This window comes from Pseudochrobactrum saccharolyticum, from assembly GCF_008801715.1.
Classification (GTDB): domain Bacteria; phylum Pseudomonadota; class Alphaproteobacteria; order Rhizobiales; family Rhizobiaceae; genus Pseudochrobactrum; species Pseudochrobactrum saccharolyticum.
The window spans coordinates 225,261-340,603 of sequence record NZ_VZPG01000003.1 but is presented as its reverse complement, the minus strand read 5'-3'; the positions used below and the strand labels follow the sequence as shown (position 1 = coordinate 340,603).

The window sequence follows — 115,343 nt, the reverse complement described above, 5'->3', positions numbered from 1 at the left end:
TGGATGCTCTGGCCTGCGGCTTGTTGCGCCTTGGGCTGACAAAAGGCGATCGGGTAGCGATCCTGTCACCCAATAATGCCGAATGGGTTTTAACGCAATTTGCCACGGCAAAAGCGGGTCTGATCCTCGTCAATATCAATCCGGCTTATCGTCTGACCGAGCTTGCTTTTGCACTCAGCAAGGTGGCGTGCAGGGCGATTATCCTGTCTCCTCGTTTTAAAAGCAGCGATTACATCGCTATGCTTTGCGAGTTGGCACCGGAAATCCCTGTTTCAGACCCGTATAATCTGCGGATTGAACGTTTCCCGCAATTGCGATGGGTTATACGCCTCGGCACAGACAAAACATCCGGCATGATTAATTTCGACGATCTGCTTGTTGCGCCGGAAATGGTCGAGCTGGGCACATTGCAGCAGATTGCTGCGGGTTTGTATGCGTATGATCCCATCAATATTCAGTTTACCTCAGGCACAACCGGTTCGCCGAAAGGGGCGACACTCACGCATCGCAATATTCTCAATAATGGACGGTTTGTCGGCGATGCAATCCGCCTGCAAAGCCGCGACAGGCTGTGCATTCCCGTGCCGCTCTATCATTGTTTCGGGATGGTGATGGGTAATCTCGGATGCCTCACACATGGCGCGACGATTGTCTATCCGGCGGAGTCTTTTGACCCGCTGGCTGTGCTGAAGGCCGTACAAAACGAGCATTGCTGCGCATTATATGGTGTGCCGACCATGTTCATCAGCATCCTCGATCATCCTGACTTTGCAAAATTCGATGTTTCAAGCCTGCGCACCGGTATTATGGCGGGCAGTCCATGTCCGGTTGAGGTGATGAAGCGGGTAATCGAGCATCTGCATATGAAGCAGATCACAATCGCCTATGGCATGACGGAGACATCGCCGGTGTCGTTTCAAAGCAGCGTGGATGACAGTCTTGAGCGCCGTGTTTCAACGGTTGGCAGGGTTCAGCCGCATTGCGAGGTGAAGATCATTGATAGCAGCGGAACAATTGTGCCGCGTGGTGTATCGGGAGAGCTCTGTACGCGCGGTTATCTGGTTATGCATGGCTATTGGGACGATCAGCGCCAGACTGATGAGGCCGTGGATCAGGATGGCTGGATGCATAGTGGCGACCTCGCAACCATTGATGATGAGGGCTATTGCAATATTGTCGGGCGGATAAAGGATATTATTATCCGTGGCGGCGAGAATATTTATCCCCGTGAGGTTGAGGAATTTCTGTTTCGCCATTCTGCAATCAGGGATGTGCAGATTGTGGGTGTTCCCGATCATAAATATGGTGAAGTGGTTTGCGCATGGATTATTTTGCGTGCAGATGCCGAACTGACCGCTGAGGACATCCGCGCTTTCTGCGAGGGGCAGATTGCCCATTATAAAATTCCGCATCATGTCAAATTCGTCGATCAATTTCCGATGACGGTGACAGGTAAGATACAAAAATACATTATCCGCGAGCGGATGATGCAAGAATTGGGACTCGAGGAAAGCAGAACAGCATAGACTGACGGGAGAACACAATGGGAGAGCGTGTCAGAATTGTTGAAGTTAGCCCGCGCGATGGTCTGCAAAATGAGAAGCAGATTATTGATACAGCTATCAAGCTTGAACTGATCGAGCGTCTGGTCGCGGCCGGTTTGCGTAACATTGAGGTGACGGCTTTTGTATCTCCGAAATGGGTGCCGCAAATGGCGGATCAGGCGGCGGTTATGCAGGGACTGCAAACGCATCAAGGCGTTTCCTATTCGGTGCTCACGCCTAATCTGCAAGGTTTTGAGGCCGCAGTGGCCGCAGGTGCAAAAGAGGTTGCCGTTTTTGCTGCAGCTTCGGAGTCCTTTAGCCGGAAGAATATCAATGCCAGTATCGCGCAATCGCTGGAGCGTTTCGCGCCGGTGACAGAACAGGCTCTGAAAATGGGACTAAAAATACGCGGTTATGTCTCCTGTGTGCTGGGCTGTCCCTATGAGGGAGATATTGACCCGCGACGGGTCGCGCAAATCTCCAAAGAGATGTTCGATATGGGCTGTTATGAAATCAGTCTGGGCGACACGATTGGTGTCGGCGTGCCCGATGGTGTGAAACGGCTGATCGAAAGTGTCGGTGCTGAGGTTCCTGTTACGGCACTAGCCGGACATTTTCACGATACCTATGGCATGGCCGTGGCCAATGTCGTGGCTGCCTATGCCTTGGGCATAAGAACTTTTGATGCCTCGGTCGCAGGGCTGGGTGGCTGCCCCTATGCCGCAGGCGCTACGGGCAATGTCGCGACAGAAGATCTGGTCTGGCTGTTTAACCGGACGGGTGTGGAAACCGGTATCGACCTGAAACAACTGGTGGATTGCACCGTCTGGATCAGCACGCAGCTTGATCGCTCGCCATCCTCACGGGTTGCACAGGCAATCAGCCGTCAATCTTCTGCGAGCAGAACTGCTGAGTGAAAATTTAATATATCAATCAGCTCGTTACATTCAAACATTCTCTGAGCTGATCAATGAGATTGTCCATCACATCAGGCTTCATATTTTCCAGCGGGATGTTGAAAGAAATAGCGACATTGACGCGAAACGGATTTGGTTTTGGCAAAGGTAAACCCAGACCGCCGACACCCGGCAGGTAATAGCCCATATTAACCGCGTAACCCCGCGCAAGTGTCTCATCAACTTGTTGTTTTACGACATCAACATCCACATGGCGCACGGCAGGATATTGCGTGTACCGCTCTGTATTTGCCTGTAAAATTGCATCACGCTCACCTTCCGGCAAAGTGGCCATCAAAGCAACACTGCCTGCCGCAATCCCTAAAGGCATTCTTTCGCCGATGCCGAATTGCTGTTGCGGCAGAATGGAACGGCTTATCATTTCAGCACACACCGCATCAAAGCCCGATTGTGCTATAATATAGGTCGTATATCCGGTCTTTTTGGTGAATTCAGTCATGCCGGGTTGCAGCTTCTGAATTTGCGGCGTGAGCCGTTGCTGACGCTGAGCCAGCAGGAAAATAGCCGAGCCCAGCCGGTAATGACCATAGCGCTCTGCAGGTTCCGCAAATCCCTGTTCTGTCAGCGCCATCAGAGTTCTGTGGGCTGCCGATTTGGCTACATTCAGGGATTTGGCGATTTCGGCCAGTGCAGCACCGTCTTCACCATAATCGCCGAGCAATAGCAAAATATCCAAAGCCCGTGAGGCATTTGAAGATGAATTATTTGTCGTCATAAAGAATCTCATATTCCAATAATCGGAATAATTATAAATAATAATTCCGTTAAAAGAAATAGATTGACACAAACAAATTTTTTAGCTGTCATTACAGGCAGGAGAACACATAAATCGTGACCATGAATTGACAGGCATAACCCGCGGCTGAAACAGCCGGATGGGAACAGAAAAATATTTGCTGCTTTCACGGTGACGGGAATCTCGGAGGGGAGATGCTGTCTTTTGTGACGAGGAGACTTGGCTTTGCCGCCATAACTCTTTTCAGCGTATTAACGCTGGTGTTTTTGCTTGTACGGATATTGCCCGGAGATCCTGCTCTGGTTTTGCTTGGCGATCAGGCCAGCCCTGCCAGTATTGCTGCGGTGCACCAGAAACTCGGGCTGGATAAGCCGGTTCTGGTGCAATATGGCAGCTTTCTCTGGGATGCTTTGCAAGGTGATCTGGGGAACTCCATGATTACCGGCAGACCGGTCTCGGCGGAAATTCTAAATGTTTTACCTTATACGCTGGAGCTGACCATTGCGGCACTGGCACTGGGTCTTATCCTCGGTGTTCCCGCCGGTGTATGGGCGGCTGTAAAACGTAATAAAATGCCGGATTACATTATCCGCTTCATCTCACTGCTTGGCCTGTCCCTGCCTGCTTTTGTTGCCGCCATTCTGCTGCTGATGGTGTTTGCTATTCAGCTGAAATGGTTTCCGGTTATCAGCGCCGGCGGCTCGGGAGATATTCTGGAGCGCTTGCGTCAGATGGCACTGCCGACACTGTCTCTTGCCCTGATTATGATGACTTACATCACCCGTGTGACACGTTCTGCCATGCTGGAAGTCCTCAGTCAGGACTATGTGCGCACCGCCCGCGCGAAAGGTGCATCGCAATATAGCGTGGTCTGGAAGCATGCGCTTGGCAATTGTCTCGTGCCGATTGCAACGGTTGTGGGTCTCTATCTCGGTATTCTGATCGGCAATTCGGTTCTGACAGAAATCGTGTTTTCACGTCCGGGGCTTGGCAAGCTGATCTTGTCGGCTCTGACCCAGCGTGACTACACACTGCTACAGGGTATGATCGTTGTTTATACTTTCATGGTTGTCATCGTGAACCTTGTGACAGACCTGACCTATGGCCTGCTTGATCCGAGGATTCAGTACAAATGAGCACGATTTCCACATCTTACGAAAAGACAGCCTTCAGTTCTGTCATGCCGTTTCTGCGCAGGCTGGGTATCTCGACATGGATCGGCATTCTTGTTGTTGTGCTGCTGATCGGTGCTGCAATATTTGCACCGCTTCTTGCACCTTACGATCCGGCAGAGCAGGATATTTTCAAACAACTGATGCCGCCGAGTTCTGAGAACTGGTTTGGCACGGATAATTTCGGGCGGGATATACTCTCCCGCTTGCTTTGGGGTGCCCGTTACAGTCTTACCATTGGTCTGCTGGCGATTGCCGCCGCAACCATTATCGGCTCGCTGATTGGTATGCTTGCCGGATATCTCGGCGGACGCACAGATATTATCTGCATGCAGATCATGGATGTGGTGCTGGCCTTTCCTTCGCTCATTCTCGGACTGGCACTGGTGGCGCTTATGGGGGCGACACTGACCAATATTATTATTGCGATTGCCTTTACTGCCACGCCGGCCTTTGCACGTATTGCCCGCGCGGCGGTGCTGACCCAGCGTGACCGTGAATATGTGCAGGCCGGTCGTTCAATGGGGTTTTCAGGACCGCGTATTCTGTTCCGGCACATTCTTCCCGCCATTCTGCCCGAAGTGATGGTGATGACATCCCTCTGGATGGCAACGGCTGTGCGTACTGAAGCATCGCTGGCTTTTATCGGGCTGGGTCTTGCCCCGCCAACTCCGACATGGGGCGGCATGGTGCGTGAAGGTTTCGACAATATTCTCAATGCTTTCCATCTGGCTTTGTTTCCAAGTCTGGCAATTCTGCTGCTGGTGCTTGCGTTTAACCTGATCGGTGACGGGCTGCGTGATGCGATTGATCCCCGTTTGAAGGATGCATCGTGATGAAGAATAATTCCATTCTGTCTATCAGGGATTTGCATATCTCTTTTGGTGCCGTTCCCGTTGTTCATGGCCTTAATCTTGAGATTGAAGCAGGAAAAACACTGGCACTTGTCGGTGAATCCGGCTCCGGCAAGAGTGTGACCTCGCTTGCTGTTATGGGACTGCTACCGGAAGCAACCGGCCATGCAACAGGTTCTGTCCGGCTCGGAGATACAGAATTGCTGGGTCTTTCAGAAGACCGGATGCGCAGTATTCGCGGCCGTCAGATCAGCATGATTTTTCAGGAGCCGATGACATCGCTCAATCCGGTGCAGCGGATCGGCGATCAGCTGGCAGAGGTTATCCGGTTGCATCGCGGGCTGAAAGGAGCAGCCTTGCGTGAGGCTGTACTGGAGATGCTGCGCAAGGTGCGGATACCTGATCCTGAAACACGCATGAAACAATATCCGCATACATTTTCCGGCGGTATGCGCCAGCGTGTCATGATTGCCATGGCACTGGCCTGTAGCCCGAAACTGATTATTGCTGATGAGCCGACAACGGCGCTGGATGTGACGGTTCAGGCACAAATTCTGGATTTGTTGCGCGAATTGCAGCGTGAAACCGGCACAGCCATTTTGTTCATTACCCATGATATGGGTGTGGTGGCCGAAATGGCGGACCATGTGCTGGTTATGCAAAAGGGGCGCGAGATTGAACGGGGTGAAGTTCATGAAATTTTTTCGAACCCGAAAGATGACTATACCCGCACGCTGATTGCAGCAGCGCCAAGCCTTGTCGGACGATCGGTGAAACAGGTCGAGTCATTGGAAGTTTTGCAGGAACTGCCGCTGGCTGAAGGCTCAAGCGATGCAAAAGATGCTCCGGTGATTACGGTCAATGATCTTTGCGTGCGCTTTCCGGTGCGCTCCGGTCTTCTCAGCAGACTGACCGGCAATGTTCATGCTGTTGAGAATGTCTCCTTCGCAATCGGCAAAGGCGAGACACTGGGACTTGTCGGGGAATCCGGTTCAGGAAAATCAACGATCGGCAAAGCAATTATTGATCTCGCTCCCGTTCATGCAGGTCGGATTCAGCTTTCCGGACGGGAGATCGATTATAAAGACCCCAAAAGCCTGTCGGCTCTGCACCGCGATGTGCAGATGATTTTTCAGGATCCTTTCGGCTCCCTGAATGCCAGACAAACCATCGGTTCCGCAATCATGGAACCGATGACTGTGCATGGTCTGGCTCAGGGCAAAGAGGCAAGGGAGAAAATGCACTGGCTGCTGGAAAGAGTGGGGCTTGATCCGCGCCGCGCTGCCAGTCTGCCGCATGAATTTTCCGGCGGGCAAAGACAGCGTATCTGTATTGCCCGTGCGCTTGCGATGTCACCGAAACTGATTATCGCGGATGAGGCCGTTTCCGCTCTCGATGTAGCAATCAAAGGACAGATCATTGATCTGATGATTGATCTGCAGCAGGAGTTTGGCGTTTCTTATCTTTTCATCAGCCATGACATGGCAGCGGTCGAGAAAATCTGTGACCGCGTTGCGGTCATGTATTTCGGCGAGATCGTAGAGATCGGTGCCAAGAAAGACGTCATTGCCAATCCGGTTCATCCTTATACGCAGCGCTTGCTATCCGCGATTCCGGTCACGCATCCGGCACAGAGAAAAGAGCGCATTATAACCGCCGCCGATAAGGAGAAACCACGCAGCCCGCTGAAGCCGCTTGATTACAGCCCACCGGTCAGCCGGTGGGCGAGAGCATCTGACGGGCATTATATCCGGCAATCCGCATAACGAAATGCAATGAGAACGGGGCATTTATTCAATGCATATCATCGATAAACTTGCTGCTTTTGCTGCGGAACATCCGCAGGGACAATTGCCTGCGGATGTGAAAGAGCGCATCCGGTTGCTGGTTCTGGATCTGGTTGCGGCAACCGGCGCAGGCTTTACATCTGATCTGGCAAAAGCGGCGCGTTATACGGCAATTCATGCTTATGGAGGGAGTGCAGCCACACTCTGGCTTTCCGGAGAAAAGTCCTCTGTTGCCGGTGCTGCTCAGGCGAATAGTGCGGCGGCGAGTGCGCTGGATATTGATGACGGCCATCGCGGTGCTGCTGGTCATGCCGGTGCCGGTGTTATTCCGGCGGCTTTGGCCGTGGCTGAAGCTTTGGGCAGTGCTGATGAGGATATTTATGATGCGATTGCGCTTGGCTACGATATTGCGCTGCGCATTGCCACTTCCAGACCAACCGCTGCGATTGACAGTTATAATAGCGGGCGCTGGGTCGGCTATGGTGCAGCCGCTGCCGCAGGATGGCTTTTAAAACTGAGTGCTCCGGCCATGGCTCATGCATTGGCGATTGCCGGTGCGGAAGGGCCGATCGGTTATCCGTCCGGTACATCGCGCTATCAGGGCACGACGGTGAAAGAAATGATCCCGCCTGCGGTTGTGGCAGGGATTACCGCTGCCTATCGCGCTGCCGCCGGTGCTACCGGCCCCCGCGATTTGCTGGATAATAAAGAAAAATATGACCCTGCAATATTGCTGTCTGACCATGGTCAGCAATGGTGGTTGATGCAGTGTTATCTCAAACCCTATGCCTGCTGCCGGTATATGCATGCAGCTGTCGACGCTATTTTGGCAATGCGTAAGCCGGAATTGCCGGTGCTTTCACTGAAAATTGAAACATTTCCGCAGGGTTTACGCCTGTCCAATGAGCGCGCGCCGCAAACACTCGAAGGCGGGCAATATAGTTTTTATTTCAGCTGTGCCTTGGCAGCTTTGATAGGTGAAGCCGCATTGCAGCCGGTTAATCCGGATATGCTGGCCGACCCTGAAATACTGGCGCTGGCGGAGGGGATTACGCTTGAAGCCACTCCGGATTTTGCTTCGGCTTTTCCGAAATCAACACCGGCGCGTGTCTCGCTGGATCAGGGGCAGGGCATTGAGATCATGGAAGTGCTGCATCCGCGCGGAGATGTGGCCAATCCGCTTGGCTATGCGGATATTGTCACGAAATTCCGGCGGATTACCGCGGCGTATATCACCCCCGATGACCAGCAGTCTTTGCTTCAGGCTTTTGCGGATTTTCCGCAGGCAGGATTTACCCCCGTGCACGCTGCTTTGAGCAGACAAATTATAAAATAAAAGAGGAGGAGCATAATATGTACAGAACAATTTTAAAAACCGGCGCACTGGCAGCCTTTATGGCCTGTTCGGCACTGGTATCGATGCCGGCTTTTGCGGCTAAAACAGAACTCGTTTTAGGGGCTGCGGCAGCAGATGTCGGCAAGCTTGATCCGCATTTTGCCAATTCGACATCGGATCGCACACTGGTTGCATGGATTTTCGGCGGACTGGTGCGCTTTGCACCCGGCAGTACAGATCCTTCAACAATTGAGCCAGATCTTGCTGAAAAATGGGAGCATTCAGCAGATAAAATGGAATGGACATTCCATTTGCGCAAAGGCGTACAGTTTCAGCAGGGTTATGGCGAGGTAACGGCCGATGATGTCGTGTTCTCTCTCAATAAAGCTGGAAAACCGGAAACATCAGCTTTCGCGACCGATTATGCTGCTCTGAAATCTGTTGAAGCGGTTGATCCCTATACGGTGAAGATCACGCTTGCCAAAGCGGTGCCTAGTCTGCTCGGACTGGTGTCGAATTATTCCGGCGGCTTTATCCTGAGTAAAAAAGCCTATGAGGAGCGTGGTGACGAGTTTCAGCGCCGTCCGGTCGGTTTTGGGCCTTTCTCACTGGAAAAAATCGAGCCGAGTGTTTCCATCGAGTTCAAAGCCCATGATGGTTATTTCCGTGGTAAACCGAAGCTTGAGAAAATCATCTATCGCTTTCTGAATGCGGCTTCCGCACGCGATCTGGCCTTTATCTCCGGTGAGATTGATGTCTCCGCCGGCACCACAGATCAAAAATGGCTGGCGCGGACACGGGAAGTACCGGAATCCGTAGTTGATATTTTCGATCCGGCGGAACTGACGCTGCTTCATGTAAACCGTACCAAAAAACCGTTTGACGATATCCGTGTCAGACAGGCGCTGGCCTATGCGGTCAATGCCGCCCAGATGGCGCAGTTTCGCGGCAAGGAATTCACCCGTGAAGTGAAATCGGTCATTCCGAGTAATAATCTTGGTTATACGGATGAGGCTGGCGTTGTCTCCAATGATACGGAAAAAGCCAAGGCCCTGCTGGCCGAAGCAGGCTATCCGGACGGCGTAACGATTAAAATGCTGTCCAGCCAGCTGCCAAGTCTGGAGCAGTCGGCACAGATGTTGCAGGCACAGGTTGCCAAAGCGGGTATCAAGCTGGAACTGGAACCGGTGGAACATGCGACCTGGCACCAGATGATCCGTAAGGATCTCAGCCCGATTGTGATGTATGGCGCCGCACGTTTTCCGGTCGCGGATTATTACCTCACACAGTTCTATCATTCAGACAGTATTGTCGGCAAACCAACCGCAGTGACCAATTTCAGTCATTGTGCGGCTGCTGATGAGCAGATTGTTGCGGCACGGTCAGAAGTGGATCCGGATAAGCAGCTTCAGCTCTGGCATGAAGCGCAAAAACTGATTGTCGCGGATGTCTGCGCAATCCCGCTGAATGAAACCGCGCAGGTCTGGGTTCGTAAGAAGAGCCTTGATTGGGGCTTTGAGCTGAAAGGCTCTTTGTCGCTCGGACCGCTTGTAACTGAACAGACGCATTTCACTGATTGAAACCGTACGTGGCTGGCTCTGCGCCAGCCACATTTCCTGTGGTTTGAACATGTCAAAACTGACTTATCCTGATTATTCCAATATTTGCGGCTGGAATGCGATGCTTCCGCCGCGCGCACCACGACCTGCGTTTGATGGCGACATTAACGTAGATTTTGCCGTGATCGGCGCAGGCTATACCGGACTTGCCGTTGCGCGTCGTCTGCGTGAACTTCGCCCCGATGCCCGTATCGCTGTTGTTGAAGCGACGACCGTGGGCGAAGGCTCCTCCGCTCGCAATTCCGGTTTTACCGGCACTGATGTTCTGCCACGGAATATTACCGTGGAAATGTCCGAGAAAGCACGGCTGCAATCAAAATTATTTTCGGAAGCTTTCCAATGGCTGACGGATATTATCCGTGAGAATAATATCCAATGCGATATGCAGCAGGTCGGTGCCATTCGCGGTGCTGCCACAGAACGCGGAGAGGCTTCTGTCCGCTCTGTTCTTGAGGTGGCAAAAAAACTCGGTGTAACACATCAGGAATTGTCACGGAGCGATATCGCAGAGAGGATCGGCACGGATTATTACCGCTTCGGTCTGTATCTCTCAGACACATGGCTGTTACAGCCTGCAGCCTTGATCCGTGGTCTGGCCGATGCTCTGCCTTCCGATGTTGAACTCTATGAGAACACGCCGGTTGAACGGATTCAGCATCAGGGTGACTGGATATTATCCACACGGTCGGGGCAAATCAGGGCGAAGAATATTGCTTTGGCGAATAATGGTTTTATCCGCCGTTTTGGTTATCTGAATACCAAAATGACAACCATTTATACCTATGCGGCAGTGACAGAATCCGTTCCCGAGGCGGACAGAGCGCTGCTGGGACAAGATCAGTCATGGGGCTTGCTGCCGTCTCACCGGCTTGGCACAACATTGCGGCGCATCGGTTCTGACCGGTTGATGGTGCGCAGCCTTTATGCCCATGAAAAAGAACTGACACAGACTTACGTGGAAGCAGAATTACGGAACCGCTTTGAACGCCGCTGGCCCGGTTTGCGCCATGTGCAATTTGAATATGTCTGGGGCGGCACCACAGCCCTGACTATGAATGGTGCACCATGGTGGGGCAAGCTGGAAGACGGGCTTTATGCTTCCGGCGGCTGCAACGGCAGCGGCATTGCCAAGGGTACAATGCTTGGGCGGCATTTGGCGGAACTGATGTGCGGCTTTGGCGATCATTCTGTTCTTGAACAGGTTATGGGACAGGCCAGTTTTATAGCGCCGGAACCCTTCCGCAGCATCGGTTTCCGTGTGATTTCCGCTCTTGAAAGCCGCAAAGCCGGACGTGAAATCTGAGTATTGTGAGGACGAAATGAAGCTTGAACGCAGTGATATTAATGCCCGTCGCAGCCGTTTGGTGAAATATAATGGTGTCTGTTATCTGTCCGGTCAGTTCTCTGATAAAGGCGGCACGATTGAAGAACAGACGAAAGAGACGCTTGGTAAAATTGATGATCTGCTGCAACGTGCAGGCAGTGATAAATCCCGTCTGTTGACTGCGGAAATCTGGATCACATCCATGGCAGATTTTGAGGGTATGGATCAGGTCTGGAAAGACTGGATTGCCCCCTATGCGCCGCCTGTCAGATGTTGTTGCGCAGTCGAGTTGGGCGATCCGTCCATGCGCGTTGAAATCATGGTGAGTGCAGCAACAGGCGATGTGGAACTTGTTGAGTTTTAATATGGATTCCGGCCTAAAACCTGACAAGGAAAAAGCGCCGGAAAGGGACATTCAGGCTCGGGCTTGATTGCTGCATCTCTTCTGAACTGAACAAGTCATAGGTAAAAACAGGCGGCCAGATCATGCCTGAAGAGCTGACACTCACCGGCATTGCTCTGGCTGACCTGTTATTTTCCGCATGAGGATTGGTATTGGTGAAAGCCAGTTGCAGCGCCAGTGCCATGAAAGCAAAGGCAAAGCCATAGCGAACCCGTTTTTGCACTGACGGATCGGAAATCAGATAGTGCCGGACTGAGGCGGCAAAAGCCCCATAGGCGATGAAAACCGCAAATGTGATCATCATGAAAACCACACTCAGCTCCAGCATGCGCAAGACCGGCGATGTTTCTTGCGGGCTGATAAATTGCGGTAAAAAGGCAAGGAAAAACAAGGACAGTTTCGGGTTCAGCAGATTGATGAAAATCGCTGAGCTGATTATTTGTTGCGCGCTTTTATCGTTGGTCTTTTCATTCAGTTCCAGCATCGTATGGTCGCTCACCATCTTCCATGCCATGTAGAACAGATAGGCAATGCCAAGCCATTTAATGATGATGAAGATCGTAATATTGGTGTGCAGCAAAACCGCAAGGCCGCTGATGGCTGCCGCAATATGGGGCAAGGTGCCAAGCGTACAACCTAGTGCTGCAATGATATAGCCGCGCCTGCCGCCCGCAAGACCGGCCGCAACGGTATAAACAACGCCTGCGCCGGGGATGGCGCTGACAATAAAAGCTGTCAGTAAATATTCGAAAGTCATGCCGGATTAACCCGAGTGATTTTCGACGCAGGCCATAGCTGTTTCAATGTTGTCGCCAGCGAATTTATAAGTTTATCCGTGTCTTGTTGTGCAGTTTCATGCAGTGCTTCAGTCACAATCAGTGCTGTTTTTGTTTTACTATTTATCGCAGACCAGCCGCTCTGCCGGTTTGTCCAGCGGCGGGCATGTGCTCGCCTGTCGTCATCGGCATATATGATTTCGCCTTGCTCGGGGCTTTCCGTACTCCCGCTGAATGTCTCATAAACTTCGTCGCCGTCAGCGTGCCGGATACTGAGAATGCCGTTGATTTTTTCGACATCAAAAACGGCAACGGGTATTGCAAAAGCCAGCGATGTTGCATTGCAGAGATCAACCAGAGGGTGCAGCGCCGGAAGTGAACCTTCCATACGGAAACGACGCAGCAATGCTTCCGAAGCACATCTGTATTGGGTCGGTTTATATCCCATGGCGGCAAAGGCGCGGCGCCATGCTTTGATTTCAGGAAACTCGCCTTCAGTAGCATGAGCGAGACGGTTTTTGGCAATGGCAGTCAGTTGAGACATGGCAGCACTTGGATCGGCATTGCGGTTGATGCCGTCAATCAGCAAACCACGGGATTGCAGTTGCGGGAAAGAAGTCAGTACAGACGGGGAATAGCGGTAGTGAATGGACATTGCTCTGGCTCGTTTTTGAGCCATTTGCGTCGTTATTGACGGCAAAGTCTTGAAGAAAATTGCAGATCAGGCTCTGACACCGGCATATTGCTTTGGTGAGATGCCATAGGTGCTTACAAATAAACGGGTCATATGGCTCTGATCTGCAAAGCCGGACGCATAGGCTGCATCACTCAGTGTTGAGCCATTTATGATCATTTTTCGCACATATTGCAGTCTGCGCTGAATGAGATAGGCGTGAGGTGTCAGACCGGTGAGTTTTGAAAAACCCCGTATCAACTGAAACTGGCTGACATTGCCAAGCGCAGATAATTCGCCGAGAGAAAGCGGCGAGCAAGGGTCATCATCTATGCGCTCGCGTGCCAGTTCGATTGCTGAGGGTGCATTGTATTTGTCGGCAGAATTGTGGCTTGTAACAAGCCGTGTCAGCAACAGATGCAGGTTTTCTTGTATTTCAAACTCGCTGCAAATATCTGACGGATTGGTTACGCTTTTGAACAGAGAGCGGAAATGCTTTGTTGCAGCCGTGTCGTGCAAGACCGGCTTTTTAAGCTCCGATATTCTCGTGTTGCCGCCCCGAATTTCCTTCATCGGCTCGGCTAAAATATCGGTATCAAAATATAGCATATACCACGCACGGCCATGGTCACCGATCGGGGTGCCGTCATGAACCTCATTCGGATTGACAGTGATGATATCACCGGCTGTCGCCTCAACAATGCCCCGTCCGCTCAAGGATTTTTGCGCACCGCGGATGATGACGCCAATGCCGAACTGGTCATGCGTATGGCGGCCGAATGTGTGGGATGAGTCCGCCGCAACCGCCGTGATCCCGTTGATTTTGCAAGGCGCTATTTTGAACGAGCCTTTTGCCACGTAGCCACACCTGTTTTTTGTATCGTTCAAATCCGATAATACAAGGATCAGTGCTGAGAGAACAGGCGTTAGTGTGTCATCGCTAACGCCCGTAGTTTGATTTAGAATTTCAACACGGCTTCCAGTTCATCGCCATAGCTATCACCGGTTTTTTCAAAGCCAAGAAGAGTATAAAAACCTTCCGGACTACCTTCTCCGGTGCCGTAGCTTGTGAAAATTTCATGATAGCCTTTGAGCTTCATATCACGCTTTAAAAGCCCGATAGCCTGACGGCCAAAGCCAAATTTCTGGAATGGTGTTGCGATCATAAAACGCCACAAAAAGACACCCGGACAATCAATTCCGTCATCATGATCGGCACCAATATGCAGCATAATGAAGCCGACCAGTGTATCGTCAGCATAAATTGCACGGAACCAGGCATTTTCGGAAAAATGCGCTGCGGCAATGGATGTACCATTGTCGGCAACCATGCCGCGATGCTCATCGGAGAGCGTTTCACTCAGATCACAGACATCTTCGACAGTTAACGCAGATATACGCCGAAATGAAATTTCGGAGTCCCGCGAGATTGTAATCTCACTCATGGATAAGTCCTGTTTTGAGAAATAGCCGGTTAACTAAACCGGCGCGGTTTTCGAATTGTCCGCCAACAATATGAACAGCAAAGTGTTCTGCCTTTAAATCTTACAACTATAATTATATGTCAATGTATAAAATTTATGGTCTGAATTTGTACTGCTGAACTAACACTTTTTGATTATTTACAGGTAAAAATGAAAATAAATAAGATGATTTTTTAAGTATAAATTTCAATTTAAAATAAAATCTCTGAGTGAACTTATCAGTCTTAAAGCGTCGTTTTTTTTAAGATATGTGCAAAGCACGCGCTGCCATATGGAGCAACGCGTGCTTTTATGTGTGTATTAACTGCCTCATCCGGCCTTCAGCATGTAGGAAATTTACATATCCGCTGAATGTTCCGGTGCGCTGTGCACCAGTTGCGTTTCCGGCGCATGAACCAAAGCCAGATATCTTTCAAATTGCACCAGAATATCAACGATCAGCTGCTCTTTTGTGAAACCCATCACATCATAACCTCTGCCGCCGCTTGAGAAATATGTCCGTGCTTCATGACGGAGATTTGGCTTGCCGACCCCCAGTGTCGAAAAAGCAGGGATGTGCTGGGCAACGGGCATGATACCGTAGATGAAATCGCGTGTGCCTTCTGCCGTGGAACGCAGTGCGATAGCACCATTGTCTTCTGTAACCACAACGGTTTCCCGACCGCGATTGTTCAGTTCGGTGGTAACTGCATTCAAAGCATCCTTGGCGGGACCTGCGATAAATGTTGCAACTTCACGTTGGGTTGGCGCATGCAAAATCAGCGACAATCGGCGTTGCCATGTGAGCCCCGAGGCTGGCTGTGCGCTTGGCGCAACCGGAATTGCAGCATGGGCGGCTTGTTGTGCAAGGTCGGCTTTCATCCCCTTAAACAGTGACCAGACAAGCGCGATCATGACGATGCTGAATGGCAGGGCGCTTGCAATGGTCACAGCTTGCAAAGCTCCCAGACCACCTGCAACCAGAAGACTTGCAGCAACCACACCTTCCAATGTGCACCAGAAAACCCGCTGTCCGGTTGTTGTTTCGGTCTCTCCGCCCGCGGCGATTGAATCGATAACAAGAGAGCCGGAATCCGAAGATGTAACAAAGAAAATAGCAACCAGCATGACCGCCAAAGTCGAAGTCAGTGTTGTCCATGGCAAATATTCAAAGAAGTGGAACAGGCCGACGGAGACATCAGCAGCAATTTCTGCTCCTAACTTGCCGCCTGCGACTGTCGTATCAATAAGAATTGCCGAATTGCCGAAAACGGTCATCCAGAAGAATGTGAAACCGGCCGGGATAAACAGCACGGCTGTCACAAATTCCCTGACCGTACGGCCACGCGAAATACGGGCAATAAACATACCGACAAAAGGTGACCACGATATCCACCATGCCCAGTAGAACAGCGTCCATGCATCGACCCACGGCGTTGGTTCATAGGCATAAATATTGAAAGTACGCAGGACGATTGTATCGAGATACAGACCGATATTCTGCACAAAATCACGGAAAAGCTCTGCAGTAGGCCCTACAATCAGCACAAAAAGCATCAGGAGAATAGCGAGCAGCAGGTTGGTCTCAGAGAGAATGCGCACGCCTTTATCCAGACCTGTTGCAACGGAAATCGTTGCCAGTGCCGTGATTGCAATAATAAGAGGTAGCTGAACCTGCAACCCGATTGGCAGGCCGATCAGATAGTGAAGTCCGGCATTAATCTGTGAAACGCCAAGTCCCAGCGAGGTTGCAATACCAAACATGGTGCCGACGATGGCGAAAATATCGACCGCATGGCCTATCGGGCCGTTAATCCGCTCTTTGAGCAGCGGATAAAGGCCGGAGCGGATGGTGAGCGGCAGATTGTAACGATATCCGAAATAAGCAAGGGACAGGCCGACAACGGCATAAATAGCCCAGGCGTGAATTCCCCAATGGAAAAATGTAACCGCCATGGCTTCACGTGTTGCTGCAATGGAGCGCGGTTCTGCGGTCGGCGGTGCCATGAAATGCGTCATCGGCTCGCCGACGGCATAATACATCAGCCCGATACCCATGCCCGCAGCGAAAAGCATTGCAATCCACGAGAGGAAGCTGAAATCAGGCGTTGAATCGTCGGGGCCGAGTTTGAGACGTCCGTACCGTCCCAGACAGAGAAGCAATACGCTGACCAGAAAAATGCCGACGGATAGCAGGTAGAACCATCCGAAATTTGCGAGAATAACGGTCTGAAGCTGGGTAAAAATACTCGCAGCCTGATCGGGAACCACGATCCCGATTGCTAGAAACACACCGATGACAATGATGGATCCGAAAAATACCGGTGCGTTGATAATGAACTTTGCTGGCATGAAAACTCTCGCAGGTTAGTGTTTCATGTTTTTAAGAAAACAAAAAATAACTCTGTAAATATCAAGTCAGTCTGACATTTTATGAATAAGGCGAATTTAATAAATATGACAGGAAGACTATTACAAGGGAAGGGACAGATCGACTTTCACTCTGTCCAGTACAACGATGGTTCTGTAAGATTTTACCAGATGATTTTCTCCTAATAATTGCGCTGTCCTGCTTTCATATTCTTCAGTCGTCGGAACGGTCATGATCAGGATAAGGCCAGCACTGCCCGCAACCCAATAACATTGTTGAATCTCCTCAGCATTTTTGAACATTTTTTTGGCCGCAGCGACTGTCGCTGACCGCTCGTCGCTGAGCGTGACCTCGACAATAACGGTCACGGGCAGGCCGACGGCCGCAGGATCAACAACGGCTGCAAATTTTTTGATGATGCCTTTTTTCTGAAGTTTGGCTATGCGGCGCTGTACGGCGGCGGGTGACAGATGAATAAGCTCGGCTAATTCTTTTTGTGATCTTGAGGCATCTTCCTGAAGCAGTCTGAGAAGCGATTTGTCGTAATCATCCAGCTTAGTTTGATCGGGCATTGCATTATCCGCGCTGAAAGTGAGTGAAAATTGCGGTGAATTGAGACTTATCGAGCCCTAATATACCATTACATCATTTATTTCTATGTGAAATCATTCGTGAATTTTTGTGAATAACAAAAAAATCCGTCAAAGAAGTTTTAATTATTAATTTTAGTGTGTGTATGAAGAAGTCCTATAATAAAAACAGATATATACTTGCGATATTATTGTTCGTGGCGATTTATTGTGTACTGTTTTCAAAGATGGTTTACTTCGGCACGATTGTACCTGCTTCAGAACATGCAGCAATGTCTCCTGTCGGCATGCACAGGCCGCTTATTCTGGACAGGAACGGAAAAATCCTTGCGATAGATATCAAGGCATATTCACTTTATGCGGAGCCCCGCCGTATTACGGATATTGATGAAGTGGCAGAAAAAGTGCACCGCATCATTCCCGAGATTCCGCTGCAAACGCTTCATAAGAAACTGTCGGGGCAGCGCCGTTTTATATGGCTCGCACGGCAATTAACGCCGTCGGTTAAAAGCAGGCTGATGGCAGAAGGTATTCCCGGCATTGGCTTCCGCACCGAATTACAAAGAGCCTATCCGGCCGGACGTACCACTTCGCACATTGTCGGCCTGACCAATATTGACAATACCGGTGTTGCCGGTCTGGAGAAATGGATCGACGGGCAGGGCATTGCCGATATCCGCAATGCCGGTTTCTCAGTCCCTGAACATTTTGCGCCGGTTGTGACTTCCATTGATTTACGTGTGCAGCATGCATTGCATGACGAATTGTCGAAAGCGCTTGTTAAATACGGCGCGGCGGGTGTCGGTGGTCTCATTCTCAATATTAAAACAGGTGAAATCTTAGGGCTGGTTTCATTGCCGGATTTTGATCCCAATACGCCTGCGGAGATACATCTGGCCGACCGCCTGAACCGTATAACAGCCAGTGCCTCGGAAATGGGGTCTATCATTAAGACCTTTACAACAGCGATGGCGGTTGAGCATGCGGGTGCCGGACTTGATACAATCTATGACGCGACCAATCCGATCAGGGTCGGTAATCAGCTTGTGCGTGATTATTTTGGCAAGAAACGGCCGCTGACGCTGGAAGAAGTGTTTCTGTTTTCTTCCAATATCGGCTCCGCGCAGGAGGCGCTTTCTGTCGGGGTGGAGGGGCACCGGAACTTTCTTATCCGTTCCGGCCTGCTGGAGAGAGCTGCGCTGGAACTGCCGGAAATAGCAAAACCAATGGAGCCGCGGCACTGGTCTGTGCCGACGTCGATTACTGCTGCCTTTGGTCATGGTTTTGCAACCACACCATTGCAGACCGCTGCCGGTATCGGCGGAATATTGAACGGCGGTGTTCTCGTTACCCCGACACTCCTGAAACGCGATTCCGACCATTCCGCTTTGCCTGCCCGCCGTCTTGTTACCGAAAGAACAAGTGCGATTGTCCGGCATTTATATCGCTTAAGCGCGGAAAAAGGCTCCGGCCGCCGTGCGAATATCAGCGGCCTGAATGTCGGCGGAAAAACCGGTACGGCAGAGAAGGTGGTCAACGGCCGCTATGCAAAGAACAGGAATTTCAATGTTTTTGCAGCGGCCATGCCGATGGACGATCCGATATATGTCTATCTGGTTATCGTTGATGATCCGGCTCCGAAATCTGCCACCCGCGGACAGACGGCCGGTGTAACCGCAGCACCGGTTGCGGGTGAAATCATTCGGAAAACATTCACTTTTTTGGGCATGGAGCCACGCATCGGCATCTGATCTGTCAGTGATCAGGCAGAGGTGTTTTCGGAATGTGTGGATATTTCATCAAGAACTGATCTGCGTGTGCACAATACGGGCGCATAAACTTGACTTATATAATCATGTTTAATATCGCAGATAATATTATTGTTCTTAAGACGGCTAAGTTTGGGCAGATGTGATGACACCCCAAAACCGAATGCGCGCGTTCTTATGACATGTCGGTTTTGCTGACAAGCAATGATGACCATTGAATTTTTACATTTTTTGAAAACTTGGGGATTGGAATGAGGGGCAGATATCAATTGGTTACCTATGAGCGCGGCTGTGCCGCTTTAGCCGGTGTTTCACTGCTTGCTGTCAGTGCTGTGGCGGCTTTCGCTCAGGAAACAGGCAAGACTGATCGCGTGCCGCGCCAAAAGCAGGCTCAACAGGTTTCCGATACCACTGGTGCAACAGTACTGGATACAATTGTGGTGGTGGGGCAGGGACATCCTTCTACCGGCACTATAGGCCAACCACCGGCTGAATATGCCGGCGGACAGGTTGCCACCGGTGCGCAACTCGGAACACTCGGAAACCGGTCTGTTCGCGATACACCATTCAGCCTGACCGGCTATACAGATAGGCTGATCCGCAACCAGCAGGCAAAATCGATCGCTGATATTACACTCAATGATCCGTCCGTTCGTCAGGATGCACCGACTTTCAGTGAGCGTGACTCTTTCTTCATCCGTGGTTTTTCTGTGACTAATCTGGATGTTGCATATGACGGACTTTTCTACCTTGCCAATCCGCGTCGCAGCTATCTTGAGGGCATTGAACGCGTTGAGGTGCTCAAAGGGCCAAGTGCTCTGGTCAATGGCGGTGTCGGCCGCGTCGGGGGTACAATCAATCTGGTGCCAAAACGTGCTGCGGATGAGCCGCTGACACGCCTGACAACGACCTATATGTCCGATGCGCAATTATGGTCGCATGTTGATGTTGGTCGTCGCTTCGGACCGGACGGCGAATGGGGCATCCGCTTCAATGGTTCCTATCGCGGCGGCGAGACTGCGATGAAACATAATGACATTCAGGTTGGTGTCTTGTCGCTGGGGCTTGATTATCGCGGTGAACGGGTACGTGCCTCGCTTGATCTCAATCATTCCCGACAGAATATCGATGCGCCGACTTCGCTGTTTAATGCGGTAAAAGAAGGGGTTGAAATTCCGGATGCACCGAATGGCCGGATTAACACAGCCAATCCGTTCGAATATCACGACAGCAAGCACAATATGGCCGCTGCCCGTGTCGAGGTTGATGTTCTGGATAATACGACTGTCTATGCCGCCGGTGGTATCAGCCGTTATCGTGAGGATTTCCTGTCTACATCATACACAATTCTCAATTCCAACGGCGATGCAGAAGCTGAATTTGGCTATAATCCGCAGCAGATTCAGGGGCTGTCGGGTGAGATTGGTGTCCGCTCCGAATTTGATACCGGTCCTGTCGGCCATAAGTTCAATATTTCGGTGAGCGGAGCGAAAAACGAGAACCATCGCGGTCGCTTCCATCCGGGAAAACTGGGCTTCAAAAGATACCCGATCAATATCTACAATCCGGCTTATGTGCCTGATAACTGGGTAGATATAAGCGGATTACCACGCTCGGATAATCTCTATCCGTTCTCCGAGCTGGTCGCTAACAGTATCGCGATTTCTGACACGCTGTCTTTTGCGGATGATCGCTTCCAGCTGACGCTTGGCGGACGTTATCAGCATATGAGCACACGTACCTTCAATACACGTCCAAATCCGGATGTGCCGTTTGGTGCGCAGATTTATCATTATTCGGAATCTAAATTCAGCCCTGCCGTCGCTGCTGTTGCCCATGTGACTGACAGCTTGTCGGTCTATGCAAATTATGCTGAGGCACTGACTGAAGGGCCGCAGCCACCGTCCCGCGCTGCCAATAATACAGAGAGCTTTCCTCCTGTTGTAAATAAACAGAAGGAAGTCGGGGTCAAATATGATCTTGGCGATCTGATGCTGAGCGCAGCTCTGTTTGAGATCAGACAGCCGAACGGGTTTACTGATGCGAAAAACAATTTTGCGGTGAACGGTCTTCAGGTCAATCGCGGGCTGGAACTCTCTGTGTTCGGCGAGCCGGTTGACGGTATTCGTTTGCTGGGTGGTATTACATTTATGGATGCCGAGCTGGATAAAACAGGAAATCCCGAAACGAACGGTAACAGAGTTCCGGGTGTTCCGAAAACAGCTATCAGCCTCTATGGCGAGTATGACACGCCGTGGGTTGAGGGGCTGACGCTGACCGGTCGTGTTGTCCATACAGGCAGCACTTATTATGACCAGAAAAACCTGCAGAAAGTGCCGGACTGGACACGCGTTGATCTGGGCGCGCGTTACACAATGCTTCGTGAGAATGGCAAGCCGGTAGAGTTCAGAGCAACCGTTGAGAATGTTCTCAACGAAAATTACTGGGCATCGTCAGCCCGTGGTTTTATCTCGGCCGGTGCACCGCGTACATTCATGCTTTCCGCTTCGTTTGATTTCTAAAGCATCGCAGTGTGATATCAGTGAGAGAGGCCGGAGCGGTGTTGTCATACACGGCTCCGGCTTTTTTATTGAAAACATCTGAACTAGAGCGCCGTGTGCCAGACTTGGCACACAAAGGTCACTCTAACACTTTAAAATGAGAGCATAATTTTACTTCAAACTGATCCAAGTTTAAGGAATTATGCTCTAACATCGCGGCTGAAAAACAGCCCTGTGAAAAACATCTTCTATAAGGCCAATTTGGGTAAATTCCCCACCATATCTTCGCAGTTTTATTCCAGATTTGAACACTAGGAGCATTTCACAGTCAAGTTGGATCAACTTGACGCCCGTGATAATGCGACCAAATTAAAGAATCTAGAGCGAGCACTATGATCCAATCTGGACGTAAACCGCTCTAGTGACTGGAGATAAATATGAAGCGCGTTCTGTCTGCATTTATGGCCACAGCTCTGATGCTGGTGCCGGTCTTTGCTGAAGAAGTGACACTGCCTTCTGATGATGACGTTAAGAAAATTCTGACTGACCGAATTGATGGAAGTCAGACCGGCATTGTTGTTGCCTTGATCGAAAATGGCAGATCCCGCTTTGTATCACATGGTCAGTTTGGCCGTAATGATCCACGACAGGTGAACGAGAATACTCTGTTTGAAGCCGGTTCGATTACCAAGGTCTTCACCAATCTGTTGCTGGCGCAACTGGTGCTGGACGGTCGGATTGATCTCAACGCCCCGATTGCCAATTATCTGCCTGCAAATACTGTTCTGCCGACCTATAAGGGCAGAGCAATTACAGCGTTTGATCTTGCCACGCACACATCCGGTTTGCCAAGCCTGCCGGATGATCTGATGACGGCGGATATAAATAACCCCTATACCGGCTATGGCAGTCAGGGTCTTTTCGATTGGCTGGCGACATATCGTCTGAACCGGTCGATTGGTAAGGATTTTTCCTATTCCAATGCCGGTACCGCTTTGCTGGGGCTGGCGATTACCCATATTGATGGCCGCTCTTATACCCGGATGGTGCAGCAGGAAATTCTTGATCCGCTGGGCATGAAACAAAGCGTGCTGGCTTTGACCGGTAATACGCAACCGGATATGGCAACAGGTCATGGGCGGGGCGGGGAACCGGTGAGTCATTGGGATTTTGATGCATTTGCACCGGCTGGTGCGCTCATCACTTCGGCCAGTGATCTTGCCAGATTCATAGCTGCAGCTTCAGGACAAACGGAAACCCCGCTTAAACCTGCCTTTGCTTTGCTCACGGAACATAGCCGACCGGCTGGCGGGAAAGCGCGTAAGATTGGTCTTGGTCCGGTCATTTCCAAACTCGCCCGCCGTACGATTGTCTGGCACAATGGCCGGACAGGCGGCTTTGAAAGTTTCGCCGGTTTCGACCGTGAGAATGGCAATGGCGTTATTGTCTTGTCCAATCGCCTGAGCATTACGGGTATTGATGATATCGGCGCTCATTTGCTGGACGCGCGGCAAGAACTGCTGCCCCAGCCTCCGATACGCATTGCTGTTGCGATTGATACCGCAAAACTGCCCGCTTATGTCGGCCAGTATCTGCTCGCCCCCGGTGCGATTATGAGCATAACCGAAGAAAAGGGGCAGTTATTTTTGCAACTGACCGGTCAGCAGCGTTTTGCAGCCTATCCGGAGAGCGATACGAAATTCTTTCTGCGCGAAGTTGATGCACAAATCAGTTTCACTGTGGAAGACGGAAAAGCCACAAAGCTGACCCTGCATCAGAACGGGCGCAACATGCCGGCTTTGCGTGTTGGGGACTGAAGTCAGGATGAATAATAAGCTATGAAGAGCAGCTCTGTTTCAAAACCGGAAAAGCTTCGGGTGTTTATTTTGGGAGCTTCGGGCAAAGTAGGCTCAATACTCGTTCAGCGATGTGTTGCGCGTGGTCACAAAGTGACAGCGCAGACACGGGATGCCGGCAAACTTGTCGCGGGTTTCAATCTTGATATAGCCGTCGGAGCGCCTGCGGATAAAGCATTTTTAGAGCAAAATATTACCGGTCATGATGCCGTGGTTGTATGTCTTGGTGTTGATCACACCGGAAGAACGACGCTTTTTTCTGATGTGACCAGAGAGCTTGTGGATGTGATGCAAGCTGCAGGAGTGAACCGGCTTGTTGTAATAACGGGGATTGGCGCAGGAGATACCAAAGGTCATGGCGGATGGTTTTATAATTATCTCATTTATCCGTTCATTACCCGTCATCAATATGCAGATAAAGACATTCAGGAAGCGATAATCGGGCAAAGCAGCCTCGATTGGACAATCATTCGTCCGGCACCTTTCAGCTCCCGCACGACTAAAAAACCATTACATATTTTGACCCGGACACCGCGCAATGTGCAGCTTCGGTTCATAACAGTTGAAGAGGTTGCCGCTTTTATTCTGGATAGTTTGGAAAACAGGACATTTGTCCGGCAAATGCCGTTTATTGGGCATAATTAATTTCTGATTGTTTGCCGTTTTCATCTATAGATTTACCGTTACGTACTTCTGAAAGCATAATCAAAACTGTAGTTTTGAGTGATGTTTTCCGGAGGGTGGCAATGGGTCTGGAAGTCTCAAAAAAATACAATATCGATGAGGTTCTGGAGGAGATGATCTGGATACCGGGCGGAACTTTTGTGATGGGATCAGACGATCACTAGAGCATTTCACAGTCAAGTTGGCTGAATTACTTCCGGCTTGAAGCCGGAAGGTTCAAGAGAGGACTGCAGTCCTTAGCAGGGTTCCGGCTAAAGCCGGTACAAGCGGGCTTAATCCAATGTGATATTATGATAATTGTCGGTTTTATGGGCATCGACGTGGTTATCGATATAGTTATTAATGATATCCTCGGTGACATTGCCGGCTGTCGACGAAAAATAGCCGCGGCCCCAGAACTTGCAGCCCCAATAGCGTTTTCGAATGACGGGAAACTCTTGCTATATTTTACGCGAGGCGCGGCCTTTCACGGCACGCACGAAATCGGAGACAACTACAAAATGAACACGAGTTCAGTATAGGTATGATCGATTGCACTATTCAGTCTTGGCAGTGTTGACTGAACAGGCGCAGATCTCTTGCGCAACGAACATCCCCACAGATCAGGCTTTTTGATTACATCCATCTCAAGGAAAAAATAGCCGCGCAACATCAGATATCGGGCAAGCGTGCCAAGACTATCGTAAATCAATGACCGGTCTTTCACCAGAATAACTCTGGCACTGCGAAGACTGCCCCTTTTCTTAGGCTTTAAAATAACAGGATGACGTTCACCATTCACTTCGACCATGAGAACCAGACAACCCAGACTGATGTGATCGCTGAGTATTTGTGCTGTGTCTTCTGAAAAATTTTCTGACGCCAGCGGGTCATAAGCCTGTATTGATGCTCCGTTAGAAGGACGAAAAGCTGCAATCGTCAACGGCACGACGAGTGTAGCAATGGCAGATGTTGAAAAGCCCAAATGCGTATTGATTTTTCGCATCGTGGCAATCGCTGTAACATCAACATAATCAATATCAGCGACCGATATGATACGTCGCAGAAACAGGGCTGCCATCCATTGATAGTCCGGCTTGAGGTAGAATGCCGCCAGATTGGCCGCTGCGACAGGCTTTTGCTCATAGACCGAGCGAACCAACGGAATTGTCAGGCAGATGCCGATATCACCATTTTTGTTGAAAGCGATATAGCCGATTGTCGAGTGACCAAGCTTTTCTGCATGATTAAATATGTCAAGCAGATTTGCCTTCCAGGTCGCAGCCGTGCGCTTATGAAAACCTTCATTCAGAAGTTCTGAGGCGTAATCCAGCTGGTCAATGGTTAAAGGGCGCAGCTTCATCGTTCAATCTTAAAAAGCAGGGGAAACGGGTATGTTAAATGAACGAAAGCGCTCAGCTTTTCCGCGTCATTAAATAGCTCTCAAGCGACTGAAGGCTGTCTATATGATTGATATCAAAGTCTTCATCGGCGAGATCAATATCAAAATCTGTTTCTAACTGCGTCAGGATCTGAACCGCAGCAAGAGAATCCAGCAATCCGGAAGAAAATAGCGGCTGATCTTCTGCAATCTGATGAATATTATAGCCCGAAAGAATGCCGGTAATATGCTCTTTAATATTTTGAATATCCAAGGCAGACATTTTAATTTCCGTATTTAATTGCAGGAAAAGATTACATTTGTTCAAGGAGTTGTTTGCGGTCAACTTTGCCGTTGATATTCACGGGGAGCGCATCCCGTATGTGAATATTTTCCGGCACCATATAGCGGGGCAGATTTTTGAGCAGCGCAGATTTTATCTCGTTTTCTTTTAGCGGGCTGGTGCAGAACGCAACCAATCCCTGAACGGAATTCTCGATAACCGGCCAGGCGATAACGGCAACCATTTCGCTTTGTGCCGCATGTCTGAGATGTGCTTCAACTTCTTCCAGCTCAATGCGGTTACCCTTGAGCTTGATCTGGTTATCCGTGCGGCCAAGATGGTGATAAATACCGTTGTCATCACACATCCCCAAGTCTCCGGTCAGATACCAACGCTGGCCTTCAATCTCACGAAAACGGTCTGTTTGGCTGGTATTGGCATAAGTGAAATAGCCTTCAGCGAGCTGGGGGCCACAGAGCGCAATTTCACCAATCTGCCCGTTTGGAAGAGGGCGCTGCTGAGCGTCAAGAACCGCAACTTGCATGGACGGATAAGGTGTGCCGATCGCAATAATATCACGGCCGGGGGTTATGACCGGATCAGACTGCACCCGATAACGCAGGCAGATGACTGTTCCTTCGGTCGGACCGTAAATATTATCAATCATGCTGTCAGGCGCTGCTTTTGACCATGCCTCAACAGTTGCGACCGGCAGAGGTTCCCCGCAGAAAATGGATGAGCGGAGTGTCGGCAAACTATCCGGTTTGAGAGCCCCGCTTTTGCGCATCATCGCTGCCAGAGTGGGGACAGACATCCAGACTGTAATAGAACGCTCACGGATAAAGCGGCTTGGTGCCAGCATCTCCAGTGACGAGAGAATATGCAGTGACGCACCCGCATCAACACATAAAAAAAGATTATGGACGCTTAAATCAAAAGTCACATCGCATGTTTCGGCAAGCCTGTCCTGAGGGGTCAGCTGTGTCCAAAGTTTGGCCTGCTCAATATAACTTTCAAGCGCTCCGGCTGAGATCATAACGCCTTTCGGCAGTCCCGTCGTACCGGAAGTGAAGATAATATAGGCCAGATCTTGTTTGCTGACGAAGGCAGGCTCCGGAAGTTGAGCCGCTTTAAGACCGGAGAATGCAGTGATGTTTTGTGCGGGGCGGGCAGGGATAATATCTTCATCACTTGGTACAATAATCATATCCGGAGCGGCGCTTAAAGCCGCCGGAGTGAGCAGGGCAAGCCCTTGCTTGTCCACAATGAGCGCGTCCAACTGCAATGCTTCGAGCAGTTGCACTATTCTGTGCTCTGTCCATTTCAGATTAAGCGGCACATAAGTAGCGCCTGCATAACCAGCTGCAAGAATACCTGCATAGGCTTCTGGACTTTTTGTGCCGAGGATGCCAACTTTCTTGAGATTGTTTCTCTGAGAAATAAAACCAGCCAGATTGATGACCATGGTGCGCATTTCACCATAGGTTAAATCTGCCGACCTGTCAGAATAGAACAGGTTTTCACTGTATTTATCACAGGTTTCTATAAATTTGAGAGATATATTGTAGTTCTCAGACATCCTCATATCTCTCTTAAATACAGTTGAATATAATTTTGAACGTGACGCCGAGTGCAGACTCCCGGCTTTGAAATGTGCTGCGATTGCGTAAGTTTTATGCGGGATACAAGCTGTCTGTGTGTATTGTGTCTGCTCTTTTTCCGGTTTTAACGAAGGTCAAATTGCCCCCTGTCCGATTGAGCAAGGGCTCCGGATTTTTGAATAAATTGAGCTGACATAAACAAAATATCGAAGAGCAGAATGGCCTGGCTGGCGCATAGGGTTTTATCAGGGAAACTGCTTGGAATAAAAATTATGTAATAAATAGGTTTGTTATCGGATACCATAATGTGTGATATCTGACTTATAGTTTTCAACGCCTGCCGGTGCGTTTACACAGGCAGGCGTTGAATTTTATGCAGGCAAAGATTTAGAATAATCCCTGAATTTCATTATTGTGATTAAGCCCGATATGTTCTGCAGCCGGTGTTCTCGGCAGGCCAGGCATGGTCATAATATTCCCGCAAATAGCGACAATAAAACCGGCTCCGGCAGAGAGTTTGACTTCACGGACAGGAACGATATGGCCTGAAGGTGCGCCTAAAGCGGTCGGATCAACGGAAAAGCTATACTGCGTTTTCGCCATGCAGACAGGCAAATGCCCAAACCCGTCGCGCTCCCATTGCTCAAGCTGTTTCAGAACTGCCGGTTCTGCTCTGGCCTGTTCTGCACCATAGATTTCGCGCGCTACTGTCTGGATTTTCTCCCACAGAGGAAGGTTGTCCTCATAAAGCAGCTGCAACTCGGCATCATTATTATCGGCAAGTTTTGCAACTTCATAGGCGAGGTCTTCTGCACCCGCACCGCCTTCTGACCAATGCCGGCAGAGAATAGCTTTAACACCGGCCTCGTTGCAAACATCATTAAGTACAGCGATTTCTTCATGCGTGTCGGTAGCGAAATGGTTGATCGCGACCACGACCGGCAGGCCAAATTTTTGGACATTGCGGATATGCCGGATGAGATTGCTTGAGCCTTTTTTTAATGCTTCTGCATTGCCGCTGCCAAGCTCACTTTTTGGCACGCCGCCATTCATTTTCAATGCACGGATTGTTGCGACAACAACAACGGCATCAGGGCTCAGTCCGGCTTTGCGGCATTTGATATTGAAAAACTTTTCAGCACCAAGATCAGCGCCAAAACCAGCCTCGGTCACCACATAATCACCAAGTGCCAGCGCTGTTTTCGTCGCGATAACACTGTTGCAACCATGCGCAATATTGGCAAATGGCCCGCCGTGAATAAGCACGGGATTATTTTCAATTGTCTGCACCAAATTTGGTTGCAATGCATCTTTCAGCAGCGCCGTCATAGCCCCGTCGGCCTTCAAATCTGCGGCCGTAATCGGTTGTTTATCAAGATTATAACCGACAATAATCCGCGCCAGACGTGCTTTCAGATCAGTCAGATCCTCCGCAAGGCAGAGGATCGCCATAACCTCGGAAGCAACCGAAATATCAAATCCGGATTCGCGCGGATAACCGTTGGAAGGGCCGCCGAGTGCAATGGTTATATCCCGCAAAGCGCGGTCATTCATATCAACCACGCGCCGCCAGCTGATACGACGTGTATCAAATCTTAAGCTGTTACCCCAATGGATATGGTTGTCGATCATTGCGGCGAGCAGATTATTAGCACTGCTGATTGCGTGAAAATCGCCGGTAAAATGAAGATTAATATCTTCCATCGGAATGACTTGTGATTTTCCGCCCCCTGCCGCGCCGCCTTTCATGCCAAAATTTGGCCCGAGGCTTGGCTCACGCAGACAAATGACCGCTTTCTTGCCGATTTTGTTCAGTGCATCGCCCAGCCCTACAGAGGTTGTGGTTTTGCCTTCTCCGGCTGGTGTCGGATTGATCGAAGTGACCAGAATAAGCTTGCCCTTGCGGCCGGATTTAAGCCTGTTCACCACATTATGGGTCAGTTTTGCTTTATCATGGCCATAAGGCAGCAGATCATCAGACCCGAGATTCAGTTTCGCGGCAATTTCAATGATCGGGCGCTTTTGGGCTGCGCGGGCAATCTCAATATCAGAATACATTGAACACTCCGCCGGTAAAATAGCTTTTATTGTTCATAACTGATCCCTGTCTGTTTTGAAAACCGCGCTCTTCCGCGTTTCTATCGCATCACAGGTTTTATGGATAGTCCCGGTTTTTCTGCAACCTTGTTTGGTTTCTGTTCAGAGACGGAAAGCACTGAACAGATTATGGAAAGTAAGAGCAGGGGACGCAGCATATTTTTTGAACCACGCCCCGTATCAACAGCCTATGAGCGTTTTCTGCGACGGGCGATCTCCCAGCCGATTGCACCACCAATCGTCAGTATCATCATCGTTAAGCCGAGAGCATTAACAGCAGGTGTAAGACCTGCACGGACTTTGGCGGCGATAAAGATGGTGAGGGGCGTTTCAGTACCGCGCACGAACAGGGTTGTGTTGTAATTCTCAAAGGATTGTAGAAACGCGATACATGACGCTGCCAGCAATGACGGACGCAGATAGGGCAGCAGAATGCGGCGGAACACATAGGCGCGGGAAGCACCGAGACTGAGCGCGGCATCTTCCATCGTGCGGTCAAAGCGCTGCAACCGTGCGGCAATCATCAGCATCACAAACGAAATAATGAAACTGGATTGTGCAAGAATGGTCAAGAAAAGACCGCCGCTGATCCCTGTTTTGCGCCAGAACAGCAATGTGGCAATACCGATCACCACACCGGGTGTGAGCAGGGGCGACACCATCAAAGCATAGAGAAAATTACGCGAACGCCCGTGCAGGCTGGTCAGAATAAGAGCGGCCGCAGTACCTACCGGCAAGGAAATCGCGATTACACCTGCGGCAATCAGCAGGGATTTGCCCAATGCAGTCCACATTTGCGTATCTTTGAACATGGCATCCACCCATTGAAGGGTGGTGCCAAGCCATGGCGTAATTGTGGGAAAGCTGCTGCTGTTAAAGGTTGCGGCTGCAAGAATACCAAGCGGCAACATCAGATAGGTGAAAAATAACAGCATATAGAGCGCAAAACCAATGCGCGGCAGCCTGTCGCTGAGGCGTTGCAGCCATGTCGGCTGATAAAAACGCTGATTGTAACTTGCGGCCTGACCCGAAATAGACTGAACATTACTCATTTGACGGCACTCGCAAGATTAACGCGGAACAGGCGCAGCGTGCCCAGCACCACAAACATACATAGAACCAGCAAAGTGACAGCATAGGCCGCACCGCGGTTCCAGTTGCCGCTTTCAAAGAACCAGTCATAGATCAGCTGGGTAAACCAACGACTACCCGGTGCACCCAGAAGGGCCGGTGCCATATAACTGCCTGCAGACAGCATGAATGTGAAGACACAACCTGTTGCAATACCAACTTTGGCATGGGGCAGGACAATGCGGCGATGGATGCGCCATGCACTTGCCCCCATATCATGCGCAGCATCAATCTGGGCATGGTCGAGCGTGCTGATCAAATTATACATCGGGAACAGCATAAACAGCAGATAGGCATAGGCCATACCGGCCAGCACACCGCCGTCACCATACCAACGCACCGGCTCATCCAGCAGACCGAGGTTCAGCAGGATCGCGTTCAGCGGGCCTTCAAAAGCCAGAATGATAAACCATGCCAGCCCGCGCAGCACTTCATTCATCATATAAGGGATCATGAGAATAACGAGCACAAAGGCGGTTTTGCGCATGCTGGCAACCTGCGCCAGCCAATAGGCCAGCGGATAGCACAGCACAAAAGTGGTCAGGGTCACAAAAGCGCTCGACCAGATTGTTTTCAGAAAGATAGCGCTGTGGCTGCGGTGGTTCCACAAATAGAGAAAATTATCAGCGGAATAGACGTCTTTTTCTCCGCCCAGTTGTGAGGGCGGCAGGTTAGGGCGCAGCGCAAAATCCAGCATGGTCAGATTAGGGATTAGCACCAGACACAGCAGCCAGAACGTAACAATAGCGATGAAAATTGTGCCGAGTGTTTTGCCGAAGCGTTGATAGATCTCAGTCATGTGCCAGCACCACCGCGTCTTGTTTGGAAAAGCCGGTTGTAAAGCTGCTGCCGATTTCAGGCACCTGATGCAGTTTCTTATGCGGTATGGTGACCTGCATATTCAGAGGTGACTGCTCATGGTGCAGAACCGTGTGGGCAGTGGCAAAAGAACCTTCAAAATCAAAGCGTTTTGAGACAACGGTGAGCTTGTTATCTTCTTCAGCGGCGTCCAAAGTCAGCGCTTCTGGGCGCACATAGAGGCGTGCTTTCTGGTTGCGCTGCAAGACTGCACCACGGCGGCCGATAAAACGGCCATGGATACCTTCCAGCACAACAAAATCGTCAAAAGTATCAACCACAGTACCGGAGACAATATTATTCTCGCCCACGAATTCAGCGACAAATGAGGTCGCAGGCTTGGTGTAAAGATCGATCGGTGCGCCGACCTGCTGCAACCGGCCGGCATTCATCACCGCAATGCGGTCAGACATGGCAAGGGCTTCAGACTGGTCATGGGTGATGTAAATGAAAGTCACGCCGGTACGTTTTTGCAATTCACGAAGCTCGGCACGCATATGCTGGCGCAGCTTCAGATCAAGCGCGGACAACGGCTCATCCAGCAGCAATACCTGCGGCTCAATAGCCAGAGCGCGGGCAATGGCGACACGCTGACGCTGCCCGCCCGATAATTCATGCGGCATACGATCACCGTAGCCGGGCAGAGCAATCAGCTCCAGAAGGCGGTCTGCTTCACGGCGGCGCTGCGCTTTGCTGACACAGCGCACTTCAAGACCAAAGGCGATATTTTCCCAGACCGGCATCAGCGGAAATAATGCAAGAGACTGAAAGATCATCGCAGTCGGGCGGCGATTGGCCGGAACATGGGTCATATCCTGACCATTAATTAAGATTTTGCCGGAACTCGGCTGTAAAAAGCCCGAGACCATACGCAGCAGGGTCGTTTTTCCGCAGCCGGAAGGCCCCAGAATGGAAAAAAACTCACCGGAGCGAACATCCAGAGACATTGATTTAACAGCGGTCGTGGCTGCAAATCGCATCTCGACATTCTGAAGGCTGACTGCGTTTGTCATAGGGAATTCTCATTTTTAAATGACGCCGGTTTGCAGTTTTAAGTGCAAACCGGCGTTTTGGCAGAAGGCGGGGGGAGGTTTTCACAGATACAGGCAAAACCGTATCTGTTATCCGGTTTATGCGCCGAGGAACTGATCCTGATATTCAGAGCGCAGTTCGACAAACCAGCTTTCCTGAATTGGCCACCACCACAGCTTGTCCAGTGCATCTTTAGGATAGGCAGCGGCAAAGAATGCTTTGTCAGCTTCCGGCAGCAGCGCTTCTGCGCCCTTAGCAGTGGTGTTAACCTTGGCATGGCTTGCATACATCGCACCGGCTTCCGGTGTGAGCATCCAGTTCATAAAGGCATAGGCCTGATCGATATTCTCGGCGCCGACCGGCAATGAGACACCTTCCATCCATGCCAGTGCGCCTTCTTTCGGCGAGATATAGCTGACCGGCTGTCCCTGTTCTTTCAAACCGGCCGCAGTTGAATCCCATGTCTGACCGATGATGCAACCATTGGTGAGGAAAGCGCCCTGTGCTTCATTCTGGTTTGCCCAGAACTGAGCAATATTACCTTTACGGGCAATCGCTTCTTTAAGGATCACATCATAATTGGCGCGCATCGCTTCTTCGCTGGCAAAGCTTTCCAGCAGCGGGCGTGGCAGTTTGCCTTCAGCTTCCAGCCACAGGCCGAGACCAACGAGTGCGGAATGGCCGCGAACAGTGGCTTTACCAGCCATTTCCGGCTTCCATAGGTCGCTATAAGATGCTTCACCATAAACAAGCGGCGATTTTTCCGTGTTGAAAGCAATTGCTTCCGTGCCCCAATCTGTCGGTACCTGATAGCGCTTGCCATCAACAACCGCGCCGAGTTTTTCAGAGCTCTTCAAAGCGCTGTCGATGCAACGATCCCATTCCACTTTGCTCTCATCAATCGGTGCGATGAGCGAGGCTTCAACATAATTCGGTACGCGGTCAAGCGCCGGCCAGATGACATCAAAACCCTGACCCTGATTGACTTTCATCAGGTTGAGAATTTCATCATTGGTGCCATAAGCGGTGTAGGTAGCTTTGATGCCTGTGGCTTTTTCAAAAGCAGCAAGCATTTCCGGCGAGACATAACCGGCCCAGGCCGCAATACGCAGGTTACCGGAGGAGGACAGAGCATCACCGGCACGCAGAACAAACGGCATGCTCAGGGCAGTGGCGGCTGTACCACGCAGAAATGTGCGGCGGCTGAGCGGGAATGCAGTGCGGGTGGATGTCTTATTGTCAAAGGCCATCAGGCGCTCTCCTGTTCAAGATGAATTTCATCTCATCGGGTTATTTGAGCAGGCACCTAACAGCGGCAGATAACAGGTCAGTGACAGTTTCTTGTGATTTTTTTAAAACTATTTGAACATTTTATGATGCTTGGTTCCGGTGATGTTAGTTTTGTTGATTGTTTTATATGCATATATACGCGCATGTGAACGCTCTTAACATGTGATGTTTTTTCGATAAGAACCGTGCAGTTTCGTATTTATTTATATCTTTTCTCTATTCTTATTATAAATCTTCTCGAAAGTAGATCATAAATATTCGAGTGTTAAGATTTTTTAAAGAATATCTGGGCGTAAAATGTCTACCGAGGATGTAAGAGTTTGAAGATTTTCATTGAATTTTTGTTGCCGTAGCAGTTCTTTTTGTTGGTTATAAGTATAGATACCCAACTTATTCATGGTATCGAAAAATGACAGTTGTAGTCGATCCTCCTTCAGGACCGGTCTCAGGTGCCTCTGTCAGTGCCGCGGAGTGGACTGGATACCTTATTGATTTGGGTGGCTTGGGATGGAACAGGAAGCAACTGGGTGAGGCGGTAGTTGTTGATTTGGGAGATGGTCGATATCTGTTTGCTTTAATAAAGCACCCCGAAAAATCAGATTATTTAGAAACTGTTGCTTCTGCGAGTATCGCCGGATTGAAAAGGCGATCGGCCACTGAAGAGCTTTTTTAAGAAGTAAGTAAACAGTGAGGCCGTGCACAAGGTGTAATCGTTGTGCCGGATTATCAATGGCCGCTTATGGTGACTTTTACTGATATGACAAATCCAACAACCTTACGACTGGTAAATCCATATAATTTTTCCGAAACATTTGGTGTGGATACGCTCTGAACGGCTCTGTTGCAAAAATTTTGCCGATGTCCGCAAGAGTGCTGACAATTTTCAGCGAGACTGTTGATGAGCGATTTCAAGTGGTGCTATTTTCAGGGTGACGTGATTTTATAGGCGGTGCGGTGGTGTTGCCGGTATGGGATCAGCTATCGCGATCTTGAACAGATGATGGGTGAGCGCGGTGTGCCCGTCGATCATTCCACGATTTATCGCTGGGTCCAGAAATACGCGCCGGAGATTGAAAACGGCTGCGCTGGCATTGGCGCCGACCACAGTCAACAAGCTGGCGGGTTGATGAAACCTAGAGCATTTCCTGTTTTTCTTAAATCATTGGAAATGCTCTATCTCCTTGTTTTTTCGTATTATCCGACGCAAAACCGCTACGCACTTTTGCTGGAAATGCTATGTGAAAGTCTGGGGACAATGGACTTATCTTTACCGAGCCGTCGACAAATTCGGCAACACGATCGATTTTTACCTGTCTCTGACGCGTAACGCCAAAGCAGCCAAGCGCTTTTTGGGGAAGGCTTTGAACGGCTTGAAAGACTGGGAAACGCCGCGTGTCATCAACACTGACAAAGCACCAACCTACGGGATTGCCATCGCGCAGTTGAAGGCCGAAGGCAGATGCCCTGATGAACTGGTGCATCGGCAGGTCAAATACCTGAACAATGTCGTCGAGGCTGACCACGGCAAGCTGAAGCAGCTGATCAAACCGGTCAGAGGGTTCAAGATGTTGAAGACGGCATATGCGACAATCAAGGGCTTCAAGGTCATACGGGCGTTGCGCAAGGGTCAGGCTGCTATTTTCAACCTGACACGAGACATCCGCGGGGAAGCGCGTATCGTTGAACGCGCTTTTGGTATCGGGCAGAGCGTGTTGGCAGAAGCCGTGGAAATGCTCGCCCAGAATCTACAAGGTCAGACCGCTTGACAGCAGGGAACGAGGGGCCTTCCTTGACAGCTGCATTTTTTGCAACAGAGCACTGTTCAGGTCATTTGGGTGTATTGGTCTTGTTGAAGTAGCAAAATTAACCAAGTGGCACCGGTTATGCCTAGTTCACACAGGGTATACCCAAATCAGGGCGCAGAATTTTATGGGGTTCTGGTTCATACCCCTTATTTGACGGATTATATGATCCCAAATTTCTGAAGTGGGACCTAAATCAGCCCAGTCACATCAATGCTCATTTCCGTGATAAATCTTTATAATTCAGTTGTTTGTGCCTCTACCGTATATGTGTAGCCGTTTAATGTTCAGAAACTTATAAGGGCAACATATAGCGATACAATCCTGTATTACTTCATTGTATTATATCCCTCTCAATAAAGGAGATTTATAATGAAAACTTATAAATACTTAGCATTATTGTTCATGCTTTCTATTCCTGCTGCCGCATTGGCACAGAGTGAAGACAATCGTGAAGCGCAAAGAGCTCAAATATGCTTGAGCAAGGCTCTGCAGGAGTGTTCAAGCACATCGGGGTTCCTCTCAAGAGTAGACTGTCAGATTCAATCTTATAAAAATTGTATGCTTTCATAACGCGAGCATGACGGCCTTGAAATATCTGTAGACGCTAGACGCCTCGGTAAAGGGTTGTGCGCATGCACCTCCTATCATGGCCACTGAACATTAACCGGCATGAATATACATTTAGACGAACCGTTTGCAGTACATTGATCGCTCCTTGAACGGTTCAGACCTCCGGTCGAAAGTCATTCAGTATTTGACAGATTATATGATGCAAAATCTCCGAAGTGGGGCGTAGATCAGTCTTGTCCGTCAATGCTCACTTCCGTAAAGAGCCTTTACAATTCAAAGGTTTACCACTCTATCGTATATGTGCGTCCGCTTAATGCTCAGTGGCGAAATTGGTGTGCCCGTAAAAAGGAGGATATAGAAATCAACATCACAGTCTTGAGAAAACGCTAAAAAATCGGCATTCGATCCGGCGGCGCAACGCCCGATTTTAAGGCCGGCCACTAAACTTTCTTGCTCGTCTTATTGAGGAGCGGGTAGATTGAAAATACGTGTAAAAATCGGTCACATGGCTGTCCAGAAAAGGTGCAGCCGACCGCCATAAAATTACGTAATGATTTCAATGGTCTGAGAGTACTTAATTTTCGTCCCCGAACCTAAACTTTTTTGTACGATTAGAATGCGGCTTATTGCAAGTTATTGTAAATGTTGCTGGTCATCATCTTGTGACCGGTTTTTACACGTATTTTCAGCTTATCCTAGGAATGCTTGACTGCACCGCAGCCGGAACCGCTCCTGTCTGCAGCCAGTTCGCCTGAAAATACCGGTCAAAATCTGCACAAATGCCGCTTGTTTAGGCACAGCGGATCCGACGAGCTTTTATTCTAAAACCATTATAAGGGTTATTCTGGACTAAGATTAAGCAGAAACAGGCTATCCGTTTTGTTTACTTGTACCGAAGGTCTCTGAGGACACCGTTTTTGTGACAGCCTTAGACTGAAAATTAAAGCCAAGTTTGGGGCGGAATCTGGCGAGTCACTCTTTCCAGCGCTCGCAGGCCATGGTTACGATGTTGGCAAGGTTTTTGCCGCGCCATTGCTCACGGTACTGAATATTGAGCAAGCCGAGCTGGCGGGCTTTGCGCAAGGCGCTCCGGGTCAATGTCAGCTTCATACCGGCACGGTCACCGATTTGCTTGTTGGTGCAGCGGCAGGAACCATGTTCACGGATATCGGCAGCGACAATATAAAGCACGGCGCATTCACCTTCCGTGAACTGGTCGCGGACATACGGCGATAGCGCCGCCATATCGCCCAGGCGGCGCTTACGTGCTTAACGCTCCGGATCGCGCTTGCTGGTGGCCGCATCCGCACGGGACTTCTCCGATTTGACCCGCACGGGAAAATAAGAGCGCGGCGGCGGTACCTTATCCTCTTTGGCCGTGAGATGCGCAGTGCGCTGTTCCAGCACGGTTTCATAAAGCGCACCGCTGACCGGATCGAGAGGCTCTGTCGCAAAGTTTTGAGGCGTGTAGAAATGTCCTTATCTCTGGGCGTAGTTATGTTGCGAGTTCGGTCAAGGCCTGTAATGGCGAACGGTTGTCGTTGACGACTTGCTTCTTACGGATCATGTGTACCACCTCGATCCCTGCGATGGTGGCTGAAGCGGAATGGAGCGCTTTGAAGCCCATTGTCGGCTTGGTGATCCGTTTGATAAAGCGGTGATCTTGCTCAAGGATGTTATCGAGATATTTGATCTGCCTGATTTCAATTAGGTCGCCTGTACCAGTGAATTTCAGGATCGTGTTGACGGCTTGCAATCCGGCCAGATTGGCCCCGTTTTTGTCAATGACATCCCTCTCTGCAACACCGTTAGTTGCAATGGTTTTCTTGAAGAAACGCCGTGCTGTAACCAAATCCCGACGTTCAGACAAAAGGAAATCAAGGATTTGGCCAGCCGGTCAACAGTGCGATAAAGATACGTCCATTTTCCCTTCACTTTGATATAGGTTTCATCAACGCGCCAGGAGCGAGACGTAGGACGCTTGCGCAGCTGAGTCTGTGCGGCGATCTGCGGTGAGTAGCGTATAACCCACCGGTTCAAGGTTGCATGATCGATAGATATGCCGCGTTCAGCCAGAATTTCCTGAAGGTCACGATAGGAGACTGGATAGCGCACGCAAAAGAAGACGGCATGCAAGAGAACACTTTTGGGGAAATGTGCTCCTTTGAAATCCACCATATCACTTCTCTTGTCTCTCTCTTCTGATCAGCAAGCACACCAACACATCTGCACTGAAACGAAAACTTTGCGACAGAACCGTTAGAGCGACCTTTGTGCGCCCAACGGGGCGACCGGCGCATTAATCAGCCGGAATAATTATCCAGTATAATCCCGGCAGCCTATTTTAGAGGCAACCGTGATCGGTTCTAAAGCATGTCGCGGAAAAGTGGGTACCGGTTTTCCGATAACGACATGCGTAAAAACAAAAAGATAAAGCGAACGCCATGCGTTCGATTAAATGCGATACGCTCAAAAGCAGGCTGTGGGCTGGTACATTTTTAGACCGGTTTTGGTGCAGTCTCTCATTGGCTTTAACATTTTTGGATGCGCTCGCCTCCTATATTCGAACAAAGTTAAATAAAATAACAATAAACATAATGTTTATATAATGACAAATAATTTATTGTGTAATTTATACTTATGTTTTAAGGTATTGACTTTAACTATAGTTGAGATGAATAAATCATTATTTAAAATTTGGTGACTATGATTCTGATTTTTATTATAAATCAGCGTTAAAATACTCCACTGCAATATTGATAAAAAATTTTGATTAAAGATGTGTTTTTGGCACGTTTTGGCGCGCTTTTGCCAAGGGGCCTTACGGCATGAACGATTGCTGCTTTGCTGGAAAACTCAGCGACAAGAACACCCAGACCTGTGCTTCTCGGGAAGGTCTGATCAAGATGTCAATGTGCGATATTGAACGCGAGACTGGCTCTTCTCTCTTGACCGGGATCAGTCAAGTTCTGCTTCGTGGGGCCTCTGCGGTCGCGCTATCCGTGGCGATTGCGCCGATCAGCTTGCCTATTCCGGCTTATTTAGGGGTAACAATCGCGCATGCTGCGGACCTGCAGGGAAATGCCGGGGGGCTAACTGGAGGAGGCAAGACAACCTATGGTGGTTCCGGCAATGGCACGGGCGGCTGGGGGGGCGGGGCGCTTACAGCTGGATCCCCGGCAGTGGATGGACAAGGTGGTGAAGGAGCAATCTCTGGTCAGAGTACTGGCGGTGGTAGTGGCGGTACCGTTGGTGCGATGACTGTTGGGACGGTTCCGCTCAACATTATAGGTGGTACTGGTGGCACCGCCACTACGCCATCCTACGGCGGTGGTGGCGGTGGTTCCGGGCTGTTTCTTGGTACTGACATAACTTCTGATCTTACAGGCGGATCGACAATTAAAGGTGGAAACGGCGGGAACGGGACTGGGGGAACTGGCGGTGGCGTCGGCGGCGCCGGCGGCGGCGGCGGTGCCGGTACCATTCTTCGTACTGGAACGCTGACGGTCGGGTCGGGCGCGACTATTACTGGTGGTTCTGGTGGAAAAGGCGGTGGAAGCGAAAATTCTGCAACTGCCTGGGGTGCCGGTGGTGGTGCTGGTGGTGACGGCTTAGTCATTGATCAAAGCGCGATCCTGACAAATTATGGCACCCTGACCGGTGGCACGGGTGGTGCCGGAGGTGTGAGTGGTAAAGGTACGGGTGAGAACGGTTCAGATGGCGATGGTCTCCGTATGGGAGATGGGACGCATGTGATCAATGCGGGTACAATTTCTTATGGCGGCGCAGGTTTCGGTGCCAACGCTGTCGATATTGTCGGCAATAACAACACTTTTGAAATCTGGAACAGCTCAACCATAACAGGAAATGTTGTGGTCAAGACGGGCACAACAGGGAACGTGTTCGTGCTGGGCGGTACGAATAACGGTACCTTTGATGCGACTACATTAGGTACAAAATATATCGGGTTCAACTCCTATGCGAAGGACGGTTCCGGCACCTGGACAATGACAGGTGCGATTACCGGTACGAATGCCTGGGATATTCGTCAGGGAACCTTGGCGCTCTCCGGCGCCGCCGGTCTGGAAAATGCATCTAACGTCACCATCGCTACAGGCGCGACACTTGATTTGGGCGGGGTTGCCTCAACGGCCAGTCTGAAGACGGTCTCGGGAAGCGGCACGATTGCGCTCGGCAGCAAGACGCTGAACTTTGCCGGAAACAACGACATGACTTTTGCAGGGAATGTCACTGGTGCAGTAAACTCGGTGCTGCAAAAATCGGGAACAGGCAAATTTGTTTTTACCGGAGACATTACTGCGGCCACGGTGAAAAACGATGCGGGTATTTTGCAGATTGGTGATGGTGGCACTACCGGTACGATTACCAGCGCAATCGTGAACGGTGGCTCATTGATCCTCAACCGTAAGGGCACAACGACGCTTGGAGGCGTTGTGAGCGGTGGCGGTACGCTGCAGGTGAGCGGAGGCGGCACATTTATTCTGACGGCAGCCAACACTTATACCGGGGCTACCACGATTGACGCGAATACCACGCTTCAGATCGGGGGTGGCGGTGTGCTCGGGTCGATCTCCACCTCAAGCGGTGTGACCAGTAACGGGACTCTGGCATTCAATCGATCAGACGCGATAACCTTCGATAAGGTTGTCGGTGGTACAGGTGTGCTCACGCAAATGGGAGCAGGTACGCTGACTCTTTCGGGAGTTAATACTTATACTGGCGGAACCAATTTTAACGCTGGCGTTATTTCGGTTGCGAATAACAGCAATCTTGGCGCCACCTCTGGCGGTCTGAACTTTAGCGGCGGCTCGCTGCGTCTTTCGTCTGCCTTCGACAATGCGCGCGCCGTGACGCTTGGCGCTGGCGGCGGCACAATCGAAACGGCGACAGGCAATAGTACTTTCTCCGGCGCAATCAGTGGTGCGGGAGCATTGACGAAGACGGGCGCGGGCACGATGATTCTGACCGGCGCGGACAGCGCGACAGGGCTGACAACGGTTACCGCAGGCGTGTTGCAGATCGGCGGTGGCGGCACAACGGGCTCGATAGCAAGCAATATAGCCAATAGCGGTTCGGTGGTTTTCAATCGCTCCAATGATCTGGCTTATGCCGGTGTGATCAGTGGCGGCGGCTCCCTCACCAAATTGGGTGCCGGAACGCTGACGCTTACGGGCGATAACGCCTATACGGGCGCAACAACGATTTCTGCGGGCACTCTGCAAGTCGGCAATGGCAATACGACTGGCTGGCTTGCCAGTAACGCGGTCACGAACAACGGTACGTTGAGCTTTAACCGCAGCGACAACAAGACCTATTCCGGCAGCATCAGCGGTATTGGCTCGGTGGTCAAGAGTGGAACCGGTACGCTCATTCTCGACGGTACGAACAGCTATTCCGGCGGGACGACCATCAGCGGTGGCACACTGCAGGTCACCAGCGATGCCAAGCTTGGTGCGACAACCGGCAGTGTGACACTGGATGGCGGCACGCTCAGCCTTGCAGGTACGATCACATCCGCACGCGCATTCAGCATTACCAGCAACAACGGCACGATCGATACGGGTGCCGATGCGGATACGCTGAGCGGTGTTGTAAGCGGCGCAGGCAAGTTGACCAAAACGGGCAGCGGAACGCTGGTTCTGACGGGCGTGAATACTTACAGTGGCGGCACGACAATTTCGGCAGGTACACTGCAGCTCGGTAGCGGGGCGGCGGCTGGATCGATTACGGGAGATGTCGTCAACAATGCAACGCTGGCGTTCAACCGCAGTGACTCAAGTACATTTGCAGGGGTGGTCAGTGGTTCCGGTGTACTGAAGCAAAGCGGCACTGGCACTACGATTCTGGCTGGTGCAAACACCTATACCGGCAATACCGTGATTGAGCGTGGTGTGCTGCAGGTTGGTAATGGCACCGCTTCCGGCGCCATATCCGGTAGTGTCACCAATAGCGGCACTCTGGCGTTCAATCGTTCCGATTCCTACACTTATGCTGGCACGATCACCGGCACAGGTTCGTTGAAGCAAAGCGGCGCTGGCACACTCATTCTGACAGGTGCAAACACCTTTACTGGTCTAACGACGATTGAGAGCGGTACGCTGCAGCTCGGTGCCGGCAGTACGGGCGGAAGTCTGAGTGGTGACATCCTGAACAAATCGGCGCTTGTCGTGGATCGTTCGGATGATTTTTCCTTTGGCAATAAGATCAGTGGTTCGGGTACGTTTGATAAACGCGGTGCAGGCAAGCTGACAGTTACCGGCGACAATGACTATGCGGGTTTGACGACCATTTCGGCGGGTGCGCTCCAAATCGGCAATGGCGGCGGCACCGGTTCCATCAATGGCGATATCGTCAACAACAGCGCATTGATTGTCGATCGCAGCAATAATATTGATTTCACCCATGTTCTTAGCGGCACTGGTACTCTGGAAAAGAAGGGTACGGGTAATCTCACTGTTAGCGGAGACAATTCGGGCTTTTCCGGCACCACGACGGTGAGCGCCGGAGGGCTTGTCGTTGACGGGCAACTCGGTACGGGAACTGTTACGGTTGCGAGCGGTGCATCGCTTGGCGGTACGGGCAGTATCGGCGGCGATACGACGATCAACAGCGGCGGCACGCTTGTAGGGATGCAAGGTTCGACGCTTGGTTTCGGCAGTAACCTGACACTTGCGTCGGGAGGCATACTGAATGTGTCCTACGGTGCGGTATCTGATAACACGGATATGTTGTTTAATGTTGGTGGCAATCTCAGCCTCAACAACAATACCGTGAATATCAGCTCTCTCGGTGGCTTCGGTCCTGGCGAGTACAAGTTGTTCAGCGTAACCGGAACATATACCGGAACATTGCAAGCGGGTACTCTTCCGCAAGATGTAGCGGCTGGAGATATTACATTCAATTACAATACCAATGATATCCATCTTACGAATTCTGCAGGAATGGACCTTGGTTACTGGGATGGTTCTACAACAAGCGGCGGCAACTCGGTGACCGGCGGCGATGGTACATGGGACGCAGCGACAACAAACTGGACGCTTGTTGATGGCACTCTTCATTCGACTTGGAATCCTGCTAACTTTGCAATCTTTTCCGGTCAAGCGGGCACGGTAACGGTCAGCGGCGCTGTTGCAACGGCAGGTATGCAGTTTGTAACCACCGGCTATACAGTCAAGGGAGGCGCGCTGACACTGGATAGCGGTTCTGCCGATGTGCCGTTCATCCGCGTGGGCAATGCTGTGGCGGGAGACACTGTCGCTACGATTGAATCCGTTCTTTCCGGCGCGAATGGTATGAAAAAAACCGATCTGGGTACCCTCATATTCACGGCAGATAATAATTACACGGGCCAGACGATCATTCAGGCTGGCACGCTCCAGCTTGGAAATGCCGGAACTACCGGCAAAGTGAACGGAGGCATCACGATAGGAGAATCGGGCGGGGAGGAAGATGCCATTCTCGCGGTCAATCACTCCAACAGTTTCACGCTCGACAATACAATCGATGGTCGCGGAAAGCTGGTTCAGCAGGGCAGTGGTGCAACGACGCTCACCGGAACCAACACTTATAGCGGCGGCACGGAAATTCTGGGAGGCAGCTTGATCGTTGCTGCCGATAATAATCTGGGTAACGTCGCGGGAGCTGTCAATATCGATGGTGGCACACTTCAGTTTGCTGCAGGTCTGTCGTCGACACGAGGTTATACGATTGGCGCCTCTGGCGGCAGCATTGATACAGATACCTACACAGACACAATTACAGGCGTCATCGGCGGCACCGGACAATTCAACAAGCTTGGCACCGGAACGCTTGTTCTGGGTGGTGACAATACGTTCACCGGTGATCTGCATGTGAGCGCAGGCACTCTGCAGATCAGTGACAACAGCAATCTGGGAAATCCTGATAGCCACCTCTACGTCAACGATGCAACATTGCAATTCGGTTCTGACTTCACCATGACGCATGGTCTGACGCTGAGTGGCACCGGGGCGACAATCGATACGAATGGAAATGACAATTCGATTTCGGGCGTGATCGATGGAAGCAAGCTTACCAAGGCCGGTACTGGCACACTTACTCTGACCGGCACCAACACCCATAACGGCGATACCGAAATTGATGGCGGTACGCTGGCGGTTTTTGAAGATGCGAACTTTGGCCAGAATGGCAGTAACAGCATTATCATCGGTGATGCGACCCTGCGTCTGGATGAGAGCTTCGATACCACGCGTGGCATCAAACTCACCAATGCCAACAGCACGATTGATGTTTTTGATGACGGCGTCAATAAGCTCACTGGAAAGCTGACCGGAACCGGCGCCTTGAACAAGGCGGGAACGGGTACTCTGGTTCTTGGCGGAACCAATGACTATCAAGGTGGAACCGACATCAGGGCGGGTATCCTGCAGATTTCGGACGATACCAATCTTGGTATAGCTACGGGAGCCGTCAAGATTGATGGTGAAGCCGAACTGCAGTTCAGCCAGGGCGTGACGAGCGCCAGAGGCATTACGCTGGGAACGACGGGTTCCATCATCAATACCATGGCGGGTATCAGCACACTGAGCGGTGTCGTTGGTGGTGGTGAATTGCACAAGTCCGGCGTTGGTACGCTCGTTCTTGCAGGGACCAATACCTACAACAGCACGTTCCTTGACGGCGGTATCGTTCAGATCAGCAGGGATGAAAATCTGGGTGTAGCTAGTGGTGCGGTCACTTTCAACGGTGGAACGCTACAGTTGTCCGCTGATGTCACGACTGCAAGAGCCATGACGATCAACGATGCCGGAGGTCTGATCGACACCCAGGGCAACACCGGCACGCTGGATGGTGTCCTGTCTGGCACTGGCGAGCTGACGAAAGACGGCACTGGAACACTCGTTCTGACAAATGCCGACAATTCCTACAGCGGCAATACGCACATCAAGGATGGTACACTTCGTCTCAGCGGTGCGGGCTGGATAACCGGTAATGTGACCAATAACGGCACTTTTGAATTTGCCAGCAACGGAGATCATAATTTCTCCGGGATCATTTCCGGAACCGGCTCGGTTGTCCAATCCGGGGCGGGTACCACCATCACTCTTTCCGGTCGTAACGCCTATAGTGGCGGCACCTCGATCACGGCCGGTACGCTGGCCATCAGCGAAGATGATAATCTGGGTACCGGTGGTTTTACCATCGCCAACAACGCGACCCTTCAGTTAACGGATTCTTTTGCGTTCAGTCATGCTGTTGTCCTTAATGCCGGTGGTACAATCGACACTGGAGCAAACAACAACACGCTTGCTGCTGTTGTATCCGGTACTGGTGGTCTGACGAAGACAGGTGGCGGCACGCTTATGCTGTCCGGGACCAACACCTATACTGGCGGCACGACGATCAACGGTGGAACCCTGCAGATCAGCGCTGATGCCAACCTTGGCGAGGCGAGTGGTTCTGTCACCATGGCTGCCGGCACCACACTTGAGTTGTCGAATGACGTTACAATGGACCGCACCTTCTCGCTGAACGGAGATGCGACGATCCAGACCGATGACGGGACATCGACGATCAAAAAAGTGGTAAGCGGGAATGGCGGTCTCACCAAAACGGGCGAAGGGACGCTCGTACTTGAGGCTGTAAACACCTATATGGGCGGTACGTCCATCAGTGACGGTGTGCTGCAGGTCGGCAGCGACGACAATCTCGGAGATGTGACGGGCGGTCTCAACTTCAATGGCGGCGAACTTCAGCTCACTGGCGATTTCGACTCGGATCGTAATGTTTCTCTCCAAACCGGGGGAGGTACAATCGACACTTTGTTGAACAGTACGAAGCTGACGGGCAGTATCACCGGTAATGGCGGGCTGACCAAAATTGGTGCCGGCGAGCTTACGCTTTCTGGGACCAATACCTATAGCGGTGGTACATTCGTTGAGCAGGGGACGCTACAGATCGGCAGTGATGACGGTCAGAGCGGAAGCATTACTGGCGATATCGAGAATAACGGTACTCTAATCTTTAACCGCGATACACTGACCTATGACGGTGGTATCACCGGAAGCGGGAGCCTGGAGCAGACTGGTGTAGGCACGACGATTTTGACAGGTTCCGCCGTTATCGACGGCGGTACGATTATCGACAATGGCGGAACGTTGCAGATTGGCGACGGAATCACAAGCGGTTCTCTCCGAAGCGATGTGACGAATAATGGTACGCTCGCTTTCGATGCCGCCGCTAGCACCAACATTGATTTCAATAACGTCTTAAGTGGTAACGGCCAACTTGAACAGAACGGCGCTGGCTCCTCGACGTTTACAGCTGACAGCAGTGGCTTCGACGGGACAACGAATGTTAGCGCAGGAAGTCTATATGTGAATGGCACTCTGGGCAGTGCAACATCAACAATGACTGTAGCAGCCGGTGGAACCCTTGCAGGTGGTGGCACGATCGGTGGCGATACCACGGTGGCGGGAACGCTGAAGGGGCGGGATGGTACGATTCTGACCTTCGGCGGTGGCCTGACCATGCAGGCTGGCAGCACAATAGCAGTTGCCTACGGAGCCCCCAACAGCAACGGTCTGTTCAATGTTCAAGGTGCGCTTACCTTGAACAGTAGCACCGTCAATATTGAGGATTTTGGTGGGTTCGGGCCGGGCTCCTATCGCCTGTTCGATTATCAGAATGGATATACCAAAACTGGCACAGGGCTAACGATAGGCACTGTTCCCGGCGGCCAGATATCCGATGCGTATATTGTTTATGACGATGACAACAAGCAGATAAATATCATGAACACTGCCGGTGCCGTGCTGAATATCTGGAAAGGTGGTGACGGCACCTGGAACCAGACGGATATCAGCTGGCATGATGCAGGCGATCCAGACATTACAGGGACCTGGAAAAACTACGAGTTTGCTATCTTTAACGACATGCCGGGCACTGTAACTGTTGATACAGGTATTCAGGCCTCTGGTATGCAGTTCCAGGTGGATGGATATAGCCTGACCGGCACAAATCCTATCACACTTGCTCACGACCCGAACGCTCCGTCGCCTGACAAACCCATCATTCGTGTGGGGGATGCAACCGATGCAGGCAAGGCCATGACGGCCACGATTGCGGTGCCGATTGCTGGCACCGAAGGCCTGCAGAAAACCGATTACGGCACTCTGGTACTGACGGGTGCCAACACCTATACCGGTGGAACAGATATCCTACAGGGCTCGCTGGAGCTCGGCAACGGTGGCACTATAGACACGGTCGGGGGTGTTTCCGTCGATGCGAATGGATCGGACAAGGCAACATTTGCAGTCAACAAGACTGGAACATTCACCTTCAGTGGTGTGATCTCAGGAGCAGGTCAGTTTGTGCAGAAAGGCACGGGCGAAACGGTTCTTACCGGAGCTAACATCTATAGCGGCGGCTCAATAATCACGGCCGGAACACTTTCGGTCGGCGCTGAAAACAATCTTGGCGATGTTAGTAGTCAGGTTACCATTGACGGCGGGACTCTCAAGTACAGTCAAGGCTTTGCCAGTGCCCGCACCATTGCTCTCGGCGCAGGCAACGGTACGATCGAAACCGATGACACGACCAATGACACGGTTGTTAACGGTGTCATCTCCGGTAATGGCGGCCTGGCGAAGAGCGGGGCTGGAACACTCGTTCTGACCAAGGACAACAGTTATGCTGGGGGTACAACTATTGCTAGCGGTAGGCTCCAGCTTGGCAATGGCGGGGCAACCGGCAAAATCCAGGGCAATGTCAATACCGGTGCAGATGCAAACAACAACGGCACACTTGTCTTCAACATGTCGAGCAATCCGGTCTTTGCGGGAACGATCAGTGGTTCCGGTAGCGTCGAGCAGTCCGGCAGTGACACGCTAACATTGAAAGGCACCAACACCTATAGCGGTGGCACCACAATCAACAGCGGAACGCTGGCGGTTTCGGCTGACGCCAATTTGGGCGACACAAGCGGTTCTCTGACGATTAAAAATGCTACATTGCAGAATACCGCGCAGTTCACGATGAACCGCGATGTGGTTGTGAGCGATGCCGGAGCGACATTCCAGAACGATGCGGATCTGACATTGGCCGGCAATATGACCGGGACCACGGATTGGTCGAAGGACGGAACTGGCAAGCTGATCATCGACGGTGACGCAAGCACTGCCACGGGGATCGCGTCGATCAATAGCGGCTATCTGCAAGTCAACAGTGAACTGGGTGGCAATGTGAATCTCGTCAACGGCACAGCCGGAGTTGGCGGTGCTGGCAAGATCGACGGCAATGTCGATGTGGGAAGCGGAACGCTTTACGGCAAAGGCGGCCAGACGCTAACAATCGGAGGTGACCTGACTCTCGCCGCCAGCAGCTCGACCAGCGTCCAGTGGGGCAGCATGTCTCAGCAAGCTGCTTTCCATGTGGATGGCAATCTGACGATGGATGGTACGCTTAATGTGGTCGATACTGGTGGTTTTGGTTCAGGGACCTACAAGCTGTTCACCTATGGTGGCGCACTGACGGATGACGGCCTTTCGTTCGGTGTCGTACCGGGAGGACAAGCGGCGAAGGATCGCATGACTGTTGTGACCGCCTATACTGGTTCGGTCTATATCGTGAACACCTATGGCGCAAAAGTTCAGTACTGGAACGGGGAAGGGACTCAGGCCGATATCGAAAGTGGTAACATTGTCGGAGGTGATGGGACCTGGAAAGCAACGACTGCAAACTGGTCCGACAGCAATGCCAATGTGCTTGCACCTTTCGATGATGGCTCATATGCGTTCTTCGGTGGCAAAAAGGGTGTTGTCACCGTCGATGATACGGCTGGGCAGATTAACACGGCCGGCATGAGCTTCGCTGTCGATGGTTATGTGATTAATGGCTCCTCCCTCAACCTGACGAGCACGACGGGAGCGCCGATCATTGCGGTTGGTGACGGAACCGCCGATGGTGCTACAATGACTGCAACCATTGGTTCGGTGCTCACAGGCAACCAGGGTCTCAATAAAACCGATCTCGGTACACTGGTCCTTACCGGACAGAACACCTATATCGGTGGCACAACCGTTAGCAACGGTGTGCTCCAGCTTGGTGATGAAGTCACTTCGGGTGACATAAAAGGTGACGTGACAGTTGCCAATGATGTTAACGGAGAGGGAACGTTGTCCTTCAAACAGGGGGGGGACTACACATTCGCCGGAAATATTACCGGCGGTGGCAAAGTTGCCCAGGACGGTGCAAATACGACACTTACCTTGAGCGGAAACAACAGCTTTAGCGGCGGGTTGACGGTCAACAACGGTACCGTAACGGCGGGCAGTGATAATGCCCTTGGCACCGGAGTCCTAACTGTCGGAGATAATGGCAAGGTTGATCTCGGAAGCACCAGCAACACGGTTGGTGGCCTCAGCGGAGCCGGAGCGATCAATATTGGCGCGGGAACTTTCACCGTCAATGAAGCGGCGAACTCGACCTATAGTGGCGTATTGTCCGGCACTGGCAGCCTCACCAAATCCGGAGCTGCTGACCTGACGCTCACTGGTTCTAACCAGTATACCGGTGCAACGCTTGTTAATCAGGGAACACTAGCACAAGGAAGCCAAGGTGCATTCAGCTCCTCGTCCGCCTATACGACGACGCGGAACGGGATGCTGGATATTGGCGGGTACGATACGACGCTGGCCTCCCTCGACAATGGTGGCACTGTTACCCTGAGTGACATGGTAGCCGGAACCACTTTGACGGTAGCTGGCAACTACACCGGCTCCAATGGCACCCTCGTTATCAATACGGTACTCGGTGACGACAACTCCAAGACTGACAGATTGAAGGTTGCCGGTGACACCTCAGGCACCACAAATCTGCAAGTGGTCAATCGTGGTGGACTGGGTGGCCAGACGGTGAACGGCATTGTAGTTGTTGACGTGGCAGGACAGTCCAATGGTACCTTCTCACTTGTCAGCGATTATACGACCAAGGACAACAAGAAGGTTATCTGGGCTGGAGCCTACGCCTATACGCTGCAGCAAGGATCAGGCAGCGGGAACAAAGACGGTAACTGGTATCTCGTGAGCCGTTATGGTGATACGGAACCAAACAACCCGGACAACAACGGTCCCCGTTATGGCGCTGGCGTGCCGGTCTATCAGGGTTACGGTCAGAACATGCAAGCCTTGAACAAGTTGCCGACCTTGCAGGAGCGTGTAGGCAACCGGCACTGGACGGGCGAGAACGGCGATGGCCAGACGAACGGCGCCATGGTCGACGGAAATGGCATCTGGGCGCGTATCGAAGGGGCGCATAACCGGCTTGAACCGCAAAGTGTCACTGGCATGAAGCAGGATATCAACACCTTCATCATGCAGGCAGGCGTTGACGGTCAGTTCTATGAGGATGACAACGGGAAACTGGTTGTCGGCATCACTGGGCAATATGGCACGGCACATGGCAATTCCAGTTCGTTCTTCGGTGACGGTTACACCAATACGAACGCGTGGAGCCTGGGTGCTACGGCGACATGGTATGGCAACAATGGTTTCTATATGGATACACAGGGCCAGCTTACCTGGTTCGACAATGATCTGTTTTCCAATGATATGAACGCGTCTCTTGCCAGCGGCGCGAAGGCCTTCGGCTATGCGATGAGCGTGGAAGCAGGCCAGCGTGTCACCATCGACGATCATTGGTCACTGACCCCTCAGGCGCAGCTTATGTGGTCGTCGTTGGATGCAGACGTTTTTCAGGACAGCATGGGTAACCGGGTTGGCCTCGACGATGCCAGCAGCCTGACGGCGCGCCTTGGCCTTGCTGCAAACTACCGCAACGACTGGACAGGTAAGGATGGTCGTGTAGTCAATACTTCCGTCTACGGCGTCGCCAATATTTACCAGTCCTTCCTGGGCAGTATGCGCATCAACGTGGCCGGCGTTGATATTTATACTGATAACGACAAGACCTGGGCAGGCGTGGGTGCCGGAGGTACTTACGCCTGGGCGGATCAGAAATATTCCGTGTATGGCGAGGGCTCCATCACTACTTCGCTCAATCACTTCGCGGACAGTTATATCCTCAAGGCAACCGTTGGCTTCAAGATGAAATGGTAAGACTCAGTCCTGAGCAATGGCCTCAGCAATGCAGGGCTCCCGAATTTCCATAGATGAAACGGGGGCTCTGTTGCAAAGTTTTCACTTGTGATGATTTAGGGGGGGGAGGGCGAAATGACACCCTCTCATGAGCGATTTAGGTTTTCCGAACACGTTTAAACTACCCCGCTTTCACGTGGTGGTCAATTTGATGTAGCCTGTGTACGGTGCTGGAGATGACAGTCTGAACCGATGGTTATCATACTCTCATCCGCGGATCGTTACCGCTTGACCATATTCGATGCGGGCTTGCCTCGCTCTAAGAACGGATATTTATCCCAACATGTGTCGAGGGTTCCCTGATCTTTAGCCGCCATATCCAGCATGCTGCACAGACAAAATTAATGATGCAATGTATTCAGGTGTAAAGCGGCACCTTTCGAGCGATGTCCCAGATGAAGCCAGCGAGTTCGCGCGCAATAGCTGTCAGAACACGCGGTTGCGGTTTTCCCGTTTTTGAAAGATCACGATAACGTTTGCAAAGCCTCGTCTGCGCTTTCCAGCCAATGTCTCTTATCTCCTGCGGAAGATGTCGGCTTCGTTTGAGATGAAGATGCCGTTCACGCGGTGGATGCCGGGATGACCAGCTCGCCTCAACCATCATGGTGCAAACCAGAGCATTGCCGGTCTTTGTGATACGCCCCGTCTGATCGTGTTGCCACTGGAATGCTCACTTGGTACGAGGCCCAACCAGGCCATCAACTGACGTGGGTTCGTAAAGCGGCCAATATCACCAATTTAGGTTGCTAAAGTTGCGGCAATCGTCGTGTTCACACCACGTAATGCTCGCAGAGCATCAACAACATCCGCAAAACGCCAGCTCTTCACTGCATCTTCAATGGCTAGGTCCAGCGTTTGGATGCGTTCTTCGATCTGGTGAATGGCTCGTTTCAGTTCCTCAAACGCCAGTTGCTGATGCGGATAGCGGAACTTGCGCAATTCGTTGAGCCAACGCCAATGGATTTTCGTCCAATATGTCGGCCGACTGTAGCGAAGACCATGCTGTAACAGAAAACTCAGAAGCTATTGTTTGGCGATCTTCAACGCTTCAAGAGCCTGTTTGCGCGTTCGGATTAGATCACGCATGGCCTCTTGCTCTTCGTCGGGCGTCCAGATTGGCGTCAATTCACCAGCCCGCCATAACCGCGCCAGCATTTCCGCATCTCTCCGATCGGTCTTGACTCGATCACCAACGCGACGCGGGATCATGGATGGGGAAACAACGGCGTAATCAAAGCCCAGCTTTGTCAGAAGGCGATGCACCCATAACCGCAAGGGCCTGCTTCATAACAAAATACTGGACATACACCTGCACCCAAGAGCAGCTTTGTAAGGCGTAAAACCGCATCAGTTGTGTGCTCAATCACACCATACGGACTTCTCCGTTCCGGCCGTCATCTGCTGTGGCAATAGCAATCGTATCGGCATGGACATTAAGCCCAACATAGACCACTCGTTCCATGAGTACTTTCCTTTCCAAACTCTTTGATTCGACAAGAAAAACCTAGCGGCTTTGCCGCGATAAGCGGCACTGTCTTTTTGGATTGTGGACAACCTTTGCTCATCCACCAAAAATAAATGAACAGTTAGCTTCGCGAGGTGAGTGCAGCGCTCTGATGGTCAGTTCCCGATACCATTCTTGACATGCTCGCATAAAGCCAATGCTCCACCAGGGGTGGGTATTACGAGAAAACTGTGGGGTGGCAAGTTTTGTACAGATGGCTACTTTGCAGGAACAGTTGGTCGCCACGGCAATGAAGAAACGATTGGTGAGTATGTGAAGCGGCAGGGGCGAGCCCAAGCGCTCTATAAAAAGCTCCATGAAGATCACAAACTTGCGTTGTTTTGAGCTGAGTTCAATACCCCGTCCCTTGAGATAGGGATCTTTTATTGAAGCTTGTACGCTTGCAAATTGGCCAAGGAAAATTCCAGATTCTTTGATAGCTTGCACCACTGCCCTCCAGAATGTTCAACATCAGAGTTTCATATATGGCAATGCGTAAGGTTAATCGGGTCATTAAAGATTTGTACGTATTATGAAGAGTTTTGAGATTACAGGTAATTAAATCGTATTAATGATGGCCTCAGAAAGAACTCTTCCATTTTTAGTGAGAGTAACGGAGTTTGAATCCATTTCAATCAGTTCTTTCTTTTCAAGATCAGTCAAAATATTTAATACATGATCATTGTCAAAGAAGGATTTTCCGTAAAATTTTTCTTTATGAATTTCATCAATAACAGGATGACAAGTGGAAAGTGCCATTTTAAAAGAAATAATTTCCTGTTTTAATGGAGATATCCCTTTAGTGGATAATATAGGGATTTTGCCATTTATGACTGCATTTTCATAATCAGAAAATTCAGTATAATTTATGGATTCTGATCCACGGCACTTTGAACTTCCTCCTACACCGATAGCAATTTCTGGAAATTGCTTATCTTGATCTGTGATTATTCCTTTCCATTTTTCTGGCTCATTTCCTTTTTTGTAATAATACATATTTGGATGTTCATTATAATCATTGAGCAACAAATCATCGATAATTTCACGCATTTGATATTGTTCACCAAGGCTTGGAATGTTTAATTTGGAGCTATCGTTTTTTCCCTTTATTTTTTTTTGCCAAACTGACGGCCGTTGCATCGACACACCGGTTCTTGTCTTCATAAAATCTTCAAGGTGTAGTTTTGTGCAAACAAGATGCTCTAAATTTAATTCGCGCGCTTTTAATATATCCTGCCGCACCAGATCGACAGTTTGGTTACGTAATCCATAAATCAAATCAACACTAATCCACTCAAAACCAGCCATTCTGGCATTATGCACCGCTTCAAAACAATTCTGACTATTATGCATTCTTCCGGATGAACGGATAATTTCATCCGAAAAAGACTGAGCCCCGAAAGAAATTTTTGTAATCCCTAAATGAGAAGCGGCCGTCAAAAAAGGCAGGGTTAAACTGCCGGGCTCACCTTCTAAACGCAAAGTCGCCTCACTGAAATTGAAATGCGTGCGATAAAAATCCAGCAACCGTTCGAGTTCTTCAACAGGCAACAAAGAGGGCGTACCACCAAACAAATTGAATTCACCAATTGGCACGTCAGCTAAATGTGGAACTGCCTTCAGCCATAATCGGGCTTCTGAAATATTTAAATCAATCACTTTGGTAAACATATCCCGTGATTTGGGATCTTTGGGATTTATAAGCACTATTGGAAATTGGCAGAAATGACAGCGATAACGGCAAGTCGGAATATATGCCCACAAATGGATCGGATTATTTTGTTTTAACGCATGATTTAAATCAGCAAAAAAATCAGTCGCGGAATAGTTGTCGATATCTCCGGGAAAAACATGTGCACCAAATGGATCCCGGTACACATATTCCAGGAGATCCCGGTTCTCCTGCTTCATCAGTATATCAGCTACCGCAGGCCGCGGATAATTCGGATCAAGAATATTCAAGGATGCTAATGCTTTTTCAATATTCTTCATAGCGTTACCTATATGGAGCAATCCTTTCAGTTGCTTTAGAAAACACCGCCATTCGCAAAATAATTATGTGCACAGCCGGACTCCCGATCTTCACAAAAATAATAAACAAACTTGTGAAAATCATAAGGATTAAGTCGCAAAACCTCATCAAGACAATCAGGCAGCTCCGGAGGATACCCTATGTCTTGACCAATATATTTACGCATACGAGAGAATATCTCGTCTCTAAATTCAAAATAAAGTCGATAGGACGGTGTTTTATACAAATGAATTGGTCTGAAGTTTAATATCCCTGACTCAATTTTTATTTCTTCAATTCGATAAATAATCCGGTTTAAAAGATCAAAGCCAAAAAAATTTATAACTTGGGGGTCATTGTAAAGTTTCGGATTTAAAAGTAAGGGGAGTATAATATTCTTTGGGACAAAATCTTTTATAGAATAATCCCATGCCAAGCCCGACTGATCATCATTCAGGTCACCTTGAAATCCAGTCTCAATATCGGCACGTACATCCTTCATGACGATGATGCCGTCCGCACCATAAGCAATTCCGTTTATAACTTCCTTCAGAAGATAGTCTACACGTCTGCTATTAATCTGTACCATAGCATGGTGGACATAAGTGTTGCTCCCTCCATTCGCAACGATCTTGATGCCAAAATCCCAGTCATCTGATAAATGTTGTACGAAACAGCCATTCTTAATTTGATAGAAGATGTCTATTCCACCAACGGCTTCATATTTTTCCCGTTCAACAGCAAAACCTTTGCCATCGGGAAATCCGCCGAAGAGCTGAAATGTGAATGCTCTGCAACGCAGTGTTTTTTCAATTTGTCGCCATAAATGTGGACGGCTGTGGAAATGCTTTTGATCGTAATAATAATTACACGTGCCCAGATCAGCGTCATCTTCTACCATCTTGCGGTAAAGTTTGTAGAGCCACTGTTTATCGACAATGCAATCCGCATCTGCAGAAAATATATAAAATTTATTATCGACTGATTTACGTTCGTCACGTTCGCGAGAACGTATCGTAACCCAGTCCATTCCTCTTTTACGTGCGGAAGAGACACCCTGAATGTTTTCTGAAATGCAGTAGAGATTTAAATCCGGGTGACGGGCATGAAAATTCTGAATTTTTACAATTGAGCTATCTGTAGAATTATTATCAACGATCACAATCTCATAGAGATCTCGATCAATCAAAGATATATCATTATATTGATAATACAGGGCTTCAAGAACACGAACAATCATCTCCTGCTCATTAAAAACCGGAACAACGACTGATAATCGTATTTGATCCTTCATCTCGTGCATAACATTGCTAATTATTTAAAAAAATTACAAAATTTATGTAATACTTGGTCAGATAAATACTTTTGGCCTAGTTGATGATTAAATTTCGCGTAGGCTCGCATTTTTTCCGGAGAGTTTAACAACTCGTAGACATCATCTATAAATGTCTCATCAGGCAGGCCATCCTGATATTTGGTTATCTCCATAACCGGCGCCAAATAGCCTTGATCGCCATAAACAGCATCGTAATATTCATAACGTGTGGTTAAATAGCATTTAGCCAGAGATATAGCCTCTCCAATTGGATTGCCATAACTGTCATAATCATAAGACGTCAGGAAAGAGACGGCATCCGAAGCTAAAATAATTGTTTGAACAGACAATTCATGATTATTATGCTTTTCTAAAATAAACGGAAGCCCGCCTAAAAACAATATATTTTTTGTCAGCCCAAGCTGGTCGGCCAATAATTTCAGTGCTGCCGTACAGTGCTTATTTTCATTTGTATCTCCCACAACCAACAAATATGTTTCTCTGCCTTGAGTAGCAAAACGCTGCCGTAGATGACTGACCAGATGAATATCCCGATCTATCCGTTTTTGCGGGATTATACGCGTGGGTCTGGTAAGAACAACATCCGTACTCTTAATCTTAAGCATAGGCCTGACAAATCCAGAATTTTCACAATGTTTAAAATTATAAGTGTTTGGTAAAACGCTGAGATCAATGTCAGCACCAGCCCATTGTTTCAATTTCCAAGCCGCAGCTTCATGCAATGTGACATACTGAATAAACGGAGAGAGAACCGGCTTTACAGCATTGTGATATGGCGCATTACCATATTTTTGCACTGCTGTTTCACTACTCCACATCAAATCATGGTCGCGCCAGATTACAAATTTTCCGAGATTTAACTCTCGGCCATATATATCGATTGCTTTATACAGCGCTTTCGTAAAAATAACATTTTCAGGCAGTGTACCATTCTCGACGACAATATAAGAAATGTTTTCACGATTCCAGTATTCGCAAATATTACTGGATAGTTCATCTGAGATTTTTTCTATTCTCTTGTACAAATCTGAAAATATCAAATTTATTTTTCCGATACTATTAACTTCACGGAAAACAAAATTCAAAAAATTAATATTATAATCACATAGCGAACGGATATCAGCAGTACGCGCGAGCTCAACCCAATCGGGAAAATAACATCGTAACGCTTCATAAGGTTTGCCCAAATTGCCCTTATCCGTTTTAATGTCATAGCCAAGGTCCAAAAGGATATGAAAACCTTTTTCTTTAAGAACAGCCGCTAATTTAAGTGCTTCGGTGATGATCCCCGAGATAGCGACACCGTCAAAAGAAATTATCCAGATATTTTTCATCATAAATACCCTTAAAATTCACATGGAGCTCATCGCTATATCAAGCAGTCGCTGGATTTTTGCCGCTTGTTCAAATGATGGTTCCTGCGTGTCTCCTTTCATTACCGCATCGACAAAACACTGATAGGTCGTGCGCACGGCCGGAGCCTCTACCTGTTGCCAGTTACCGTCATCAACATCCGCGCCGGTACAAATTGCAAGGCTCGTTCCCTGATGCCAGTGCCGTAATTCCAAGCCACCTTTATCGCCATAAACGCATAGCTTTAATTCGTTGATACGCCCCGTCGCCCAGCGACTGGCATGAACAACTCCCAGTGCGCCGTTGGAAAAACTGGTTGTCATAACAAAGCTATCATTTGCATCCAACTCATAGCCTTCAATCCGATTTTCCGATGCTTTATCAAAAGTTTTGAGGCGGCAGGATATAGCGTCAATATCGAGATCCGAGCCGAAAGTGACAAAATCCAGTATATGAATGCCAACATCACCCAGCACACCATTTGAACCGTGTTTGGTCGATAATCTCCACAGCCATGCCGGATCGCTACGCCAATCCCCCCAGTGCTTTGACACTAACCAGCTTTGCAAATAGGAAGCTTCGACATGATGCGGTGTGCCGATTACGCTGGCACGGATCATATCCCGTGCCTGGGACAGTTCAGCTATATTGCGATAACTTAGATTAACCATCCCGATTTTGCCGCTTTGTTGTGCGGCTGTGACCATCGCCAGAGCATCAGTATAATTTGTTGCCAGTGGTTTTTCACAAAACACATGTTTATCTGCATCAAGAGCCTGCAATGTCGTAACACAATGGCTGGCATCGGGCGTGGCGTTTGCCACAGCATCAAACTCACCCCACGCAATTGCTTCCTCCAATGTGTTGAATAAACGCGGGATAGAATGGGTCAGTCCGAAAGCTTGCAGCCGAATAAGATTGGGATCGACGGCTGCAACGATTGTCACCTCTTTGATCGCGCCAAAATGCATTGCATGATTATGTGCCATAGAGCCGGTACCGAGGATTAATAAGCGCATAGCCCTGTCCTGAATGTATTATAATGCAGCAGTGCCAGCGCCGTTATCCTCGCTCCGCAAGGCAAGTTGCTCTGGCGCTTCATCTGCCGGTACATTGGGGGCATCGGCAATCGCAGCCACTCTGCTTGGATTATATGCCCAGTGCACAGCATTGCGCAGAGCCTGCCCGACATGAGGATTATAATATGTAGGATAGGTTTCATGACCGGGGCGGAAATAAAATATATGACCAGCACCACGCTTATAGGTCAGGCCCGAACGAAAAACTTCACCACCCTCAAACCATGAAATAAAAACCGTTTCCAAGGGGTCAGGAATGGTAAAAGGCTCCCCGTACATTTCCTCGCTCTCAAGCTCAAAATATTGAGGCAGTCCTTTGGCAATCGGGTGTGAAGGATTAACGACCCACAGCCGCTCTTTTTCTCCGGCCTCGCGCCATTTCAGCGAGCAAGGCGTTCCCATAAGCCGTTTAAACGGCTTGGAAAAATGCCCGGAATGCAGCACAATCAGCCCCATACCTTGCCAGACACGGTGGATTATTCGTTCCACAACTTCGTCACTGACTTGCTCATGTGCCTGATGACCCCACCAGAGCAGAACATCTGTTGTTTCCAGCCTCTCATCGCTTAACCCATGTTGATCTTCCCGCAATGTCGCAGTTGAAACGGAGAGGTCTTTATCTTCAGTCAGCAGTCTGGCAATCTGACAATGCATCCCATCAGGATAAAGCTGGCCAACTTGCCGGTTAATCTGCTCATGAATATTCTCTCCCCAGACGAGCGTTTGAATAGTCATACAGATTGTCTCCTTATGTCGCGCCGCGCCCCAGGAAATGGCCGCTTGCGTCGAATTTATAAAGGTATTCGCTATGTTTAACGGCGATATGCGTCGGTTTTTCAGCTTGCTGCATTACCGGCGTGACCGTTGCATTGTCCCGCACGATCAGAGGCTCACCCGCGCCAATATCAATATAAAGATAGGCTTCTGCGCCGAGATTTTCTCGCAAAATGACCTTGCCACTCCAGTTCGCAGGCGTGGGAGAAAGTATGAGATGTTCTGGGCGTATCCCAACCGTGTGCGCACCAAACGCGGCAGCAAAACGCCCGTTCAAAATATTCATTTTGGGTGAACCGACAAAGCCCGCAACAAACAATGAGCATGGTGCTTCATAAAGTTCTGACGGTGTGCCGACTTGCTCGACCCTTCCTTCGCGTAAGATACATATGCGGTCGGCAAGAGTCATAGCTTCAACCTGATCATGGGTGACATAGATCATAGTTGTTTGCGGCATTTTTTGTTTGAGCCTTGTTATTTCTATGCGCGTCGCAACACGAAGAGCTGCATCGAGATTGGACAAAGGCTCATCAAACAAAAATACCCGCGGATTACGTACGATAGCGCGGCCGATGGCAACACGCTGGCGCTGTCCTCCGGAAAGCTGGCGTGGCAGGGATTCAAGATAGGGTGTGATTTGTAACATCTCGGCAGCTTCACGCACGCGCCAGTCAATCTCTTTTCGGCTATGCTTGGCCAATTTAAGACCGAAAGCCATATTTCTGTAAGTAGTCATATGCGGATATAGCGCATAGGACTGAAACACCATCGCTATGCCTCGCTGTGAAGGTGCCAGCTGATTAACGACATTGCCGTCGAATAAAAGTGTGCCGTCTGTAATATCCTCAAGTCCGGAAATCATACGTAAAAGTGTCGATTTTCCACTCCCTGAAGGGCCTACGAATACCATGAACTCACCCGATGCAATCTCAAGGTCAACACCTTTGATTACTTGCAATGCGCCATAGGATTTATGAAGATTATCCAGCTGGATATGTGTCATGAGTTCTATCCTTTGACACCACCGGCTGTCAGACCGGAAATGATTTTCCGTTGAAAAATCAAAACAAGAATAATCAATGGCATCGTGACAATCGTGGATGCCGCCATAATATTACCCCACGGCACTTCATGCCCGCTCACGCCGGTTAACAATGCTATTGTCACGGGAATGGTGCGCATTTCAGAGGATGAAGTAAAAGTCAGCGCAAACAAAAATTCATTCCATGCGGCAATGAAGGCCAGTAGGCCGGTTGTCACCATAGCAGGCCACATCAGAGGTAAAAAAATGCGTGTAACTATCGTCCATGACCCGGCACCGTCAATAATCGCGGCCTCTTCAATCTCCAAAGGAAGCTCACGCATAAAAGACGTTAAAATCCAGACCGTAAAAGGGAGCGTAAAAATCATGTAAGAAAAGACGAGACCAGCAATACGGTTATACAGACCCAAAAAACGGATCGTTTCAAACAGGCCAGCGAGCACAGCAATTTGCGGAAACATAGAGATGGAAAGGATCACCATCAGGATCAGATTACGACCGCGAAACCGTGTGCGGGATAAAGCGTAGGCCGCCAGCACAGAGAACAATAGTGATAATAATACTGTTATACTCGCAACCAATATCGAGTTGAAAATATTGCGTGGGAAATTGCTCGTATTGATAACCGCGTAGTAATTCGCCAAAGACAGATTTTCAGGCCAGTAATGCACTTCAAACAGAGCCGTTCCCGTTTGCATGCTGGTCGTAATCGCATAATAAAAAGGGAAAATCGCAAGTATAATAATAATCGCAACCAGCAAGTATAATGCGCAGGTTCGTATAAAAATTGACACCATTACTGCGGCTCCTTTCGGAGGGGCGATTTGCCAAAGCTCAGCACAAAAATAGCCATCAATGCAAGGATCAGGAACAACAGCGTTGATTGCGCTGCGCCATAGGAAAACTTGTCAAAATCAATTAGATTTTCGCGAGCGAGAACAGACATAGTTTTCGTTTGCGAACTGTTGGGTGTCAAAACATAGATCAGATCAAAAATTCGCATGGCATCCAACATGCGGAAAATAATTGCCACGATCAGTGCAGGACGTAGCAATGGCAGGGTTAAGCAGAAGAACTGTTTGACTGGGTGCACACCATCCACCCGCGCCGCCTCATAAATTTCACGCGGGATCATCTGTAAACCGGCTAACAACAACAAAGCCATGAATGGAGTTGTTTTCCAGACATCTACAATGATTACCGCAATCATCGCGGTATCAGCACTCGCTGTCCAGGCAACAGGATGCGAAATCACACCAATGCGCAAGAAAAGGTCATTTAAAATACCAAACTGATCATTGAGCATCCATCCCCAGAGTCTCGCTGAAACAATAGTAGGAATTGCCCAAGGAATAAGAATAGCAGCGCGCACCAGACCCCGCCCTCTAAATGAGCAATTCAGTACGAGTGCGATAATCATGCCAAAAACTGTCTCAAAAAAAATGGAGACGAAACTGAAATAAACGGTGTTCCATACAGCCTGCCACCACACCATATCAATTAACAAGCCGGAATAGATAACCCGTCCACTTTGTAACTCACTCCATGACAGATAATTTTGCAACCCTAGCCAGCGTGCCTCATCAAGGTTGGTCAGTCTGGCATCTGTGAAAGAGAAATAGATTGTGCGAAACAATGGCCAGAACGCAACCACAGCTAAAACCAAGCCGACAGGCATAAGAAACAGTATCGCCATTCGTTGCCGGCTTAATAAAAAATCGAAGCGTTGCAATGGCTTTGCAATATATTTTGAACCGGCTTTATCTATAGTAACCATTTCATGCCTATCTCCGGTTACCAGGCGTTTCCTTTGAGAATAGTGAGTTTTTCTTCAAGTCGAGCAAGATTGTCGGCCGCAGTGCCGTTTCCTGACAAGGTGTCATGCACAGCGCTCCAAAACAGTGAAGAAACCTCATTATATTTGGTTTTTGTTGGCGCTGACGGGCGCGCAACGGCCGTTTCGAATATCGGTTTCCATTGCGGCAACAATGGTTGCGCATCAATTATCTGTGGGTCATCGTAGAGTGTTCGGATTGTCGGCAGCAGAGAAAGCGCAATTGCACGCTCTTTCTGCGCTTGTTTTGAAGCAAGGAATTTCGCAAGCTCAATGGCCTGTTGCGTGTGTTGCGAATATCTGGAGACTGCAATATTCCATCCGCCGAGAGCTGCTGCTGATGGTTCATCCACATGAGCAGACGGCAAAGCTGTTACGCCGACTTTGCCACGTATAGGACTGTCTGCATTATTACTCAGCGGATAAACATAAGGCCAGTTCCGCAGAAATACCGCATTACCGGTTTGCCAGACACCACGGCTTTCTTCTTCACCATAGCCTAGCACCCCCTGCGGCGCTATTGAGCCAACCCAATCATGCGCATTCTCAAGCGCTTTAATGGCGTTCTTATTATTGATGCTTATTGAGCCGTCTGCTTCTACGACTTGTCCAGCGCCAAAAGATTTTATCCATTCCAGCGCAGTGCAGGTGAGGCCTTCATAGGCATTGGCTTGAAACACATAGCCATTTATACCTTTATTGCCAGACATACGTTCTTTATCTTGAATATATTGCGCTGTTTCAGTGAGCTCGTCGAAAGTTTTCGGAACTGATTTTTGGTATTTTTCCAGCAAATCTTTGCGATAAAACAGCACTGCCGCATCCGCAAACAGCGGAAGCGCAATCAGTTTACCATTCACAGTCTGACTTTGAATGACTGATGGAAAATGCGCTGCTACAATATCTTTGGCTGCACTGCTCAGATCGAGAAACTGATCAGCCAATTGCGGAGCCCAAACAATATCAGTTCGGTAAAGATCAATATCCGTATTGCCAGCTGCCAGCCATAGACGATATTGGGCAAACTGGTCGGAAGAATTGGATGGCATATCGACGATCGCGACTTTATTGCCGGTTATTTTTTCAAAATCATCCAGTTGCTTACGTAATAATGCCTGACCGTTACCAGTATCGCCGGAAGCAATGGTCAAATCAGTGGCAAATACGGATTCAGATGAAAAAAATAAAACCAATAAAGCTATTATTTGATAAGAAATTTTTGAACAGCTGATAAACATGTTCATCACCACGTGAAATTATCTTGGTAAATGATAGATCGATAATTTACTCGTGAATATCCCAATTTGATGGGCTTTGGAGGTGTTAGTGCAGGGATGCGATTTCAGCTTTAATGATCGTATAGAGTTGGATGGTATAGGTTGAGTTTTGACTTGCTCGTGAACCTGCTTATGCCAATCAAACACAATTCTGATTATCGCCATAAGATCCACAAGCAAAAATACCGGATCACAATTGGGCTCAGTATGAGGCGAGTTTACGCCATCGCGGTAAGAGGTGGTTCAGATTGTCTGAACAGTTTCGTGCGTTTGGCTAAGTGGATTTCCGCCGCGATTATGTCACATATTTAATCGACCGCCACAGCCGCTCAAAGAAGACATTGACGCGCCAGGCGCCCTTTCCATCCATCGAGATGGTAATTTCGGCCTTCTTCAGCATGGCAGTGAAGTCAATGGACGTGCGTGTAAACCCTGATCTGTGTTGAAGATTTCTGGCTTGCCGTAACGCGCAAGCACCTCCTCGACTGCTTCAATGCAGAAGTCCGCCTTCATCGTGATCGACAACCGCCAGGATAGAACCGGGCGACTGAATCAATCCACGACGGCACACAGATAAATAAACCTACGCGAGCGCATATAACCGCGTCCACAGTAAAGCTCCGTTCCGTGCAGAACGCACTTTTGCAACGGAGCTCATATTTCTTTGTTATAGAAAAATAATTTAAAATTGGGAGATATTTCATTAGGCGCTCATGATATTCGGATTAATGAGCGGCTATGTCACTCATGATAGACAATGCGCGGCTCGAATATATGGATACATATACGAGGGGTGGCTCATGTGTTGTCTAAATATTGGTGAGTTTTATTTAAATAAACTTAAAATAAATTTTCATAGAATATTAAAATTTTATTCTAATTCATTGCTTGTGCATTTCTCATATGTGCTTGTTTTAGCAAATTTATTTGTTGTTTTTGAAGTAAATTCTGCCTACTCGCAGTCCATACCGACTATATCATGCACAACAAATGGTTCAATCTTCAATACAGCCTATGGCGGCAATGCGGGGCCGCCGGTAAGTTCAGGCAGCGATCCAAGATGGGATGTTGCGATCCGTGAAAAACCGTTTTACGGATCACCGTTGCCAAGTGATCTGAAATTTGTGAATGCACAGATTGTGGATGCTAAGCCCTCTAGTTGGGTTCGCTCCCCTTTTAACAATGCTGGCTGGATTTCTTACACGCCCACTGCTGTGCATTCTCCAGATCGGAAATCTAACTACGATATTTTCTACCGCTATCAGTTTAACCTTGCTTCTGAAGTAGATATTGCTGCTTTCAGGTTGGCTATGGACTTTTATTCGGACAATTCCGTTTGGGATGTTTGGGTTAATGGTCAGCCACAAGGTGTGCGCTCGAATATTATATATACCAATCCAAGTGATCCTGCACAAAATGAGTATGACAGATACAATTATCAGGGTTTCCGCGCAGGGACTCAGGCATCAGGAGAGCTGAAGGCCAGTTGGCACTCCGGTCTGAATACGATCATTGTTCACATCAAGTCTGCTCCGCCCTCGCAAGGGTTTCTTGGGCAGATGAAAGTTACTACGCTTTGCCCGAAAGTAACGATTGCCAAGACCCTGTCGGGTGAGAGCGGCACATTGGCCGGTCAGGCGGAACCGGGTGAGGAGCTGCGCTATCAGATCACGCTCACCAATCATGGCGGCTCGCCGGTCACAGATTATGCTCTGAGCGACCGCTATGACGCCAATACCGAATTTGTCTTGGCCGATCAGGGCGGTGCCGATGACGGGGCGCAGATCAACTGGAGGGCTCTGACCATTCCGGCACAGGTGGGCGGGACTGCGGGCACACTTGTGCTCAATGCCACGCTGAAGGTCAAAGACCCGCTGCCGGCGGGCACCTCTCAAGTGGCCAATGTCGCCTATCGCAGTGACGAGACCCCACCCGATTGCAGCGCAGCCCATCCGCAATGTGTGACCATCCCGACAGCCGGTGCGGTAACGATTGCCAAGACCCTGTCGGGTGAGAGCGGCACATTGGCCGGTCAGGCGGAACCGGGTGAGGAGCTGCGCTATCAGATCACGCTCACCAATCATGGCGGCTCGCCGGTCACAGATTATGCTCTGAGCGACCGCTATGACGCCAATACCGAATTTGTCCTGGCCGATCAGGGCGGTGCCGATGACGGGGCGCAGATCAACTGGAGCGCTCTGACCATTCCGGCACAGGTGGGCGGGACTGCGGGCACACTTGTGCTCAATGCCACGCTGAAGGTCAAAGACCCGCTGCCGGCGGGCACCTCTCAAGTGGCCAATGTCGCCTATCGCAGTGACGAGACCCCACCCGATTGCAGCGCAGCCCATCCGCAATGTGTGGTCACGAAAGTCGCTGAACCCTCTGATATTATTATTACAAAACAGGCAAGCTTGCGGCAGATCCGACGCGGTGAGAAGGCTCCGTTTACCATCAAGGTGATGAATAAGAGTAATCGTCTGGTCTCTGATCTCAACGTCACGGACAAAATACCAGCCGGATTCCGCTACGTGGAGGATTCCGCAGAAATAGACGGTGTGGCGACAGTGCCGGTGGTGAATGGTCTGAATATTGTTTTCACTAATCTTTCCGTTGCCGCGAATTCTGAAATCGTGCTCCGCTTGCAAATGCTGGCGCTGAGTTCGGCGGCATCGGGCAGACATAGCAACCACGCTACCGTGACAGATTCTTCAGGCAACACCCTTGCCCCTGCTGCCACGGCGGAAATCGAAATTATGGTTGAGCCGGTTTTTGAATGCGGTGAAATTATTGGCAAAGTATTCGATGACCGCAACAGCAATGGCTATCAGGACGAGGGCGAACCCGGTCTGCCTGCGGTTCGTGTCGCCACGGTTAACGGCCTGCTGATAACAACGGATAAATTTGGCCGCTTTCATGTGGCCTGCGCTGCGCTGCCTGATCCTCGGATTGGCAGCAATTTTATCATGAAGCTCGACCCGCGCACCTTGCCGACAGGTTATCGCCTGACGACCGAGAACCCGCGTGTTGTGCGCCTCACCGCCGGTAAAATGACGAAGATCAATTTTGGTGCTGCGCTCGGACGTTTGGTACGGCTCAGCCTGAAAGATGATGCCTTCGTTGCCAGTGGCCTTGAGTTGAAAAAGCAATGGAATGAGGGGCTGGATCAGCTGATTGCTGTTCTGAGCCGGGAGCGCTCGACCTTGCGTATAACCTATCAGACAAAAAATCAAAAGCTTGCCGGACAGCGAATGAAGGTGGTGCAGAAGGAGATATCCCGAAGATGGAAGGCCGGTCGAAGCGGGTATCAACTCAACATTGAAACACGCGTGGAGGCAGGCAAATGAAGCGGCAAAGATTAAACTCCAGTGCATGCAAAACCGGCTCTGCCTGTTCTAATAGCCTGATGCCCTGTGCTCTCTTGACCGGCTGTGCAACGCTCGTTCTCGGTTTGAGCGCAGCCTCTGCTCAGCAGCCCAGAGAGGGCAGGCTGCCGCAGCGCAATCCGGTGTTGAATGCACAATCAACAGTCAGGGATGTGCCTATAGCGCCTAATGTAGAGCAGGACGGAAGCGCAGAGGGCGGTGATATTCCGTTTTCGATCAGTGTTGATGGCCAACCTCTTGTTGAAAGCAAACAACCGGAAAGCAAGGCTGGTGCAACGAAACAAACTAACGGGCAAAAACAGTCTGCCGACATGCAGCGTGAAACAGATGTCGGTATGAATGCAGTGGATATTCAGGTTAAGTTTGACGGGCTTGATGTGCAGCCAATGCTGAATATTTCTACAATACCCGTCCGGCGTGCCTATAAAACGGGAGAGCAGATCGTATTTCACGCTACAGCCAATTATCCGGCCTTTATCGAACACTCGGAAATTCGTATTTTTGCGGAGGACGATGACAAAAAAGAAGAGCTGATTACAACAATTCCGGTGAGGATTAATGGGCAAGCTGGTTGGGTGATGCCCGCTATGCAGCCGCTGACAAGCAATACGGAGCCGCGATATACCTATGTTTTGCGCGTATATGACAGTAAAGGCCGCTATGATGAAACATTACCGCGCTCTCTTGTGCGTACAAGCCGTGATCTGAAGCCGGAACAGGATGCGCCGTTTGAAGGCGTAGCGCCTGGCATGGGCGATGACTTTACGGCGTTGCGTAATATTCCGGTTTGGGGTGGTGCAGTCACCGTATACGGGCGTAATGTGCCAGACGGTTATCAGGTTCGGGTACTCAACGATACTATTCCCATTGATAAAAACCGTGCATTCGTTATGCAGCGTATTCTGCCTTCAGGTGATCATGATGTTGATGTGGCGGTTATCAACGGGCTTAAAGGTAGTGCGCTTGACTTCAAACGGCAGATCAATATTCCGCAGAATGACTGGTTTTATGTAGCGCTGACTGATCTGACGGTTGGTAAGCGCAGTGGCGACAAAAATATCCAATTTGTACGCTCCGGAGAATATGACGAAGTCTATACTAAAGGGCGGCTGGCCTTTTATCTGAAAGGCAAAATTCAGGGTAAATATCTGCTGACAGCTGCCGGAGATAGCGGCGAAGACAAAATCGGGAATATGTTTCGCGGCATGGACGCCAAAGATCCGCGCCAGCTTCTGCGTCGTCTGGATCCGGATGATTTTTATCCGGTCTATGGTGATGATTCCACTATGATTGATGATGCGCCGACAAATGGCAAACTCTATGTGCGGCTTGAGCGCGGCGACAGCCATGTGATGTGGGGAAATTACAAAACAATCATCAAAGGCACAGAATTTATGCGCTCCGAGCGTGCGCTTTATGGTGCAAGTGCTGTCTATCGCTCGGAGGATACAACATCTTTTGGCGAACGACGATCCGAGGTCACACTTTATGCAGCGCAACCCGATACGCTGCCGCAACGCGATGAGTTTCTGGCCACAGGCGGTTCGGTCTATTTCATGCGCCGGCAGGATATTACCGTGGGGTCGGAAAGTGTTACAATCGAGATACGCGATCCGATTACCGGTCAGGTGCAGGAGCGCCGGACACTGCGCATTGGTGACGATTATTCCTTTGATTATCTTCAGGGCTTACTGCTTTTGAAGCGGCCTTTATCCTCTTCAACCGGTACGTCTGATCCGGTGCGTGAAAGCGCATTGGGTGGCAATAAAGTCTATTTGATAGCGCAATATGAATATACGCCGCCGATCGGAGAAATTGATGGCTATGTCTATGGCGGACGCGCCCAACAATGGCTGAATGATAAAATCCGTATCGGTGTCACCGGCATGAGTGAAAATACCGGCCCTGCAAACCAGCAAGCCTATGGCGCTGATATCGCGATCAGACATTCAGAAAAAACATTTATCGAGGGCGAGTTTTCCCGTTCAGAGGGACCGGGTTTTGGTATGTCGCGGTCTGCCGATGGCGGCCTGACATTGAGCGATGTTAACACCACCGGCAGGCGTGACCGCGCGGCAATGGCTTGGCGCACGAAAGCACAGCTTAATCTGGAAGACCTGACCGCAAGCGGCCTGAAGGGAACAGCCGGCATTTATTATCAGGAAAAACAGGCCGGGTTTTCCACCTTGGCTGAGCAAATTGCTGCCGATCAGCGCAGCTGGGGTGCCTATGCTGATATTGATGTGACAGATAAAGTCAATCTGGATTTGATCTATGATGATTTCGCGGAAGATCAGGCCTATAGCGACATAGATAATCAACGCATCGGAGGACGAACGAAACGCAAAGGCACAGTTGCGATCAGCAAGCAACTCAATGAATACTGGAAAATGTCTTTCGGCGTTTCCTATATGGAATTGCAGAACCCGCTCACAAGCGCCTATAAATCGGGATATAATGGTTCACGTGCTGATGCGGGTGTGCGTCTCGATTATGCACCGGATGCGGATCATCTCTATTATTTGTTCGGGCAGGCGACAGTCACGCGTTCGGGTGATATTCGTCGCGGGGATCGCCTTGGAGCCGGTACAAAATTCAGGCTGACGGACAAGATTGATCTCGAGGGAGAGCTTTCCTACGGTGCTACAGGTTTGGGCGGACTTGCTGCTGTCGCTTATAATCCGACAGCAGAGGACACCTATTATTTTGGCTATCGTCTTGACCCTGATCGTGCCTTTGATGTGAACCGGAGCTATGATTTATCGGGGTCTGATCGCGGTACATTTATTTTAGGTGCGCGCCGGCAGTTTGACGATTACTGGTCAGGTTATGCTGAAAACAACTATGATCTATTCGGATATCACCGGTCGCTCACCAAATCCTATGGGGTGGTCTATACGCCGGATAAAGTCTGGAAATTTGATGGTGGTTTTGAAGCGGGAACCGTTGAGGACAATACAATTGATCCGGTGACAGGACACGAACGCTCCGATTTTGACCGCAAGGCTGTGTCACTGTCTGTCGCTTATAAAGATGAGGACTTTATCAGCGGGCGTATTCGCGGCGAGGCACGGTTTGAAAATTCAGATGACGGAACGCGTGATGTCAATACCTATCTTCTGGCGGCCGGTCTTGGCTGGAAAACTAGTAATGACTGGCGTTTGCTGGCGGCGGTTGATGCTGTTTTATCCGACACTACGGGCGAGAGTTCTTTTCGTGGCGGTGATTATGTTGAAACATCTTTGGGCTATGCTTATCGCCCCGTCAGCAATGACCGGCTGAATGCGTTATTCAAATATATCTGGCTCTATGATCAGCCGGGCGGGAATCAAGTCAGTGCCATAACGGGTGACGAATATGGCCCTGCGCAGCGTAGCCATATTCTGTCGGCAGATTTTACTTACGATCTTTTGCCATGGCTGTCGGTGGGTGCTAAATATGGCTTTCGTTATGGCAAAGTGCGCTATCGCCTTCTGGGTGAGGATCGCAATAAATTCGGCCTCTGGCAAACATCATCGGCGCATCTTGGGGTTATCCGCACGGATCTGCATATTGTGAAAAACTGGGATGCTCTGCTCGAAGGACGCGTGATGGTTATGCCGGAAGCGGGAACGACGGATTATGGCGCATTAACCGCCATTTATCGCCATGTGGGCGATAATTTCAAAGTTGGAGTCGGCTATAATTTCGGCAATTTTTCGGATGATCTGCGCGATCTTTCACTCAATGATCGCGGCGTTTTCCTGAATGTTGTCGGAAAATTTTAACAAGCAATCCGCATGGTTTTAGTGCATGGATCCCAAAACAATAACTCAGGGTAACGATTGGTCGGCCTTTTAGGCAGGGTTACGTCAGCGGGTTCTGTCGCAAAATTTTCATTCCTGCTGAGTTATGCTTCCCTATGTGTATGTAACTCGGTGAAGAGATAGCAGATGGCGGTCGATTTCAAAGGGGCTCATTTCCCCAAAGTGTCATCCTGCATGCGGTTTTCTTTTATGTGCGCTATGCATTCTCCTATCGTGACCTTCAGGAAATTCTGACCGAATGCGGCGTATCCGTCGACCATGCCACCTTGAGCACGCTGGGGCGTGCGCTACACACTGAAGATCACCGCGCAGGCTCAGCTGCGCATACGTCCTACGGCTCATTCGTGGCGTGCCGATGAAACCTATATCAAGGTTCGCAGCAAATGGACTTAGCTGTACCGGGTTTTTGGTCGCGATGATCAAGCCCTTGATTTCATGCTATCTGAACGCCGGGATCTGGCCACGGTGCAGTCATGTATTCCTCACCAAGACGAGCAAGAAAGTTTAATGTGCCGGTCTTAAAGTTGGAGTCCACATCAATAGGTATGACCTGTGTTACTGTCATTATTTTCACCCCTTAAGTTCGATCACTGTAACATTGATTGGATGGTTTCCATTATTTAGATCTTTATGTAGAGCAAATCCTTGTTTCGCATCCACATATAAAGGGATATTCTTTTTCAGGATGATTTTTGATTTTTTACCGTCTTTATAGATCACATCTAGTTCGCCATCTTCAGTAGATATTAAAACACGTGGGTTTTGATGTGTATGGAAAGGGAGTTCTTCTTTGGGGCAAATATGATATGTCCACACTTTGACATTTTGGTTTTCAAAATGCTGTACTCTTTGTGTCAAACATGCCTGCGCTATTGATGGAGACGTCAATAAAGTCAAAATAATAATGGAAAATGAACAAGGAGAAGTTTTCATAATACTTCCAGTTTTATTAAAATTTTTAATTTAAAATTTTCTTCTAATATTACAATTGCAATAAATATGGATGAATAAATAGCGACGTCGCAATGGCTCTGTTGTAAAGTGTTTAATTTTGCATGTTGTTAATAAAACAATGGCCTTTGTATTCTCGCTGGAACCTGAAGTTTACTGTAGACGGGGGCATGATCGTCGGGCGCATTTATTGGCAAATAGGCAAAGCGACCGGTAACTTATTAACTTCATATAGTTTAGTTCCATAATACATATTATGTATTTAAAAGCAAAAATAATTTATCGCCGGTTTTATGGAGGCGCGTTTCCACCCACCTCCAATGATCACCATTTAAATTTATACGAAAAGCGGTACAGCCTGCGATCACGCAGTGCCGCTTTTCTCATTGACCTGAACTTCAGCTTTAATTTTAGACTGTTCACGGGCAAGTGTCATACGCCGCACCAGAACGTAGAAGACCGGTGTCAGCACCAGCCCAAACAACGTCACTCCGAGCATACCGGCAAAAACCGCAATCCCCATCACATGGCGCATCTCTGCTCCCGCCCCTGTTGCCAGCATCAGAGGAACAACACCGGCAATGAAAGCCAGCGAAGTCATCAGGATCGGCCGCAGACGCAGTCTTGCAGCTTCCAGAACCGCATTGAGCGGATCAACACCTTCATCCTCTTTGGCTCTGGCAAATTCCACAATCAGAATAGCGTTTTTAGCGGCAAGCCCCACCAGAACCACGAAGCCGATCTGTGTGAAAATATTATTGTCGCCGCCTGTGAGCCAGACACCGGCAATCGCTGATAACAATGCCATTGGCGCAATCAGCAGAACCGAAAAAGGCAATGACCAGCTGTTATATTGTGCCGCAAGAATGAGAAAAGCGAGCAATACAGACAGTGGGAAAACATACATGGCTGCATTGCCTGCCTGTTTTTCCTGATAGGCAAGTTCCGTCCATTCAAAAGCCATACCGGCAGGCATTGTTTCCAGAGCTATGCGCTCTATCGCGGCGGTTGCCTGCCCGAAAGAATAGCCGGGTGCAGGACTGCCGCTGATATCCGCCGAAGGGAAACCGTTATAATGCATGATACGATCCGGTCCCGAACTATCCTTCACTGTCAGCAGAGCTGATAGCGGGATCATATCTCCGGCGGCATTACGCACTTTCAGGCGCCCGATATCCTGCGGCTGCATACGAAAGGGAGCATCGGCCTGCACCATCACACGATAGGTACGCCCAAAACGGTTGAAATCATTGGCATAGAGCGAGCCGAGATAGACCTGCAATGTTTCAAATATTGTATTGAGCGGCACACCTTGTGTTTTAGCTTTGACGCGGTCGATATCCACCTGCACTTGCGGCGCATTCACCTGGAAACTGGCCAGCATACCTGCCAGTTCCGGTGTTTGCATCGCCTTAGCCATGATCTCACCCTGCGTTTTTGCTAATGCCTCAAAACCAAGTCCGGCGCGATCTTCAAGCTGAATTTTAAAACCACCGGTAGAGCCGAGACCCGGCACAGGCGGCGGTGGGAAAATACCCGCGAAACCATCGGGTATCTGACTGAATTTACCCATCAAGCGGCCTGCAATCGCAAAAGCAGATAATGACGGATCTTTCCGTTCATCAAACGGCTTGAGCATTGTAAACATCACAGCAGCGTTGGGAATATTGACCATGCCATTCACCGAAAGCCCCGGAAAGGCAACAACACTTTCTACGCCCGGTTCGGCCAGAGCGATTTCGGACATAGTTTTGACCATAGCCTCCGTGCGATCAAGCGAAGCGCCGCTTGGCAATTGGGCAATACCAACCAGATAATATTTATCCTGTGCGGGCACGAAACCAATCGGCACAGTCTGAAAACCAAGCCATGTCGTGCCGACCAAAGCAGCATAAACCAGCAGGACAAGACCGCTCAGCCGAATGGCACGGCGTACCGACCAGACATAGGCATTGGAAACACGATCAAAGAACAGATTGAAGCGCCGGAAAAACCAGCCAAACAGCCGGTCAATGATAATGGTAAGCCTGTCGCGTTTTACTTCGCCGTGATGCGGTTTCAGCAAAACACCTGCAAGTGCCGGAGACAATGTCAAAGAATTGATTGCGGACAGAATGGTTGAAATAGCAATCGTCAGCGCGAATTGCCGGTAGAACTCGCCCTGTAATCCGGTGAGGAAGGCAGATGGAATAAACACTGCCGACAGCACCGAGGTAATGGCGATAATCGGCCCCGTCACTTCATCCATAGCCTTACGCGCGGCTTCTTTAGGTGTCTCTCCCAAGGCGATATGGCGCTCTGCATTTTCCACAACCACAATCGCATCATCGACCACGATACCGATAGAAAGCACCAACCCGAACAGCGACAATGTATTCAGCGAGAAGCCGAACAGATACATCAGGGCGAATGTGCCAACCAGTGACACCGGCACGGCAACAAGCGGAATAATCGAAGCACGCCATGTTTGCAAAAACAGCACGACGACAAGAACCACCAGTACGATAGCTTCCAGCAATGTCATCACCACGGCTTCCAGAGAGGCCTTAACGAAGACTGTCGGATCATAGGCGATACGATATTCTATACCTTCCGGAAAATCTTTCTCCAGAACATTCATTGCATCGCGAACAGCTGCGGACACATCCAGCGCATTCGCGCCCGGACTTTGAATAATCTGAATGGCCAGTGCCGGTTTACCGTCCAAAAGACTGCGCAGCGCATAAGCATCCGCACCAAGTTCGATACGGGCAACATCCCGCAGGCGGGTTACCTGTCCCTCAGAACCGGTTTTAACAACAATATCGCCGAACTGCTCCTCATTGGACAATCTGCCAAGTGTGTTGACTGTCACCTGAAATGCTGAAGAAGCGTCCGGTTGCTGACCAACCGAACCGGCAGCGACCTGCACATTCTGCTCCTGAATTGCTGCAATCACATCGGACGCAGTCAGACCGCGTGCCGCAACTTTATTCGGATCAAGCCAGACCCGCATCGAATATTCGCCGGCGCCCCAGACCAGAACATCACCAACCCCCGGCACGCGCGCCAGCTGATCGCGCACCTGCAAAAGCGCATAATTGGACAAGTAGAGCGGGTCATAACGCCCATCCGGTGACACCAGATGCACCACCATCAGAATATCCGGCGAGGTTTTTTGCGTCACAACACCGATACGCTGCACTTCCTGCGGCAGGCGTGGCAGCACACGGGCAACGCGGTTTTGCACCTGAATTTGCGCCATATCAGGATCAGTGCCCTGCTGGAATGCAATTGTCAGCGTCATACGCCCGTCGGTTGCAGCCTGCGAACCCATATAGAGCATATTCTCGACGCCGTTAATCGCCTGTTCCAATGGCGCGGCGACGGTTTCAGCAATCACTTCCGGATTGGCTCCCGGATAGCTGGCTGTGACCTGTACAGTCGGCGGTGTGACCTGAGGATATTCACTCAGCGGCAGTTTCAGCAAGGTCAGTCCGCCTGCAATCAGCATCAGGACAGAAAGCACGACCGCAAAAATCGGGCGGTCGACAAAAAAGCGCGGGATCTTCATCGACGCGCCTCCTGTTGAGAAGCCTCTGCCTGAGCGCTGTCAGAAACCCGCTCCGGTACCATTGAAATCATCTGTGGCGTGACCTGCATGCCGGGGCCAACAAGCCCCTTCACAATGATCTTTTCACCCACTTGCAGACCGGAAGAAATAACGCGCAAACCATCGACTATCGTCCCGATTTCCACCGGACGAAATTCGGCTTTATTGCCCTCACCTAAAACCAGCACATAACGACGCCCCTGATCTGTGCCGATGGCCTGATCATCAATCAGAACTGTTTGCAGCGGCTCTGAGGTCGCCAGTTTTATGCGTGCAAAAAGTCCGGGGGCCAGTATGCCTTCAGGATTTTCAACGACAGCACGGGCACGAATGGTGCCGGTACTTCTGTCGATACGATTACTGATAAAATCCAGAGCTCCGTTATAGGCGAACTCCTTATCCGTCATCAGTGCGATCTGCACCGGCAATGCGGTGTTAGCTTTGCCATGTTCCTGAGCCCAGGCACGCACGACAAAGCTGAGATAAGTCGCCTCATCAATGTCGAAATATACATAGAGCGGATCGGTGCTGACGATAGTCGTAAGCAATGTCGCATTGCCAGCATTTCCCCCTGTTACCAGATTGCCTTCATGCACCAAAACGCGGTCAACGCGCCCGTCAACAGGAGCAGTCACGCGGGTAAAGGACAGATCAAGCTCGGCAGCGGCAACCGCCGCTTTAGCGATAGCAAGCTGAGCCTGACGCTGACTGCGTGCCGCCTGAGCATCGTCAAAAGTCTTTCGGGAGACTGTGCCGTTTGGCGCAAGACTGGCCGTGCGCTTGAAATTGGTTTCAGCATGCTCCAGCAAAACTTCTGCCTGCTGCAACTCCGCCTTGGCAGCATCAAGAACGACCTGAAACGGTCTGGCATCAATCTCAAACAGAGCTTGCCCCGATTGAACCAGCTCTCCCTCCGGGACACTCACTGTCTCAATTGCACCGCCAACACGCGGACGCAGCTCCACAAGCTTACTTGCCTCCAGATGGCCGGTAAATTCTGTAGACAGAGCAACCTTACGCGTTACGACTTCTGCTACAGGCACCTGCGGTGCGGGCATTTCTCCCGATTGCGCGGCAGCATAAGGAATAGCGGCCGACGAGAGAAATGTGAGGAAACGGCTGACATACAGCTCTGATTTATCGGGATAAAATAATGCCCCGCCGATAATAACGACACCGGTCAAGTACAGTGCCGTGATTTTCTTTTTCATTTCAGTTTACCTTCATAAAGGCATCTTCAGGAGATACCGCGCTCAATTTTGATGAAGGTGGTGTTTCCAACGATGGAAAGGTCAAGAGCCTTAAAAGCAAAACAAAAAATTTCTGTCTTGCTCCGATAAACATCCCTCCCCGCTTTGTAACGTTTCGTTTTTCGGCCGGAAACAGCTCTTGACCTTACAAGCGCTGGAAGCTGCATCGTGCCTGCAATGTTGTTCTGGCAGCACAATTCAGTCGCTGTTTTCAGAGGAACCTTGTCCCATTCAGAGAAAGGCAAAAAGATGAATGCCGGTACACCGCAACTCCTCATCTATACAACTCCGACCTGCCCCGATTGCCATGCACTCAAGCACTGGCTCGCCCAGCAAAAGATTGCCTATGAGGAACGTGATCTCACCGATCCGCTGATCGGAGAAGAAGCCAAAACACGTACCGGTGTGCGTGTTGCACCGATCAGCATTGTCGGCGATCAGGTTTTTTACGGCACATTTTTGAGCCAGAAACCCGGCTTGATGAAGGCGCTAGGTTTGTCAGATGCACAGCTGAAAACATCAGAGGCACAACGATGACATCAAAACGCATTGATATCCGTCAGGCCCGCAGCAGTATTACCTGTGCTGACGGGCAAACTCTGCTGGAAGCGGCTTTGACATCAGGTATTTCCTATCCTCACGGTTGCAAATCCGGCCGCTGCGGCTCCTGTAAATCCCGCCTTATCGAAGGGGAAGTGGAGATGCTTCAGCATTCCCGTTTCGCTCTCTCTGACGAGGAAAAAGCCGAAGGATTAATTCTCGCATGCCGTTCTGTACCGCTGACAGATGCAACTGTGGCATGGCTGGGCGCAGAGCATGAAGAACTACAACCTGCGCAGCAGCTAAAAGGTATTGTTACCCGTATTGAAGATCTCACCCATGATATCAAACTGGTGCAAGTCACGCCTGAAAATGGTTTGCCGCTGCATTTTTCGGCGGGACAATATGCTGAACTCAGCTTTAACAGCGTACCTTCCCGCAGCTATTCCATGGCAAACCGCTCCGGTGAGAGACACTTAGAATTTCACATCCGCCATGTTCCCGCAGGCATTACATCCGGCTATGTACATCAGACATTGAAAACCGGTGATCCCATAAAGATGGAGGTCGCTTTAGGGGCTTCGTTCCTGCGGCAGTATCATAGTGACCCGATCCTGTGTATTGCCGGAGGCTCAGGACTTGCCCCGATCAAATCTATTGTAGAAACCGCTCTTGCCCATGGTATGAAACAGAAGATTCATATCTATTTCGGCGCACGCTCCGAACGTGATCTTTATCTCACGGAGCATTTTCGCGGTCTGACAGAAAAGCATCCGAACCTGTCGTTCACACCGGTCTTATCAGAGGCACGCTCTGAACTTTACCGGAGCGGTTTTGTGACCCGCGCGGTTGCAGAAGACATTTCTGATTTCAGCGGCTGGAAAGCCTATGTCGCGGGGCCACCATTGATGGTTGATGCAGCAATGGCTGTTACTTTTGCCCGCGGATTACAAAAAGAAGATATGCATGCAGATATATTCTTCACGCCGGAAACATTACCAATCGCGGCTATAGCCGAATAAAATACAGTAAAACCCGCTGCGAAATGATCGCAGCGGGTTCTTCATGATGCGGATATAGCGAATCCTCAACACATTGCCAGCTGATTGTCACGGCACCGGTGTCGACTCAGAAGACGCCTCTTCTGTCCGCATTGCATGATCCGGCATCGCCATACCCTGCATGGAATGTCCTTGCATTCCGCCTTTCACTTCCAGCCGGTTTTGTACAAATACCAGCCCGACACTCACAGCAAGTGCGCCTGCGATAAGAATAAGGCTCAGCTTGTTCATAATCATTCCCCTGTTTAGTTCACAGCTGCGGGATAACCTGCCTCTTCGAGAACTTTCTGCAATGCATCAGAACTGACAGCAGTTTCAATTCTTACCAGCCGTGTTGCCGGATCGGTTTCAATCTTCGCATTGGCATCTACCGACTGAATGGCTTTGGTCACGGATTTAGCGCAACCGCCGCAGGTCATATTTTCGATCTTCAGTTCCATGAGACTTCTCCTTTATTTGGCTCTCATGACATCAAGATGGGGTTTCCAACCATGGAAAGGTCAAGGGTGAAAACAAAGAAATTTTTGCTCTTGACCTTCCAATTGTTGGAAGCCTCATGCTCGCACCGAATTTAAATTTTCGGAAAGAAAAGGAGGCGGCTATGAATGCCCCCGTTCGAGCAAAAGACTTATCTGAAACTGTGTCCTTACCTGTTGAAGGAATGACCTGCGCATCCTGCGTCGGCAGTATTGAACGCGCACTGAAAGCTGTGCCAGGCGTTGAAACTGTGTCGGTCAATCTGGCAACAGAGCGCGCGAATATCACAACCGACTCAACTGTCCCTCGCGTGAGATTAATCGAAGCCATCGAAAAGGCTGGCTACTCCGTGCCTGCGCAAATGCCTGCGGCAACCGGCCCCGTGGAGCTCTCCGTTGAAGGCATGACCTGCGCATCCTGTGTCGGCCGTGTTGAACGTGCATTGAAAGCTATTTCAGGCGTTACAAATGCTGTGGTCAATCTGGCAACAGAACGCGCAACTATTCACGGAACGGCGAGTACCGCAGACCTGATCGCGGCAATTGCTGATGCCGGTTATGAGGCCAAGCTGATTGCAGGCTCAGGTAGCCAGAGCAGCAATGAGGATGACGCACGGGCAGAGCGAAAAGAAACCGAACGGCGTGAGCTGACCCGCGATTTCACCATAGCGGCGGTTCTGACGCTTCCTGTTTTCCTGATGGAAATGGGATCGCATATTATTCCGGGTGTACACGGGCTGATTGAATCAACCATCGGCATGCAGTGGAACTGGTATATCCAGTTTGCTCTGACGACTTTGGTGCTCTTCATTCCGGGTATCCGGTTTTATGAAAAAGGACTTCCGGCGCTTATCCGTTTTGCACCGGATATGAACTCGCTGGTGGCTGTCGGCACGCTTGCAGCTTACGGCTATTCGCTGGTTGCGACCTTTGCCCCCCGCCTTCTGCCTGCCGGTACTATCAATGTCTATTATGAAGCGGCAGCCGTTATTGTCACGCTGATCCTGCTTGGCCGTTTGCTGGAAGCCCGCGCTAAAGGGCGCACCTCCGAGGCGATCAAACGTCTTGCGGGTCTTCAGGCAAAAACCGCACGGGTGCGCAGAAATGGTCAAGTCGTCGATCTGCCGGTTGATGATGTTGTGTCCGGTGATATTGTTGAAGTCCGTCCGGGTGAGCGCCTGCCAGTCGATGGCGAAGTCGTCGAAGGTAGCAGCTATGTCGACGAATCCATGATCACCGGTGAGCCGATCCCTGTTGTAAAATCCGTTGGCAGTGAGATCGTCGGCGGCACCGTCAACCAGAAAGGGGCCTTTGCCTATCGTGCAACCGCCGTCGGCGGCAACACTGTCCTGTCCCAGATCATCCGTATGGTTGAAGAAGCACAAGGTTCAAAACTGCCAATTCAGGCACTGGTCGACAAAGTGACAATGTGGTTTGTACCGGCTGTCTTTGCAGTGGCCGCTCTGACATTTGCCGCATGGCTCATTCTTGGTCCGTCACCGGCGCTGACTTTCGCATTGGTGAATGCCGTTGCCGTGCTGATTATCGCCTGCCCGTGTGCCATGGGTCTGGCAACTCCAACCTCAATCATGGTCGGCACCGGTCGCGGTGCGGAACTCGGCGTCCTTTTCCGCAAAGGTGAAGCGCTGCAATTGCTCAAAGATGCCAAGGTTGTTGCTCTCGATAAAACAGGCACGCTGACTGAAGGCAAACCTGCTCTGACGGATCTGGAACTGGCAAATGGCTTCGATCGTGCCAATATACTGGCACTTGTTGCAGCAGTAGAGGCAAAATCGGAACATCCGATTGCCCGTGCCATTGTTGATGCGGCAGCAGATGAAGGACTTTCCTTGTCACCCGTATCCGATTTTGAATCGGTAACAGGTTTCGGTGTCAAAGCGGTAGTGGATAGCAAACGCATTGAGATTGGTGCCGACCGTTACATGACCGAGCTCGGCCATGATGTAGCTGCTTTTGCCAAAATCGCGGAACGGCTTGGCAATGAAGGCAAATCCCCGCTTTATGCGGCAATCGACGGCAAGCTGGCAGCCATCATTGCTGTTGCCGATCCGATCAAGGAAACCACACCTGCGGCCATTAAAGCCATGCATAATCTCGGCCTCAAAGTGGCAATGATTACCGGTGACAATGCCCGCACAGCCAAAGCGATTGCAGCACGTCTGGGCATTGATGAGGTCGTGGCCGAAGTATTACCGAATGGCAAAGTTGAAGCTATTCGCCGCCTGAAGGCTCAATATGGTCAGACTGCATTCGTTGGCGATGGCATTAATGATGCACCGGCACTGGCCGAGGCGGATGTGGGTCTGGCCATCGGCACAGGAACAGATATCGCCATTGAAGCAGCAGATGTTGTTCTGATGTCCGGTAGCTTACAGGGCGTGCCGAATGCAATTGCCCTGTCAAAAGCAACCATCGGCAATATCCGGCAAAACCTGTTCTGGGCATTTATCTATAATGCCGCTCTGGTTCCGGTTGCAGCCGGTCTGCTTTATCCGGCCTATGGCATTCTGTTGTCTCCGGTTTTCGCCGCTGGAGCGATGGCACTGTCCAGTGTGTTTGTGCTGGGTAATGCCCTGCGCTTGCGTTCATTCAAAATCGCCAACTGACAAAGTCTTGCAGCCGGTCTTTTAATGCGGACCGGCTGCACATTCTTGGAAGGAGAACCTCGATGAATATTGGTCAGGCAGCAAAAGCTTCCGGCGTATCAGCTAAAATGATCCGCTATTATGAGCAAATCGGACTTGTGCCGGTCGCTGGCCGCACATCCGCCGGCTATCGTGATTATTCCAATACTGATGTGCATATGCTCCGCTTCATCCGGCGGGCACGCGATCTGGGATTTTCCGTTGCCGAAATCAGCGATCTTCTCAGCCTGTGGCGGGATGATTCACGCAAAAGCGCAGAAGTCAAACAAATGGCTCAAGGCCATATCGACGAACTCGCCATCAAAATCAAAGCGCTGCAGGATATGTCCAACACACTGACAATGCTGGTCAATGCCTGTCAGGGGGATCACCGGCCGCATTGCCCGATCCTGAAACGCCTTGAGACAGATCCGGAAGATGAAGATCTGTCTATCTATCCGCGCCGCGGTGCTGTGGATCGCCGGTTACAATGAAACAAACACCGCCAATCCTGTCGGCCTCACGCGGGTACAGGCTGAGACAAGTTGTGTCGGGCTGTGTTTAAATCACCGTTCCATCGCCGCGGACAATTGCCATCTGAACGGGCAGTGGTCGATTTTTTAGCTGAACGAATGGTGCAGAGCATGGCACTTCGTTAGCCGCTCTACACAGGTGCCCTACTTCAAATAAGACTTCGCATTACTCGGAAACAGATTGCCTTCCATCGGGATTTAATAACGCAGACGTTCACCGGATACGCTGTCAAAAAGCAGAACTTTTGCAGCATCAAGAGCCAGCCTGACTGTCATACCCGTCGTAAACTGCCGGTCGCCTTTGGCAATCACATGGATGTCCTGCTCACCGACTTTAACCACCAGTTCCTGACTATCGCCGGTTGGCTCAACCAATGTCACCAGTCCCTCAATACCTTTATCAGCAATCTCAATATGCTGCGGACGGATGCCATACATCATGCTGGTTTGTGATTTTAACGGAGAGACAAGCGGCAAAACAATACCGTCCTCCGTGACAGCATGATCACCCCTCGCCTCTGTTTTCAGCAAGTTGATTTCCGGAGAGCCAATAAAACCCGCCACAAATATATTGGCCGGATTATTATATAGTTCCAGCGGCGGCCCATATTGTTCGATCTTCCCGCCATTCAGCACGACGATTTTATCAGCCATAGTCATCGCTTCAGTCTGGTCATGGGTGACATAGACAGTTGTTTTACCAAGGCGCTGATGCAGTTTTTTAATCTCGCTGCGCATTTTCACACGCAATTTGGCATCAAGATTGGACAACGGCTCATCAAACAGAAACGCTCTTGGCGCACGTACAATAGCACGTCCCATCGCCACACGCTGACGCTGACCGCCGGAGAGCTCGCGCGGGAAACGGTCCAGCAATTTCTCAAGGCCGAGTATTTCTGCCACTTCCTGCACACGTTTGCGGATTTCTTCTTTCGGTGTACCACTCAACTTCAGAGAAAAGCTCATATTTTCCGCAACTTTCATGTGCGGATAAAGCGCATAACTCTGAAAAACCATCGCAATGTCACGCTCTTTCGCGCGCATATCATTAACGACCTTACCCCCGATGCGGATTTCACCGGAGGTAATATCTTCCAGTCCGGCAATCATGCGCAAAAGCGTTGATTTTCCGCAGCCGGACGGACCAACCAGAACCACAAATTCCCCATCACCCATATCGAGCGAAATGTCTGCAAGCACAGAGGTTTTTCCATAGCTCTTACCTACATTTCTCAGTTCGATTTCAGACATTTATGGCTCCGGTATATGTTATTGATCGTAAAATAGCGTCAGGCAGCAGCGTGAGCGGCATTGCTTGTGAGATGATCCCACATCGATGCTCTGCGCTGTTCGGACTGCCTGTCTGCTTTTTGTATTTCTATTACGGTTTGATAGAAAGCATCCGCCGCCTTGTTCAGCTCAAGCTTATTGGCTGAATCCAGCAACGCCGCATCCGTATCGTCAATGACAGACGCACCATGCATAGCGCCGAGAATGGCACCGGCCATGACGCCGATGGAATCCGTGTCGCGTCCGGAGTTAATGCCGTCATGAATGGTCTTGTAGAAGTCACCGTCATTGACCACTGCAAAACCTAAGGCCAGCGGCAGTTCCTCAATCGCATTGAGGCGGGACGGACGATAGGCTTCACTGGCCACACCGGTTTTCTTCACAGAATGCGTGACATCATCACCCATCGGTGAATATTTTCCGATAATCGTCTGAAAAACTTCGGTGACTTTATCCGCGTCCTGCCCTTTGAGGCTCTTTGCAGCGGCTACAATTTCAAGAATAGCCTGTTTTGTACCGTCTTTTGCTAATGCAACGGCCTCATTGACCACTTCATCAATGGTAATGTGCGGAATAAAAGCCGCAGCAATCGCTGCCGCCAACACACCTGCGGCTTCCAGACCATAGCTCTGCTGATGGCCGGATGCGAAAGCAATTGCCTCATCATAGGCCGCTTTCGGATTGCAGGCATTCATCACGCCAACCGGCGCAATATACATCGCCGCACCGCAATTCACCATATTGCCGATACCACCTTCACGCGGATCGCAATTGGACAGCTGATGACGCTGAAAAATCCATTTTTCCGGATAGAACAGGCGCTCAATCAGCATGGCCTCACGCTGCAATTCAGGAACCCAGCGCGGTGTCCATGCAATTTCACGCACCATACCGTCCGCCATATCCCAGGCATCAATATGACGGCGTACGTCATTATAAATATTCATCAGACACAGGGTCATCAGCGTATCATCAGTCACGATACCACTGCCCCGAACACGCCAGTTACGGGCTATGCCGCTCTCCGACATGCGATGCCATTCTGTATTCAGATTGGTAACACGGCCGTAACGCTGGCGAATTTGCTCGGCTGAAAGTTTTTCAACCGGTGCCCCGATGGCGTCACCATAAGCGACGCCATAAAGAACTGCCCGAATTCGTCCTTGCAGAGACAAAGGAGCAAATGTGTCCATCATTTTAATACAGTCCTCGCATATTCAGTCAGCCGGTCACCGCCGGCAGTCTTCCACTCAGAAACAAACTGGTCCCACTGATCGAAACCCGCTTGTCCGGAGATAAATTTATAAGCCCATGCCTTGTAGACATTCTGCGCCGCATCCAGATCAGGCGCATATTCATTCGGCCAGATAAATGCATTATCAGGCTTGTAGCTTTGGGTGATATTGGTCAGAAACTGCGCGGCAGCAGGGCTTCTCACACCTTCCGGTAGTTTCCAGTTTGCGGCCGCAATAAAGCGCACATACCAGGTTGCCATTTTGTCTGTTGGCTTGATGGTCTCGCCGTCGCGGGTATATTGCTCACCTTCGAAACCAAGGCGCTCCAATGCCTGACCTTCAGGGCTGGCCACAAAATCAAGAAATTTAACAACTTCTTCTTTGTGCTTGGAAAGAGCTGAAATTGCGAAACCACGTGTTTCCTTGGAAACATCAACTGCGGCCAGACCTTCGCCACCGGTACCCGCAGGCGGTGCCAGCAGAACCAGTTCCGGATTAGCATCAGGGTTCGCCTGTTTCATCTTACCGCGATAAACATCCACATTCTCAGCCGAAGCCGAGAACACCATACCAACGCGTCCGGAATAGAACTTGTCTTCCTTGGTATCCCATTTGGTGGTGATATATTCCGGGTCCAGCAGTCCCTGCTCACGCAGCGATGCATAGAAAGTCAGTTTGGCTTTTTCCTGCTCAGAAATCTGTGAGGCAATCCAGTTGCCCTCTTTGTCTTTCAGCCAGGATGAGCTGACGCCGAATGCCTGATTAAAAATCGTATCGGCTTCATCCATGCTGCCCGGCACGGTCAGCGCATAGGATTTGTCACTGCCTGCACCACCAAAATTGCCGCTCTTAATCGCCTTGAACAAAGCAACATAGTCATCAACCGTTTTCGGTGCAGCCAGTCCGGTTTTGCTCAACCAGTCCTCACGCATAACCGGCTGCGAAATCCGCGGCGGGAATGCATAAAGCAGATACGGATAATTCTGCAGACGAGCGGTATTGTGCGGGTAAAGCGCCTCTTTCAGATAAGTTGTTTTCGGCAGCCAGTCGTTCCAGTTTTCAAGAACGCCCTGCTCGGCCATTACCGTGTCACCGCCCTGAAAATAAATCAGATCGGGAATGTCGCCGGACAACATCATCGCGCCGAGCTTATCAGCATAGCCGGAAGCCGGAAGATTGACGATCTCAATCTTCAGATCTGTCCCTTTTGCCTTCAGCGCCGCTTCATATTTCTCAATGAGTTTCACGTCATCCGGATTGGTGTTGAGCAGATCCTTCGCCACTACGCGTATAATGACCGGCTCGGCCAGTGCCGGCAATGCTGCAGCAGACAGCAGCGCAACCACACTGACAGACAGAATAAGATTATTTTTCAGCATATGTCCTTCCCCTTTATATGTGCCGGAATAATCAGCCCTTGAGCGCGCCGCTCATCGTGCCTTTAGTGAAAAACTTCAGGATTAACGGATAGATCGCCAGGATCGGTACAATCGTGAGCAGGATCATGCCTGCGCTCAGCGCCCTGATATTGATCTGGCTTGCGCCTGTGTAATTGACGGAATTTTCCAGCCCGACCATGGCAATCTTGTCGCCCTCGACCACAAACTGACGCAGCACAACCTGCAGCGGCCATTTGGACTGGTCATTGAGGTAGATCATCGGGCGGAAGAAATCGTTCCAATGGAAAACGAAATAGAACAGTGCAATCGTCGCCAATGCCGATTTTGATACCGGCAGCACAACATACCAAAATGTCTGAAAAACATTGGCACCGTCGAGTTCTGCGGCTTCCAGAATTTCATTCGGCACTTCTTCAAAGAAGCGGATCAGAATAATCAGATACCAGGCATTGACCAGTTTGAAGAGAATAACTGACCAGTAGCTGTCGATCAGACCCAGACGTTTATTGAGGAAGTAATCCGGTATAATGCCCGGATCAAAAACAATCGTCACCAGCACGAAGACCAGAAGAATACGGCGCCCCGGCAAGCCCGGACGCGACAAGCCCCATGCCATCAGCGCTGTAAAACACACACCGAGTGCAGTACTGGTCAGCGTGATAAAGACCGAATTGATCAGCCCCTGCTGCACTGCCGGATTGGTGATCAGCAGTTTCCAGACCTCTAGCGAAAAGCCTTCCGGAATGATTGTGAGGCCGCTCATTCTCGCGACTTCGGAAGGAGATGACAGGGAAACAGCCAGCAGATTAAGCAGCGGCTGAACCATCACCACCACAAGCAGCAGCAAGGTAGAGAGAATGATTGCATATTCTGCCCGCTCCAGCGGAGAGCGACGGATTTTACCTGCTGCCATCACCAGATCCCCTTGCCTGTCAGCTTTTTCGAGATGAAATGCGCGCTCATAATCAGGATCATGCCGAGCCCTGCTTTAAAAAGCCCAGCTGCCGTGGCGAGCGAATATTGTCCGGTTTGCAAACCGATGCGATAAACATAAGTATCGAGAATATCGATCTGACTGCGCACAATATCATTGGTGAAGTTGATCACCTGATTGAGGTCAGCATTCAGGAACATACCGGCATTCAGAATGAACAATGTAGCAATCGTCGGAACGATACCCGGAATGGTGACGTAGAAAATTTTCTGCCAGCGGTTAGCACCGTCAATCTCCGCAGCCTGATAGAGCTCCTGATCAATTGACATAATCGCTGCAAGATAAAGCAGGCTGTCCCAGCCGGCCGAGCGCCAGATTTCAGAAAACACCAGAACCCAGCGGATTGTCCCCGTCTCAGTCATAAAAGAAACCGGCTGAAAACCGAAAAAGCCGGTAATTTCATTCACGGCACCGGTGCTCGGCGACAAAACAGCAATGAAAATACCTGCAATTACTACCCATGACAGGAAGTGCGGCAGATAAATTGCCGACTGAATGAATTTACGGGTACCCGTGCCGCGTACCTCATTGAGCAACAATGCCACAATGATCGGCACGGGAAACACAAAGACGATTTTCATCGCTGAAATGATCAGCGTATTGGCCAGCACCTGCCAGAAAATCGTGGACGAGAACAACAGTTCAAAATGCTTCAGCCCCCCCCAGATATTCGGCGGAATGATGCGCAATTGTTCAAAAGCAATTTTAGCTTCCCACACCGGCATATAGTGGAAAATAAAAAAGAAAATCAGGGCTGGTGCCATCATCAGATAATAAGGCCACCACTGGCGGATGCTGCTTTTAAAGCGCTTCATTTTGGGAACGTTCCCAATTTGAGCGCTCACTGATGATGCAGAACTATGACTCATTGTCTGAATTACCCCTTTGCAACCAGCCGCGCAGTTGCCATCTCTGACAAATCAGCGAGTGAGCCGCGCTCCAAAAGACGGCACGGCACATAAATGCGCTCATGTTCTGCTCGTCCGGCAATTTCTGCATATAAAGCAGTGACTGCCGTGGAGCCGATACGGCGACCGTCTTTTTCAATTGTCGTCAATCCGGGCCAGGAAAAAGCACCGGAAGGAATACCGTCAAAACCGAGAATTGACACATCCTGCGGACAGGAAAGTCCTGCATCACGGATTGCCAGAATACCACCAAGCGCCATCAGATCATTCGCACAAAAAACTGCCAGATGCTGACCATTCTGATGCGCTTGCAACAGCCGTTTCATAGCAGAACGGCCACCTTCAACGGTATAGTCACTGTCTTCCGTCATGAGTATTGAGGGGTCAACATCCCGTTCAATGCAATGCTCATGTACCGCGCGCAGAAAACGCGCACGCGCCAATCGGGATTTAGGCCCGAGGATTAATGCCGGCTGCACATGCCCCTGCGCGAGCAGCACATCCAGCCCGAGACGAACACCCTGCACGATATCTGACCCGACACTGCTCGTATCGGGAAAGCGCTCGGCACTTGACCCGATCAGCACAAAAGGCATGCCGAAACGGTCGAGATCAGCAAGATTATCAGCGACAGGATTGATGATCGCGCCATCTACGCGTGCCTGACATAAGGCGCGAAGATGTGCCGCTTCCTTATCCGCATCCCAGTCTGAAGAAAATACCAGTAGCGAAACACCTTGCCTCGCAGCCTGATCCTGCGCACCGCGCGCCACTTCCGCCCAAAACGGATTGGTAATATCCGGAATAACAAGCCCCAGCAGTCCGCTACGTCCTGAGCGCATACCAACTGCCAGATGATTGCGCTCATAACCGGTTGCCAGCACTGCGGCCTGTACGCGCTCGGCAGCATCCTGCGATATATTGGAGGAACCAGCCAGAACACGGGCTACTGTGCTCTTGGACAAGCCAGCTTTTTTCGCAACATCGACGATCGTCGCACGACGCCCTGTATCCTTATTCAAGCTGACACTCCTCCCAAGCGACCGGTCTCTTAGATCGATCATTGTGGGAACGTTACCATTCTTGAAAAACTTTGACAAGAGCCCCTGTCAAACTACACAAGAAATCAATACGTGCTGTTGATGGCAAATGCTTTCTTTATGTTAGAGAATATAAAATACCTACTATAATTCAGCAATACGCAGCATATTCGTGCTGCCCGGTATGCCAAAAGGCACGCCTGCAGAAATGATAATACTATCTCCCTGCCCGCCGAACCCTTCCGCTTCCACAATGGCACAGGCACGTTTCACAGTTTCATCTATATCTGTGGTGTCATCCGTGGTGACACAATAAAGACCCCAGACCAGAGACAGCCGTCGCGCGGTTTGCACAACAGGCGAAAGCGCAATAATCGGCACCGGAGGGCGCTCCCGCGCGGCACGCAGACCTGTCGTACCCGACGAGGTGTAACAAACAATGGCAGCAAGCCCTAGCGTGACTGCGATCTGGTGTGCCGCCAGAGAAATTGCATCAGCACCGGTTGCCTCAGGGGCAGCGCCCTGCTTGTTGATAATGCCCGCATAGAGCGGATCAAGCTCCACATTGCGGGCGATGGACGTCATTGTTGCCACAGCCTCAACCGGATAATCACCTGAAGCGGATTCAGCAGAAAGCATGATGGCGTCTGCGCCTTCGAAAACCGCAGTTGCGACATCCGAAACTTCTGCACGCGTTGGCACCGGAGCGCTAATCATAGATTCCAGCATTTGCGTGGCAATTACCACCGGCTTGCCTGCACGTCTGCACGCCCGTGTCAGTTGTTTTTGCAATCCGGGAACAGATTCAAGCGGCATTTCCACGCCCAAATCTCCGCGAGCCACCATCAGTGCATCCGAAAGCCTGATAATCTCGTCAATATGATCCAGAGCCTGAGGCTTCTCGATCTTGGACATCAGTCCTACGCGATCACCGGCAATCTTACGCACTTCAATCAAGTCTTCCGGCCTTTGCACGAAAGACAAAGCAACCCAGTCAATTTCGCCGGTTGCAAGTAGCGCATCAAGATCTGCCCGATCCTTGTCGGTCAAAACACCCACGGTCAATAATGTATCCGGCAGGCTGACACCCTTGCGGTCAGAGATTTTTGTACCGGCCACAACAGTGGTGGTCATGCTCTCATTGTCAGCTTTTTCCACGCGCAGATGCAGTTTTCCATCATCGATCAGCAGGCGGTCCCCCGCCTTCACCGCTGCAAATATCTCCGGATGCGGAAGAAAAACACGACTGTTGTCACCCGGCTCATCCCTGTTGTCCAACGTAAAACTCTGCCCGACTCTCAGTTCCACGGTGCCTTGTGCAAATCTGCCAATACGCAGTTTTGGCCCCTGTAAATCAGCAAGAATGCCGATAGGACGGCCACTTTGTAATTCAACAGCGCGAATATGCCGGATTAATTGGCGCATCATGTCATGGCTGGCATGACTCATATTGATCCGGAACAGATCGGCACCTGCCGCGTGCAACTGCCGGATAATATGCTCTTCGGAAGAAGCCGGTCCGAGTGTCGCGAGTATCTTAACTTTTTTATATTGTTTCATTTGTCGGATTAATCCTGCACTGCAATGTCATCAGAACATGATGGCAATCAATCAAAGGCGCACTGTGGTTCCCGCGCCCTCGCAACCCATAGCCCGTAGAATACCAGCCGGAATTTCCAGCATGGTTTCACGGCCGGAAGAGAGCAAAAATGATGCCGTCTGCGGCTCACTATAGGCAAGCATCACTTCAGAAGATGCTTTTGTATAAATACCGCGCAGCGCCCGCAGGCATCCGCTATGTGTTACCACAACATGTGTTGTTTGCTTTTCCAGCGTTGCCAGCCATGTCTGTATCCGTTGCTTCAGATCATTGCGGCTTTCCCCCTCCGGCATCGTATAATTCCACGGATCGGTTTGCTGTGCCCGATATTGATCAGACAAATCCCGTTTGATTTCATCGGATGTTTGTCCCTCCCACACACCGAATGACCGCTCCATAAGAAGCGGAGCCTGCGTGAATTTCTCAAAAGGGACAGTCCAGATACCGGCAAGGATGGATGCAGTTTGCAAAGCACGGGGCAGCGGGCTGCTCCAGAATTTCAAGCCTTGATGAGAGGCGATTGTATCGGCCAAACGCACACCGACAGCCTTTGCCTGCCGCACACCATTATTGGTTAAAGGCGTATCTTTCCGCCCCTGCAATCGTCCGGCAACATTCCACTGGGTTTCACCATGGCGGATAACAATGAGATCAGGCAGTTCCTGCATAATATACTCAATTAATAGCTGGGGTAATCGGTTATGGTCGTGTTCAGAGGAGCATCCGCCGGTTATCAACCGGCGGATGTCACTATCACTCTGTCAGCCAGAGTGCTGCAGAAGGCTGCAAACCAAGCACTGTTGCAGTTCCCGGTTCCAGCAATGTGTCACCGGTATAAAACGGCACATCAATCAGCACCGTCGCAGTGCCAATCTGAACACCATAGCGGATGATTGCACCGAGGAATTCACGATGCGCGATGGTGCCTTCAAGCGCAACCGCACCCTCTTCTGTATGACCGATGGTTGCATATTGCGGGCGGAATACCAGCTTAGCCCCTTGCGCAACCTTCGTACCCTCTGGGACAGGAATAGACCCCGCCCCTTCCACCACAAAAACGCGACCGTCCGGTGTATCCTCGACATGACCGTCGAGAATATTGGCAGTTCCGAGAAAGCTGGCGACAAACAGATTAGCTGGCTTTTCATACAAGCTCATCGGCGTTCCGACCTGCTGGATACGCCCCTCATTGAAGACTGCGATACGATCACAAACCGTATTGGCTTCTTCCTGATCGTGGGTCACAAAAATGGTCGTCAGTTTCAGACGTTGCTGCAAATCGCGCAATTCACGGCGAACCTCGACACGCATTTTCGCATCCAGATTTGACAGCGGTTCATCGAGAAGCAGAACTTTAGGCTCGATGGCAATTGTGCGGGCGAGCGCCACACGTTGCTGCTGTCCACCGGAAAGCTGGGCAGGACGACGATCCGCAAGATGGGTCAGCCCCACCAGTTCCAGTGCTGCCTTCACCCGCTTATCAACTTCTTTGCGCGGCAGTTTGCGCTCTTCCAGACCAAAGGCAACATTGCGAGCAACGGTCATATGCGGCCATAGCGCATAAGACTGGAACACCATGCCAACGTCACGTTTCCACGGCGGCATGTCGAGCACGTCCGCACCGCCAATTTCCACCTTGCCCTGTTGGGCAACGTTAAATCCGGCGATCAGGCGCAACAATGTTGTTTTCCCGCAACCGGACGGCCCCAAAAAGGCGAAGAATTCGCCGGGTTTAATATCCAGACAAATATCCTTCAGCACATGAACCGCACCATAAGACAGGTTCACATCGCGGATACTGATTGCTTTTGCCGGTGTTGTTGGCAAGGCGGCACTGTTTATGTCTAAAGTCATATTTTTTCTCCCCAATCTTACTTGGCCGCCCCAAGCGTCTTTTGCCGGCGTTCAATAACGTAATGTGATAAAAACGTGCAGAGCCCGACCAGTATCACTGCAATAACCCCGAGTGCGGCACCTGGCCCGCGTCCGGCAGGTGATTGCATGAAGACATAAAGCCCATAGGCAATCGGCGCGTCAGAATTGCTTTGAATGAGCATCAGCGTTGCAGAAAGCTCGACCGCCGCCGTTGCAAAACTGGTGACAAATCCGGCAAGCAGACCGCCTGTCATCAATGGCAATACAATACGGCGGATTGTTCTCTGCTTTGTTGCCCCGAGATTTTCAGCGGCTTCTTCAAGCGAGATGGACACCTGCTGAAGTGCGGCATAGCAAGCGCGCAGCGCATAAGGCAGGCGGCGGATAGCAAGTGCCAGCACCAGCATAACCCAAAGCGTTGCCAGCGGTGTGCCGTCCGGCAGCGGGATATTGTAGAAGGTGCGCAGGTAACCAATACCAAGCACAACACCGGGAATGGCAAGTGCCGAGGTTGCTGCCCAATCCAGCCAGCGACGCCCGATCAGTTTTGTGCGCAATACGAGATAGGCAATGGCACTGCCCACGATGACATCAATCAAACCGGCAAGGCTGACATAGATCAGCGTGTTTTTAATATAGAGCGAGCTTTCACCGAACACGCGGGTGTAATGCGCCACTGTATAACCGTCCGGCAGCGGGCTGTATGACCAGACCGTAGCAAAAGACAGTAACAGCAATCCGATATGCGGTGAGAGAACCAGCAGCAGAATAAAACCGACCGTGGCATAGGCAACAAGGCTTTCGCGTTTGGTGAGCTTGCGCTTTGTCAGCCCGCCGCCGCCGCGTTGTACCGTGGAATAATCTTTGCCGCGCATGGCAACTGCGGACAGCCACATGGCAAAAATAGACACAACAATCAGAATAACCGCGATCACATAACCCATCGGATCAGTCAGACCGACCGAAGTCACGCGCAGATAAGCCTGCGGCGCCAGCATGTCCTTAACATTGAGGAGCAACGGTGTCGCCAGATCATCAAAAACTTTGACAAAAACAAGCGAGGCACCGGCAAGATATCCCGGCATTGCCAGCGGAAAAACAATACGCCGGAACAGGCGGAAACCCGACGAGCCAAGATTTTGCGCGGCTTCTTCCATCGAGCGGTCGATATTACGCAGGCTTGCAGAAAGATTGATGAGAATGAATGGGAAATAATGCAGCGACTGCACAAAAATAACGCCGTTCAGCCCCTCCATGAAGGGAATACGGAAGCCGAACCAGTCATTCAGCAGGAGATTGACCGTACCATTGCGACCAAACAGCAACTGCATCGCCACCGCGCCGACAAAGGGCGGCATGATGAGCGGAATAAAGCCGAGGGTCTGGATAATCATTGACCCGCGAAAATCAAAGCGGGTGGTCAGAACGGCCAGCGGCAATGCAATGACCGTCGCCCAGACGACCGACATGCCTGCAACATAGACCGAGTTGAAGAATGAGCGACGGAACAGCTCGGTGTTAAAAAAATCAATAAAGTTGATGGCTGTAAGTGCGCCGGTGCCCTTTTCCGTAAACGCCGTATAGATAACCGTTCCGGTGGGAATGAGCAGGAAAACGGCAAGAAACAGGGCAATAATCAGCGCTGTTACGATCTGGCCGGGGCTGGCCGAGATGCGTTTTCTTGGAATGGATAATGTGAAAGCCATTGCGGCAGTCTCCGGTATGAAGTCGGCTGTTCCGGCAAGCCACAGGGCGCCAGAGCAAACGAAAGCGGATAATCGGATGGAGCCGCCTGCTTACGCAGGCGGTCTGTCATGCGCCGGAGCATCACACGGTCAAACCGGATAGCCTGACCGTGATAAGCTCAGACTTTAGTTGACGAGCGCAAGTGCCTCTTCAGCCTTTGCTTTTGCGGCTGAATATTTTTCCTTGGCAAAAGCAGCCCATTGCTGTTCAAGCTCGGCCTGACGGGCTGTCTTTTCTTTGCCACCGGAAAAAGCATCGCGAAGCTGCTGGCTCACGGCCTCATCAGCACTGACCGGCATAGCGGCAACCAGTGCACGGGCTTCATTCACGAGTGCGCGTGCCGGTGCCTGTTCATTGGCAGCAAGCGCTTTTTCTGCTGCATGAATGGCGCGAGTAGCCGCTTTCAGATTATCAAGCTGAAACGAAATCAGCTGATCATATAATGCATCAACAGCATCGGTACGGTTCTTGGAAGTTTCAGAGTCAAAGACAAGCATGGTCTGAAAACGGGCATCCTTGAACGGATTTGGGAATCCTTCCGGTGCATTTGCATAACTGGCCGGATTGATCGGAAGACGGCGGATTGCCGGTTCAAGCAAGACGGCCTGCCCTTTTTCTGAAAGCAAGTAATTAACAAAGGCTTCCGCGCCCGCCTGATTAGGCGCATTGGCTACAACACCAATATTGGCAGGTACAACAGTTGTTACTGAAGGATAAGAGAAGCTGACCGGAAAGCCGCTTGCCTGTGCCGAGAAGGCAAAGAAGTCAATGACAATGCCAATCCCTGTCTGGCCGGAATTAACCGCATCGGGAACGCCGTAAGAGCGTTCTGTCACCTGCTGGAGATTGCCGCCAATATTCTTGAGCGTTGTCCAGCCCTGATCCCAACCTTCGCCCTGCAAAATGGTTTCAATGGTCAGATGCGTGGTTCCGGAACGTGACGGAGCTGCAATAGCAACATGGTCATAATATTCCGGCTTGGCCAGATCAGACCATTCAACAGGTTTCGTCAGATTGTTTGCTTCCAGATAGCGGTCATTGGACATAATGCCATAACCCGAGGCCGCAAAACCGAAATAATAAGAATCCGGATCATTCACCGGATAGGAACCGACCTTATCCGGCAGACCTGTGACGGACGGGGTAAATTTGCTCAGCAGATTACGGCCTTTGAGCACTTCAAAAGCATCCGGTGCGGAAGCCCAGAACAGATCAACCTGATTGTTGGATTTTGTTTCATCAACATATTTTACGCCGGAGCTGGTGCTCTTGTTTTGAACATCAAGCGTGAAGCCCGGATTATTGGCTTCAAAACCGGCTTTAAACGGATCCGTCACGTCTTTTGAGAATGACGTGACGACAGTTACTTTTCCGCCATTTTGCGCAGAAGCAGTGATAATCATAGCCGCTGACATCAGCATGGTGGCTGCAATCGATTTCAACATAGAACTCTCCTCCCTAGAGTATCGCCTGAGATCAGACGATACCTTTAAAGAAGCAAGTATCATGCCAAATTCAAAAATGCCGGAAATGCGGGCTTTCACAAACACAAATGGGTCATATAGGTAACATGACCGACCTGCGAGCGGGTCATAAGGGTATCATTCCTCATCTTCATTCTGTGCGGCGATGTCGAATTTGCGCATTTTCAGATAAAGCGTTTTGCGGGAAATTCCCAAGGCGGTCGCCGAAGCGCCAATGCGCCCGTCATGGTTGGACAGGGTATCAAGCAGGATAGCGCGCTCCAGCCGGTCCATCTGTGCTTCCAGCGTTTGCGTTTTGTCTAAAGACAGGTCGGCCAGCGCATTATTCTCCAGCCCCAGCACATATCGTTCCGCCACATTGCGCAATTCGCGGACATTGCCGGGCCAGCTTCTGCCATCAAGATCGGCAATAAATGTTGCATCCACACGCGGAGCTGCACGTCCCTGCCTTTTGGCGGCGAGATCAAGAAACAGCTTGAACAGTAATCCGACATCGCCTTTGCGGGCTGACAACGGCGGAATTTCAACGCGGGCGATATCAAGCCGGTACGCAAGATCTTCACGAAAACTACCCTGCACGACCAGCTTATGTAAATCTGTTTTACTGGCTGCAATCACCTGAATATCCACCTTGAGTTCGGTGTTTGAGCCAAGGCGCTCTATTTTGCGCTCCTGCAAAACCCGCAAAAGCCGCACCTGCGCACTCAGCGGCATGGATTCTATTTCATCAAGAAACAGCGTACCATTATTGGCATACTCTATCTTACCGATGCGTTTTTCCCGTGCACCGGTAAACGCGCCGGCTTCATGGCCGAAAAGTTCAGATTCCAGCATTGTTTCAGGGATTGCGCCGCAATTCACGGCCACAAAATGTCCTTTTCTGTTGCTGAAATCGTGCAATGCGCGGGCAGTGACTTCCTTGCCGGTGCCGGTTTTGCCGATGAGCAAAATATCTGTAGCAACACCGCAAATACGTTTCAAACGCTCGCGCAATTGTACGATCGGCGCTGAATGACCGATCAATCGGGCCTCCCAACCGTCAACCGCTACAGCCTGCCGTAACCGGCGATTTTCAAGCAGAAGCTGACGGTGATTACGCGCACGGCGGATGGTTTCAATCAGGATCAGCGGATCGGCCGGTTTTTCCAGAAAGTCCCATGCACCATCACGCATAGCACGCAGAGCCATAGGAATATCGCCATGACCGGACATCAGCACGATCGGTATTTCCGCATCAATGGACTGCACAGCTTTGAGGAGATCGAACCCGTCATGTTCCGGCATGCGCACATCAGAAACGACAATCGCACCGCTATCAACACGCATATCACGCAGCGCAGATGCAACCGAGCTATGCGCCGCAACCCTATAATCTTCAAGCTCCAGCACTTCACGGCATGCTTCAAGCACGCTGGCATCATCGTCGATAAGAATAACATCCGGTTGCAAGGTCATTCCGGCCCTTTCAGCAAAACTATAAACCGCGTTCCATGCGGTCCTGTATCCAGCACCGCGATGCTGGCACCGAAGTCTTTGACAATATTATAAGAAATCGAAAGGCCAAGCCCTAATCCCGATCCGACCGGTTTGGTCGTGAAAAACGGATCAAACACTGCTTTCAGATGATCGCTCTCAATCCCAGTTCCGGTATCTGCAATAATCAGATTTGCACCATTTTCAGTCGCCTCAACAGTAACGGAAACCTGCCGGACAGGCTGATCTCTGACCGCATCCAGAGCATTGGCAATGAGATTGACAATCACCTGCTCAAGACGCACCGGTTCAGCCATAACAAGCGGGCAGTCCGATACCGGCAGTTCGAGTTTCAGGCGTACATCATCATCTTCAAAACGGTGTTCCAGTAGGCTAAGCGCTTCACGCACACTCTTGCACAGATCAACGGCTTGCTGCTTGACATCCGGTCGCCGTGCAAAACGCCGGATATGACTGATCTGGTCGGCCATTCGTGTGGTCAGTTGACGGATCTTGTCAAAATTGACCAGAGCCTGCTCGCCTTTACCACGCGCAATCAAAGTTGAACCGCTGTGTATATGCGCACGAATTGCTGCAAGCGGCTGATTGAGCTCATGCCCGATACCCGCCGCCATTTGCCCGAGTGCCGCAAGTTTTGCCGACTGAATAAGCTCGTCCCGCGTCTGGCGGAAAAGCAACAAAGCCCCCGCCAGATCAGCAAGCTCGTCTGTGCCTTTTGCCGGTATCTCTACTTCCGGTCGCCCCGCACTGATTGCACTGGCTGCTGTTGCCAATTGCCGGATGCGGAACAGCAGATTTTTATGAACATAAAGCACGCCAATGGCAGTGGCCAAAACCACAGAAAGCAGAGCAATGACTGCCAGCAATTTTCTGCCGGTGCTAATCGCTGATGCTGCGCGTTCGGCCGCTGCCGCCGCACTTGCTTCGATTGCCACAACCTCCGTCTCAATATTACGGCCAAGATCACTGACGAGCTGGCCGTTCATTACGGCCAGTTCCCCGAGGCGCACAGTTTCGCGCATTTGCGAGCGCTTGCGGTTTGGCGTGCCGGTTGCCGGATCAGACTTTTGCAGAATACGTTTGGCCAGCTGACGCACAGTTATACTATCCGGCCAGCTATTGAGTGTTCCAAGATGGTTTGCCAGCTCATCAGCACTATCACCGAGAAAGGCATTCGCCTCCTGAATTTCTTCCGATGTTGAAGCATTGGCAAGACGGGCGATCAGACCTGTTGAAAGACTCGCCTGTGCAACAAGTGTCAGCAATGCCTCACTCTTGCGTTGCTCACTGAGCGCCGCCGCATTACGGCCATTGCGCATTTCGGTTTCAATATTAAAGCGGGTATCATCAACCAAGGGTGCGGCTTCATCGATCAGATCAGCCTGCACCCAGCGCAATTCATCAATATCTGCATGTATTGCTTCCAGTAAGGTAAAGCGCTTACCCGATGTCAGATCAATCTGCTGCAAATTGCGTTCAATAGCGCGCGCCAGCGGCAAGATCGTATTCACCGTCGCGCTGAGATCGCTTTTTTCCAGCAAGGTTTCCAATGCCGTAAGCCGTGCGGCATAAATACGCCGCATTGCAGTATATTCGCTGCGGCTTTCAGCCCCTGCCAGTGCGGCGGTCAATGAACCTATATCCGCACCTGCTTTTGACAGGCGGGATGCAAAAGCCAGTCGCGGCATTTGCTGTTCAGCAATATGTGACAATTCACCGGACAGCCGGTAATAGGACAGCCAGCCGACAATACAGGCACCGACTGCCAGACCGACAATCACCACAAATGCAGCGCCGAGCCGTGCACCGATACCAATGCGCCATTGGGTTATTGGCGTTGCAATTCTTCTCATAAATCCTGCCATCAAATTACCGGTACCATCTCTTGTCATTGGTGACAGGAGACACTGATGAAAGCAGGGTCTCAATCATTGCCAGATTGTGTTCAATGATGCGGCGGATTTCGCCGGAGAATTGCTCCTGCTCCGCTGTGCGTGCCACACTTCGCGGCCATTCTGTTTTCAGATCTTCACTCAAAATATTGGCTTCATGTGCCGACAAGGGCGGTGTGCTGAGCAACTGCCGTGCGCGCGCCAGAGTGCTCAGAGTTTCTGTATTTTCAAATTTAGCCGCTTCCAGCTCATTCACTTTCCGCCAAAGCCGGCCAAGTGTTGCTCTGCGGCGAATAATGAAATTATCAAAGATGAGATTGACCAAACCATATCTCTCGGCAGACAAATGCGGGTCAAACTCTGCCATATTCATCAGGCCGCGCCTGTCCGGTGCCGGCAACAGGTCTTTATTCAGCTTGCTCAGCACAGGAATGCGGTTAATGCCGGGATAGCGCAAGATTTTCTGCCCTTGTTCTGAAAGCAGAAAATCCACAAAACGCTCAGCATTGGTGATGTTTTTAGCACCCCGCAAAATAGCAATATTGGCTGGCGTATAAATCGCATCGGGCGGCATGATGAAAACATTATCCGTATGCGCATCGTCGAGAGGTTGCGCCAGAAAATCAATCGTAATGCCGATGCCGAAACGCTTCTGCGCCACACCGGATGCAACGCCAAAACTGCGTGCTGTTACTGTAGACAAGTTGCCGCCAAGTTTGGAGAGCATCGCCCAGCCTTTTTCCCAGCCATAGGTTTGCAGAAAGACTTCCACAATCAGATGCGTGGTGCCGGAGCGCGAAGGCGAAGTAATGCCGATATGTCCCGAATAAACCGGTTTTAACAAATCATCCCAATTACGCGGGATCGGCAGATTATGTTGCAGCAGATAGGACGGGCTGTACACAATGCCGTAGCCCGACAGAGCGAACCCTAAATAATATCCTTCAGGATCATTCACCGGATAGCCAAGAACATATTGCGGTGCTCCGGTCGGCCTACTGCGGATCGGACGCAACGCTTGTTTGCGCTTTAACAATTCAAAAGCATCTGCGGCGGACGCCCAGAAAATATCCGGCGTGATATCCGGTTTCTCCATGATGAAACGGTTCGCACTTGCCGTGTTCCTTTGGGCGATAGACACACGAATATCAGGATATTGCTTTTCAAATGCGAGACGAAACGGCTCAAAAAACGATGGCGGATATGACGTGATAATCGATAATTCGCCCTGCTCTGAAGAACGCACAGGAACAACAGACAGCACCATGGAAAAGGCGAAAAACACCAACATATTGAGAATGTTAACGGTGCTTATTTTGACCATGTCTTCCCGTTCATACGAAACGCTCCTCCCCAGGCGCAGTCGAAGAAGTTACTATCATGGCATCAAGGATAAGTCATGTATAGGGCTGGCCTGCCTCCTGCCATGAAATCTGACATGTGAGTTTGAGCATATCCTGTCATTTTTAAGAATCAGCCGAGATAGGCGGAGGAAAAATGCACAAGCTCCTGCCCGCCGATGATCTCATTGGCAGACAGAGGAATTTGCTTAATCTCCGGCACTTTAGGCTGCAGCGCTTTGATTAATTTTGCCAAATGCTCATCTTCATTCTTTGCACGCTGATCGAGCAATGCACTTTCGCCCCGCGGCGAACGACGGTTCACAATAAGACCGCCTACAGATACCTGCAAATCATGCAAACGCTGACAAAGCTCGATCGTTTCGAGAACCGGTAACCGCTCAGCGGTCAGAACAATCATGAAGGCCGTTGTTTCACCATCTGTCAGGATTTCACGCAGCTTACGAAAACGATCCTGACGCCGCATCAAAACCGCCCGCATTTCATGATCGCGGGTTGGTTCATCCTCAAAAAGGTTACTGGCAACATCATTATCGGCATCAACGGCTTTAAACTGGCCAAGCGCACGGGTGAAATTGCCCGAGCGTTCGCGGTTTTTGAGCAGCCCGTCCGTCCATGCCGCCATCAGCTCCGGCAATTCGAGAAGTCTGGTCGTATGTCCGGTTGGCGCGGTGTCAAAAATAACTGTGTCATAGTGAGCAAGCCCAGTTTCCAAAGTCACGGCAATCCGCTCCAGCAATGCCGCCTCAACCATGCCCGGTGCTTCACGCGCCTGCTCCAGATGGCGTTTGACTTCCTTATGCAACCTTTCCGGCATCAGTTTTCGCAGTGAATTTTCGACTGTTTTAAGATGCTCATCGACAGTGCTGCCTGGATCAAGTTCAATACCATCCAGACCGGCCATCAGCGAAACCGGCTTGGCACCAATCTCACGTTCCCACAAATGACCGAGATTATGTGCAGGATCGGTCGAAACCACCAATATGCGGCGCCCTTGCTGAGCAAGTCCTGCGGCTGTTGCACTGGCCAGCGTCGTCTTCCCGACCCCGCCCTTGCCCCCGAAGAACAGAACCCTGCGATTTTTCAAGATATTCAGCAGCATCGGAAACCATCAAGTGGTGAGTGTTCCATACCCATTCGGACGTGCCAATCGTGAAAACGGCCATAGAGCTCGGGCATCAGTTCCAGAGTGTAATAGGTAGCGGGATTAGGGATACCCAGACTTTCCGAAAAAACGAGCATCATGAAAAGATCGTCCTCCTCACGTCTGGCTTTTGCAAAAGTGCGTCTGTAGGGCGCAGCATAGAACTCCCCCAGACCTTGAGAGACGGCGCTGAACAGCGCCGCCAGTTTTTCTTTATTCAGCCGTCTGGACATCAGGTCAATCCGCCAGTCCGGCAGCCGCTTGCGCGCTATATTCCCTGCGCATTGTCCGGATTGCCTCCAGTGCAACAAAGAGCGCTGCACCAAGCACAACCAGTCCCAGCCCGAACAGCAACCATTGTTTATTCGCAAAGAATGTTCCGAGCTGTATGAAAAGCGCAAGGATCGCCATGACCAGCACAAAGGCCAGCGGGATCAGAACCGGCAGAACCGGACGCTTCATACGCAGCAACATCACTGCAACAATCGCAAGTGTCAGTCCGGCGAGCAACTGGTTTGTTGTACCGAACAACGGCCAGATCAGCATACCGCCGCTGCCGCCTGTACCGGCACCGAAGGCAAGAGCAAGACAGCTTGCAAGCGCGACCAGAGTCGCAACTGTACCGCCCTGCAATGGTTTGATATTGGTGATTTCGCCGACTTCCTGAATAACATAGCGCTGCAGACGCAGACCTGTATCCATCGTTGTTCCGGCGAACAAAGCGGCCATAACAGTCAGGATAGTTGCAGCAATACCGACACCAAGCCCTGTGCCTGCTGACAAGATATTTGCACCACCTTCAACAAAGGCTTTAACGCCACCCGCAGAGAACTGCGTATATACGCCCTGCCAGGCTTCATAAGATGCAAAACCAGCCGTACAGGCGATAATCGCAGCGAGCGCAAGCATACCCTCACCGACAGCGCCGAAATAGCCAACGAAACGGGCATCGGTTTCCTTGTCGAGCTGTTTGGATGATGTACCCGACGAGACCAGACCATGGAAGCCGGAAATGGCACCACAGGCGATGGTCACGAACAACAGTGGCACAATGCTCGGTGTTCCTGCCGGAACATCCGGATTGAATGCCGGTACCACGATCTGCGGCTGCGCAATCAGAGTTGCACCATAGAGCAACAGCAGCCCGACAAAGAGCTGAAGTCCGTTAATATAATCGCGCGGCTGGAGAAGAACCCAGACCGGCAATTGCGATGCAATGCCTGCATAGATGAAGAGATAGAGAATCCACTGCACCATCGGGCTCATGCCAAGAAAGGATTCCGGCAAAGTAATCGGATAAGCCTGTCCAACAAAGATCAGCGCATAAAGCACGATTACGCCAATCACGGACGGCCACAGCAGCCCGACGCCATGGCGATAAATCAGCTGCCCGATAACGATTGCCACAGCAATTGCGCCCCAGATCGGGATCACCGATGTCGGGAAATTAATCAGCAGGCCTGCAATAACCACTGCGAAAACGGCGTTAACCATCAGCAGCAGCAGAAAAATAACAGTCATGAAAATGGAGCGGGCACGGGTGCCAAGAACATTCTCCGTGAGTGCACCGATTGAACGGCCGCGGTTGCGGACACTTGCCCATAGCGCACCGAAATCATGAACACCTGCAAAGAAAACAGTACCGAGCACAACCCAGATAAAGGCCGGCGCCCAACCCCAGATCACCGCAATGGCAGGACCAACGATAGGTGCCGCGCCGGCGACAGAAGTAAAGTGATGCCCCCACAGCACAAACTTGTTGGTTGGCACATAATCTACGCCATCTTTCATGGCATGAGCGGGTGTTTTATATTCCGGATCAAGTGCATAGATGCGTTCAGCAATGTATTTCGAATAAACGAAATAGCCCCCTGCAAATGCGGCAAGGCCGACAAGTATAAGTATCATCGCGCTCAAACCATTTCCTCCCATAGCAAGCCGATTTATATTGAATTATGATGCTGTTTTTCTGTTGCACTCCAAGTTGCAGTCAAACTAAAGTCTAATAAAGTATATTGTCGTTTATTATAAAAATACTCAGCAAAATGTATGCGTTTTCTGTCATAGATAAATTTCATGATGCGATACGGCAATAAGATATACAGATTGCGAATGTCAAATTATTAATGAAATATTTTCCATGTGCAAGCGCCATTCTCTGCATCTCAATGTATTGAAGACCAGAGCTTAGCCAAATCTGCACAAGCAGCTATTAAGATATGAGAGCGAGCGCAGCGCATTTTTATGTAACGCATTGTTATTATTGTTAATGCTTTGCAAGCAATGACGCTGTGTCGAAACCTGTCTGAACCGGCTTTATGGACACACACAGAACTTCAACGCACGCGCGATGTTCTCAGCTTTTCACACAAGCGCATATTCACTGACGCGGAATGATTCTGCTGAAGCGCAATATGTTCAGCCCATCTCAGCCCTGTTGCGGCATAAGTTCAGCTACAACACCGGCGATGATTAATGAGAGTTTTTCCATCAACTCACCGGAATTACTTGATCTACGCCAGTAAAGACCAATATTTCTCTGAAACCCATCGGCCTCAAGCGGTAAAAAAGCGATGTGATTTTGCGCATTTGCGCCAATGCAAGCCAGTTGCGGCAATAAAGTAAGCCCCATACCCGCCACAACCATCTGCCGTAAAGTCTCGAGACTGGTACCGCGAAAACCGTCATATTCATGTGCACCATAACGCCGGCACAATGTAAGCGCCTGATCGCGCAGACAATGCCCCTCTTCGAGCAGCATCAGACGCTGACCAGAAAGTGCATCCGCCGATAAGCGGTCTTGTCCCGCCAGAACATGTCCGGAAGGTACGGCCAGATGGAAAGGCTCACAGAATAGTTTTTGTCCGGTGACCTGCGGGTCTTCAACCGGCAATGCCAGCAATGCGGCATCAATCTGCCCGTCGATCAGTCGCTGCAATAAGATGGTGCTTTTTTCTTCCGTCAGTAAAATTTCCATGGACGGAAAATGCCGCATAAACTGCGGCACAATATGCGGCAGAAGATAGGGGCCGAGTGTCGGAAACACGCCCAGATGCAAGCGCCGTGTACCATCAGCACAATGTCCGGCGGCTTCATCGCGCAATTGTGTCACTTCATGAAGAATTATGCGTGCGCGTCTGACTGCTGCTTCACCAGCTTGCGTCAGAATAAGTCCGCGTGATGAGCGCTCAAATAACGTGACGCCCAGCTCGTCTTCAAGCTTGCGGATCTGCGCAGAAAGGGTCGGCTGGCTGGCATTGCAGATTTCAGCCGCACGATGAAAGTTGCGCTGTTCAGCCAGCGCAACCAGATATTCGAACTCGCGGAGGTTCATGCGAGACCGCGCATTAAGCTGCCTGCTCCTCAGCAGGCAGACGGATCAGATAGTCAAAAGCTGCAAGCGACGCTCTTGCCCCCTCACCCATCGCAATCACAATCTGCTTATAAGGTGCAGTTGTACAATCACCTGCCGCGAAGACACCCGGAACCGATGTTGCACCATATAGATCCGTGATAATTTCACCGCGGGCATTCAGCGACACTGTATCCTTCAGCCATTCAGTATTCGGCACAAGGCCGATCTGCACAAAAATGCCTTCCAGTGCGAGCGAACGGGTTTCACCGCTGATCCGGTCTTCATAGGTAAGACCGGTGACACGTTTGCCGTCGCCGGTCACTTCTGTGGTTTTGGCCGAGGTGAGAACAGTCACATTCGGCAGGCTCTTCAGTTTGCGTTGCAGCACTTCATCAGCACGAAGCGCCTTATCGAACTCGATGAGGGTTACATGGCTGACCAGACCGGCCAGATCAATCGCGGCTTCCACACCGGAGTTACCGCCGCCAATCACGGCAATGCGCTTGCCTTTGAACAACGGTCCATCGCAATGCGGGCAGAAAGCAACGCCCTTATTGATATATTGCTGTTCACCCGGCACGCCCATTTTGCGCCAGCGTGCACCGGTCGACAACACAACAGAAGTACTGGTAAGGGATGCGCCCGAAGCCAGCGTCACCTTGAAGCCTTCAGAAATCCGCTCCAGTTTAACGGCCTGCTGACCATTAATGATCTCGGCATCATAATCACGCACATGCGCTTCCAGAGCGCGGGCCAGTTTTGGCCCTTCTGTATGCGTCACAGAAATGAAATTCTCAATCGACATTGTATCCAGCACCTGACCGCCAAAACGGTCAGCAACAACACCGGTACGGATACCTTTGCGCGCGGCATAAACCGCTGCCGCTGCACCGGCTGGGCCACCGCCCACAACCAGCACATCAAAAGGTGCCTGTGCGTTAATCGCCTCGGCAGCACGTTCACCTGCGCCGGTGTCGATCTTCGCCAGAATTTCTTCAGCGCCCATACGGCCGGAACCGAAAGCCTCGCCGTTCAGGAAAATGGACGGGACGGACATGACCTGACGCTCGGCAACTTCATCCTGAAACAGCGCGCCGTCGATAGCGACATGTTTAATACAAGGATTAAGTACAGCCATCAGATTCAGCGCCTGCACAACATCCGGACAGTTCTGGCAGGAAAGTGAGTAATATGTTTCGAAACGGAAATTACCCTTGATGCCACGAATTTGGTCGATCAGTGCCTGCTCAACCTTAGGCGGATAACCACCGGCCTGCAAAAGAGCCAGCACCAGAGAGGTAAATTCATGACCAAGCGGGAGACCGGCAAAAACCAGATGAATATCTTCACCCGGCGAAGTCAGTGCGAAGGACGGCACACGCGCACCGGCCACATTGCCGTGCTTAATCGTGATCTTGTCCGACTGTTCGCGGATTTGTTCAAGAAGTTGCAGCAGTTCGCGCGATTTAGCATCATCTCCGGCATAGGCGATGATTTCAACCGGCCGCACCAGACGTTCCAGATAGCCCTTCAGCTGGGTTTTCAAGTTCGTATCGAGCATACTGTGTTCCTCTTGCTAAACTGTCATAGATAATCGGGCAGCTGCGGAAACAGCCGCCCGTTTTATTATTTACGGTACGTCAGATTTTGCCGACGAGATCGAGCGAAGGAGCAAGGGTCGCTTCGCCTTCCTGCCATTTTGCAGGGCAAACTTCACCCGGATGCGAACGCACATACTGAGCAGCTTTGATCTTGCGTACGAGATCAGAAGCATCACGGCCAATGCCTTCAGCAGTGATTTCCATGGCCTGAATGATACCGTCCGGATCGACGATGAATGTTGCACGGTCTGCAAGACCCTGACCTTCGCGCATAACGCCGAAATTATTGGTTACAACACCGCTCGGATCGCCGAGCATGGTGTAGTTGATCTTGCCGATTGTGTCGGATGAATCGTGCCAGGCTTTGTGTGTGAAATGCGTATCGGTAGAAACCGAATAAACCTCAACACCCATTTTCTGCAGTTCTTCATAATGATCTGCAAGGTCACCCAATTCGGTCGGGCATACGAATGTAAAGTCAGCAGGATAGAAGAAGAATACGGCCCATTTGCCCAATACGTCTTCTTCAGTCACGGAGATGAATTTACCCTGACGGTAAGCCTGCGCGATAAAAGGTTTGATCTGTGTGTTTACGGTTGCCATTGTGCACTCCTGTCAGAATGTTGTCTGGGTTCCGTATAGAGACTAAGGCGCAATTTATAAAGTCAATTAATCATATAAAATTGATAGGTTTTAACTATCGCCACATAAAATTTCTATAAATATAATTAAAACAATAAGTTAGAGAGAAATTTTGCCGGCTTTCCAACGCTCGCCATTTTTGCATAGCAGCTATGCAATATCGTCAACGCACTGCGTTCTGTGGAAATCACTGCTTCCCCGACAGCGAAAAGAGCTAAGCATTACGCCTTGTCTCTGTCCGAGCTCATCCAAAAAAACACTGACACCCAATTCGACAAATGGACTTTGACTTTATTTGCCAAGATTAATTAGAATATGCGCATTCTAGAGCGCCATGTGCCAGACTTGGCACACAAAGGACGCTCTAACACTTTAAAATTAGAGCATAATTTTACCTTAAACTGATCCAAGTTTAAGGAATTATGCTCTAAAGTCTCAATAGTAAGATTTGCGGTATGAATTCAAAGCCAGTCCAGTTTGATATGTTTGACACGAAAACCAGCCATCCGGTTGACGTGACGCCTGTTGCCAACACCCGCAAATCTGTGCCGGATAATGAAGAGGCTTTAGCGCAACAACTGGAAGAAACAGGACGGTTCCGCATTCTGCGCAAGCTGACACCACGCCCGATTGTCAGGCGGGAGGACAGTCCGTTTGAGCGGCTTGCTGTACTTATTGATACGGAAACAACCGGACTGAGCCATGTGACCGACCAGATTATCGAGGTTGGTGCCGTTGCCTTTACCTATAATGATGAAGGTGCTTTTGGTAATGTGGTTGGCGTCTTCAGCGGAATGCAGCAGCCAACCATTCCAATTCCGGCGGAGATTACACGGCTGACCGGTATTACTGATGCAATGGTGCAGGGTCAGACACTTGATCTCCGGTCGCTGGAAGCGATGATCGAACCTGCCGATCTCATTATTGCTCATAATGCCGGATTTGACAGGCCGTTCTGCGAAAAATTGTCTCCATTATTCGTATCCAAAGCATGGGCATGCTCCGTTGCGGAAGTGCAATGGGCGGGGTTTGGCTTTGAAGGCAGCAAACTGGGCTATCTGGTTGGCCAGAGCGGGCTGTTTCATAACGGACACCGCGCGACAGATGATTGCCACGCATTGCTGGAAGTATTGATCCGGCCCGCAGGGGCGGACGCAACCGTTCCTTTCACTGAGCTGCTCAAATCCAGCCGCAAAGCCCGTGTCAGAATTTACGCGGAAAACAGCCCCTTTGACATGAAAGATCACCTCAAAAAACGGGGCTACCGGTGGTCAGACGGTAATGACGGTCGCCCCAAAGCGTGGTGGGTTGAAGTTGACGAAGACAACTATGCCGACGAGTTGCACTATCTTCAATCGGAAATCTATCGCTGGAAAGATGCTGAACCGCTATCCATCAGGCTGACAGCACAGGATCGGTTTAAAAGCCGTTAGTCGCTCTCTTGCCTGATGTTCCGGTTCGAGATTTTACTAAATGTACGAATAATTAAGATATTCTAATATTAATTAACTGCTTAAATTTACATGGCGAACAAGTATTCACATAAAATTCAGGAGATAAACATTTCATACGAACTTTGAAAAACTTTTAATAATCCTGTTTTTACTATAAAAGATATCTCAGAACGTAAAAATTTTTCCGTTTTGAGGATTCTCTATGAGTACGCAGCTTCAGCTTAAGTCTTTGCAGCAAGGTCGTGGTTTGGCTGCGATGGCTGTTGTTGCTTTCCATCTATCTCTGCTGCTCGGTAGTTCCCGCTACCTTAATGATGCGGTTTTTTTAAATTTTACGCATCGCGGAAATTTAGGCGTAGATTTCTTCTTCGTGCTTTCGGGCTTTATTATTGTTTTTGCACATCACAAAGACATTAATCAGCCGGAGCGTGCCCCGGAATATCTGCTGAAACGCTTCACACGACTTTTTCCAGTCTATTGGCTGTATACAGCGATTTTCTGCGGTTTGGTGGCGCTGGGATTTGGCAGCGCAAGCATTGTGCCGGAAAGTTTCAGCAACTGGATATCGACAATATTTTTAATTCGCCTCGATAGTTTCGAACTACCGATCACACCCGCATGGACGCTCATTCACGAACTTGCATTTTACCTGATTTTTGCAACACTTATTCTGAACAGAACATTCGGTATAATTATCTTGGCTGCATGGCTGATGACCGGTGGCATAGTGTTTCAATATGCCGAAGAAGGCTCAAGATCGGCTTTAACCACTTATTTTTCTCCGCTAAATTTTAATTTTCTTATCGGAATGGCAGCTTTTTATGCCTTTCATCGTTTCACGAATATCAATCTGAAACCGGCTTTTCTAACCGGTCTTGCCTTGTTTATTCTCGTCTATATTCTGGAAAGCCGCGGTATCAGCTATCAGTATCTCCAGATCATTTATGCTGTCAGCTTCGGTCTGCTTATTTTGGGTGCAGTGTCCTACGAGAAAAGCGGGTTCCGAACTGCGAAATTTAAAATTCTCAGCCTCATTGGTGATGCTTCCTACACGATTTACCTGACGCATCTGGCATTTCTCGGCCTGATCGCTAAAGTGATGATTAAAATATCTGCATATATCCCGTTGAGCCCGTATTTAATTTACCTCGCGGTCTTCAGCGCAACGATTATTGCCGGATGTTTGCTATATTGGTTCGTAGAGCGGCCACTCTTGCGCTTTTGCAGAACATTAATGAACTCCAGAAAACAGGGCAGCGTGCTCATTAAAGCTGTTTAACAGCCGGAATATTGAGCCGGATTCTCCGGCGCCAACACCATCTTTGTTAAGAAAGTGGTGAACCGTCCGCATTTCCGGTACAACAGACGTCCTGATCTCCGATGCAGATGCTTGTAAGACAGAGCCGTCAGCCCTGTCTTACAAGCATCAGAGAATGATTTTAAGCGATACCATCAACAATAGGAGCTTATTGCAATGCTGCCTGAAATTGTTTCGATGAATGAATGGCAAGCCGCACTCGAAGAGCAAATCGATAGGGAAAAAGCCTTTACCCGTGCGCGCGACCAGCTGAATGCACAACGCCGACGTCTGCCGATGGTTAAAATCGACAAGCCATATTCCTTTACCGGACCGTCGGGAGACGTCAGTCTGGCAGATCTCTTCGAGGGGCGTCGGCAGCTGATTGTCTATCACTTTATGTTTGCACCCGAATGGCGGGCGGGTTGCGACGGCTGCTCATGGGTTGTGGATGCAATGACCCATCCCGCACATCTTAATGCACGGAATACATCACTCGTACTTATCTCACGCGCACCGCTGGAAAAATTGCAAAATTATCAGAAGCGTATGGGCTGGCAGTATCCGAACTGGTACTCCTCGCAGCATAGCGATTTTAATCAGGATATGGGCGCTACAAGGAGTGATCCGGCCACGCCGGACATCATGCAGGAAATACATGGTGTCAGTGTTTTCCTGCGCGATGGCGAGAATATCTATCGCACCTATTTTAACGGCGCACGCGGGGTCGAGTATCTCGGCAGTCTTTGGACCTATCTGGATCTGACCCCTTATGGTCGTCAGGAATTTTGGGAAGATTCACCCGCCGGATGGCCGCAGACGGAGCCATATGTCTGGAACCGGCGCCACGACGAATATGAGCGCTAAACTGCATGCTCACCGGCTGACAGATTTTACCTGCCCCTCCCTGAACGAATATGTTCGGGGAGAGCCCCGTTCTTGCACTACACATTACACGCCGAGATACCGGTCCTGAATATCCGCCGTCATTTCACCGGATGTGCCTTGCCAGACCGTGCGTCCACGCTCCAGCACAACACAACGATCCGCTACCGGCAGCAATTCCGACAGGGTTTTATCGACGACCAGAATGGACTGACCACGCCGTTTCAGTTCCCGCACAGCCTTCCAGATTTCCAGCCGGATCACCGGCGCGAGCCCCTCGGTCGCCTCATCCAGCACGATCAATTCCGGATTGGTCATCAGCGCCCGACCAACAGCCAGCATCTGTTGTTCACCGCCCGACAAAGTATTCGCCTGTTGTTGGCTGCGCTCTTTCAGTCGGGGAAACAACTCATTCACTGCCTCAAGCGTCCATTCCCCTTTGCGGGCAGAAGCCAGCAGATTTTCCGTAACCGTCAGATTTGGAAAACAACGCCGTCCTTCCGGCACCAGCCCCAGCCCCAGCCGCGCAATACGATAGGGCTGCATCGCGGAAATATTGCGCCCCATGAAACTGACTTTACCCTGACGCAGGGGTGTCAGTCCGAAAACCGAACGGATAGTGGTGGTTTTACCCATGCCGTTGCGCCCCATAAGCGCGACGACCTCACCTTTTTCTACATGCAGATCAATACCGAAAAGTGCCTGTGAAGCGCCGTAAAATGTCTCTACCTGATTGAGTTCCAGCAACATCAAACCGCCTCCCCGAGATAGGCTTCACGTACCAACGCATTGCTGCGGATTTCAGCCACAGTGCCGGTCGCGACCACACGGCCATAAACCAGAACGGAAATCCGGTCGGCCAAAGCAAAAACCGCATCCATATCATGCTCAACCAGCAGCACCGGCACTTCATGGCGCAACTTGTCCAGAAATGCCGTCAACTGCTTTGAGCCTTCAGGCCCCATTCCGGCCATCGGCTCATCCAGCAACAGCGCTTTAGAGCGCAGAGCCAATGCAATTGCAATTTCAAGCTGGCGGCGTTCACCATGAGAAAGTTCGGCGCTGGACACCAGCATCCGCGATCCGAGATGCACCCGATCCAGAATGGCAGCGGCCTCATCTTTTAAAACCGCATCCTGCATCACCGGTTTCCAGAAACGGAAACTGGAACCCTGACATGCCTGCAAAGCCAGCATGACATTTCGCAAGGCGGAAAATTCCGGCATCAGCGAGGACACCTGAAATGTCCGCCCCAACCCCAGCTGCGCACGCTGTGTCACGCCGAGCGAGCCTATGTCCTGCCCGTCAAAACGGATTGTGCCACTGTCATGCTTAATCGTACCGGCGATCTGGCCGATCAGAGTGGATTTTCCGGCTCCGTTTGGCCCGATCAGCGCATGGATTTCCCCTTTGCGTAAATCCAGACTGACATCATCGGTCGCTTTCAACCCGCCAAAGCTTTTACGCAGGTTTTTAATGTCCAGAACAGTCTCAGCCATAACGGATTTTCCCTGCAACAAGCCCAATAATCCCGCCACGCGCAAACATCACAACACCGAGCAAAATCAGCCCGAAGAAGAGCTGCCAGTGTTCAACCATGCCACCAAGTGCGAATTCAAACAGCACATAGAGCACCGCACCGATCAACGGACCAAACAAACGCCCCGTGCCGCCAAGAATAATCAGCACGATCAGTTCGCCCGACATATGCCATGACAGCATGGATGGACTGACAAAACGATTGAGATCGACAAATAAAGCACCGGCAAGTGCCGTAATCATCGCGGACAATACGAAGGCGACCAGTCTGATACGCAAGGGGCCAATGCCAACGGAAGCCAGCCGCAATTCATTCTGCCGCGCACCTTCCAATGCCGCGCCGAAACGGGAATTGCGGATGCGTGAAAACAGAAACAGTGCCACCATCAAAACGCCGTAAGCGATCAGGAAAAAGCTCAGCGGTTTGAGCGTATTCACGCCGGGGAAATTATTACGCAATGCGAGGGACAAACCGTCCTCACCGCCATAGGCCGGCCATGAAATCGCGAAGTAATAAATCATCTGCGCGAATGCCAGTGTAATCATAATGAAATACACGCCCGATGTACGCAGGCTGATAATGCCGATCGGCAGCGCGACAAGACCGGCAACCAGCATAGCAACAGGCCAGATAATCAGCATTTGGTCGCTGCCTGAAATCGTGATTGGCAAGCTCATCAGCGCCGATCCGTCGGCAGCATGGCTGGCCAGAATGCCGGTAATATAGCCGCCGATGCCAAAAAATGCCGCATGACCGAAAGACACCATGCCACCAAGACCCAGCACCAGATTAAGCCCTGTGGCTGCCAGTGCCAGAATGGCAATGCGTGTCACCAGTGAGATATAAAATATCTCGCCCATCTGATTGGCAATCAATGCGATGATCGGCAGTGCCAGCGCAAAAACCAGACTTATCATTGTTTCGCGTGTCATCGTGCCAGCTCCTGATATGTCACATTCTCTGGCCTTAAAACCGTTGCGCAGCATGAAGAAAACATTGTGAAATTATCCATTGGCTGCAAACAATCCCTGTGGGCGCACCGTGAGAATGATCGCCATAACAATATAAATCAGCATGGATGCCAGCGCGGTTCCTGCCGTTGCCGCCTGCGACGGCTCCATAAAGACTGCGAACAGTTTGGGCAGCAAAAAGCGTCCCATCGTATCCACCACGCCAACCAGAACAGCACCGGCCAGTGCACCTTTAACCGAGCCGATACCGCCGATCACAATCACCACAAAAGCGAGGATCAGTACCGGCTCACCCATGCCGACCTGTACGGATTGCAGCGCCCCGACCAGTGCACCGGCAAGGCCTGCAAGTGCCGCACCTAAGGCAAAAACAATCGTGTTGAGTTTTGCAATATCAACGCCCAATGCGCCGATCATTTCACGGTCTGCCTCACCGGCGCGGATGCGCATGCCAAGACGGGTTTTTGCAATGAGAAAATACAACCCGACTGCAACAACAATACCGGCACCAATAATCGCCAGCCGGTATAGCTGATATTGCGAACCGCCGGGCAGCGTAACAGAACCCTGCAAAAGCGGCGGAATATCCAGATAAAGCGGGAATGAACCAAATATCCATCGCGTCGCATCGGAGAAAATCAGGATCAGTGCGAAGGTTGCCAGAACCTGATCGAGGTGGCTGCGATTATATAATCTGCGGATCAGTACCATTTCCATGATTGCACCGGCAGCAGCAGCGGCAATCAGGCTGGCAATGAGCCCGAGCCAGAAAGAGCCGGTTGCCGCAGCCACAACGGCACAGGCAAATGCGCCGACCATAAATAATGATCCATGTGCAAGATTGATAACCCCCATAACCCCGAAAATCAGGGTCAGGCCGGCGGCCATCAAAAACAGCATAACGCCGAATTGTAACCCGTTGAGTAACTGCTCAATTAAAAGTGCAGAAGACAAAACCGCGTCCGATCTGTTGATTGGTTCTCATAAAAATATCTTTGAAAAAAGTCGTCTATGCCGCCCGAAGACCTGTTATGGCAACAGTCCGGCCGGTACTGAAGACAGTCTGAGCGAAAAGCAGCGACAGTTCACACTGTCGCTGCATCCGGTTGCATCAGAGCTTGCAGTCTTTTGCATAGTTGTCCTGATGATCGGTAAAGCTTGTTGCTACGATCTTATTGGTCAGGACGCCGTCTTCTTTGATCACTTCGCGCATATAAATATCCTGAATAGGATGGTTATTATTGCCGAATTTAAACTTGCCGCGAACAGATTTGAAATCCGCCGCTTTCATTGCTGCGCGGAAAGCATCTTTGTCATTCACACTTGCTTTGGCGGCAGCGGACAGGATCAGGTTGGCTGCATCATAGCCCTGTGTTGCATAGAGCGAAGGCAAGCGGCCATATTCTTTTTTGAAGGCCTCGACATAGGCTTTATTGGCTTCATTATCGAGATCTTTTGACCAGTGGGAAGAGTTCTTCACACCCACAGCCGCATCACCGATTGCGCCGAGCACATCCTGATCGAAGGAGAAGCCAGGGCCGGTTACCGGAATGGTCATGCCCGACTGTGAATATTGCTTCATGAACGCAATACCCATACCGCCCGGCAGGAAGAAATAAACGGAATCGGCACCGGAAGCACGGATCTGGGCAATCTCGGCAGCATAATCGGTCTGGCCGACTTTGGTGTAAATTTCACCGGCCAGTTTGCCCTTATAGAAGCGCTTATAACCGGTCAGAGCATCGGTGCCTGCCGGATAATTCGGTGCCAGAATAAAGCTGTTTTTATAGCCTGCAGTATTGGCATAGTTGCCGACAGCTTCATGCAGATTATCGTTCTGATAGGCAGCATTAAAGTAATTGGCATTGCATTTGGCACCGGCCAGCGCAGACGGACCGGCATTGGTAGAAACGTAGATTTTATCCTGCGCGACAACGCTTGGCACTACGGCCATTGCAAGATTGGACCAGACAATACCGGTCAGAATATCAACCTTATCACTCTGCACCATTTTGTCAGCGATCTGCACAGCCAGTTCCGGCTTTTGCGCATCATCTTCAACAATAAC

Annotated in this window: 81 protein-coding genes and 7 pseudogenes (2 of these 88 cut by a window edge); 27 read left to right on the top strand and 61 right to left on the bottom strand. The window is 50.4% G+C overall.

The genetic code is table 11. From position 1 onward, the window contains the following. Nucleotides 1-1,526, top strand: the 3' portion of a protein-coding gene (locus F7P81_RS11625) for an AMP-binding protein (protein WP_170265266.1). The gene continues 166 nt to the left of window position 1, outside the view; the window shows 1,526 of its 1,692 coding nt (coding positions 167-1,692); its start codon lies off the left edge, out of view; its stop codon occupies nucleotides 1,524-1,526. Nucleotides 1,527-1,543: 17 nt separating this feature from the next. Beyond that, nucleotides 1,544-2,461: a hydroxymethylglutaryl-CoA lyase gene (locus F7P81_RS11620; protein WP_151159627.1), complete on the top strand. Its 918-nt coding sequence runs from the start codon at nucleotides 1,544-1,546 to the stop codon at nucleotides 2,459-2,461. A gap of 16 nt (nucleotides 2,462-2,477) precedes the next feature. Here F7P81_RS11620 and F7P81_RS11615 read toward each other — a convergent pair whose 3' ends face one another. Continuing rightward, a complete protein-coding gene (locus F7P81_RS11615; protein ID WP_151159626.1) occupies nucleotides 2,478-3,236 on the bottom strand; it encodes an IclR family transcriptional regulator in 759 nt (252 codons plus the stop codon). A gap of 215 nt (nucleotides 3,237-3,451) precedes the next feature. Between F7P81_RS11615 and F7P81_RS11610 the strand changes: the two genes are divergently transcribed. From F7P81_RS11610 to F7P81_RS11580, 7 genes are read left to right on the top strand one after another with little or no spacing between them, the layout of a single operon-like run. Continuing rightward, a complete protein-coding gene (locus tag F7P81_RS11610) occupies nucleotides 3,452-4,393 on the top strand; it encodes an ABC transporter permease (RefSeq protein ID WP_022712044.1) in 942 nt (313 codons plus the stop codon). A 44-nt stretch (nucleotides 4,394-4,437) separates the two neighbouring features. Continuing rightward, nucleotides 4,438-5,265 carry an ABC transporter permease gene (locus F7P81_RS11605; protein ID WP_225689268.1) on the top strand — a complete coding sequence of 276 codons (828 nt, stop codon included), beginning with the start codon at nucleotides 4,438-4,440 and terminating at the stop codon, nucleotides 5,263-5,265. Then, nucleotides 5,265-7,049: an ABC transporter ATP-binding protein gene (locus tag F7P81_RS11600; RefSeq protein WP_151159624.1), complete on the top strand. Its 1,785-nt coding sequence runs from the start codon at nucleotides 5,265-5,267 to the stop codon at nucleotides 7,047-7,049. The genes F7P81_RS11605 and F7P81_RS11600 overlap by 1 nt, the downstream gene beginning before the upstream one ends. A 31-nt stretch (nucleotides 7,050-7,080) precedes the next feature. Then, nucleotides 7,081-8,406: an MmgE/PrpD family protein gene (locus F7P81_RS11595; protein ID WP_151159623.1), complete on the top strand. Its 1,326-nt coding sequence runs from the start codon at nucleotides 7,081-7,083 to the stop codon at nucleotides 8,404-8,406. A gap of 17 nt (nucleotides 8,407-8,423) precedes the next feature. Further along, nucleotides 8,424-9,986, top strand: coding sequence for an ABC transporter substrate-binding protein (locus F7P81_RS11590; protein WP_151159622.1), 1,563 nt, complete (start codon nucleotides 8,424-8,426; stop codon nucleotides 9,984-9,986). Between the two features lie 49 nt (nucleotides 9,987-10,035). Then, nucleotides 10,036-11,328, top strand: a complete 1,293-nt coding sequence (locus F7P81_RS11585) for an NAD(P)/FAD-dependent oxidoreductase (RefSeq protein ID WP_151159621.1) — start codon at nucleotides 10,036-10,038, stop codon at nucleotides 11,326-11,328. 16 nt (nucleotides 11,329-11,344) lie between these two features. Beyond that, nucleotides 11,345-11,713 carry a RidA family protein gene (locus F7P81_RS11580; protein ID WP_022712050.1) on the top strand — a complete coding sequence of 123 codons (369 nt, stop codon included), beginning with the start codon at nucleotides 11,345-11,347 and terminating at the stop codon, nucleotides 11,711-11,713. Nucleotides 11,714-11,906: 193 nt separating this feature from the next. On the opposite strand, the pseudogene F7P81_RS11575 reads toward F7P81_RS11580, so the two are convergent. The 6 genes and pseudogenes from F7P81_RS11575 to F7P81_RS11550 all read right to left on the bottom strand — a co-directional run. Continuing rightward, nucleotides 11,907-12,509 (bottom strand): annotated as a pseudogene (locus F7P81_RS11575) (LysE family translocator); the annotation flags it as partial. Beyond that, nucleotides 12,506-13,177: a B3/B4 domain-containing protein gene (locus tag F7P81_RS11570; RefSeq protein ID WP_151159738.1), complete on the bottom strand. Its 672-nt coding sequence runs from the start codon at nucleotides 13,175-13,177 to the stop codon at nucleotides 12,506-12,508. The pseudogene F7P81_RS11575 and the gene F7P81_RS11570, both read right to left, overlap by 4 nt. A 72-nt stretch (nucleotides 13,178-13,249) precedes the next feature. After that, a complete protein-coding gene (locus F7P81_RS11565) occupies nucleotides 13,250-14,059 on the bottom strand; it encodes an AraC family transcriptional regulator (RefSeq protein WP_151159619.1) in 810 nt (269 codons plus the stop codon). 101 nt (nucleotides 14,060-14,160) lie between these two features. After that, nucleotides 14,161-14,646, bottom strand: coding sequence for a GNAT family N-acetyltransferase (locus F7P81_RS11560; RefSeq protein ID WP_151159618.1), 486 nt, complete (start codon nucleotides 14,644-14,646; stop codon nucleotides 14,161-14,163). Between the two features lie 375 nt (nucleotides 14,647-15,021). Then, nucleotides 15,022-17,016: a BCCT family transporter gene (locus tag F7P81_RS11555; RefSeq protein WP_075656630.1), complete on the bottom strand. Its 1,995-nt coding sequence runs from the start codon at nucleotides 17,014-17,016 to the stop codon at nucleotides 15,022-15,024. A 120-nt stretch (nucleotides 17,017-17,136) separates the two neighbouring features. Further along, entirely contained in the window at nucleotides 17,137-17,607 is a 471-nt protein-coding gene (locus F7P81_RS11550) for an Lrp/AsnC family transcriptional regulator (protein ID WP_022712056.1), read from the bottom strand. 245 nt (nucleotides 17,608-17,852) lie between these two features. Between F7P81_RS11550 and F7P81_RS11545 the strand changes: the two genes are divergently transcribed. From F7P81_RS11545 to F7P81_RS11530, 4 genes are all read left to right on the top strand, one after another. Continuing rightward, nucleotides 17,853-19,376: a peptidoglycan D,D-transpeptidase FtsI family protein gene (locus tag F7P81_RS11545; RefSeq protein ID WP_170265265.1), complete on the top strand. Its 1,524-nt coding sequence runs from the start codon at nucleotides 17,853-17,855 to the stop codon at nucleotides 19,374-19,376. 269 nt (nucleotides 19,377-19,645) lie between these two features. Continuing rightward, entirely contained in the window at nucleotides 19,646-21,916 is a 2,271-nt protein-coding gene (locus F7P81_RS11540; protein WP_151159616.1) for a TonB-dependent receptor, read from the top strand. Nucleotides 21,917-22,332: 416 nt separating this feature from the next. After that, complete coding sequence (locus F7P81_RS11535) at nucleotides 22,333-23,712, top strand: serine hydrolase (RefSeq protein ID WP_151159615.1); 1,380 nt, start codon at nucleotides 22,333-22,335, stop codon at nucleotides 23,710-23,712. 21 nt (nucleotides 23,713-23,733) lie between these two features. Beyond that, a complete protein-coding gene (locus F7P81_RS11530; protein WP_151159614.1) occupies nucleotides 23,734-24,396 on the top strand; it encodes an NAD(P)-dependent oxidoreductase in 663 nt (220 codons plus the stop codon). Between the two features lie 311 nt (nucleotides 24,397-24,707). Here the strand turns inward: F7P81_RS11530 and F7P81_RS17280 are convergent. The 9 genes and pseudogenes from F7P81_RS17280 to F7P81_RS11485 form a co-directional block, all read right to left on the bottom strand. After that, nucleotides 24,708-24,863 (bottom strand): annotated as a pseudogene (locus tag F7P81_RS17280) (transposase); the annotation flags it as partial. Nucleotides 24,864-24,928: 65 nt separating this feature from the next. Then, the gene (locus F7P81_RS11520) at nucleotides 24,929-25,777 is read right to left on the bottom strand and encodes a hypothetical protein (RefSeq protein ID WP_151159613.1); all 849 of its coding nucleotides are present in this window, start codon (nucleotides 25,775-25,777) and stop codon (nucleotides 24,929-24,931) included. A 52-nt stretch (nucleotides 25,778-25,829) separates the two neighbouring features. After that, nucleotides 25,830-26,078 (bottom strand): acyl carrier protein, encoded by a 249-nt coding sequence (locus F7P81_RS11515; RefSeq protein ID WP_151159612.1) that lies wholly within the window; start codon nucleotides 26,076-26,078, stop codon nucleotides 25,830-25,832. 31 nt (nucleotides 26,079-26,109) lie between these two features. Further along, complete coding sequence (locus F7P81_RS11510; protein WP_170265264.1) at nucleotides 26,110-27,657, bottom strand: AMP-binding protein; 1,548 nt, start codon at nucleotides 27,655-27,657, stop codon at nucleotides 26,110-26,112. Nucleotides 27,658-28,066: 409 nt separating this feature from the next. Continuing rightward, nucleotides 28,067-29,737 (bottom strand): formate--tetrahydrofolate ligase, encoded by a 1,671-nt coding sequence (locus F7P81_RS11505; protein ID WP_151159610.1) that lies wholly within the window; start codon nucleotides 29,735-29,737, stop codon nucleotides 28,067-28,069. A gap of 227 nt (nucleotides 29,738-29,964) precedes the next feature. Beyond that, a complete protein-coding gene (locus F7P81_RS11500; protein WP_116088257.1) occupies nucleotides 29,965-30,828 on the bottom strand; it encodes an ABC transporter permease in 864 nt (287 codons plus the stop codon). After that, a complete protein-coding gene (locus F7P81_RS11495; protein ID WP_151159609.1) occupies nucleotides 30,825-31,706 on the bottom strand; it encodes an ABC transporter permease in 882 nt (293 codons plus the stop codon). The genes F7P81_RS11500 and F7P81_RS11495 overlap by 4 nt, the downstream gene beginning before the upstream one ends. Further along, complete coding sequence (locus F7P81_RS11490; protein WP_151159608.1) at nucleotides 31,699-32,778, bottom strand: ABC transporter ATP-binding protein; 1,080 nt, start codon at nucleotides 32,776-32,778, stop codon at nucleotides 31,699-31,701. Before F7P81_RS11490 ends, F7P81_RS11495 begins: the two co-directional genes overlap by 8 nt. Nucleotides 32,779-32,895: 117 nt before the next feature. Further along, entirely contained in the window at nucleotides 32,896-34,047 is a 1,152-nt protein-coding gene (locus F7P81_RS11485; RefSeq protein ID WP_151159607.1) for an extracellular solute-binding protein, read from the bottom strand. 449 nt (nucleotides 34,048-34,496) lie between these two features. Between F7P81_RS11485 and F7P81_RS11480 the strand changes: the two genes are divergently transcribed. The 3 genes and pseudogenes from F7P81_RS11480 to F7P81_RS11465 all read left to right on the top strand — a co-directional run bounded on the left by F7P81_RS11480 (nucleotide 34,497) and on the right by F7P81_RS11465 (nucleotide 36,462). Then, nucleotides 34,497-34,760 (top strand): hypothetical protein, encoded by a 264-nt coding sequence (locus tag F7P81_RS11480; RefSeq protein WP_151159606.1) that lies wholly within the window; start codon nucleotides 34,497-34,499, stop codon nucleotides 34,758-34,760. A 276-nt stretch (nucleotides 34,761-35,036) separates the two neighbouring features. Continuing rightward, nucleotides 35,037-35,853 (top strand): annotated as a pseudogene (locus F7P81_RS17275) (IS6 family transposase). 408 nt (nucleotides 35,854-36,261) lie between these two features. Then, the gene (locus tag F7P81_RS11465) at nucleotides 36,262-36,462 is read left to right on the top strand and encodes a hypothetical protein (RefSeq protein ID WP_151159605.1); all 201 of its coding nucleotides are present in this window, start codon (nucleotides 36,262-36,264) and stop codon (nucleotides 36,460-36,462) included. A gap of 972 nt (nucleotides 36,463-37,434) precedes the next feature. Here F7P81_RS11465 and F7P81_RS11460 read toward each other — a convergent pair. From F7P81_RS11460 to F7P81_RS11455, 3 genes and pseudogenes are all read right to left on the bottom strand, one after another. Next, on the bottom strand, nucleotides 37,435-37,707 hold the full coding sequence (locus tag F7P81_RS11460) for a hypothetical protein (protein WP_151159604.1): 273 nt from the start codon (nucleotides 37,705-37,707) through the stop codon (nucleotides 37,435-37,437). Nucleotides 37,708-37,731: 24 nt separating this feature from the next. Then, nucleotides 37,732-37,869: a hypothetical protein gene (locus F7P81_RS17110; RefSeq protein ID WP_170265263.1), complete on the bottom strand. Its 138-nt coding sequence runs from the start codon at nucleotides 37,867-37,869 to the stop codon at nucleotides 37,732-37,734. 88 nt (nucleotides 37,870-37,957) lie between these two features. Further along, nucleotides 37,958-38,640: pseudogene (locus F7P81_RS11455) on the bottom strand (IS6 family transposase). A gap of 650 nt (nucleotides 38,641-39,290) precedes the next feature. Between F7P81_RS11455 and F7P81_RS11450 the strand changes: the two are divergent. After that, the gene (locus tag F7P81_RS11450; RefSeq protein ID WP_170265262.1) at nucleotides 39,291-51,578 is read left to right on the top strand and encodes an autotransporter-associated beta strand repeat-containing protein; all 12,288 of its coding nucleotides are present in this window, start codon (nucleotides 39,291-39,293) and stop codon (nucleotides 51,576-51,578) included. A 397-nt stretch (nucleotides 51,579-51,975) separates the two neighbouring features. Here F7P81_RS11450 and F7P81_RS11445 read toward each other — a convergent pair. The 12 genes and pseudogenes from F7P81_RS11445 to F7P81_RS11390 form a co-directional block, all read right to left on the bottom strand. After that, nucleotides 51,976-53,079 (bottom strand): annotated as a pseudogene (locus tag F7P81_RS11445) (IS110 family RNA-guided transposase). Between the two features lie 99 nt (nucleotides 53,080-53,178). Further along, entirely contained in the window at nucleotides 53,179-53,568 is a 390-nt protein-coding gene (locus tag F7P81_RS17105) for a hypothetical protein (protein ID WP_170265261.1), read from the bottom strand. A gap of 111 nt (nucleotides 53,569-53,679) precedes the next feature. Beyond that, nucleotides 53,680-55,113, bottom strand: coding sequence for a radical SAM protein (locus F7P81_RS11435; RefSeq protein WP_151159601.1), 1,434 nt, complete (start codon nucleotides 55,111-55,113; stop codon nucleotides 53,680-53,682). 35 nt (nucleotides 55,114-55,148) lie between these two features. Continuing rightward, entirely contained in the window at nucleotides 55,149-56,426 is a 1,278-nt protein-coding gene (locus F7P81_RS11430; RefSeq protein WP_151159600.1) for a glycosyltransferase family 2 protein, read from the bottom strand. Between the two features lie 20 nt (nucleotides 56,427-56,446). Continuing rightward, the gene (locus tag F7P81_RS11425; RefSeq protein WP_151159599.1) at nucleotides 56,447-57,805 is read right to left on the bottom strand and encodes a glycosyltransferase family protein; all 1,359 of its coding nucleotides are present in this window, start codon (nucleotides 57,803-57,805) and stop codon (nucleotides 56,447-56,449) included. Between the two features lie 15 nt (nucleotides 57,806-57,820). Further along, complete coding sequence (locus F7P81_RS11420; RefSeq protein WP_075656673.1) at nucleotides 57,821-58,840, bottom strand: Gfo/Idh/MocA family protein; 1,020 nt, start codon at nucleotides 58,838-58,840, stop codon at nucleotides 57,821-57,823. A gap of 18 nt (nucleotides 58,841-58,858) precedes the next feature. Beyond that, nucleotides 58,859-59,635 (bottom strand): ThuA domain-containing protein, encoded by a 777-nt coding sequence (locus F7P81_RS11415; protein WP_151159598.1) that lies wholly within the window; start codon nucleotides 59,633-59,635, stop codon nucleotides 58,859-58,861. Nucleotides 59,636-59,648: 13 nt separating this feature from the next. Then, nucleotides 59,649-60,677 (bottom strand): ABC transporter ATP-binding protein, encoded by a 1,029-nt coding sequence (locus F7P81_RS11410; protein WP_151159597.1) that lies wholly within the window; start codon nucleotides 60,675-60,677, stop codon nucleotides 59,649-59,651. A 5-nt stretch (nucleotides 60,678-60,682) separates the two neighbouring features. Then, on the bottom strand, nucleotides 60,683-61,513 hold the full coding sequence (locus F7P81_RS11405) for a carbohydrate ABC transporter permease (protein WP_151159596.1): 831 nt from the start codon (nucleotides 61,511-61,513) through the stop codon (nucleotides 60,683-60,685). Then, nucleotides 61,513-62,493 carry a carbohydrate ABC transporter permease gene (locus tag F7P81_RS11400; RefSeq protein ID WP_151159595.1) on the bottom strand — a complete coding sequence of 327 codons (981 nt, stop codon included), beginning with the start codon at nucleotides 62,491-62,493 and terminating at the stop codon, nucleotides 61,513-61,515. The genes F7P81_RS11405 and F7P81_RS11400 overlap by 1 nt, the downstream gene beginning before the upstream one ends. A gap of 17 nt (nucleotides 62,494-62,510) precedes the next feature. Further along, nucleotides 62,511-63,794, bottom strand: coding sequence for an ABC transporter substrate-binding protein (locus F7P81_RS11395; RefSeq protein WP_374828088.1), 1,284 nt, complete (start codon nucleotides 63,792-63,794; stop codon nucleotides 62,511-62,513). A 337-nt stretch (nucleotides 63,795-64,131) separates the two neighbouring features. Then, a pseudogene (locus tag F7P81_RS11390) lies at nucleotides 64,132-64,418 on the bottom strand (DDE-type integrase/transposase/recombinase); the annotation flags it as partial. 719 nt (nucleotides 64,419-65,137) lie between these two features. On the opposite strand from F7P81_RS11390, the gene F7P81_RS11385 reads away from it, so the two are divergent. The 3 genes and pseudogenes from F7P81_RS11385 to F7P81_RS11375 all read left to right on the top strand — a co-directional run. Then, entirely contained in the window at nucleotides 65,138-67,174 is a 2,037-nt protein-coding gene (locus F7P81_RS11385) for a DUF11 domain-containing protein (RefSeq protein WP_170265260.1), read from the top strand. 191 nt (nucleotides 67,175-67,365) lie between these two features. Beyond that, nucleotides 67,366-70,980 carry a TonB-dependent receptor gene (locus F7P81_RS11380; RefSeq protein WP_246176106.1) on the top strand — a complete coding sequence of 1,205 codons (3,615 nt, stop codon included), beginning with the start codon at nucleotides 67,366-67,368 and terminating at the stop codon, nucleotides 70,978-70,980. Between the two features lie 165 nt (nucleotides 70,981-71,145). Next, nucleotides 71,146-71,490: pseudogene (locus F7P81_RS11375) on the top strand (DDE-type integrase/transposase/recombinase); the annotation flags it as partial. Between the two features lie 99 nt (nucleotides 71,491-71,589). Here the strand turns inward: F7P81_RS11375 and F7P81_RS11370 are convergent. From F7P81_RS11370 to F7P81_RS11360, 3 genes are all read right to left on the bottom strand, one after another. Then, nucleotides 71,590-71,952 (bottom strand): cupin domain-containing protein, encoded by a 363-nt coding sequence (locus F7P81_RS11370; RefSeq protein WP_151159592.1) that lies wholly within the window; start codon nucleotides 71,950-71,952, stop codon nucleotides 71,590-71,592. Between the two features lie 382 nt (nucleotides 71,953-72,334). Beyond that, complete coding sequence (locus F7P81_RS11365) at nucleotides 72,335-75,523, bottom strand: efflux RND transporter permease subunit (RefSeq protein WP_151159591.1); 3,189 nt, start codon at nucleotides 75,521-75,523, stop codon at nucleotides 72,335-72,337. Continuing rightward, a complete protein-coding gene (locus F7P81_RS11360; protein WP_151159590.1) occupies nucleotides 75,520-76,773 on the bottom strand; it encodes an efflux RND transporter periplasmic adaptor subunit in 1,254 nt (417 codons plus the stop codon). Before F7P81_RS11360 ends, F7P81_RS11365 begins: the two co-directional genes overlap by 4 nt. Nucleotides 76,774-77,034: 261 nt before the next feature. Between F7P81_RS11360 and F7P81_RS11355 the strand changes: the two genes are divergently transcribed. Further along, on the top strand, nucleotides 77,035-77,349 hold the full coding sequence (locus tag F7P81_RS11355; RefSeq protein WP_425499963.1) for a glutaredoxin family protein: 315 nt from the start codon (nucleotides 77,035-77,037) through the stop codon (nucleotides 77,347-77,349). Beyond that, a complete protein-coding gene (locus tag F7P81_RS11350; RefSeq protein ID WP_151159589.1) occupies nucleotides 77,346-78,374 on the top strand; it encodes a 2Fe-2S iron-sulfur cluster-binding protein in 1,029 nt (342 codons plus the stop codon). Before F7P81_RS11355 ends, F7P81_RS11350 begins: the two co-directional genes overlap by 4 nt. Before the next feature lie 87 nt (nucleotides 78,375-78,461). On the opposite strand, the gene F7P81_RS11345 is transcribed toward F7P81_RS11350, so the two are convergent. Next, complete coding sequence (locus F7P81_RS11345) at nucleotides 78,462-78,644, bottom strand: hypothetical protein (RefSeq protein WP_151159588.1); 183 nt, start codon at nucleotides 78,642-78,644, stop codon at nucleotides 78,462-78,464. A gap of 14 nt (nucleotides 78,645-78,658) precedes the next feature. After that, nucleotides 78,659-78,853: a heavy-metal-associated domain-containing protein gene (locus F7P81_RS11340; protein ID WP_121992388.1), complete on the bottom strand. Its 195-nt coding sequence runs from the start codon at nucleotides 78,851-78,853 to the stop codon at nucleotides 78,659-78,661. Between the two features lie 161 nt (nucleotides 78,854-79,014). Between F7P81_RS11340 and F7P81_RS11335 the strand changes: the two genes are divergently transcribed. Next, nucleotides 79,015-81,516: a heavy metal translocating P-type ATPase gene (locus F7P81_RS11335; RefSeq protein WP_151159587.1), complete on the top strand. Its 2,502-nt coding sequence runs from the start codon at nucleotides 79,015-79,017 to the stop codon at nucleotides 81,514-81,516. A gap of 62 nt (nucleotides 81,517-81,578) precedes the next feature. After that, nucleotides 81,579-82,028, top strand: a complete 450-nt coding sequence (gene cueR / locus F7P81_RS11330; protein WP_151159586.1) for a Cu(I)-responsive transcriptional regulator — start codon at nucleotides 81,579-81,581, stop codon at nucleotides 82,026-82,028. A gap of 237 nt (nucleotides 82,029-82,265) precedes the next feature. Here the strand turns inward: cueR and F7P81_RS11325 are convergent, their stop codons facing one another. The 20 genes from F7P81_RS11325 to ahpC all read right to left on the bottom strand — a co-directional run bounded on the left by F7P81_RS11325 (nucleotide 82,266) and on the right by ahpC (nucleotide 107,089). Continuing rightward, entirely contained in the window at nucleotides 82,266-83,318 is a 1,053-nt protein-coding gene (locus tag F7P81_RS11325; protein WP_151159585.1) for an ABC transporter ATP-binding protein, read from the bottom strand. Between the two features lie 38 nt (nucleotides 83,319-83,356). Beyond that, nucleotides 83,357-84,553, bottom strand: coding sequence for an ADP-ribosylglycohydrolase family protein (locus F7P81_RS11320; RefSeq protein WP_183956642.1), 1,197 nt, complete (start codon nucleotides 84,551-84,553; stop codon nucleotides 83,357-83,359). After that, entirely contained in the window at nucleotides 84,550-85,971 is a 1,422-nt protein-coding gene (locus F7P81_RS11315) for an extracellular solute-binding protein (protein ID WP_151159584.1), read from the bottom strand. The genes F7P81_RS11320 and F7P81_RS11315 overlap by 4 nt, the downstream gene beginning before the upstream one ends. A gap of 31 nt (nucleotides 85,972-86,002) precedes the next feature. After that, nucleotides 86,003-86,905, bottom strand: a complete 903-nt coding sequence (locus F7P81_RS11310; protein WP_151159583.1) for a carbohydrate ABC transporter permease — start codon at nucleotides 86,903-86,905, stop codon at nucleotides 86,003-86,005. After that, nucleotides 86,905-87,801 carry an ABC transporter permease gene (locus F7P81_RS11305; RefSeq protein ID WP_170265259.1) on the bottom strand — a complete coding sequence of 299 codons (897 nt, stop codon included), beginning with the start codon at nucleotides 87,799-87,801 and terminating at the stop codon, nucleotides 86,905-86,907. The genes F7P81_RS11310 and F7P81_RS11305 overlap by 1 nt, the downstream gene beginning before the upstream one ends. Before the next feature lie 62 nt (nucleotides 87,802-87,863). Further along, entirely contained in the window at nucleotides 87,864-88,916 is a 1,053-nt protein-coding gene (locus tag F7P81_RS11300) for a LacI family DNA-binding transcriptional regulator (RefSeq protein ID WP_246176105.1), read from the bottom strand. Between the two features lie 162 nt (nucleotides 88,917-89,078). Next, on the bottom strand, nucleotides 89,079-90,494 hold the full coding sequence (pyk, locus tag F7P81_RS11295; protein WP_151159580.1) for a pyruvate kinase: 1,416 nt from the start codon (nucleotides 90,492-90,494) through the stop codon (nucleotides 89,079-89,081). 51 nt (nucleotides 90,495-90,545) lie between these two features. Next, on the bottom strand, nucleotides 90,546-91,202 hold the full coding sequence (locus F7P81_RS11290) for a histidine phosphatase family protein (RefSeq protein WP_210307626.1): 657 nt from the start codon (nucleotides 91,200-91,202) through the stop codon (nucleotides 90,546-90,548). Nucleotides 91,203-91,287: 85 nt separating this feature from the next. Continuing rightward, nucleotides 91,288-92,388, bottom strand: coding sequence for an ABC transporter ATP-binding protein (locus F7P81_RS11285; RefSeq protein ID WP_151159579.1), 1,101 nt, complete (start codon nucleotides 92,386-92,388; stop codon nucleotides 91,288-91,290). 17 nt (nucleotides 92,389-92,405) lie between these two features. Then, nucleotides 92,406-94,115, bottom strand: a complete 1,710-nt coding sequence (locus F7P81_RS11280; protein WP_151159578.1) for an ABC transporter permease — start codon at nucleotides 94,113-94,115, stop codon at nucleotides 92,406-92,408. 165 nt (nucleotides 94,116-94,280) lie between these two features. Then, nucleotides 94,281-95,600, bottom strand: coding sequence for an ABC transporter substrate-binding protein (locus tag F7P81_RS11275; RefSeq protein ID WP_151159577.1), 1,320 nt, complete (start codon nucleotides 95,598-95,600; stop codon nucleotides 94,281-94,283). 156 nt (nucleotides 95,601-95,756) lie between these two features. Beyond that, complete coding sequence (locus F7P81_RS11270) at nucleotides 95,757-97,094, bottom strand: sigma-54-dependent transcriptional regulator (protein WP_151159576.1); 1,338 nt, start codon at nucleotides 97,092-97,094, stop codon at nucleotides 95,757-95,759. After that, the gene (locus tag F7P81_RS11265) at nucleotides 97,091-98,986 is read right to left on the bottom strand and encodes an ATP-binding protein (RefSeq protein ID WP_170265258.1); all 1,896 of its coding nucleotides are present in this window, start codon (nucleotides 98,984-98,986) and stop codon (nucleotides 97,091-97,093) included. Before F7P81_RS11265 ends, F7P81_RS11270 begins: the two co-directional genes overlap by 4 nt. Nucleotides 98,987-99,002: 16 nt before the next feature. Beyond that, nucleotides 99,003-100,349 (bottom strand): ABC transporter substrate-binding protein, encoded by a 1,347-nt coding sequence (locus F7P81_RS11260; protein ID WP_151159574.1) that lies wholly within the window; start codon nucleotides 100,347-100,349, stop codon nucleotides 99,003-99,005. Between the two features lie 149 nt (nucleotides 100,350-100,498). Beyond that, on the bottom strand, nucleotides 100,499-101,488 hold the full coding sequence (locus F7P81_RS11255; RefSeq protein ID WP_151159573.1) for an ArsA family ATPase: 990 nt from the start codon (nucleotides 101,486-101,488) through the stop codon (nucleotides 100,499-100,501). Further along, nucleotides 101,479-101,763 (bottom strand): cory-CC-star protein, encoded by a 285-nt coding sequence (locus F7P81_RS11250; protein WP_075656711.1) that lies wholly within the window; start codon nucleotides 101,761-101,763, stop codon nucleotides 101,479-101,481. Before F7P81_RS11250 ends, F7P81_RS11255 begins: the two co-directional genes overlap by 10 nt. Nucleotides 101,764-101,767: 4 nt before the next feature. Then, nucleotides 101,768-103,438, bottom strand: coding sequence for a carbon starvation CstA family protein (locus F7P81_RS11245; RefSeq protein ID WP_210215515.1), 1,671 nt, complete (start codon nucleotides 103,436-103,438; stop codon nucleotides 101,768-101,770). A gap of 520 nt (nucleotides 103,439-103,958) precedes the next feature. Next, the gene (locus F7P81_RS11240; RefSeq protein ID WP_151159572.1) at nucleotides 103,959-104,864 is read right to left on the bottom strand and encodes a LysR substrate-binding domain-containing protein; all 906 of its coding nucleotides are present in this window, start codon (nucleotides 104,862-104,864) and stop codon (nucleotides 103,959-103,961) included. Nucleotides 104,865-104,877: 13 nt separating this feature from the next. Then, the gene (ahpF, locus tag F7P81_RS11235; protein WP_151159571.1) at nucleotides 104,878-106,446 is read right to left on the bottom strand and encodes an alkyl hydroperoxide reductase subunit F; all 1,569 of its coding nucleotides are present in this window, start codon (nucleotides 106,444-106,446) and stop codon (nucleotides 104,878-104,880) included. A 79-nt stretch (nucleotides 106,447-106,525) separates the two neighbouring features. Next, entirely contained in the window at nucleotides 106,526-107,089 is a 564-nt protein-coding gene (gene ahpC, locus F7P81_RS11230) for an alkyl hydroperoxide reductase subunit C (RefSeq protein ID WP_022709552.1), read from the bottom strand. A gap of 494 nt (nucleotides 107,090-107,583) precedes the next feature. On the opposite strand from ahpC, the gene F7P81_RS11225 reads away from it, so the two are divergent. The 3 genes from F7P81_RS11225 (at nucleotide 107,584) to F7P81_RS11215 (ending at nucleotide 110,746) form a co-directional block, all read left to right on the top strand. Next, nucleotides 107,584-108,561: a 3'-5' exonuclease gene (locus F7P81_RS11225; protein ID WP_151159570.1), complete on the top strand. Its 978-nt coding sequence runs from the start codon at nucleotides 107,584-107,586 to the stop codon at nucleotides 108,559-108,561. 250 nt (nucleotides 108,562-108,811) lie between these two features. After that, nucleotides 108,812-109,861 (top strand): acyltransferase family protein, encoded by a 1,050-nt coding sequence (locus F7P81_RS11220; RefSeq protein WP_170265257.1) that lies wholly within the window; start codon nucleotides 108,812-108,814, stop codon nucleotides 109,859-109,861. Between the two features lie 195 nt (nucleotides 109,862-110,056). Next, nucleotides 110,057-110,746: a DUF899 domain-containing protein gene (locus tag F7P81_RS11215; RefSeq protein ID WP_151159568.1), complete on the top strand. Its 690-nt coding sequence runs from the start codon at nucleotides 110,057-110,059 to the stop codon at nucleotides 110,744-110,746. 84 nt (nucleotides 110,747-110,830) lie between these two features. Here the strand turns inward: F7P81_RS11215 and F7P81_RS11210 are convergent, their stop codons facing one another. The 5 genes from F7P81_RS11210 to F7P81_RS11190 form a co-directional block, all read right to left on the bottom strand. Then, on the bottom strand, nucleotides 110,831-111,514 hold the full coding sequence (locus tag F7P81_RS11210) for an ABC transporter ATP-binding protein (protein WP_370637854.1): 684 nt from the start codon (nucleotides 111,512-111,514) through the stop codon (nucleotides 110,831-110,833). Continuing rightward, entirely contained in the window at nucleotides 111,514-112,263 is a 750-nt protein-coding gene (locus F7P81_RS11205; RefSeq protein WP_151159567.1) for an ABC transporter ATP-binding protein, read from the bottom strand. Before F7P81_RS11205 ends, F7P81_RS11210 begins: the two co-directional genes overlap by 1 nt. Then, entirely contained in the window at nucleotides 112,256-113,236 is a 981-nt protein-coding gene (locus F7P81_RS11200; protein ID WP_151159566.1) for a branched-chain amino acid ABC transporter permease, read from the bottom strand. The genes F7P81_RS11205 and F7P81_RS11200 overlap by 8 nt, the downstream gene beginning before the upstream one ends. A 72-nt stretch (nucleotides 113,237-113,308) precedes the next feature. Further along, entirely contained in the window at nucleotides 113,309-114,229 is a 921-nt protein-coding gene (locus F7P81_RS11195) for a branched-chain amino acid ABC transporter permease (protein WP_121993208.1), read from the bottom strand. Between the two features lie 157 nt (nucleotides 114,230-114,386). Beyond that, nucleotides 114,387-115,343: the 3' portion of an ABC transporter substrate-binding protein gene (locus F7P81_RS11190; RefSeq protein WP_022709560.1), read on the bottom strand. The gene runs 192 nt beyond the window's last position; the window shows 957 of its 1,149 coding nt (coding positions 193-1,149); its start codon lies beyond the right edge, outside the window; its stop codon occupies nucleotides 114,387-114,389.

Excerpts from the sequence above, each read along its gene's own strand:
- F7P81_RS11620 (WP_151159627.1), top strand. The coding sequence starts at position 1,544 with ATGGGAGAGCGTGTCAGAATTGTTGAAGTTAGCCCGCGCGATGGTCTG.
- F7P81_RS11615 (WP_151159626.1), bottom strand. The coding sequence starts at position 3,236 with ATGACGACAAATAATTCATCTTCAAATGCCTCACGGGCTTTGGATATT.
- F7P81_RS11610 (WP_022712044.1), top strand. The coding sequence starts at position 3,452 with ATGCTGTCTTTTGTGACGAGGAGACTTGGCTTTGCCGCCATAACTCTT.
- F7P81_RS11605 (WP_225689268.1), top strand. The coding sequence starts at position 4,438 with ATGCCGTTTCTGCGCAGGCTGGGTATCTCGACATGGATCGGCATTCTT.
- F7P81_RS11600 (WP_151159624.1), top strand. The coding sequence starts at position 5,265 with ATGAAGAATAATTCCATTCTGTCTATCAGGGATTTGCATATCTCTTTT.
- F7P81_RS11595 (WP_151159623.1), top strand. The coding sequence starts at position 7,081 with ATGCATATCATCGATAAACTTGCTGCTTTTGCTGCGGAACATCCGCAG.
- F7P81_RS11590 (WP_151159622.1), top strand. The coding sequence starts at position 8,424 with ATGTACAGAACAATTTTAAAAACCGGCGCACTGGCAGCCTTTATGGCC.
- F7P81_RS11585 (WP_151159621.1), top strand. The coding sequence starts at position 10,036 with ATGTCAAAACTGACTTATCCTGATTATTCCAATATTTGCGGCTGGAAT.
- F7P81_RS11580 (WP_022712050.1), top strand. The coding sequence starts at position 11,345 with ATGAAGCTTGAACGCAGTGATATTAATGCCCGTCGCAGCCGTTTGGTG.
- F7P81_RS11560 (WP_151159618.1), bottom strand. The coding sequence starts at position 14,646 with ATGAGTGAGATTACAATCTCGCGGGACTCCGAAATTTCATTTCGGCGT.
- F7P81_RS11555 (WP_075656630.1), bottom strand. The coding sequence starts at position 17,016 with ATGCCAGCAAAGTTCATTATCAACGCACCGGTATTTTTCGGATCCATC.
- F7P81_RS11550 (WP_022712056.1), bottom strand. The coding sequence starts at position 17,607 with ATGCCCGATCAAACTAAGCTGGATGATTACGACAAATCGCTTCTCAGA.
- F7P81_RS11545 (WP_170265265.1), top strand. The coding sequence starts at position 17,853 with ATGGTTTACTTCGGCACGATTGTACCTGCTTCAGAACATGCAGCAATG.
- F7P81_RS11540 (WP_151159616.1), top strand. The coding sequence starts at position 19,646 with ATGAGGGGCAGATATCAATTGGTTACCTATGAGCGCGGCTGTGCCGCT.
- F7P81_RS11535 (WP_151159615.1), top strand. The coding sequence starts at position 22,333 with ATGAAGCGCGTTCTGTCTGCATTTATGGCCACAGCTCTGATGCTGGTG.
- F7P81_RS11530 (WP_151159614.1), top strand. The coding sequence starts at position 23,734 with ATGAAGAGCAGCTCTGTTTCAAAACCGGAAAAGCTTCGGGTGTTTATT.
- F7P81_RS11520 (WP_151159613.1), bottom strand. The coding sequence starts at position 25,777 with ATGAAGCTGCGCCCTTTAACCATTGACCAGCTGGATTACGCCTCAGAA.
- F7P81_RS11515 (WP_151159612.1), bottom strand. The coding sequence starts at position 26,078 with ATGTCTGCCTTGGATATTCAAAATATTAAAGAGCATATTACCGGCATT.
- F7P81_RS11510 (WP_170265264.1), bottom strand. The coding sequence starts at position 27,657 with ATGTCTGAGAACTACAATATATCTCTCAAATTTATAGAAACCTGTGAT.
- F7P81_RS11505 (WP_151159610.1), bottom strand. The coding sequence starts at position 29,737 with ATGTATTCTGATATTGAGATTGCCCGCGCAGCCCAAAAGCGCCCGATC.
- F7P81_RS11500 (WP_116088257.1), bottom strand. The coding sequence starts at position 30,828 with ATGAGTAATGTTCAGTCTATTTCGGGTCAGGCCGCAAGTTACAATCAG.
- F7P81_RS11495 (WP_151159609.1), bottom strand. The coding sequence starts at position 31,706 with ATGACTGAGATCTATCAACGCTTCGGCAAAACACTCGGCACAATTTTC.
- F7P81_RS11490 (WP_151159608.1), bottom strand. The coding sequence starts at position 32,778 with ATGACAAACGCAGTCAGCCTTCAGAATGTCGAGATGCGATTTGCAGCC.
- F7P81_RS11485 (WP_151159607.1), bottom strand. The coding sequence starts at position 34,047 with ATGGCCTTTGACAATAAGACATCCACCCGCACTGCATTCCCGCTCAGC.
- F7P81_RS11480 (WP_151159606.1), top strand. The coding sequence starts at position 34,497 with ATGACAGTTGTAGTCGATCCTCCTTCAGGACCGGTCTCAGGTGCCTCT.
- F7P81_RS11465 (WP_151159605.1), top strand. The coding sequence starts at position 36,262 with ATGAAAACTTATAAATACTTAGCATTATTGTTCATGCTTTCTATTCCT.
- F7P81_RS11460 (WP_151159604.1), bottom strand. The coding sequence starts at position 37,707 with ATGGCGGCGCTATCGCCGTATGTCCGCGACCAGTTCACGGAAGGTGAA.
- F7P81_RS11450 (WP_170265262.1), top strand. The coding sequence starts at position 39,291 with ATGAACGATTGCTGCTTTGCTGGAAAACTCAGCGACAAGAACACCCAG.
- F7P81_RS11435 (WP_151159601.1), bottom strand. The coding sequence starts at position 55,113 with ATGAAGAATATTGAAAAAGCATTAGCATCCTTGAATATTCTTGATCCG.
- F7P81_RS11430 (WP_151159600.1), bottom strand. The coding sequence starts at position 56,426 with ATGAAGGATCAAATACGATTATCAGTCGTTGTTCCGGTTTTTAATGAG.
- F7P81_RS11425 (WP_151159599.1), bottom strand. The coding sequence starts at position 57,805 with ATGATGAAAAATATCTGGATAATTTCTTTTGACGGTGTCGCTATCTCG.
- F7P81_RS11420 (WP_075656673.1), bottom strand. The coding sequence starts at position 58,840 with ATGCGCTTATTAATCCTCGGTACCGGCTCTATGGCACATAATCATGCA.
- F7P81_RS11415 (WP_151159598.1), bottom strand. The coding sequence starts at position 59,635 with ATGACTATTCAAACGCTCGTCTGGGGAGAGAATATTCATGAGCAGATT.
- F7P81_RS11410 (WP_151159597.1), bottom strand. The coding sequence starts at position 60,677 with ATGACACATATCCAGCTGGATAATCTTCATAAATCCTATGGCGCATTG.
- F7P81_RS11405 (WP_151159596.1), bottom strand. The coding sequence starts at position 61,513 with ATGGTGTCAATTTTTATACGAACCTGCGCATTATACTTGCTGGTTGCG.
- F7P81_RS11400 (WP_151159595.1), bottom strand. The coding sequence starts at position 62,493 with ATGGTTACTATAGATAAAGCCGGTTCAAAATATATTGCAAAGCCATTG.
- F7P81_RS11395 (WP_374828088.1), bottom strand. The coding sequence starts at position 63,794 with ATGAACATGTTTATCAGCTGTTCAAAAATTTCTTATCAAATAATAGCT.
- F7P81_RS11385 (WP_170265260.1), top strand. The coding sequence starts at position 65,138 with ATGGACTTTTATTCGGACAATTCCGTTTGGGATGTTTGGGTTAATGGT.
- F7P81_RS11370 (WP_151159592.1), bottom strand. The coding sequence starts at position 71,952 with ATGAAAACTTCTCCTTGTTCATTTTCCATTATTATTTTGACTTTATTG.
- F7P81_RS11365 (WP_151159591.1), bottom strand. The coding sequence starts at position 75,523 with ATGAAGATCCCGCGCTTTTTTGTCGACCGCCCGATTTTTGCGGTCGTG.
- F7P81_RS11360 (WP_151159590.1), bottom strand. The coding sequence starts at position 76,773 with ATGAAAAAGAAAATCACGGCACTGTACTTGACCGGTGTCGTTATTATC.
- F7P81_RS11350 (WP_151159589.1), top strand. The coding sequence starts at position 77,346 with ATGACATCAAAACGCATTGATATCCGTCAGGCCCGCAGCAGTATTACC.
- F7P81_RS11345 (WP_151159588.1), bottom strand. The coding sequence starts at position 78,644 with ATGAACAAGCTGAGCCTTATTCTTATCGCAGGCGCACTTGCTGTGAGT.
- F7P81_RS11340 (WP_121992388.1), bottom strand. The coding sequence starts at position 78,853 with ATGGAACTGAAGATCGAAAATATGACCTGCGGCGGTTGCGCTAAATCC.
- F7P81_RS11335 (WP_151159587.1), top strand. The coding sequence starts at position 79,015 with ATGAATGCCCCCGTTCGAGCAAAAGACTTATCTGAAACTGTGTCCTTA.
- cueR (WP_151159586.1), top strand. The coding sequence starts at position 81,579 with ATGAATATTGGTCAGGCAGCAAAAGCTTCCGGCGTATCAGCTAAAATG.
- F7P81_RS11325 (WP_151159585.1), bottom strand. The coding sequence starts at position 83,318 with ATGTCTGAAATCGAACTGAGAAATGTAGGTAAGAGCTATGGAAAAACC.
- F7P81_RS11320 (WP_183956642.1), bottom strand. The coding sequence starts at position 84,553 with ATGATGGACACATTTGCTCCTTTGTCTCTGCAAGGACGAATTCGGGCA.
- F7P81_RS11315 (WP_151159584.1), bottom strand. The coding sequence starts at position 85,971 with ATGCTGAAAAATAATCTTATTCTGTCTGTCAGTGTGGTTGCGCTGCTG.
- F7P81_RS11310 (WP_151159583.1), bottom strand. The coding sequence starts at position 86,905 with ATGGCAGCAGGTAAAATCCGTCGCTCTCCGCTGGAGCGGGCAGAATAT.
- F7P81_RS11305 (WP_170265259.1), bottom strand. The coding sequence starts at position 87,801 with ATGAAGCGCTTTAAAAGCAGCATCCGCCAGTGGTGGCCTTATTATCTG.
- pyk (WP_151159580.1), bottom strand. The coding sequence starts at position 90,494 with ATGAAACAATATAAAAAAGTTAAGATACTCGCGACACTCGGACCGGCT.
- F7P81_RS11290 (WP_210307626.1), bottom strand. The coding sequence starts at position 91,202 with ATGCAGGAACTGCCTGATCTCATTGTTATCCGCCATGGTGAAACCCAG.
- F7P81_RS11285 (WP_151159579.1), bottom strand. The coding sequence starts at position 92,388 with ATGACTTTAGACATAAACAGTGCCGCCTTGCCAACAACACCGGCAAAA.
- F7P81_RS11280 (WP_151159578.1), bottom strand. The coding sequence starts at position 94,115 with ATGGCTTTCACATTATCCATTCCAAGAAAACGCATCTCGGCCAGCCCC.
- F7P81_RS11275 (WP_151159577.1), bottom strand. The coding sequence starts at position 95,600 with ATGTTGAAATCGATTGCAGCCACCATGCTGATGTCAGCGGCTATGATT.
- F7P81_RS11270 (WP_151159576.1), bottom strand. The coding sequence starts at position 97,094 with ATGACCTTGCAACCGGATGTTATTCTTATCGACGATGATGCCAGCGTG.
- F7P81_RS11265 (WP_170265258.1), bottom strand. The coding sequence starts at position 98,986 with ATGAGAAGAATTGCAACGCCAATAACCCAATGGCGCATTGGTATCGGT.
- F7P81_RS11260 (WP_151159574.1), bottom strand. The coding sequence starts at position 100,349 with ATGGTCAAAATAAGCACCGTTAACATTCTCAATATGTTGGTGTTTTTC.
- F7P81_RS11255 (WP_151159573.1), bottom strand. The coding sequence starts at position 101,488 with ATGCTGCTGAATATCTTGAAAAATCGCAGGGTTCTGTTCTTCGGGGGC.
- F7P81_RS11250 (WP_075656711.1), bottom strand. The coding sequence starts at position 101,763 with ATGTCCAGACGGCTGAATAAAGAAAAACTGGCGGCGCTGTTCAGCGCC.
- F7P81_RS11245 (WP_210215515.1), bottom strand. The coding sequence starts at position 103,438 with ATGATACTTATACTTGTCGGCCTTGCCGCATTTGCAGGGGGCTATTTC.
- F7P81_RS11240 (WP_151159572.1), bottom strand. The coding sequence starts at position 104,864 with ATGAACCTCCGCGAGTTCGAATATCTGGTTGCGCTGGCTGAACAGCGC.
- ahpF (WP_151159571.1), bottom strand. The coding sequence starts at position 106,446 with ATGCTCGATACGAACTTGAAAACCCAGCTGAAGGGCTATCTGGAACGT.
- ahpC (WP_022709552.1), bottom strand. The coding sequence starts at position 107,089 with ATGGCAACCGTAAACACACAGATCAAACCTTTTATCGCGCAGGCTTAC.
- F7P81_RS11225 (WP_151159570.1), top strand. The coding sequence starts at position 107,584 with ATGAATTCAAAGCCAGTCCAGTTTGATATGTTTGACACGAAAACCAGC.
- F7P81_RS11215 (WP_151159568.1), top strand. The coding sequence starts at position 110,057 with ATGCTGCCTGAAATTGTTTCGATGAATGAATGGCAAGCCGCACTCGAA.
- F7P81_RS11210 (WP_370637854.1), bottom strand. The coding sequence starts at position 111,514 with ATGTTGCTGGAACTCAATCAGGTAGAGACATTTTACGGCGCTTCACAG.
- F7P81_RS11205 (WP_151159567.1), bottom strand. The coding sequence starts at position 112,263 with ATGGCTGAGACTGTTCTGGACATTAAAAACCTGCGTAAAAGCTTTGGC.
- F7P81_RS11200 (WP_151159566.1), bottom strand. The coding sequence starts at position 113,236 with ATGACACGCGAAACAATGATAAGTCTGGTTTTTGCGCTGGCACTGCCG.